The sequence below is a fragment of the Nocardiopsis tropica genome (assembly GCF_042660575.1).
GTDB classification, from domain to species: domain Bacteria; phylum Actinomycetota; class Actinomycetes; order Streptosporangiales; family Streptosporangiaceae; genus Nocardiopsis; species Nocardiopsis tropica.
The window spans coordinates 229,496-343,373 of record NZ_JBHSUF010000007.1 but is presented as its reverse complement, the minus strand read 5'-3'; the positions used below and the strand labels follow the sequence as shown (position 1 = coordinate 343,373).

Sequence of the window (113,878 nt, the reverse complement as noted above, 5' to 3'; positions counted from 1 at the left end):
GCGACCCCACCCTGGTCGTCCGCGACGCCGCGGACGACCCCAGCTTCGCCCCCGACTAGCCGCGTCCCCGACCGCGGCCGGTCCGTGCGCTCCCGCACGCAGCCGTCCCGCCGACTCCGGCGGGCGTGCCTTCTCACCGGCTTTCCCAGAGCCTGAAGCTCTCCGACCGCGGTCACACGTGTAGCCAGCCGATCCTTCTCGCTGACATAAGGACACGCGATGACCCACGAGACACAAGCACGTATCGCCGCCCTGGTGACCGCCGGCTTCATCGCCGCCACGGCCGCCGCCACCGCCGGAACCGCCTACGCCGACACCGTCACCAGCGGAAACGGCTCCATCGGCGGAGGCAACCAGCTCAACGCCGACCTCGACGTCCCGCTGAACGTCTGCGGGAACGCGATCGCGATCCTCGGCCTCGCCGGCGCCCAGTGCACGGACTCCGGAGCCGCCGTCATCGAGGACAAGTCGTCCTCCGTCCGAGGGCCGAAGGGCGGCTACGAGGGCGCGGAGGAGGCCCCCGGCGGGGAAGCCCCCGGCGAAGAGGCCCCCGGCGGGGGGTCCACCGAGGGCGAGAACCCCGGGGAGGAGGCCCCCGAGGGTGAGGACCCCGGCCAGGGTGTCCCGCCCGAGGTCCCCGAGGACCGTGAGGGGCTCGCCGAGGAGAGCTCCGCGCCGGTGGACGAGCAGCCCGCGCCCGACCCGTCCGCCTCCCCGGCCGGACCGTCCGCGGAGCAGCCCGACCAGCAGTCCTTCGAGCAGTCCGCGGAGGAGCGGTCCGAGCAGACCTTCGGGCAGCCCGCCGAGCAGGGCACGGGTGCGGAGCTCGCGGTCACCGGCACCGACTCCACCGGCCTGTTCGGCCTGGTCGCCGCCGCGGTCGCCGCGGTCGCCGCCGGGGCCGGCCTGGTCGTGGCGGGGATGCGGCGCAGGGCCCGCTCCTGATCGGCTCCCCGGGCCGCCCCGCGCGGCCCGGGGGCTGACGCGAGTCCCGTAGCACCGGCCGAGGCCACGTGCTCGGGGTTCACGTCAGCCGCCGCCCAACCAGGGCGGAGCTGATCGACGGGGCGCGCGCGTCACCCGCAACCAGCGGGCGCCGACCGCGGCGCGCTCTCCTGAACCGGCCGGCACGCACCGCCCAGGTGTGAGGCCGTCCGGATGATCCCCGGCCCCGGCCGGAGGCCTGCACCCCACCCAGGGATGTGGCACGGCCTGTTGCCCGAGCACAAGCACGCACAAGCACACCTGTTCTCTTCAACATGTCTTCATGTCTTCTCGAAAGGACTCCCCACATGCGTAAGTGGGCCAGCATCTCCGCGAAGTCCGCGCTCATGGCGGCGGGATTCGTCGCTCTGGGCACCGGCGTGGCCTTCGCCGACACCGAGCCCGTGACCTCGGGCAACGGTTCGATCCTGGGCGGCAACCAGGCGGTCGCCAACCTCGACGTCCCGGTCAACGTCTGCGGGAACGCGATCAGCGCCGTCCTGGGCACGTCCGGCGCCCAGTGCACGGACTCCGGCGCCGCCGTGGTCGACCACCACAGCGGCGAGGTCGCGACCTCGGGCAACGGCTCCGTCCTGGGCGGCAACCAGCTCGTGGTGGACGGCGACGTCCCCGTGAACGTCTCCGGCAACGCGATCGCCGCGGTGGGCGGCATCGCGGGCGCCGCGGCCACCGACACCGGCGCCCTGGTCCACGAGGGCGGCCACCACGGCCACCACGGCCACCACGGTCACGACGAGCGCGGCCACGCCCACCAGCAGGGCCACGACGGCTACGACGTCGTGCACCAGGGCCACGAGCACCACGGGCACGACCACGACCCGGACGTCGCCACCTCGGGCAACGGCTCGGTCGCGGGCGGCAACCAGCTGGTCGCCGACCTGGACGTCCCGGTCAACGTGTCCGGCAACGCGATCGGCGCCGTGGCGGGCGTCGCGGGCGCCGCGGCCACCGACACCGGCGCCCTGGTCCACGAGGGCGGCGGCCGTCACCACCAGTCCGCCCCCGCCGGGCTCACGGCGATGGACCTGGTCAACGAGGCCGTCTCGAACGCCAGCATCCTGCCCGACACCTCCGGCGTGGACGCGGGCATCCTGCGCCAGTCGGCCGAGCGCGAGCACCAGTCGGGCGTCGCGACCTCCGGCAACGGCTCGCTCGTGGGCGGCAACCAGCTGGTCGCGGCCCTGGACGTCCCGGTCAACGTGTCCGGCAACGCGATCGGCGCCGTGGGCGGCGTCGCGGGCGCCGCGGCCACCGACACCGGGGCCCTGGTCCTGGAGGAGGAGCCCCACGTCGCCACCTCGGGCAACGGCTCGGCCGTGGGCGGCAACCAGCTGGTCGCGCACGCGGACGTCCCCGTCAACGTGACCGGCAACGCCGTCGCCGCCGTCGCGAGCCTGGCGGGCGCCAGCTCCACCGACAACGGCGCCGCGGTCGTGCACCAGAGCGCGACCGAGCACCAGTCGGGCGTGCTGCAGGACGCCCCGGTCGTGCGCGACCTGCCCGAGATCCCCGTCTCGCAGATGCTGCCCGTCGACTACACCCTGAGCGAGACCACGCACCAGGCCGTGGCGGAGCACGCTCCCGAGCACGTGGACCAGCTGCCCGCTCCGGCTCCGAGCGTGGACCCCGTCGGCGCCCTGCTCGGCGCCGCGGGCGTCGGCCTGTAGCGACCATCGTGGGGTGGGCCCGGGGGCCCGCCGACCGGCCTGGAGGGTGACGGCGCCTCGTTCCGTTTGGAACGCGGTGGACTGCGAGGTGCCCAATCCCACAGGACGGCGGTGGCCCCCGGGCGGGACCCCGCTCCGGCACACCGGTGCCGTGTGCGTCCGCAGAGCAGGTTGAGTCGCCTCCGCACTCCCGTTCCGTTTGGAACGCGGTGGACTGCGGGAGGGTGGAGGCGACGACGCCGGCTCAGGACGTGAGCCGAGTCCTCCCGGGAATATCCGGGAGGACTCGCCGCATTCTGGGGGATATCGGCACTCGGACGTTTGTAAGTGTGACCGAAGTCACTCGCAAGACGGGTTCCGGGTGCTCGACGAAGGCGGCGACCGTTGACCGACGGGCGTTGCCAGGACCGCTCGCGTACGCTACGGACCGGTACCGGTGCGCGAAGCGCTTATTCTGCGGATGCCGGTGGGTGTGAGCCGGGCGCCCTGCCCGGGGCGGTGGACCCCGCACACGCGGAGAGGGCCCCGCACGCCCATCGACGGGGGAGTGCCTGGAGTTTCGGTTACTGTCGGTTCCCACGGGAACCGACAGACCGCGGCCGGATAGATCACGTAAGGCTAGACGTAGGGGAACAGCGTGCCACCCACGAAGGGCAGCGCCGGCAAGAACGGCTCGAAGGACAGCGGACGGCAGGGGGCGGGCACCGCTCTGGTCATCGTCGAGTCGCCCGCCAAGGCGAAGACCATCGCCGGTTATCTGGGGCGCGGCTACGTCGTGGAGTCCAGCATCGGCCACATCCGCGACCTGCCCAACAAGGCCGCCGAGATCCCCGCCAAGTACAAGGGGGAGTCCTGGGCCCGGCTCGGCGTGGACGTCGACGGCGACTTCGAGCCGCTCTACGTCGTCAACGCGGACAAGAAGTCGCACGTCAGGAAGCTCAAGGAGCTCATGGCGGACGCCGACCTCCTCCTGCTCGCCACAGATGAGGACCGCGAGGGCGAGGCCATCGCCTGGCACCTGCTGGAAGAGCTCAAGCCCAAGATCCCCGTCCGCCGCATGGTGTTCAACGAGATCACCAAGGACGCCATCCAGCGCGCGGCGAGCAACACCCGCGACCTGAACACCCGCCTGGTCAACGCACAGGAGACCCGACGCATCCTGGACCGCCTCTACGGCTACGAGGTCTCCCCCGTGCTGTGGAAGAAGGTCATGCCGAAGCTCTCGGCGGGCCGCGTCCAGTCCGTGGCCACCCGGCTGGTGGTGGAGCGCGAGCGCGAGCGCATGGCGTTCACGTCCGCCGAGTACTGGGACCTCAAGGCGCTCTTCGACGCGAGCGAGGCGGGCGTCCCCGAGGGGCCGGCGACCTTCCCCGCCACCCTCGTCTCCGTGGACGGCACCCGCGTCGCCGTCGGCCGCGACTTCACCCCCCAGGGCGCGCTGCGCTCGGACCGCGGGGTCCGCCAGCTGGACGAGGCGACGGCGCGCGGCCTGGCCGAGCGCCTGGCGGGGGCCGGGTTCTCGGTCCGCTCGGTCGAGCGCAAGCCCTACCGCCGCTCCCCGTACGCCCCGTTCCGCACCACGACCCTCCAGCAGGAGGCCTCGCGCAAGCTCGGGCTGTCCGCCAAGCAGACCATGCAGGTCGCCCAGCGGCTGTACGAGAACGGCTACATCACCTACATGCGCACCGACAGCACCACGCTGTCGGACAGCGCCGTCGGTGCGGCCCGCTCCCAGGTGCGCAGCCTGTACGGCGGCGACTACCTCCCCGACAAGCCGCGCGTGTACGCCAAGAAGGTCAAGAACGCGCAGGAGGCGCACGAGGCGATCCGCCCCGCGGGCGACGCCTTCCGCACCCCCGCCTCGACCGGCCTCTCCGGGCCCGAGTTCCGGCTCTACGAGCTGATCTGGAAGCGCACCGTCGCCTCCCAGATGAAGGACGCGGTCGGCGAGTCGGTCACCGTGCGCATCGAGGGGACCTCCTCCACCGGGGAGGTCGCCGAGTTCAGCGCGACCGGCAAGATCATCACCTTCCACGGCTTCCTCAAGGCCTACGTGGAGGGGTCCGACGACCCCGCCGCCGACCTGGACGACCGCGAGCGCCGCCTGCCCGCGATGGCCGAGGGCGACCCGCTCAAGGCGCAGAACCTGGAGGCGGAGGGGCACAGCACCCGGCCGCCCGCGCGCTACACCGAGGCGTCGCTCGTCAAGGAGCTGGAGGAGCGGGAGATCGGCCGCCCCTCCACCTACGCGTCGATCCTCGGCACCATCCTCGACCGCGGCTACGTGTTCAAGAAGGGAACGGCGCTCGTGCCGTCCTTCCTGGCCTTCGCCGTGGTGCAGCTGATGGAGCGCCACTTCGGCAACCTGGTGGACTACGAGTTCACCGCCCGCCTGGAGGACGTGCTCGACGACATCGCCCGCGGAGAGGCGGAGAGCCTGCCCTGGCTGCGCCGCTTCTACTTCGGCGGGGAGGACACGGAGGGCCGCCGGGAGACCGGTCTCAAGGAGCTCGTGGGCGACCACCTCTCCGAGATCGACCCCAAGGAGGTCAGCTCCGTGCCCCTCCCCGGCACCGACATCGTGCTGCGGGTGGGCCGCTACGGCCCCTACCTGGACCGTGACGGCGTGCGGGTGAACGTGCCGGAGGACCTGGCGCCGGACGAGCTGACCGAGGCCAAGGCCGAGGAGCTCTTCGCCCAGCCCAGCGGCGACCGCGAGCTGGGGACCGACCCGGAGACCGGCCGCCCCGTCGTGGCCAAGACCGGCAGGTTCGGCCCCTACGTCACCGAGGTCATCGAGGAGCCGGAGGAGGCCGAGGGCGAGGCCAGGCCCAAGCGCGCCAAGGCCAAGGCCAAGCCCCGCACCAGCTCGCTCCTGAAGTCGATGAGCCTGGACACCGTCACCCTGGAGGACGCGCTGCGCCTGCTGTCGCTGCCCCGCGTGGTCGGCGAGATCGACGGCGAGGAGGTCACCGCGCAGAACGGGCGGTACGGCCCCTACCTCAAGAAGGGCACCGACAGCCGCTCCCTGGAGACCGAGGAGCAGATGTTCACGGTCACCCTCGACGAGGCGCGCGCGATCTTCGCCCAGCCCAAGCAGCGGGGCCGCCGCGCGGCGACCCCGCCCCTGCGCGAGCTGGGCGAGGACCCGGTGTCGGGCGCCAAGATGGTCGTCAAGGACGGCCGCTTCGGCCCCTACGTCACCGACGGGGAGGTCAACGCCTCCCTGCGCAAGGACGACCAGGTCGAGTCGATCACCGACGAGCGCGCCTCGGAGCTGCTGGCCGAGCGCCGCGCCAAGGCGCCCGCCAAGAAGAAGCCCGCGGCCAAGAAGGCCCCGGCCAAGAAGCCGGCCGCCAAGAAGGCGACGGCGGCGAAGACCGGCACGACCACCAGGACGGCCGCCAAGAAGGCCCCGGCCAAGAAGACCGGCGTCCCCCGCGCCTCCGCCGAGGAACCGGCGGAGGGGAACGGCCCGTAGCCGCCGCAGGGCCCCTCCTCCGGCCGCGGCCACAACCGAAGAACACCGCTCACCCGGGCGTCCCCCGAAGGGGTGCCCGGGTGAGTACTATCTCCGTGTCCGCACCGGGTGGGCCGTCTCCACCCCTGTTCGGCAATGATCTTCCGTACTAGTGTGGGCGTGACTCCCGAGGACGCAGAATCGTGTGCGCCCCCCGGCGTCATCCACCGAATTCTGGGACGGATCCCGTGTCCGTCGTTCCCTTTCCCCCTCACCGATATCTTGAGCGCTATGAGCAGATCTGCACCCGGAGCGCCAGTCGAGGCGCGAAACGTCCTCGCGATCACACCCTTCCGCAGGCTGTGGATCTCGCTTTCCCTCTCCAGCCTGGGCGACTGGCTGAGCCTCCTGGCCCTGATGTCCCTGGCGGCGATCTTCACCGCCGGCGGTTCCACGCTCGTGCAGTACGCGGCCGTCAGCGGCGTCGTGGTGATCAAGCTCGCCCCGCCGATCCTGCTGAGCCCGCTGGCCGGGGCGGTCGCGGACCGCCTCGACCGCAAGTGGACGATGGTCGCCACCGACGTCCTGCGCGGCCTCCTGTACGTCTCGATCCCCGTCGTGGGACTCCTCGTGCCGGGCTTCGCCCTGGAGTGGCTGCTCATCGCCAGCCTCCTTGCGGAGCTCGCCGCCCTGTTCTGGACGCCGGCCAAGGACTCCGCCGTCCCCGGCCTGGTCCCCCGCAGGCTGCTGCCGCAGGCCGAACGGCTGAACCTGCTCACCACCTACGGCACGGCCCCGGTCGCGGCCCTGCTGTTCGCGGCCCTCGCCTCGGTCGGCAACGTGCTCGGCGCGCTGCTGCCCTCCATGGCGAGCCCCGAGGCCGACATCGCCCTCTACCTCAACGGCCTCACCTTCTTCGTCGCGGCGGCCGTCGTCGCCGTGCTGCCGATCCCCGGGCACAAGGCGTCCGGGGACGGCGGGATCGGCATCCGCGACAGCGGGATCCTCCGCGTCGTGGCGACGGGCCGCCGCCCCGGGGGCGAGCCGCTCCCGCGCGGCCTCGTGGCGGGCCTGCTCGGATCGCTCGCGGGCGGCGCCGCCGTCATCGGCGTCGCGCGCGTCCACCTCGAGGCGCTGGGCGCGGGCAACGCCGGTTTCGGCGCCGTCTTCGCGGCGGTCTTCGCGGGCATGGCCCTCGGCGCGCTCGCCGGGCCCCGCGTCCTCAAGCAGTTCAGCCGCAGGCGCCTGCTCGGCCTGAGCGTCGCCCTCTCCGGCCTGGCCCTGCTGTTCACGGGCGCCGTCGGGGACACGGTGCTCATCGCCGTCCTCGCGGGGCTCCTCGGCGTGGGCGCGGGCATCGCCTGGGTCACCGGCCTGGCGCTGCTCGACGACGAGGTCGGGGACGAGAACCGGCAGGGCGCGGTCGTCTTCGTGCACGGCGCCGCCCGTGTCGCGCTGCCGGCCGCCATGGCGCTGGCGCCCCTGCTCGCCGGGCTCGTCGGCGACTACGCGATCCCGATCGGCCCGCTCACCTACGACCTGCGCGGCGGCGGCGTCGTCCTGATGGCCTCCGGCCTGCTGGTCGTCCTCGTCGCACTGTTCTGCTACCGCCTGATGAACAAGGACCGCCCCGACGCCGGCCCCGGCCTGCTCCCCGAGCTCTTCGCCGCCCTGCGGGGCGTCGCGGTCAGCGACGGCGAGGGGGAGGCGGCCGTCCACTCCGGCGCGTTCATCGTGGTCGAGGGCGGTGAGGGCGCGGGCAAGTCCACCCAGGTGCGCGAGCTGACGGTGTGGCTGCGCGAGCAGGGCTTCGAGGTCATCGGCACCCGCCAGCCGGGGGCGACCAAGCTGGGCATGCGCCTGCGCGGTCTGCTCCTGGACCGGGAGAACTCGCACATCACCCCGCGCGCGGAGGTGCTGCTGTACACCGCGGACAAGGCCGACCACGTCGAGCAGGAGATCCTGCCCGCACTGCGCCGCGGCGCGGTCGTCATCAGCGACCGCTACGTGGACTCCCTGCTCGCCTACCAGGGCGCGGGCCGCGACCTGTCCGTCGAGGACATCCGCGACATCAGCTCCTGGGCCACCCAGGGCCTGGTCCCCGACCTGACGGTACTGCTGGACGTGCGGCCCGAGGACGGGCTCGCCCGCCTGGGCGGTCCCGCCGACCGCATCGAGTCCGAGTCGGTGGAGTTCCACTCCAGGGTCCGCAAGGGCTTCCTGGAGCTGGCCAAGGCCGACCCCGACCGCTACCTCGTGCTGGACGCCCGGGAGCAGCAGGACAAGATCACCCGCGAGATCCAGCGCCGGATCCGCTCCGTCCTGCCCGACCCGGTGCCGAGCGGCGCCGAGGCCGTCACGGGCATGATCCCGGTGATCAGGGCCGACTGAGGGGGACGCCCGGCCCGGAGGGCCGGGACACGACGGACGGGGGAGGCCCCGGCGGACCGCCGCCGGGGCCTCCCCCGTCCGGTCAGCCGGTCCGGGACGGTGCGTGCCCGGCGCCCCGGGAGGGCGCCGGGCACGGGTGGTCCGTCAGACCGGGAGGAGGACGGCGACCCCGATCGCGACGAGGGCGACGAGCGCCACGACCACGCAGCCGAGGACGATCGCGGCGACCCGGTCGGCGGCGGACATCCCGCGCCGCGGGGGTTCGGGCGGGGCGAACGAGGGGCGGCCGGAGCCCTCCCCGAAGGGCGACCCGCCCTCGTGGAGGGAGGCGTCCCGCTCGGGGCGGGACCCGGGCTGCGGCCGGAAGGAGGGGGAGGGGGAGTGCGTCAAGGGGGACTGCTCCGGATCTTCTGCGGGGGACGGTGAGGAGGGGTGTGGCTGGACCGCGGAGGTCGGGGGACCGCCGCGGCGGCCGTACGCGGAGCGGGCGCCGGGCCGTGACGGCACTACGCTATCCACCCCCTGCGGGCCTGTGGACGACGGCCCGGGCGTCGGTGGCGACTCCTATCCTGGGAGCAGACATCAGCGGTGGTTCTCGGGGGGAAGCGTGACGGTCTTCGACGACCTCATCGGCCAGCAGGCCACGGTGGGCCAGCTCCGACGGGCCGTGGCCGGGGCGTCGGACCTCGTCGCCGGGGGCCGGGGCGCGGGCATGACGCACGCCTGGCTGTTCACCGGCCCGCCCGGATCGGGCCGCTCGGAGGCGGCCCGGGCCTTCGCGGCCGCGCTCCAGTGCCCCGACGGCGGCTGCGGACACTGCCCCTCCTGCCACCAGGTCCTCGCCGGAACCCACCCCGACCTGCTGTACGTGCGCCCCAGCGGTCTGAGCTTCGGCGTCGCAGCCACCCGCGACCTGGTGCTGCGGGCGGGCTCCAGGCCCTCCGGCGGCCGATTCCGCATCGTGCTCTTCGAGGACGCCGAGCGCGCCACCGAGGCCGCCTCCAACGCCCTGCTCAAGGCGGTGGAGGAGCCCTCCCCCCGGACGGTCTGGCTGCTGTGCACACCTGCGCCCGACGACCTGCTCGTCACCATCCGCTCCCGCTGCCGGCTGGTCACCCTCGCCACCCCCGGCACCCGGGAGCTGGTGGACGCCCTGGTCCGGCGTGACGGGGTCGACCCCGTGCTCGCCCAGGCGTCGGCGGTGGCCGCGGCGGGCCGGATCGACAGGGCCCGGCAGCTGGCCACCGACCCCGAGGCGCGCAGGCGCCGGGAGGAGGTGCTGTCCATCCCCGCCCGCCTCGACGGGCTCGGCGCGTGCGTCACCTCCGCCGCCCGGCTGTACGAGATCGCCGAGGAGGAGTCCAAGGCCCTCACCACGGCCCTGGACGAGAAGGAGAAGGACGAGCTGAGGACCGCGTTCGGCGAGGGTTCCACCGGCAAGGGCGTGGCCAAGGCCATGCGGGGCTCCGCCGGCGCCATGAAGGACCTGGAGGAGCGGCAGAAGCGCCGTGCCACCCGGATCAAACGGGACTCCTACGACCGCGCCCTGCTCGACCTGGCCGCCTTCTACCGGGACGTCCTGGCCCTCCAGCTGGGGGCCTCGGTCGAGCTGTCCACCGGAGAGCGCTCCGGCGACCTGGACCGCGTGGCGCGCTCCAGCACCCCCGAGACCACGCTGCGACGGATCGACGCCATCATGGAGTGCCGCGGACGCATCGAGGCGAACGTGCACCCCCAGATCGCCATGGAGGCCATGACCTCCGCACTCCTGGTCGACGGGAGAGCGTGAGCCGGGACGGTCCGGGGCGCCCCGGCGGGGCGCCGACCTGAGCGGACGCCCGCCTCCGGTACCCGCGCGCACGGCCGCGGCCGTCCGGATCCGGACCGGTCCGGAGCGGCAGGAGGCGGCCCCGGCCGCGGGTCGCGACCACCCGGTGGCCGCGACCCCGGGGCCGTGGGAGGACAGAGCCGCACGGCCGGGCCGGTGCGGAGCAGACGACGCGCCGGCCACCAGCGGCCGGCGGAAACGAGAGGGCGGACATCCGTGGCGACGAGAGTTCGGGGGGCACTGGCGGCGGCACTGGCCGGTGCGGTGCTGCTGGCGACCGGGTGCACGGGCGGGGAGGGCGCCCCCGAGGAGGGGAACGTCGCAGCCCCCGACCCCGCACTGACCGACTTCACCGAGCAGGGCCTCGACTGGGGTGAGTGCGAGAGCGGGGCGGACGGCGCGGAGTGCGCGGTCTACGAGGTACCCCTGGACTACGACGAGCCCGGCGGCGACCGCGTCGAGATCGCGGTCAAGCGGTTCCCCGCCGAGGGCGGCGACCGCATCGGCTCCCTACTGGTCAACCCCGGCGGTCCGGGCGGCTCCGGCTACGACTACGTGGACCACGCCGCCTTCACTGTCAGCGACGCGGTGCGCCAGAGGTTCGACGTGGTCGGGTTCGACCCGCGCGGCGTCGGGCGCAGCTCACCGCTGACCTGCCTGGACTCCGAGGGGCTCGACGAGTTCCTCGGAGGGGTGGACAGCGTCGAGGGCGACGGCGACATGTCCGAGGTCACCGAGGCCGAGCTGGCCGAGCTGGAGGAGGACAGCCGCGGGTTCGTCGAGGCCTGCCGGGCCAACGACCCCGAGCTGATGCTCCACATGGGCACCGTCAACGTCGCCCGCGACATGGACATCCTGCGCGCCCTGGTCGGCGACGAGCAGCTGACCTACCTCGGCGCCTCCTACGGCACCCACATCGGGGCGCAGTACGCGGAGGAGTTCCCCGACCGGGTCCGCGCCCTCGTGCTCGACGGCGCGGTGGACCCCAGCCAGGAGCAGCTCGACCTCAGCGTCGCGCAGGCCACCGGCTTCGAGACGGCGCTGCGGGCCTTCGTGGAGGACTGCCTCGGGCAGTCGGACTGCCCGCTGGGCGCGTCCGGGGACAGTGTGGAGGACGGCGTCGGGGCGCTGAGCGACTTCCTGGCCGACACCGCCGAGGAGCCGCTGTCCAACAGCGCCGACGACCGCGAGGTCAACCGGGCCCGCGCCGAGCTCGGCGTCCTCGCGGCCCTGTACTCCGAGAGCTGGTGGCCCCGGGTGCGCGAGGGGCTGGCCGAGGCGATGGAGAACGGCGACGGCACCGTGCTGATCCAGCTCGGCGACGACCTGTACAGCCGCGAGGACCCGGCCGCCTACGAGAACTCCACGGCGGCGCTCATCGCGGTGAACTGCTCCGACTCCCCGAGCCCGCGCGACGTCGACGCGTATGTCCGGGCCGCGGCCGAGGCCGGCGAGGAGTCGCCGATCTTCGGTCCGACGCTGGCCTGGGGGGCCCTGCCGTGCGCCTACTGGCCGGAGGAGGCGGTCACCCCGACCACCGGCCTGGACGGAGCGGGGGCCGCCCCCATCATGGTGGTGGGCACCACCCGGGACTCGGCCACCCCGTACGCGTGGGCCGAGGCGCTCGCGGGCCAGCTGGAATCCGGGTTCCTGGTGACCCGCGACGGTGACGGCCACACGGCCTACCGCATGGGCGACCAGTGCATCGACGACATCGTGGACGCCTACCTGGTCGACCTGACCGTTCCCGAGGACGGCATGGCCTGCGCCTGACCGACGGGGCCGGGGGCCGCCGCCCCCGGCCCCCGCGCCCCGCTCGCGGAGGCGGGACCGGCATGACCGCAAACGTGTACACGGCACCCGTCGGAAGGCGTTAGACTGGGACCGCTTCGCCGCGTGTGACACGCGGCGTCGCGCCGCCTTAGCTCAGTCGGCAGAGCGATTCACTCGTAATGAATAGGTCGTCGGTTCGATTCCGACAGGCGGCTCCAGCCAAAACGCCACCCCGGACCGGGGTGGCGTTTCGCGTTGGTGGCCAGTTGGGTGGCCAACGCCTGTTCGGCGAACAGGCCGCCCGTGGCGCCGGTCCCCGCGCCTCGCGCTCCGCGCCGGGGACCGGGGGCGCCAGGACCATGGCTCCGGCGGCCCGGCCCGGGGACGCGGTTCCGGGCCGCCGCCGTCGACCGCCCTTGGTCAACAGATGATTACCCGCCGTGTCGGCGGCGTGGGGCTGTGCCGACGGGGACGCGGGTAGGTGCACGCCATGAGCCTGATGTTCATGCTGTTCGCGCTGCTCGGGTCCATCGTCGTGCTCGCCGCGGGTTCCCTCGCGCTGCGCCGCGTGGTGGCCTACCTGAACGACCGGCTCGTGGTCGAAGAGGCGACGGCGCCCCGGGTGGAGCCCGAACAGCATGTGGGCGGATACGTTCCCGCGCCGAGGGGGCAGGAGGACCTGCCGCACTCCCTGCGAACCCGCGTGCACGACCTGGTCGCCCTCGGTCGGGACGAGGAGGCGGTGCGGATGGTCCGCGAACGCCTGGGCGCCGACGAGGTCCGCGCCCGGCGGATCGTCGCCGCGCTCGGAGGCGACGGGACCGGCTCCAGGCGGGCTCTGGAGCCCTAGGTGTACCGGCCTGAGGGGCCGGTGGCGCAGGAGGCGGGAGGGCCTCCTCCGGCCGCGCCGACCGCGCCGACCGCGCTCGGACAGCCGGACCCGGGCCGGCCTTCGCCACCCGTCCTGCGGGAGGTGCCCGGCGAACGCTCGCGGCGATCGGCGCACGCGGTTCCGTCACGGGCCGCGGGGGCGCGGTCAGGCCCGCGCCCCCGCGGTCGTCGCCTCGCGGTCCCTCCCGGCCCGGACCTCAGGCGCGCTGCCGGTTCTGGAGCCACCCCCACACGGCGGTGGCGACGAACAGGATCGCGCCGATGACGGCGAGCCAGACCAGCCCCTTGATCACCACGCCGATGATGGTGAGGATCAGCCAGATCGCCAGCAGTACCAGGATGAGGTAGACCATGTCGCCTCCTGAGGATGTGCGTTCTGTGGGGGTGGCCTACCCGTTCGCCGGGGTTCCGCACATCACGGGCCGCGGGGAGGGCCCTCAGGGCCAGGTGCCGTCCACCACGGTCCCGTGGTCGGGCTTGTTGCTGTCCATCCACGCCTGGCGGTTGCGGGCGTAGGAGAGGGCCCAGTCGACCTGGCGCCGGTGCAGCTCGGCGAGGTCCGCCGAGGCGAGCCCGGGGTGGCGGGCGCCGATCTCCTCGGCCAGGGCCAGTGCGGCGGAGGCGTCGCCCCGGGCCGTGTGGGCGTCGGTCAGCTCCACCCCGTAGTACTCGCACATGGCGCCCAGGTTGCGCTTGCCCTTGCGGTAGGGCTCCACCCCGCGGTCGATCACCAGCGGGTCCACCACGGGGGCGGGAGGCCCGCCCAGGCGCTCCTCCAGGGAGGCCAGGCCGTACCGCCGCAGTTCGCAGGAGAGGACCCGCAGGTCGTAGGGGGCGTTGAAGACCACGAGGCCCTGGCCGGCGGAGAGCTGGTCGGCCAGGGCCCCGGCGATCTCCTCCAGGCACTCGGCGGCCGGTCGTCCCTCGGCGCGGGCCCGTTCGGTGCTGATCCCGTGGACCGCCACCGCTCCCGCCGGGATCTCCCGATCGCCGGGGCTCACCAGCCAGGTGCGGGCCCTGCCCTCGCGGTCCACGAGGGCGGCCGACACCAGGAAGGCGGTGTCGGGGTCGCGGGAGGAGGTCTCGGAGTCGAAGCCGAGCAGGGGGGTGGTGTGCCAGCCGGGGTGCGCGCCCCGGGAGGGCGGGACGGGGCGCGGCTCGTGCTCGGCGCAGTAGGTGAGCCAGCGGCCGTCCCCCTTGAGGACGATCCCCTCGCCGGTACCGACGGCGACCTGGCAGGTGGTGCATGTCCCGGGGTAGCGGTTGCGCATGGATTCCTCTCGGCCGGATGGTCGGCACTGCTGTGAGCAGCGGCGATGTTCCATCGTAGAGCGGCTCTGCGACAGTCGGGGAGGGGGTGGGAGGGGCGGTGCCGGTGGGGCGCGTGTGTGCGGGGGCCTTCTTCTGGGGAGGGGAAGGGCATGAGTTTGGAAGAGGCATCACGTCAGCTGGAAGCAGCCATCCACGACGCACGGGTTTCCTTCGACTGCATCCTGTTGGAGGAGCTCGACCGCGCGCACACGAACGCGATCACCGCCAGAGCCGCGGTCGACGCGGCGGAGCAGGCCATCAGGGTGGAGTTCGAGAGGCGGGAGGCCGCCAAGGAGGACTCGTCGGAGACGACGGGGACCGCCGACTGACCCGCCGTCGAATCGAACATATTTTCGATCAAAGGGTATGCTGGTCGGCATGCCCGATCAGCCGCTGACGCCGGACTGGCCCGCGAGTGTTCACCCGCCCGGGTCGGACTCCTTCGAGCAGACCGCCCTCGTGTGGCTGTTCGACCACGTGCCCGCCGACTACCGGCTGCACGGGGTCCTGCGTCGTCATCCCGTAGCCCTCTCCCGGCTGGCCCGCCAGTACGTCTCCGCGGCGCTGGAGGCCGCCCGGGAGGGGTACCGGACCGCACGGGTCGACCTCCGCGACCACCTGCCCCCGCACGCGCTCGACCAGGTGATGAACGCCTACCTCGCGGAGGGGCAGCGCATGGCGGGGGTCCTGCGGTCGGTCGAGGCGGTCGACGCGGCGCTCCGCTCGGCCACCGGAGAACGGGGCGCGGATGTGTGAGCGCCCCGACGCGGGACCGCGCACGGGGGCGTTGTCCGGGCGCGGACGCCCCGGACACGGGACGGCGGCCGCCGCGCGCGGGCGATCAGGCGGTCACCCGGACCACCACGGCCACCTCGTCCCCGGTGTTCACCAGGAAGTGGTGTCCCCGTGCGGCCCCTCCCACGGGTGCGCCGACCACGCGGGCCCGGCCCTCGGCCAGCTCCGAGGCCGAGCGCATCTGACCGTCGGGGGCCGACGCGATCAGATGGGCGCGACCGCTGACCAGGTAGAGGACCTCCATGCCGTGCGGACGCGCGGGGTGGTCGGCGGGGCCGGACACGAAGCTGTTGGGTTCGAGGGCCACGGTGGTCACCCGCAGCCGGCCGCTCGCGTGGCGGCGGGCGGCGCGGGGCGCCGGCTGCCAGTGCCCCCGCCGGGTCGGCCACAGGGTGGGTCGGCGCAGCGAGGACGCGGCGCCGCGGGCGGCCGCCACCAGCCGGCCCAGGGTCGGCAGACGTCGTTCGCCCAGGTGGGCATAGCCGGAAGGGCGTCCGGCGTCCACCACGTCGCCGATCCCCTCCAGCGAGACCGGCCCGGGGGCCGGGGACGGGGTGTCGGAGGGGCGGCGGGCGGCCGGCGCCGACACGGCGGACGGCGGGGCCTCGGAGGACGGGAGAACGGCGGTGGGGTCGAGAGTGCGCTGGGGCATCGTGAGAGGATCTTTCCCGTGTGCGCGCCCGTGTGTCGGGAACGCGCGGATGTCGTCGGTGGGTCCCGGCGGGCCGGGCGGCAGGTGCGAGGTCTCCGCGCCTACGCGTGGAGACGGGAATCACCCTGCGGGATGCGCCCCGTGTCCGGACCACACGCCGAGGTGGTCGGATCGGAGGGGCACGCGGTCGAGCGACGGCGTACGGAGACGCCTCAGAATCGGCTCAGCGACGACAACACGGACACGCCGCACAGGCCAGGTGGCAGGGGGCCCCGGGGGCCGTGCGAGCCGTGGCGTCGGTGCGGGTGCGCGGATACATAGGTGCAAGGACACCAGCAAAGTCCGGGAGGAGTCAAGCCATCGTCGGGAATCGCGCGTGTCGGCCACCTCACCCCGGAGGAGCGCCGGGTGTGTTGCGGGTGGCGCTGCGCGGTGGTGACATGTGGAGCCCGAGTACGGCGTGCGAACACCGCCGGAGCGGGCACCATCCCCCAGCCGTAGTGACAGGAGCGGCCGTTATGGCATACCTCCCCAGAAGGCACAGTTGAACCCCGAGACCCCGGGGCTGTGGGCGCGTGTGCTCGTGCGCGCGCTCGTCGTCGCGGCCGCCGCGGTGATGGCGCTCGGCTTCCTCGGACCGGGCGCGGCCGTCCTGGTCGCCGCGCTGACCGCGCTGACCTTCGTGCTGCTGTGGCTGCGCGCGCGCCACCAGAGGTCCTCCCGGCCCCCCGGCGGAGCCCCCCGCCCCCCGGAGCCCCGGGGTCCCCGGGACGCGGACTGAGGGGCCCGCGCGCACCGGTTCCTTCGGTTCGACGGGCGGAGTGCAGGTACGGCACGTCTTTCGACAAAGGGGGATGTGCCGCCCGCCGCGCCGCGTAGATTCTTGGTCTATGACGGACCAGGATCTCCTCCACGCCCTGCGCTCCAGTCGCATACCGCGGGCCGACGCCTACGCGAGGCTGCTCGACGCCTACGGGGAGGAGCTCTACCGGCGCTGCATCCTGGTCCTGCGCGACCGCGACGCCGCGCACGTGGTGCTCAGGGACACGCTGATCGCCGCCCGGGCGCACATCGGCCGGCTGGAGGAGCCCGAGCAGCTGGGGGAATGGCTGCACGCCCTGGCGGAGGCGGAGTGCGCCAGGCGGCTCGCGTCCGGCCTGCGGACGGCCGCGCCGGTCGGGATGTCCATGCCCGAGAGGACCGCGCTGGTGCCGGTCCGGGTGCTCAACGGGATGAGCGGGCCCGAGCTCGACGGGTACCGGGCCCACGTGGCCGCGCGCGCCGACCACTTCGACCGGAACGGGTTCCCGGTGCGGCCCGACGGCCCCCTCCGGCTGCGGGGGGTGGTGGCCCTGGCCCCCGTCACGCTGGCGGTCGTGTGCGCCCTGCTCCTGGTCGCGTTCGCCGGTTTCGTGCTCGCCCGGGACCACGCCCCCGAATCCGCCCCGGGGGAGGCGATCCCGCAGAGCCGGAGATGACGCCGGCCGTCCACAGCCCCTACCGGGGCGGGGCGAACCGGGGTTTCATGGATACAGGGGGGCCGCCAGTCCCGACGGCACCGGCGTGCCCCGACGGCGGAGGGCCGGTGGGAACGTCCCCACCGGCCCTCCGCCGGCACAGCCGGACCACGCGTCGGCGATGCCTACTTGTCGCCCTCGGTGTCGGAGATGTGCGAGCTGTCGCCGTGCGCCCCCGCCTCCTCCGCGCGCTTCACGGAGGCCACGATCTCCTGCTCGGCCTCGTGGCGGCCCACCCAGCTGGCCCCCTCGACGGACTTGCCGGGCTCCAGGTCCTTGTACACCGTGAAGAAGTGCTCGATCTCCAGGCGCTCGAACTCGTTGACGTGGTGAATGTCACGAAGGTGCTCCTGGCGCGGGTCCGTCGCCGGAACGCAGAGCAGCTTGTCGTCACCACCGGCCTCGTCGCGCATCCGGAACATGCCGATGGCGCGGGCCCTGATCAGGCAGCCCGGGAAGGTCGGGGCCTTGAGCAGGACGAGGGCGTCCAAGGGGTCGCCGTCCTCGCCGAGGGTTCCCTCGACGAAGCCGTAGTCCGCGGGGTAGGTGGTGGAGGTGAACAGCATGCGGTCGAGGCGGATACGACCGGTCTCGTGGTCCACCTCGTACTTGTTGCGCTCCCCCTTGGGGATCTCGATCGTAACGTCGAATTCCATGCTGATCTCGGCTCCCAATGCGACTAATGTCGCCGTATAACAACAACGTCAGGCCGCGACACCGAAGGAAGGGCAGGTGCCCCGGGTGCGACGGGTACGAGGCGAGGGGCTCCTCGCACTGGCCCTGCTCAACATATTCGTGCTGATTGCCGGGTTCGTAGCCCTCGACGTGATCGAGGCTCGGCCGCTTCCCGCAGTGCCCAACCCGGTCACGAACGCCGAGGGCGTGGCGGCGGCGGAACCCGCGGCCTCGACTCCGGCGGACCCGGAACGGATCGCGGACATCCTTGATGATCCCATGTCGTCCCCGGGGCTCGAGGAGGGCCTCTCCGGTTACGTCGTCGACGGAACGACCGGTGAGACGCTCTTCGAGAGTGACGCGGACACGCCCGTGACCCCCGCTTCGACGACCAAGATCGCCACGGCCGTCGCCGTCCTGGACACCGTCGGCCCCGACCACGTGCTGCGCACCGAGGCGTACCTCGACACCGGCGCGAACCGGGTGGTGCTGCGCGGAGGGGGCGACACGACCCTGACCGCGACCGCCGACTCCGCAGCTTACCCGCAGGTAGCCACACTGGAGGAGCTCGCGGCGCGCACGGCCGAGGCGCTGGCGGCGGAGGGCGTCGACGCCGTCTCCCTGGGCTACGACGACTCGCTGTTCGCCGGCCCCGGGACCCCGGAGGGCTGGAAGCCCAACTACGTCCCCGAGGGCAACGCGGCCCCGGTCACCGCACTGATGCTCGACTCCGGCCGGGTCTCCCCGGAGGCCAGCGGTTACGGCTCGCGCACGACGGAGCCGTCCCTGCACGCTGCGCGGGCGTTCGCCGAGCAGCTGGAGCGGGCGGGCGTCGAGGTCGAGGGCGAGCCGTCGGAGGCCACCGCCTCGGGCGAGCCCGTGGCGTCGGTGGAGTCGGCGCCGATGGCCTCCCTGGTGGAGTTCATGATGCTCGCCAGCGACAACATCCTGGCCGAGTCCATGGGCCGGATCACCGCGATCGAAACGGGGGAGGAGCCCACCTTCGACGGCGCCACGGCGGCCACCGAGCGGATCGTGTCCGGGCTGGGCGTCGAGGGCGTCTCCCTGACGGACAACAGCGGCCTCAGCACCCGCAACCGCATCACGCCGCGCGCCCTGGTCGAACTCCTGGAGCTGGTCGCGAGCGGCGAACGCCCCGACCTGGGCGCGGCGGTGACCGGGCTGCCGACCGCCCACGCCACCGGCACCCTGGCCGGGCGCTACACCGAGGGCTCCTCCGCCCACGACGCCGCGGGCCTGGTGCGCGGCAAGACGGGCACGCTCAACGGGGTGGCCACCCTCGCCGGAACGGTCCACGACCGCGAGGGCAACGTGTTCGTCTTCGCCTTCATGGCCAACAACCCGGCGGCGAGCGGCTACCAGCTCGACTCGCTGCCCGCGGCGCTCAGCCGCTGCGGCTGCTCCTGACCGCTGCCGCCCCTCCGCTGCGGGCGCCCGGAGCGGAGGGGCGATTCGGCCGGTCTCAGGGGTATCCCTGGGGGCACCCGGAATTCCGACCCTGATCCCCGTGCCCTCCGCCGCTGCGTGGGTAGGCTGGCGGTGTGACTGTGATCGACTGGGACGTAGCCGTCAACACCGGTGTTCGCCTCGTGCGCCCTGGGCCGCAGGTGGACCTCTCCGACGCACGGCAGGCCGTGGCGCAGTTGCGCGAGCTCTCCACCGTGGCGGCCGGGCACGTGCGCGACTTCACCGGAATGAACCCCCTCGAACCAGCGGGACCCGCGGCCGTCGTGGACCGCCCCGGCTGGATCCGAGCCAACGTCGACGGGTTTCGAGTGGTCATCGAACCCGTACTCGAGCAAATGGGCGCCGACCGGCTCAACAACAGCCCCGCCGGGAACCTGACCAGCGCGGTCGGGTCCCGGATCACCGGGATGCAGCTGGGAGCGATGCTCTCCTACCTGGCGGGGAAGGTCCTCGGCCAGTACGAGCTCTTCCTGCCACCGGGCCCCGACGGCGCCGTGTCGACCGGCCGTCTGACCCTGGTGGCGCCCAACATCGTCAACGCCGAACGCGAGATGGACGTCGACCCCCGGGACTTCCGGCTGTGGGTGTGCCTGCACGAGGAGACCCACCGCATGCAGTTCACGGCCACGCCGTGGCTGCGCGGGCACGTCCAGGGGCTCATGCAGGAGCTCCTGCTGTCGTCCGACATGAACGCGGGCGACCTCATCGACCGGCTGCGCGCGGCCGGCGAGGCCGTCGCTGACGCCGTCCGCGGGGGCGGGGAGACCAGCCTCATCACCGCGATCCAGAGCCCGGAGCAGAGCGAGATCATGGACCGCGTCACCGCGGTCATGAGCCTGGCCGAGGGGCACGGCGACTACGTGATGGACGCCGTCGGACCCGAGGTGGTGCCGACCGTCGCCACCATCCGCGCCCGCTTCCAGAAGCGCCGCGAGTCCGTCAACCCCCTCGACCGGATCATGCGGCAGCTGCTGGGCATGGACATGAAGATGCGCCAGTACGAGGAGGGCGCCGCCTTCGTCCGCGCCGTCGTGGCCGACGTCGGCATGGCGGAGTTCAACAAGGTGTGGACCTCGCCCGAGACCCTCCCCACCCTGGAGGAGATCCGGAACCCGCACACGTGGGTCGCCCGGGTCGTCCGCCCCGCCGCCATCACCGAGTGAGCGGGCCGCCCCCCGCCGTGGCCGCGGTGCGCTCGGCGGTCCGGCGGGCGCTGTCCGCCCTGCCCTCCGGCGCCACGGCGCTGGTGGCGTGCAGCGGCGGCGCCGACTCCCTGGCACTGGCGGGGGCGGTGGCCTTCGAGGCGCCGAGGTCGGGGAGGGCCGCGGGCGCGGTCACCGTCGACCACGGGCTCCAGGAGGGGTCCGCGGCGCGGGCGGAGGCGGTCGCCCGCGTCCTGCGCGGGCTCGGGCTCGACCCGGTCCTGTCCAGGAGGGTGGAGGTGGGCGCGGACGGGGGGCCGGAGGCCGCCGCGCGCCGTGCCCGCTACGACGCCCTGGAGGGCGCCGCCGCCGCGCACGCCCCCGCGGTGGTGCTGCTCGGCCACACCCTCGACGACCAGGCGGAGACGGTCCTGCTGGGGCTGGCGCGGGGGTCGGGGGCCCGCTCCCTGGCCGGAATGGCGCCGCGCACCCGCGGCTACGCGCGCCCCCTCCTCGACCTGGACCGCGCCACGGTCCGCGAGGCGTGCGCCCTCATGGGCCTGGACCCCTGGGAGGACCCGCACAACCTGGACCCCCGCTTCGCCCGGTCGAGGGTGCGCCACGACGCGCTCCCCGCACTGGAGAGGACGCTGGGGCCGGGGATCGCCGCGGCCCTCGCCCGTACGGCGGCGCTGCTGCGGGCCGACGCCGACACCCTGGACTCCTTCGCCGACGCGCTGTACGCGCAGGCGGCCGAGACGCCCGCCTGCCTCCCGCCGGTCCCCGCGGCCCCGGTCGGGCCGGAGCTGGCGGTGGCACCGCTGGAGGCGGCCCCCGACGCGCTGCGCACGCGCGTGCTGCGCCGGGCCGCCCTGGCGGCCGGCTGCTCCGCGAGCGCGCTGACCGCCCGGCACGTGCGCGAACTGGACCGCCTGGTCGTCGACTGGCGTGGCCAGGCCCACATCGACCTGCCCGGGGGCATCAGGGGGCGGCGCTCCGCGGGCCGTATCCGGTTCGAGGCCGGAGCCCCCTGAACCCTCCCCGCCTGCCCGGCATGTCCGACCTGCGCGGACGCCGAGGGGGCCGGGGGCCGCCGGTCGGGGGCCGTACCCGTGTTCGGCACGTTTATCCTGGTTGCCGCAAACGGGGAACCCAGCAGCGAGGACAGTGAGCGTGGACGCTAAGGACATGGGCCGGGACCTGGAGAAGGTCCTGGTCACCGAGGAAGAGATCAACGCGCGCCTGGCGGAGCTCGGTGCGCGGATCGACGCGGACTACGCGGGCAGGGACCTGCTGATCGTCGGAGTGCTCAAGGGCGCGGTCATGGTGATGGCCGACCTGGCCCGGGTGCTGCACAGCCCCGTCTCCATGGACTGGATGGCGGTGTCCTCCTACGGCGCGGGGACGACCTCCTCCGGTGTGGTGCGGATCCTCAAGGACCTGGAGACCGACATCAAGGACCGCGACGTCCTGATCGTCGAGGACGTCATCGACTCGGGCCTGACGCTCTCCTGGCTGGTGGGGAACCTCAAGTCGCGCGGGCCCAGCTCGGTCGAGGTCTGCACCATGGTCCGCAAGCCGCTGGCCTTCGACGTCGACCTCGACGTCAAGTACATCGGCTTCGACCTGCCCAACGAGTTCATCGTCGGCTACGGCCTCGACTACGCGGAGAAGTACCGCAACCTGCCGTTCATCGGCACTCTCGCCCCGCACGTCTACGAGGAGTAGCCCCCCGGGAACGCCGCCGCGCGGCCCCCGCGCGGCGGTGGGAACGCTCACGGGAACAACCGGGCGGGGTGCCGTCGTTGCTCTCATGACGACCCCGCGTCCGGCTTGCCGAGCGGTGCTCCCGCCCGGTGGGGTGCGGTGTACCGTCGAAGGTCCCGGCGTTCTCGCGGGGAGCCACGTGTCCGTTTGGTCCTGCTTCGGATAGTTCTCTGGGGCGGGCGGCCTGGTCAGGAGGGACGGACCCGACAGGGTTCCGCTCACATGAATCTGAAGCGTTTTTTCCGCGGCCCGTGGATCTGGGTCCTGGCCGTCGGCCTCATGCTCATCATCGGTTTCCGCGTCTTCGACGTCGGTGGCGGACCACAGCCCACGGAGACCGACACCTCGACCGTCTACCAGCTCATCGAGCGGGACGAGGTCGACAACGCCGAGATCGTCGACCGCGACCAGCGCATCGTGCTGACCACGACCGACGACGAGATCTACGAGGCGTACTGGGTGGAGGGGCAGGGCCTCCAACTGGCGGACATGCTCCAGGAGTCCCTGGAGACCGAGGGCAGCAGCCTCGAGTCCTACGAGGTCACGGTCGCCACGACCTCCGTGTGGACCACCGCCCTGTTCAGCCTGCTGCCGCTGATCATCATCATCGTCATCTTCTGGTTCATCTTCAGCCAGATGCAGGGCGGCGGCTCCCGGGTCATGAACTTCGGCAAGTCCAAGGCCAAGCTCATCACCAAGGACACGCCCAAGAACACCTTCTCCGACGTCGCCGGCGCGGACGAGGCGATCGAGGAGCTCCACGAGATCAAGGAGTTCCTCCAGAACCCGTCCAAGTTCCAGGCGATGGGCGCCAAGATCCCCAAGGGCGTGCTCCTGTTCGGCCCGCCCGGAACCGGTAAGACCCTGCTGGCCCGCGCCGTCGCGGGCGAGGCCGGGGTCCCGTTCTACTCCATCTCCGGCTCGGACTTCGTGGAGATGTTCGTCGGTGTCGGCGCCTCCCGTGTGCGCGACCTGTTCGAGCAGGCCAAGGCCAACGCTCCCGCCATCATCTTCATCGACGAGATCGACGCCGTCGGCCGCCACCGCGGCGCGGGCATGGGCGGCGGCCACGACGAGCGCGAGCAGACCCTCAACCAGATGCTGGTCGAGATGGACGGCTTCGACGTCAAGGGCGGCGTCATCCTGATCGCCGCCACGAACCGCCCGGACATCCTCGACCCGGCCCTGCTCCGCCCGGGGCGCTTCGACCGGCAGATCGTCGTCGACCGCCCCGACATGGACGGCCGCCGCGACATCCTCAAGGTCCACTCCAAGGGCAAGCCGCTGGCCGACGACGTCGACTTCAACGTCATCGCCCGCCAGACCGCCGGGATGACCGGCGCCGACCTGGCCAACGTCATCAACGAGGGCGCGCTGCTGTCCGCCCGCGCGGACAGCACGGTCATCACCCACGCGGTCCTGGAGGAGGCCATCGAGCGCGTCATGGCCGGTCCGGAGCGCAAGACCCGGGTCATGTCCGACCAGGAGAAGAAGATCATCGCCTACCACGAGGGCGGCCACGCCCTGGTGGGCCACGCGCTGCCCAACTCGGACCCGGTGCACAAGATCACGATCCTGCCGCGCGGCCGTGCCCTCGGGTACACGATGTCGGTGCCGACCGAGGACAAGTTCCTCACCTCGCGCTCCCAGATGATGGACCAGCTCGCCATGATGCTCGGCGGACGCGCCGCGGAGGAGCTCGTCTTCCACGAGCCCACCACCGGCGCGGGCAACGACATCGACAAGGCCACCAACCTGGCCCGCAACATGGTCACCGAGTACGGCATGAGCGAGCGCCTCGGCGCGCGCAAGTTCGGCTCCGGCAACACCGAGCCCTTCCTGGGCCGGGAGATGTCGCACGCCCGCGAGTACTCCGAGGAGATCGCCTCCATCATCGACGAGGAGGTGCGCCGCCTCATCGAGTCCGCGCACGACGAGGCCTACGAGGTCCTCGTCGAGTACCGGGACGTCCTGGACGACCTGGTCGTGGCCCTGCTGGAGAAGGAGACCCTCACCAAGACCCAGGTGCTGGAGATCTTCGCCCCGGTGACCGAGCGCCCGTCGCGGGGCTCCTACACCGGCTACGGCAAGCGCCAGCCCTCCGAGCGGCCCCCGGTGCGCTCCAAGAAGGAGCTGGCGGTCCTCAACGGGGCGGAGGTGCAGACCCCGTCCGCCAACGGCCGCCTGCCCGAAGCCCCCTCCACCGGCACCGAGGGAGGCGACGCGTGAGCGGAGCCGGCGAACTGCCGCCCAGACCGGTGGACCGTCCGCGCATCGAGCGCGCGGTCAGGGAGATCCTCATCGCGATCGGCGAGGACCCGGACCGCGACGGCCTGGTCAAGACCCCGGAGCGGGTGGCGCGCGCCTACGAGGAGCAGTACGCGGGGCTCGGCCAGAAGCCGGGCGACGTGCTCACCACGGTCTTCGAGGCCGACCACGAGGAACTGGTCCTGGTCAAGGACATCGAGCTCTACTCCACGTGCGAGCACCACCTGGTGCCGTTCTACGGGGTCGCGCACGTGGGCTACATCCCGGGCGCCGACGGCCGCATCACGGGCCTGAGCAAGCTCGCCCGGCTGGTGGACGTGTACGCGCGCCGCCCGCAGGTCCAGGAGCGGCTCACCGGCCAGGTCGCGGACGCGATCATGGACCACCTCCAGCCCCGCGGCGTGATCGTCGTGGTCGAGGCCGAGCACCTGTGCATGACGATGCGCGGGGTGCGCAAGCCCGGGGCCCAGACCGTCACCTCCGCGGTGCGGGGGATCTTCCGCAGCAGCGACCGCACCCGGTCCGAGGCGATGAGCCTGATCCTCGACCGGCGCTGAGGGCGCTCCGGGGGCGGAGCCCCCGGAAGTGACGTCGCGGACACCCGGCCGGGGGCCGGGGGCACGAGCCCCCGGCCCCCGGCCGTACGCGTAGGGTGATCCTTATGGGGCCGAAACACACACTTCCGGGCCTGCCCGACCGCGGGCGGTGCCTGGTCATGGGGGTCGTGAACGTCACCCCCGACTCCTTCTCCGACGGCGGCGCGTGGTTCGATCCCGACAGGGCGATCGAGCACGGCCTGCACCTGGTCGAGGAGGGTGCGGACATCATCGACGTGGGCGGTGAGTCCACCCGCCCCGGAGCGCAGCGCGTCTCCGCGCAGGAGGAGCTGCGAAGGGTCGAGCCCGTCGTGCGCGAACTCGCCTCGCGCGGTGTCGCCGTCAGCGTGGACACCATGCGCGCGGAGGTCGCGGAGCGGTCCGTCGAGGCCGGCGCGGTGCTCGTCAACGACGTCAGCGGGGGCCTCGCCGATCCGGCGATGGCACGCCTTGTCGCCTCTTCCGGCGTTGCCTACGTGTTGATGCACTGGCGTGGGCATAGTCATGACATGCAGAGCCGTGCCGTGTACACGGATGTCGTCCAGGAGGTCCTCGATGAGCTCCGCGACCGTATGGAGGCCATGATCAGTGCAGGTGTCGATCCGGGTCAGATCGTTCTGGACCCGGGACTGGGATTCTCCAAACGCCCCGAGCAGGCGCACAACTGGGCGCTTCTCCACGACCTCGAACGCTTCCACGAACTGGGGCGGCCGGTGCTGGTGGCCGGTTCGCGCAAACGCTTCCTGAGCCGGCTCCTCGGCGACGCCAAGGGCGAGGACCGCCCGTTCGCCGAGTGCGACGCCGCCACGGCCGCCGTCACCACGCTGTCCGCCGACCGCGGGGCATGGGCCGTGCGGGTGCACGACGTGCGTCCCAACGCCGACGCCGTGCGCGTCGCCGCCGCCTGGGCCGACGGCGGCGCCGGCCTGGACGAGGGGCGCTCCGAGCCGCTGGACCGGGGCGGCCGGTGAAGTCGCGCCAGGAGGTCATGGAGCGCGTGGCCGAGGCCAACGCGCAGTTCTACAGCGCCATCGAGAACGGCGACATCGACCTGATGCGCAGCGTCTGGGCCGAGGAGCACGAGGCGCCCGACCTGGTGTGCGTCAACCCGGGCTGGCCGCTGCTGCGCGGCCGGACCGAGATCATGAGGGCCTGGTCGCTGATCATGGCCAACGTGACGTACATCCAGTACGTGCTCACCGAGACCCACATCGGGGTCGGGGGCGACATCGCCATGGTGACGTGCGAGGAGAACGTGCTCACCGCCGAGGACGGCAGCCCCGGCTTCGTCGCCGGGGGCCAGGTGGTGACCACCAACCTGTTCGTGGACACGGAGCAGGGATGGAGGCTGTGGTCGCACCACGCCTCTCCCGTGCTGATGGAGGACGACGAGGAGGGCGAGGAGTGACGCGGGACCGCATCGCCCTCCGCGGCCTCCGCGCGCGCGGCCACCACGGGGTGTTCGGGTTCGAGCGCCGCGAGGGCCAGGACTTCGTGGTCGACGCCGTGCTCCACCTGGACACCGCGGCGGCGGCGGCCTCCGACGACGTCGGCGACACCGTCCACTACGGGCTGCTCGCCGACCGGCTGGTCGCGATCGTGACCGGTGAGCCGGTCAACCTGATCGAGACGCTCGCCGAGCGCCTGGCGGACGCGTGCCTGGCCGAGCCCCTGGTCGACCGGGCCGAGGTGACGGTGCACAAGCCGTCCGCGCCCATCGACCACGAGTTCGCGGACGTCGCGGTCACCGTCGTCAGGGACCGGACGGGTCCCGGGGGCCAGGGGGAGCCCGGCGCCGCGGAGCCCGCCCGTGTCCCGGACGGACGGGGGTCGCGGACGTGACCCGGGCGGTGCTCTCCCTGGGGTCCAACCTCGGGGACCGGATGGCGACCCTCCAGGGCGCGGTGGACACCCTGCTGGGCGGGCCGGGCGCGCCCGCCCCGGTGGCGGTCTCCCCGGTCTACGAGACCGCCCCGGTGGGCGGCCCCGACCAGGGGGCGTTCCTCAACGCGGTCCTCGTCGTGGACACGGCCGGCACGCCCGGGGAGCTGCTGGCCCGCGCGCAGGACGCCGAGCGGGCCTTCGGCCGGGTCCGCGAGGTCCGGTGGGGTCCGCGCACCCTGGACGTGGACGTCGTCTCGTACGGCGACGTGCGCGACGACGACCCGGACCTGACCCTGCCGCACCCGCGGGCGCACCTGAGGGTGTTCGTCCTCCAGCCGTGGCTGGACGCCGACCCCCTCGCCGAACTGCCGGGCCGCGGCCCGGTCGCGGACCTCCTGGCCGGCCTCGTGGCCGAGGACACCGGCGGCGCGCAGGAACTCCGCGTGCGCGAGGACCTGGGACTGCGGCTGCCGGGCGGGGAGGGCCGCTGATGGCCGAGGACGACGAGGGACGGCTGCGGCCCACGGGCTGGCGGGTGCCGGCGCTGCTGGTGGTGGCCGGGGCCCTCCTGGGGGTCCTGCTGACCAACGCGCTGCCCGCCCTGCCCCTCCTACCGTGGTCGGCGATCCCGACCCTGCTGCTGCTCGCCCTGGCGGAGGGGTTCACGGCGGGGCGGACCCGCAGGCGCATCCGCCACGAGCCCGGCACCGAGCCGATCCAGCCGCTCAGCGCGGCCCGCCTGGTCGCCCTGGCCAAGGCGAGCGCGCTGTTCGCGTCGCTGGCGCTGGGCTTCTTCGCGGGCATGGCGCTCACGGTGTCGGACATGCTGGTGCTGCCCACGCAGCGGGAGGTGTTCCTGACGGCGCTGTTCACGGCGCTGTCCGCCGGGCTCCTGCTGGCCGCGGCCCTCTACCTGGAGTACTGCTGCCGGGTCCCCGAGGACGACGACAGGGGCGACGAGCCCCCGGCCGCCCGGTAGGCCGTGTCCCGCGGGCTCCGGGGCCGCCGGGAGCGTCCACGGAACACGCCCCGGGCGCACCGCCCGCGGAAGCCGGCGACGCCCTCCCCGCCCGACGCGGGCGGGGAGGGCCTCCGGCGCCGGCGGGCCCGCCGGCCGCTTCCGGGGCGCCCGCGCCGCAGTCCGGCCCGGGGCCGCGCCGAGCCGCTCCGGCGGGGGGTTGCCCGCTGATGGTTGACTGGCTCCGTGGAGACCAGTGATCCGACACCGCAGCCGACGCCGCCGCCGACCCCGACCGGGGAGCCCCGGCCCGCCCGGCCGCTCGACGCGGCGTTCGCCCCGCCCGGGAACACCTCCTGGAACCGCGTGTCGCCCGCCCTCGCGTGGTACCGCAGGCTCGTGGTGGGCGCGGTGTGCCTGATCGCCGGCGTCGGGGGCGCCGTGACGCTCTTCGTCTGGGCCTCCTGGCCGTGGGCCGCGGGCTGGACGGCGGCGGCCCTGGCGGCCTTCGCCGCGGGCTGGCTCCTGGCCGGGCAGTTCCGCGGGTCGTGGGGGTACGCGGAGGCCGCGGAGGAGCTGTACCTGACCTACGGTGTGCTCGTCCGCCAGCTGGTGGTCGTCCCCTACGGCCGCATGCAGGTCGTCGACGTCACCGCCGACCTGCTGGAACAGGCACTGGGGATCGCGACCGTGCGGGTGCGCACCGCGGCGAGCACCGCCGACATCCGCGTGGTCGGACTCCCCCTGGCCGAAGCCGTCCAGTTGCGCGACCGGCTCGCGGCGCGCAGCGAGAGTTTCTCGACGGGGTTGTAAGTGCACGGATCAGCTCAGCCGTCCCAGGAGCCCCAGCGTCCACCGGGAGGACAGCCCTCGGGGGAGGGCGCCGCGCGTGAGGACCCGCCGGGGCCGCAGGACACGGCCGGACCGGGGTGGGTCCCGCCCGGCGGGGGCCCGCGCCCGGAGGCGGCGGGGGCGGAGCCCGGACCTGTGGGTCCGACCGGCGCCCAGGAGCCCTCCGGTCCCCAGGAGGCGCCCGGCACCCCGCGGTCGGCACCGGAGGGGACCGCCGGGCGTGTGCCGCCCGGGCCCCCGCCCGCCGCGCACGCGGAGTCCGGCCGTCCGGGCGCCCCGGGGCGGCCGGGACCCGTTCCCCGGGACCCCCGGTCCGCGTACGGTCCGGGGATCCCGCCCGGACCGGCGCCGCAGTGGCCCGGCGGCCGACCGGCGCACCCGCCCGCCCCCGGAGCCGCTCCGGGTCCGTACGGTTCCCCGGGGCCCGGCGGGTACCCCGCTCCCGGCCCGCAGGGGCCGTACGGGGCGCCGTACGGCCACGGGGCCCGGCCCCCCGCCGGCTTCCCGCCGGCCGGCCCGTACCCGCAGGCGCCGACGATGCTGCCCCCCTCGGTGGCGTGGCGCCCGCAGCCGGTACCGCGGCGCGAACCCGACGAGGACGTCACCACGGGCGTGTTCCGTTCGCACTGGGCGGTCGTCCCGCTCCAGGTGGTCGCCGTCGCCCTGGTGTTCGTGGCGCTGGCCGGCCCGATCCTCACCATGTTCGGCTTCGGCTGGGTGGTGATGATGACGGTGGCCGTCGTGTTCGGCTCCCTCGCCTACGCCCTGCCCTCCTGGTGGTACGGCACCTTCGGCCTGCGCGAGGACCACCTGGTGGTCCACAGCGGTCTCGTGATGCGCAGCTCACGGGAGATCCCGCTCAGCCGCCTCCAGGCGGTGGACGTGGTCCAGCCCCTGCTCATGCAGGTGTTCGGCATGGCCGAACTGCGCATCGAACTCGCCGGGGGCGACGGGAGCGCCATCCGGCTGCGCTGTCTGCGCAGGGGCCTGGCCGAACGGGTGCGCGCGGCGGTCCTCGCCCACGCGGCGGGGCTCCCGGGCCGTTCGCCCGAGGCGCCGGAGTGGCCGTTCTACCGGCTGCCGTTCCTCCTGCTGCTCGGCGCGCTGACCTTCCGGGTGCCGGTCCTGCTCTCGTTCGTGCTGCTGCTCATGCTGGCCACCGCCGGCGCGGTCTTCGCCGAACCGGGGGTGGCGGGCGCGCTCGTACCCCTCACCCTGGGGCTGCTCCGCTACTTCTGGGGGCCCCTGGCCCGCTACACGGACTACTACGCCTCCCTGTCCTCGGACGGGCTCCGGCTGCGCTACGGCATGTTCCAGCGCCGCATGCAGACGGTCCCGCCGGGCCGGGTCCAGGCGGTGCGCGTGGTCGAGCCGCTGCTCTGGCGCGCACTGGGGGTGGCCCGTGTGGAGGCCAACGTCGCGGGATACGCGGGAGCCCGCCAGGGCGACTCGGCCACCCTGCTCCCGGTGGCCCCGCGCCGGAGGGCCTACGCGCTGGTCGACGAGCTGTTCCCGGACAGCGGGGCGGCGCACGTGGCGATGGTGCCGAACCGGACCTGGGTGCCGGGGCTGGTCGGCGTCGACCGGCGCCTGTTCATCAGCACCCGGGGCCTGTTCTGCCAGGTGACGGAGATCGTTCCGGTGGAGCGCGTCCAGTCGCTGCGGCTGACGGCCGGCCCGCTGGCCCGGTTCACCGGCCTCGTGTCGGTGGACGTGGACACGCCCCCCGGCCCGGTCCGGGCGAGGGCGTCCGCCCGGGAAGCGGGGGAGGGCCGCCGGCTCGTGGACGCGCTCGCCGCGTACGGCCGCCGGGCACGGGTGCCGTCGGCGGGGACGGAGCGCTGGGCGACCCGTTCGACGCTGGAGCGGCGTCCGGGGCACGCCGTGGGGACCGGGGCCGCAGACGGGACCTATGACACCCCCGAAACCTGATGTGACGTGCAACACAATATGGGCCCAAGGTGCTTCCAGTTGTGGACCACATGTCGGACATGGTTGGTCACGAATGGTGATATCTCCAGCTCCGCGCCCCGGAAGACTTCCGAGTTTTGGTCACATGGAGTGGTTGAGTATGGCTAAATAGTGACTGAACACGGGGAGTGTTCAGTCTCATACACATAGTCAACGTTATCGACCGGTTGGCGCCCCCGCCGACCGGTCCGACGGGAGAAACACATGCTGAAGAAGGCTTTCGCCGCCAGTGCCATCGTTGCCGCCGCCGCCGGCGTCCTGTTCACCGGTGCTCCGGCCATGGCCAACAGCAACGTCTTCACCTCCGGCAACGGCAGCATCCTCGGCGGCAACCAGCTCGTCGCGGACCTGGACGTGCCGATCAACGTCTGCGGCAACGCGATCTCCGTCCTGGGCGTGGCCGGCGCCAGCTGCGTCGACTCCGGCGCCACGGTCAAGAACTAGTACCGCGGTCCCCGCAGTACACGCAGGACAGATCGATCCGGCCCGACCGGGCGGGGGTGTCCAGTCGGAGACGTCCCGACTGAACCGACCCGGCCGGGGTCCGCGAGCTTTCCGCGCGAGGCGCCATCCCGTGACGACGGGGTGGCGCCTTTCCCGTGTCCGGGGTCCGGCGCGGACGAGCCCCGCCACCCCCGAGGGGCGCCCGCCCCCGGCCCTCCGGTCCGACACGGTTGACCGCAACCCGTATTGGTGCGCGACTGGAACCCCGCGCGGCGGTGACGCAGCGCGCACACCCCCCTCGCCGGTCCGCGACCTTTGCCCCGATCGACCCCGAGACGTTCGACTACACAGGGTCGGCATCTCCGTCGATTTCGTGATCACTCCAGCTCAAGCCCGTTGAAGGGGCTTCTCCCCCAGTAACTTCATCACCAGCACTCCCGGGTGCCACGAACAACCGCGATCCGGTCGGCCCTCCCGGCCGGACAAAGAAGGAGTTCCATCGTGCTGAAGAAGACGTTCGCCACCGGTGCCGTGGCCATCGCCTCCGCCGCAATCCTTCTCTCCGCCTCGCCGGCGGCTGCGGACTCGGAGGCCTGGACCCAGAACTTCGATTCCGTGCTCAGCGGGAACACCACCCTCCACGAGCTGGAGAACGAGAGCGAGGGCTGCGGCATCTCCAACGCCGTCCTCGGCGGCAAGTCCGTGGGCTCCTGCTACAACACCGGCGTGATCATCCAGAACTGATCCGCGCCCCCACACGGGGGCGGGGAGCACGACGGGCGGGGACGGGCACGACGTGTCCGTCCCCACTCGCGTCCCCGGGGGCGGGGCGGCAGGTCACCGGCGGGGGAGGGCTATCGTGTGCACAGGCGTCACGGTGCGCGGGAACCGGACGCACCGCACCACGAGGGGGCACGCACATGGAGACGACGCAGGGGCGCCCCGCCCGACTGCGGGTCGGCGTCATCGGTCCCGGCCGCGTGGGCTCCGTCCTCGGCCAGGCCCTCGGCCGCGCCGGGCACGAGGTCGTCGCCGCCTCCGCGGTCTCCGACGCCTCCCGCGAGCGCGTCGCCGGGCGCCTGCCCACCGCGCGCGTCCTCGAACCGGCGCAGGTCGCCGAGGCCAGCGACCTCGTCCTGCTGACCGTCCCCGACGACGCCCTGCCCGACATCACCGAGGGACTCGCCTCCACCGGCACCGACCTGCGCGGAAAACTCCTGGTCCACGCCAGCGGGGCGCACGGCTACGGCGTCCTCGCCCCCGCCACCCTGGTCGGCGCGCTCCCGCTCGCCCTCCACCCGGCGATGACCTTCACCGGCCGCGACGAGGACGTCGACCGCCTCGCCAACTGCGCGTTCGGCGTCACGGCGCCCGAGCAGCTGCGGCCCATCGCCGAGGCCCTCGTCGTCGAGATGGGCGCCGAGCCCGTGTGGATCGAGGAGGAGAGGCGCACCCTCTACCACGCGGCCCTCGCCGGAGGCGCGAACCACCTCGTCACCCTCGTCGCGGACAGCGCCGCCCTGCTCTCGGCCGCCGGCGTCCCCGAGCCGGGCCGCATGCTCGCCCCCATGCTCAGCGCGGCCCTCGACAACGCCCTCCGCCTGGGCATCCACGGCCTCAGCGGGCCCGTCCTGCGCGGCGACGCCGGGACCGTCGCCGGACACATCGAGCAGTTGCGCGAGAACGCCCCCGAGAGCGTCGCCAGCTACGTCGAGCTGGCCCGGCTCACGGCCGACCGCGCCATCAACGCCGGGATGCTCAAGCCGGAGGACGCCGTGCGCCTGCTCGACGTCCTCCGCCGCTGACGCCCTCCCCACGTCGCGCCCGGTGCGCGCCCGGCCGCCGCGCCGTGCGCGCCGCAGAACTCCACCACGGGAAACCACCGATGACCGAACCCACACCGCAGACCGCGACCGCCGGCGGCCCCCTCGTGGCGCGCACGCCCGAAGAGCTGCGCCGGGCCCTCTCCGGCCCCGGGCACGTCGCCCTCGTCCCCACCATGGGCGCCCTCCACGGCGGCCACCGCTCCCTCATGCGCCTGGCCCGCGAGCGGGCGGACACGGTGGTCGTCAGCGTCTTCGTCAACCCGCTCCAGTTCGGCCCCGGCGAGGACTTCGACCGCTACCCGCGCGACCTGGCGGCCGACACCGCACTCTGCGCGGAGGAGGGGGTGGACGTCGTCTTCGCCCCGTCCGTCGCCACCATGTACCCGGCCCCGCAGATGGTCACGGTCGACGCCGGGCCGATGGGGGAGCGGCTGGAGGGCGCCTCCCGCCCCGGGCACTTCACCGGGGTCCTCACCGTCGTCGCCAAGCTCCTCAACCTGGTCCGGCCCGACACCGCCGTCTTCGGGGAGAAGGACGCCCAGCAGATCGCGCTCGTCAGGCGCATGGTCGCCGACCTCGACGTGCCCGTGGAGATCGTCGGGGCCCCCATCCTCCGCGACCCCGACGGGCTCGCCTCCTCCAGCCGCAACGTCTACCTGTCGGACGCCGAGCGGCGCAGCGCGCTGGCGCTGTCGCGCGCCCTCCGGGCGGGCCGTGAGGCCGCGGCCGGGGGGCCGGACGCCGTCCGCGCCGCCGCCCACGCCGTGCTGGACGGGGCGGCCGGGGCCGCTCCCCCCGTCGTCCTCGACTACCTGGCCCTGGTCGACGCCGCGACCTTCACCGAGGCCGCGCCCGGCCACCGGGGGGACGCGGTCCTCGCCGTCGCCGCCCGCGTGGGCTCCACCCGGCTCATCGACAACGTGTCGATCCCCCTGTGACCGCCCCGGCCCCCGGGGCGGCGCCTCGCGAAAGAGACCCCAGATGAGTACACCCGCACAGACCAGGCTCGACGCACCCGGGCCCGGGTGGACGGTCGCGGCGGACGTCGCGGTCGTCGGCTCCGGCATCGCGGGCCTGAGCACCGCGCTGCGCTACGTCCAGAGGAGCGGGAGCGGACGGGTCGTGCTGGTCACCAAGGACCGGCTGTCCACAGGGTCCACCGCCTACGCCCAGGGCGGGATCGCCGCGGCCGTCGCGCCCGGCGACGACCCCGTCGCCCACATGGTCGACACCCACCTGGCGGGGGGCGGGCTGTCCGACCCCCACGCCGTCAACGTCCTGGCCACCGAGGGACCCGGCGCACTGCGCTGGCTCATCGGACTGGGCGCCGAGTTCGACCGCTCCGAGGACGGCGCCCTCGCCCTCACCCGGGAGGGCGGCCACCGCGCGGACCGCGTCGCGCACGCGGGCGGCGACGCGACCGGCGCCGAGATCCAGCGCGCGCTCGTCGCCGCCGTCCTCGCGGAGGAGCGGATCGAGGTCGTCGAGCACGCCCTCGCGCTCGACACCCTCCACGACCCCGCCACCGGGGCCGTCACCGGGGTGACCCTGCACGTGATGGGGGAGGGGGCCCGCGACGGCGTCGGCGCGGTCGTCGCACCCGCCGTGGTCCTGGCCACCGGGGGCATCGGGCAGGTCTTCGCGGCCACCACCAACCCGCCCGTCTCCACCGGGGACGGCCTCGCCCTCGCCGCCAGGGCCGGGGCCAGGATGCGCGACCTGGAGTTCATCCAGTTCCACCCCACCGTGCTCTGGCTCGGCGCCGACGCACGCGGCCGGCAGCCCCTGGTCTCCGAGGCCCTGCGGGGAGAGGGCGCCTACCTGGTGGACGCCGACGGCGCACGCATCATGGAGGGCGTCCACGAGCTGGCCGACCTCGCCCCGCGCGACGTGGTCGCCCGCACCATCGCCCGCACCATGGCCGAGCAGGGCGTTGACCACGTGTACCTGGAGACCCGCCACTTCGGCGCGGCCACCTGGGAGAAGCGCTTCCCCACCATCCTTGCCTCCTGCCGCGCCAACGGCGTCGACCCCCTCACGGAGCCCGTCCCCGTCGCCCCCGCCGCCCACTACGCGTCCGGCGGCGCCGAGGTCGACATCGACGGCCGCACCAGCGTCCCCGGGCTCTGGGCGGTCGGCGAGGTCGCCCGCACCGGCGTCCACGGCGCCAACCGGCTCGCGTCCAACTCCCTGCTGGAGGGGCTGGTCTACGCCGACCGGATCGCCGCGCGCCTGGCCGAGGGCCCCCGGCCCGTCCCCGGGACGGGCGCCACCGCCGGCTCCGTGACCCCGCTCGCCGACCCCGCCGCCGCCACCCGGGTCCGCACCCTCATGTCGCGGCACGCCGGGGTGCTCCGCACGGGCGAGGGCCTCGCCGAGCTGGTGGCCGAACTCGACGCCCTCGCCCGGCCGACCGCGCCCGTCACCCCCGGCGTCGCCGCGTGGGAGGCCGCCAACCTGCTCACCACGGCCCGCCTCGTGGCCGCAGCCGCCCTGTACAGAACCGAGAGCAGAGGCTCTCACCAGCGTGCCGACTTCCCCGAGCCCAGACCCGGGCTCAGGATCCGGCCCGTCGTCGTCCGACTGGAAGGGGACACCGCCGTGACCACCGCCGAGGACTGGCAGCCGTCCCTGCCGTCCGCCCTCGTGGCCGAACTCGACGCCGTCTCCTTCCCCCTCGCCGGGGCCGACCGGAGCCCGGAGGCCCGGGCCGAGTTCTCCCTCTCCTGCACCGCCCCCCACCTGTCCCACGTGGAACTGGTCCGCCGCGCCCTCGCCGAGGACCTCACCGCGGGCCCCGGCATCGACGTCACCAGCGTCGCGACCATCCCCGCCGACCAGGTGCGCACCGCCCAGGTGGTGGCCCGGGCCGACGGCACCGTCAGCGGCCTCCCGCTCGCCGAGCTCGTGTTCTGGCTGGTCGCCGACGGCGCCCTGGAGGTCACGCGCACCGCACGGGACGGCGACGCGGTCAAGCGCGGAGACGTCCTGATGACCGTCACCGCGCGTACGCGCGACCTGCTCACCGCGGAGCGGACCGCGCTCAACCTCCTCACCCACATGTCCGGGATCGCGACGGCCACGCGCGCGTGGGTGGACGCCGTGGCCGGCACGCGGGCCCGCGTTCGGGACAGCCGCAAGACCCGCCCCGGGATGCGCGCCCTGGAGAAGTACGCGGTGCGCTGCGGAGGGGGCGTGAACCACCGGTACGGCCTCAGCGACGCGGGCCTGGTCAAGGACAACCACGTGGTCGCCGCCGGGGGCGTCGGCGAGGCGGTGCGCGCCGTCCGCGAGCGCTTCCCCGACCTCCCCCTGGAGGTCGAGGTCGACAGGCTCGACCAGATCGAGGACGCCATCGCCGCCGGGGCGGAGGAGATCCTCCTCGACAACTTCACCGTCGACGGGCTCCGGGCGGCGGTCGCCCAGGTCGGGGGGCGTGCGCGGCTGGAGTCCTCCGGCGGACTGACCCTCGACGTCGCGGGGGACGTGGCCCGCACCGGGGTCGACTACCTCGCCGTCGGCGCGCTCACCCACTCCAGTCCCGCGCTCGATATCGCCCTCGACCTGTTGTGAGGGCGCCCGAGTGGTGGAAGATTCCTTGAGAACACACCACTTCGACCATGGATGAGGCCCTCAGAATGCTGCTCGCGATCGACGTCGGCAACTCCGAGACGGTCTTCGGTCTCTTTGAATCCGACGAGCTTCTCGAACACTGGAGAGTGGGGACCGACACCCGGCGCACCGCCGACGAGTGGTCGGTGGTGCTGCGCGGGCTCCTCGACGCGAGCACCCTCGGCGGCCCGGAGGACATCAACGGGATCGCCCTGTGCTGCTCGGTGCCGTCGGTCCAGCACGAGATGCGCGACATGTTCCGCCGCCACTTCGGCGACGTCCCCGCCGTCATCGTCGAACCCGGGGTCAAGACCGGGGTGCCGATCCGGATGGACAACCCCAAGGAGGTGGGGAGCGACCGGATCATCAACGCCCTCGCCGCCAACCACCTCTACGGCGGTCCGGCCGTGGTCGTGGACTTCGGGACCGCGACGACCTTCGACGCGGTGAGCGTCAAGGGCGAGTACGTGGGCGGCGCGATCGCCCCCGGCATCGACATCTCCGTGGACGCCCTGTCCCGGCGCGGCGCCCAGCTGCACATGGTGGAGATCGTCAAGCCGCGTTCGGCCATCGCCAAGAACACCACGGAGGCGCTGCGCTCGGGCATCGTGTTCGGGTTCGCGGGCCAGGTGGACGGGATCGTCGACCGGATGGTCGCCGAGCTCACCGACTCCCCGGACGACGTGACCGTCGTGGCCACCGGAGGGCTCGCGTCCACGGTCATCGGCGAGTGCGAGACCGTGGACCTGCACGAGCCGTGGCTCACCCTGATCGGGCTGCGCCTGGTCTTCGAGCGCAACACGGGCTGAGCCCGGGCGCGGGGCGGGGGCGCACGCCCCCGCCCCGGACCGGGGCCGGTGCGGCGCGGGGGCCGCACCGGCCCCGGCTCACGCGGAGGTCCCGGCCCCGGGCGAGGCGGGGGACCCCGGCGCAGTGCGGAACAGGTCGGGCTCGATGTAGATCAGCGTGGCGATGGGCACGGACGCGCGGATGCGCTCCTCCGCCTCGTTGATCGCCCTGGTCACCCGGCCGGCGTCGTCCTCGGCGTCCACCGCGACCTTGGCGGCCACCAGGAGCTCCTCGGGGCCCACGTGCAGGGTGCGCATGTGGATGAGGCGGTCGACGTCCTCGACCGACTCGATGGCATTCCTGATCGCCAGGACGTTCTCGCGCGTGGCGGACTCGCCGACCAGCAGGCTCTTCACCTCGGCGGCCAGCACGACGGCGATGACCACGAGGAGGATGCCGATGGCGGCGGTGCCCAGGCCGTCCCACAGGCCGTTGCCGGTGATCAGGGTCAGGCTGACGCCGAGCAGCGCGAACACCAGGCCGAGCAGGGCGCCGGCGTCCTCCAGCAGGATCACGGGCAGCTCGGGGGCCTTCGCCCGGCGGACGAACTCGACCCAGCTCGCCTTGCCGCGCACGGCGTTGGACTCCTTGACGGCCGTCCTCATCGCCATCGACTCCAGCCCGATCGCGACCACCAGGACCGCGACGGGCACCCACTGCCACTCGGTGATGGGCTCGGGGTGGGAGATCTTGTGCCACGCCTCGTAGAGCGCGAACAGGCCGCCCACGCTGAACAGCACGATCGCGACCACGAACGCGTAGATGTAGCGTTCGCGCCCGTAGCCGAAGGGGTGCTCCTCGGTGGCGCCCCGCCTGGCGCGCTTGCCCCCGATGAGCAGCAGCGCCTGGTTGCTGGAGTCGGCGACCGAGTGGATGGACTCGGCCAGCATGGAGGACGAGCCCGTCAGTACATAGGCCACGAACTTCGTGACGGCGATCCCCAGATTCGCAACCAGTGCCGTGACGACGGCCTTCGTGCTTCCCTCAACGCTCATTGTCCGACTCTCGGTAGATCCTGCTCCGGTGGTGGGGGTGCGGGTCAAGGCAGCGCAATACTAGTGATCCGGGCACGCCCGTCCCACCTCCCGGATCCGCGTGGCACGGTCCCGGGGCCCCCGGCCGGGCGGGGTCCGGGCGGTCGGCCGGGGCGCGGACCGCCGGTAGGATCGTGCGCGTGACTGACACGCACGACGACACCTACGACGACCTGCCCGAACAGATGCGGGTCCGGCGCCAGAAGCTGGACCGTCTCCGGGAGGAGGGGATCGATCCCTTCCCCGTGACCTTCCCGCGCTCCACGTCGATCGGTGCCGTGCGCGACAAACACCAGGGGCTGGAGCCGGACACCCGCACGGGCGTCGGCGTCTCCATCGCCGGTCGCGTGATGCTCTACCGCACCGGCGGCAAGCTCTGCTTCGCGACGCTGCGCGACGAGACCGGCGACGTCCAGATCATGCTGTCCCTGGACCAGGTCGGCCAGGAGCGGCTGGACGCCTGGAAGGCCGACGTCGACCTGGGCGACCACGTCGGCGTGGAGGGCGAGGTCATCACCTCCCGCCGCGGCGAGCTGTCCGTCCTCGTGAACTCCTGGACGCTGACGGCCAAGTGCCTGCGCCCGCTCCCGGAGAAGCACAAGGGCCTGACCGACCCCGAGGCACGTGTGCGGCAGCGGTACGTCGACCTCATCGTCAACCCCGACTCCCAGCTGATGGTGCGCCGCCGCTCGGCCGCCATCCGGGCGATCAGGGAGGGCCTGAGCCGGCGCGACTTCATCGAGGTCGAGACCCCGATGCTGATGCGCGTGCACGGCGGCGCCACCGCGCGGCCGTTCACCACGCACATCAACGCCTACGACATGGACCTGTACCTGCGCATCGCGCCCGAGCTGTCGCTCAAGCGGCTGGTCGTGGGCGGCCTGGAGAAGGTCTTCGAGGTCAACCGCAACTTCAGGAACGAGGGCGCGGACTCCACGCACAACCCCGAGTTCACGATGCTGGAGTTCTACCAGGCGTACGCCGACTACAACGTCATGGCGGACATCACCCGGGAGCTCGTCCAGGACGCGGCGCGCGCGGTGTTCGGCACGACCGTGGTCGAGCGTGACGGCGAGGCGTACGACCTCGGCGGCGAGTGGCCGCAGATCACCCTGTACGGGGCCGTCTCCGAGGCCCTCGGCGCGGAGGTCGACCCGCGTACCCCCGTCGAGGAGGTCCGCCGTCTGGCCGGGGCCAAGGGCGTCGAGTTCAGCTCCGACTGGGGTCAGGGCAAGCTCGTCGAGCACGTCTTCGAGGAACTGGTCGAGCACACGCTCCTCCAGCCGACGTTCGTGCGCGACTTCCCGGTCGAGACCAGCCCGCTCACGCGCCAGCACCGCGAGGACCCGCTGCTCACCGAGAAGTGGGACCTGATCGGGTTCGGCATGGAGCTGGGCACCGGCTACTCCGAGCTGGTCGACCCGGTCGAGCAGCGGGAGAGGCTCACCCGGCAGTCCCTGATGGCGGCCGAGGGGGACCCCGAGGCGATGCAGCTGGACGAGGACTTCCTGCGGGCGCTGGAGTACGGTATGCCGCCCACCGGAGGCGTGGGGGTCGGCATCGACCGCCTGCTCATGGCCTTCACCGGCAAGAACATCCGCGAGACCGTGCTCTTCCCGATCGTGAAGCCCTCGGGGGACTGACCGGGGGCGTCCGGCCCCGCGCCGCCGGGGCCCGGAGGGGCCGTGCGACGCGGGAGCGCCGGGACGCGCGCGTGTGCGGCGCGTCCGTGCGGGAATGGCCGATAAGGGTCGCGCCGAGTGGCCGAAATCGGGGACCGGGGTCGTCGCACCAGGGGTGCGCCGGCCCCTTCCGCATGTCCCGGTCCCGGCCCCGGAACAAGGGACATGACTCACCGACCGGACATAGAAGGCGAACCCGCGGTCAGACCGTGATGGCCGCGGGGATAGGCGAGAGTTTTTCCAGGGGCCGGAGTGCTATAAGCAGCCACTCTCCGGTAAAGATTGTTTACGCAGGTCAATGCCCTCGGGGATTTTTCTTTCCCCTTGCCTTGTCACAGAAGGATATTGCATAACTACGCATGGTGATTTATCGGGTCTTGACGGTATCATCTCTGCGGCCTAGCGTGCTGAGGGCGGGCCGAGGCCCGTGAGTTTGCCGAAGTGGATCGAGAACGACGGTGAGCGCGAAACGGGACCGCCGACGCGGTCCGAATTCGCGCGCGCATGCGCGCCCTCGGTGTGGTCTGTCCGTCCCAGACCCCAGCGAGCCGGCCAGTCTGCGACCCGTGCGCCCGGAACTCCCCCGACCCCTGTGCCAGAGGGGTCCGCCGGGGATTTCGAGGCCCGCGGAGTCTCCGTCCGCTCCGACGGGGCGACCCCCGGTCGGCGCACTCGCGTCCATCAGGTGACGAGTTGATGTTCCGCACTCACATGATGAGGGAGGACGGAGTGGAACAGGCCACACTCGTACGACGTACCGTTGAGGACCATGGCGCTCTCCAGCCGAGGGAGCACCGGGAGAGCGTGGTTCCCCTTCAGACCCGCCCGCGCGACACGGCTGTCAGCAGCCCGTACGCGCCGGTGGAACTGAGCCACGAGGAGCTCGAACTGCTCGCAGAGATCGCCACCGGCGTGACCACCGAGGTCGCGGCCCGGCACCTGGAGCTCAGCGCGAGGACCCTGCGCCGGCGTATCCGCAACATCTGCGACGTACTCGGCGTGAACACACCCATCGAAGCGGTCGTCTGGGCCGCGCGGCGGCAGCTCATCTGAGCCGAACCCCCGGCTGGAGCCGGAACCGCACACGGCAATGACCGACCCAGGGGGCGCACGCGCACCGCGAGGGCCGGGAGGAGACTCTCCGGCCGGCGGTGCCGCGGTGCCCCCGATCTCGTGTGTCCGGCCGGGCGCCGACCGCCCCCCCGCCCGCGCGGCCGTGCTCCGGGGGTGTTCTGGCGGGTGGGGATGGCCTCGGGTAGGAGTTCTTCCCCGCCCCCCGCCCGCGCGGCCGTACTCCGGTGGGGTGCTCTTGGTGTGGTCGCGGGCCTCGGGTAGGAGTTCTTCCCCGCCCCCCGCCCGCGCGGCCGTGCTCCGGGGGTGTTCTGGCGGGTGGGGATGGCCTCGGGTAGGAGTTCTTCCCCGCGTGGGCATAGTCTGGTCCGGCTATGCCCGTTCGCCATGTTCACGTGCGTCGCGCCAGGACGCGCGACGTCGCAGCCATCCGCCGCCTCGTCGACACCTACACCGTCGACCGGCGGGTGCTGTCCAAGAGCACCGTCAACCTCTACGAGGACGTCCAGGAGTTCTGGGTCGCCGAGGCGGAGGTGGTTCCGGACATGTCGCCCGCCGGGTCGGAATCCTCCCCCGGTGCGGTCCCAGAGGCGGAGGTCGAGCACCGCCTGGTGGGCTGTGGAGCCCTTCACGTGCTCTGGGAGGACCTGGCTGAGGTGCGGACCGTCGCGGTCGACCCCTCCCTGCGCGGTTTCGGCGTGGGACACCGAATCGTGACCGAACTTCTCGCCACGGCCCGTGAGTTGGGTGTGCAACGTGTGTTCTGTCTGACATTCGAGACCGGTTTCTTCTCCAAACACGGCTTTGCCCCGATCCAGGGGACCCCTGTCTCGTCCCGTGTGTACGAGGAACTCCTGCGTTCCTATGACGAGGGAGTTGCCGAATTCCTCGACTTGGAGCGGGTTAAGCCCAACACCCTCGGGAACACCCGGATGCTTGTGCGCCTCGACGACGCGGCCCGCCCGGCCCGCGCCTAAAGGATTTCCGGTGTGCTTGGTACGGAGTTCCCCTTACGCGGCCCCGCCCGTGCCGCTCCGGCGTCCGGACTCGGGGCGGCTTATGCACACCGGGGGGTATGGAGGTGGAACAGGGCAGGTAATGTGTACCTGCGTCCGGCCGGCCGTCCTCATGATCGAGTTCGGCGGGGCGGTGACGAAGGGTTGTGATTTGACCCCGCAAGACCCCGTGTTCCGGCCGCACCCGCACGAGGGCCCCGAACCCACGACCGGACATTGGCGCCCACGGGGTTTGCGGGAGGCCGCTCGGGTACGTCCGGTGTCAAACCGGGGGCAAACGATGTCTATGATGTCGGGTATGCGTTTGCCAGGTCGTCCGGCGCGCCATCCCCCCGGAGTGGCCCGACACTGAGTCGGGTATTTGCTGCAATAAGTAACAACCAGGAAGGGTGGAGCGCTTCGATGGGTGACTTTTTGTCGTCGGTGGTTCCCCCTGGACTGATCGACGTATTGTCGGCGCTCATCCCCCCTGTGGTTGTCGGTACCGTCTTCTGTGCCTTCGTCATCAAGCTGCTGCGCAAGGAGATGGCGCCGCGGCGGATGGACGGAAGCCTGGTCAGCAATGACGGGGCGGCCCAGGACGCGACCGACCACAAGGGCGCTGCCGAGGTCCGCGAGACCGGGGCGACGAACGAGACGCCGATTGTCCAGGGTGGGGAACGCGCCGAATCCGACGGTCGTTGATACGGTACTTGACCGGTTGCGTGAAGCCCGGGGGCCGGGCCTCGGTCCCACCGCGTGCGCGGGCCAACTCGCCGCACCCGCGCTGCTCCGGCGACCCCCGAAACCACGGTCGGTCCCAGACGATTTCTGGCACGCCGGGAATTGTCTTCCGCGTTCGCGCGGGATAGCTTTATATTCAGGTGTGCAGACACCGCTCTTCTGAAAGGTTTGATTCCATGGCACAGAAGGTCCAGGTTTTCCTGGTCGACGACCTCGACGGCGGCGAGGCCGAGGAGACGGTGACGTTCGGTCTGGACGGATCGACGTACGAAATCGACCTCAGTGCGGGTAATGCCGCCAAGCTTCGCGAGGCCCTTAACCCGTTCGTCGAAGCCTCCCGCAAGGCTCCGTCCAAGGCGAACCGCGCCACCGCCCGCCGGGGCAGCCGTAATGCGCCCAGCCGCGAGCGCAGCGCCGAGATTCGCGCGTGGGCGAAGGCTGCCGGCAAGCCCGTCAATGAGCGCGGCCGGATCCCCGCCGCCATCGTCGCCGAATATGAGGCCATCAAGGGCTAGGTCCCGCGACCGCCTTCGGTTCGCCGAAATGTTGTCAGGGCTTGATCGAATTTCGACCGGTGCCCACCAGGAGCACCCGACTCCCTCATCCGGCACCGCCTGACACCGGTGGACCCGCCACGCGGGGGATCCTGTGACACGGGGTCCCGCGCCATGGGGATGCAGGGGACAAGGGGATACGACGGGCACCGGATCCCCGGCCGACGGCGCCGAGCCGGTGCCGCCGGATCCGGACCGCGGGCGCAGTGCGGCCCCGGGCCTTCCGGCCCCCGTCTCCGTGACGCGGCTCGGACGGGGGTCCCGCCGCTCGCCGCGGTGTGCGCGGACGCGCCGACGACCGGGGCGCCACAGCGCTCCCCGTTCTCGTGGAGGCTCTCGACTTCCGGCCCTGCGGCCGCACGGCCGCAGGGCCCGGGGCCGTTCCGCCGCGACCCGGCGGGGCCGTACCGCGGCCCACCGGGACCGAGGCGCATTTCCCGCTTTCGGGGCCGCCTGATCCGGCCCGAAGAACAACACGCGGTTCGGCTTGTTCGCTCAGAGCCGATTATCGGGCTTGTACACGTGCGGTCCGGGGACTCCCGTGATGGATGGGAGTGTCCGGGCCGTTCGCCTTCGGCGTACAGGGAAATCTGACGCCTCAATTGGTAGTTGGATGTTGGGTGAACGCCCTATCGTCGGGGAAAGTCTCTGGCACGGACGGCTGGGAGGCCGGCCATGCGGAGATGTTCGCCCGGTCGGCAGCCTGTCGACCGGCGGGTGCGACAGTGCTCCCCTGGGCGGTTATCCCTGTGGGGCCGATATGCGGAAGAGTTGGGTCGGCGAGACCGTCCCTGCCTGACCGCTCTGTAGAGGAGCGACGAGACATGTTCGAGAGGTTTACCGACCGCGCACGGCGAGTGGTGGTTCTGGCCCAGGAAGAGGCCAGGATGCTCAACCACAACTACATCGGTACGGAGCACATCCTGCTCGGCCTCATCCACGAGGGTGAGGGCGTCGCCGCCAAGGCTCTGGAGAGCCTCGGTATCAGCCTCGAAGCGGTTCGGCAGCAGGTTGAGGAGATCATCGGCCAGGGCCAGCAGGCGCCGTCGGGGCACATCCCCTTCACCCCGCGCGCCAAGAAGGTCCTTGAGCTGTCGCTGCGCGAGGCGCTCCAGCTCGGCCACAACTACATCGGTACCGAGCACATACTGCTGGGCCTGATCCGCGAGGGCGAGGGCGTCGCCGCCCAGGTCCTGGTCAAGCTCGGCGCGGACCTGAACCGGGTCCGCCAGCAGGTCATCCAGCTGCTGCACGGCTACCAGGGCAAGGAGCCGCAGGCCACCGCGGGCTCCTCGGAATCCACCCCCTCCACCTCCCTGGTGCTGGACCAGTTCGGCCGCAACCTGACCCAGGCCGCCCGGGAGAGCAAGCTCGACCCGGTCATCGGCCGGGACAAGGAGATCGAGCGCGTCATGCAGGTGCTCTCGAGGCGGACCAAGAACAACCCGGTCCTCATCGGTGAGCCCGGCGTCGGCAAGACCGCCGTGGTCGAGGGCCTGGCCCAGAAGATCGTCAAGGGTGAGATCCCCGAGACGCTCAAGGACAAGCAGCTGTACACGCTGGACCTGGGCGCGCTGGTCGCCGGAAGCCGCTACCGCGGTGACTTCGAGGAGCGCCTCAAGAAGGTGCTCAAGGAGATCCGGACCCGCGGCGACATCATCCTGTTCATCGACGAGCTGCACACGCTGGTCGGAGCGGGAGCGGCCGAGGGGGCCATAGACGCCGCCTCCATCCTCAAGCCCATGCTGGCCCGGGGCGAGCTCCAGACCATCGGCGCCACCACCCTGGACGAGTACCGCAAGTACCTGGAGAAGGACGCCGCCCTGGAGCGGCGCTTCCAGCCCATCCAGGTGGACGAGCCCACCATCAAGCACGCCATCGAGATCCTCAAGGGCCTGCGCGACCGGTACGAGGCGCACCACCGGGTCTCCATCACCGACAGCGCCCTGGTGGCGGCGGCCCAGCTGGCCGACCGCTACATCAGCGACCGGTTCCTGCCGGACAAGGCGATCGACCTCATCGACGAGGCCGGTTCGCGGATGCGCATCCGCCGGATGACCGCTCCGCCGGACCTGCGCGAGTTCGACGAGAAGATCGCGGGCGTGCGCCGGGACAAGGAGTCCGCGATCGACGCGCAGGACTTCGAGAAGGCCGCGTCCCTGCGCGACGACGAGAAGCAGCTCCTCAACAAGAAGGCGCAGCGGGAGAAGGAGTGGAAGGCCGGCGACATGGACGTCGTGGCCGAGGTCGACGAGGAGCTCATCGCCGAGGTCCTGGCCGCGTCCACCGGCATCCCGGTCTTCAAGCTCACCGAGGAGGAGAGCTCCCGGCTGCTGCGCATGGAGGACGAGCTGCACCGCCGGGTCATCGGCCAGGAGGACGCCATCAAGGCGCTCTCGCAGGCGATCCGCCGTACCCGCGCCGGTCTGAAGGACCCCAAGCGCCCGGGTGGCTCGTTCATCTTCGCCGGCCCGTCCGGTGTCGGTAAGACCGAGCTGTCCAAGACCCTGGCCGAGTTCCTGTTCGGGGACGAGGACGCGCTGATCCAGCTGGACATGTCCGAGTTCATGGAGAAGCACACGGTCTCCCGGCTGTTCGGCTCGCCTCCCGGCTACGTCGGCTACGAGGAGGGCGGCCAGCTCACCGAGAAGGTGCGCCGCAAGCCGTTCTCCGTGGTCCTGTTCGACGAGATCGAGAAGGCCCACAACGACATCTTCAACTCCCTGCTGCAGGTGTTGGAGGAGGGCCGTCTCACCGACGCCCAGGGTCGCAACGTCGACTTCAAGAACACGGTCATCATCATGACCACCAACCTGGGCACGCGGGACATCTCCAAGGGCCAGGCCATGGGCTTCGCCAAGGAGGACAACGCCCAGACCAACTACGAGCGGATGAAGGCGAAGGTCAGCGAGGAGCTCAAGACCAACTTCCGTCCCGAGTTCCTCAACCGCGTGGACGACATCATCGTCTTCCACCAGCTGACGGAGGCGGAGATCTTCCAGATCGTGGACCTCATGATCACGAGCCTGGACGGCCGCCTCAAGGAGCGGGACATGGGGATCGAGCTGCGCCCGAAGGCGAAGCAGATCCTGTCCGAGCGCGGCTTCGACCCCGTGCTGGGCGCCCGCCCGCTGCGCAGGACGATCCAGCGGGAGATCGAGGACCAGCTGTCCGAGAAGATCCTGTACGGCGACCTCAAGGCGGGTCAGATCGTCGTGATCGACGCCGAGGGCGAGGGCACGGACGCCAAGTTCACGTTCAAGGGCGTGCCGAAGCCGGCCGCGGTCCCGGACACCCCGGAGGTCGAGGAGTCGGCCGCGGGCAAGAGCGACTGACACGGCTGAACCGGACGCCGTCCGTCACGGGGGCACCCCTTCGGGGGTGCCCCCTTCGGCGTTCGGCCGTTAGTGTGCGTTCGTGACCCATCCAGAACCCCGGCAGCACGGTCCGTGGCCGCCCCATGGACAGCAGCCGCAGCAGCCCCCGTCCGCACAGCCCCCGTACCCGCAGCCCGGCGCCCCCGGCGGTCCCCCGCCGGGCGGCCCGCCGGGGCAGCCGCCCCACGGCGCGGTGCCGCCGGGCGGGATGCCTCCCGGCGGCGGGTATCCCCCGCCGGGCCCTCCCGGACCCCAGGGGCCGGGCTCCCACGGCCCCCAGGGGCACTACGGGCCGCAGGGGCCGTACCCGCCGCCGCAGCAGGCGGGGGGCGGCCGCGGCGCCGGGCTCGCCCTGATCATCGGAGCGGTGGTCCTCGTCGTGCTCCTCGTCGCGGGCGGCGGCGTCCTCTACGTGGTGACGCGCCCCGGCGGCGGGGACGCCGGCGCCTCGGCCGGGGCGGGGCTGGAGGCGGTCCAGCACTACGAGGGCCTGTCCGCCGACCACGTCGAGGAGGGCGAGACCGTCGAGTACGACGTGTTCCCGCCCGTGGGCGGGGAGCACTACCCCGTCTGGCAGGACTGCGGCGTCTACGGGGAGCCGCTGCGCACCGAGTACGCCGTGCACTCCCTGGAGCACGGGGCCGTGTGGATCGCCTACGACCCCGGCCTGGACGCCGGACAGGTCGAGGCGCTCGCCGGCCTCTACTCGCCGGGCGACTACCTGGTGATCAGCCCCGTCGAGGGGCTGCCCGCGCCCGTGGTGGCGTCGGCCTGGGGGTCGCAGATCCTGCTGGAGGGCGCGGAGGACCCGCGCCTCACCGAGTACCTGGTGCAGTACGTCCAGGGCGAGAACACCCCGGAGCCGGGGGCGCCGTGCAGCGGCGGCTTCGCCGGGACCGAGGCGGAGTTCGACGCGGGCGGCGGCACGAGCGCCCGCATGGACGACTGACCCGGCGCCGGAAGGGGCCGGATCAGGAGGGCAGGGCGTACCGGCCGTCGTCGAGCGGGTCCACCAGGCCGTCGGACACCAGGGCGTCCAGGGCGCGCTCACGCTGCACGCGGTCGTCCCAGACGGCGTCCAGGGCGTCCTTGGCCACCGGGTGCGCGGAGTCGCGCAGCACGGCGAGCAGGCGGCCGCGCACCTGGCGGTCGGTGCCCTCGTAGGTCTGGCCCCGCCGGGGCGGCCCGTCGTAGGCGGGCTTGCCCGCGAGCCTCCACGCGCACTGCCCGGCGATGGGGCAGGAGGCGCAGGCGGGCGTGCGGGCGGTGCACACCAGGGCGCCGAGCTCCATCACGGCGACCCCCCAGCGCGCGGCGACGGGGGCGGTGGGCGGCAGCAGCGCCTCCGCGAGTGCCGTCTCCGCCTTGGTCTGGGTTTTCGGAGGGTACTGGACTCCTGTTTCGGCCCTGGCGAGGACGCGGCGGACGTTCGTGTCCAGAATGGCGTGCCTCTGCCCGTAGGCGAAGCTCGCCACGGCCGCGGCGGTGTAGGCGCCGATCCCCGGGAGGGAGAGCAGCGTGGCGTGGTCGTCCGGGACCCGGCCGCCGTGCTCCTCGGTGATCGCCACGGCACAGGCGTGCAGGCGCAGGGCGCGGCGCGGGTAGCCGAGCCGGTTCCACATGCGCACGGCCTCGCCCGACGCCTCCCCGGCCAGGTGGGCGGGGGTGGGCCAGCGCTCCATCCAGGCGCGCCAGGCGGGCAGGACCCGCACGACGGGGGTCTGCTGGAGCATGATCTCGCTGACCAGGATCGACCAGGGGGTGGCGTCGGGCGCGCGCCAGGGAAGGTCGCGCGCGTTCGACTCGTACCACGCCAGAACGGCGGTGCTGTAAGGGTTATCGCTCATCTTTAAAGGGAATCGGCGGGTTGAGTAGGTGGGTGGCACGCAAAACCGCAATACTACGGGCCATGGCGTCAAGTACCGGACATCCAGGAGCCGTCAGCCGCGAGACCTACTGGAAGCGGCGTGCCTTCGTCCTGATCGGGGTCATGCTGGTGGTCGCGCTGATCGCGTTCGCCTGTCAACCCTCGGACGACGAGACCGGTGAACCGACCCGGTCCGAGGCCGGTATGGACGCGTCGCCCTCTCCCAGTGTCCCATCCGAGGACCCCTCCGCGGACGAGAGCCCGGAACCCACGGCCGGGGCGTCGGAAGGGGCCGGGGAGAGCGCCTCCCCCTCACCCGGCGACGGGGCGTCCGAGGGCGCCGGCGGCGGGGAGGGCGGCGCCGGCGAGGTCGCCGCGCCCGAGCGCGCCGAGGACCTCTGCCGCCCGGAGGACGTCGTGGTGACGTTCGAGCTGGAGGGGGACCAGGAGGTCTACGGCTCCGGGAACGCGCCGGGCTTCAGGATCACCGTGGTCAACACGGCGGAGCAGACCTGCACCGTGGACGTGGGGGGCGCCGCCCTGGAGGTGCGCATCCACTCCGGTGACGACAGGATCTACTCCACCGCGGACTGCCTCAAGGACGGCGGCGCCGAGGAGCGCCAGCTCAGCCGGGGCGTGCCGCACGAGTTCACGGTCGACTGGGAGCGCAACCGCTCCTTCGAGGACTGCCGTGAGACCACCTCCAGCGCCCAGGCGGGCTGGTACCGGGCCAACCTGCACGGCGACTACGCGGGGGACCAGCCCCAGCTGGCGTTCCAGCTCAGGTCCTGAGCCCTGGCGGCGCCGCGGACGACGCGGCCCGCCGGGATCGCGCCCCGGGGTCCGGGTGGCGGCACTGCCACCCGGACCCCGGGGCGCGGCGCGCTTCCGGTCCCGCTGGGCGGGACGGGCCCCCGCCCCTCCGGCCCGGAGGGGCGACCGTGCGGCCGCGCGAAGACCTGCCCGTTCCGGGAGCCCCCCTTCCCGTGCGGACGCGGCGGGGGTACTCTGCCTGCGGTTGGGAGCGCTCCCAAGACGCTCTTCCCGGGGACCCGCACAGAGCAAGGAGTTTCCGCATGGACCAACGACCCTCCCGGGCCGCCCGGCGCATCGGCGCGGGCCTCGGGCTCACCCTGGCACTCGTCGCGGGCGCCCTCGCCCCCGCCGCGGCGGAGGCGGGACCGGCCGGGACGGCCGCGGCGGCGCGAACGGAGGAGGACACGGTGCGGATCATGCCGCTGGGCGACTCGATCACGGGCTCGCCCGGATGCTGGCGGGCCCTGCTCTGGGCCGACCTGGTGGAGGCCGGGCACACGGACGCCGACTTCGTGGGAACCCGGCCGGGCGACGGCTGCGGTTTCGAGTACGACGGCGACAACGAGGGCCACGGCGGCTTCCTCGTCACCGACGTCGCGGACCGCGGCCTCCTCGTGGACTGGCTCGCGCGGACGGAGCCCGACGTGGTGCTGATGCACTTCGGCACCAACGACGTGTGGAGCGGCGTCCCCGCGGAGACGGTCCTGGACGCCTACAGCGTGCTCGTCGCGCAGATGCGGGACCAGAACCCCCGCATGCGCGTCCTGGTCGCCCAGATCATCCCGATGGACCCCGCCCGCAGCTGCGCCGGGTGCGGGCGGGGCGTCGAGGACCTCAACGCGGCCATCCCGGCGTGGGCGGCCGGGGAGAGCACGGCGGAGTCGCCGGTGACCGTGGTGGACCAGTGGACCGGGTTCGACACCGGCACCGACACCTACGACGGGGTGCACCCCTCGGGCAGCGGCGACCGCAGGATCGCCGACCGCTGGCTGGAGTCCCTGCTCCCGCTGTTCTCCTGAGGCCGCGTCGGACCGGGGTGCGCCGGACCGGGGCCGCCCCGGCCCGGTCCGGCGATTCCAGGACGAACCCGGAGGGGAAGAAGTCGCCCGTGTTTCGGTAAAGTCGGCCGATTCCGGTGATCGAATGGTTACTATGCGTGGTGTTCTGATCGTTCGCACACCGGGAGCAGTCGTGCACCGCACCGCCCTGGCCCTCGCGGCCACCGCCGTCCTGTCCCTCGCCTTCGCCGTGCCCGCACAGGCGGAGCGCACCGTGACCACCAGCCACACACTGAGCATCCGGACGCCGTCCACGGGAGAGGTGCGGCAGGTCACCCTGGAGTGCCGGCCGACCGGCGGGGACCACCCCGAGGCGGAGCGGGCCTGCGCGGCCGTCGACGGGGCCGGATCGATCGCCCGGGCCAAGGGGGAGGGCGGCATGTGCACGATGATCCACCAGCCCGTCGTGGCCGTCGCCGAGGGCGCCGAGAGGTACGAGGAGGAGTTCTCGAACTCCTGCCTCCTCGTGAGCCAGAAGGGCGTCCTCTTCGACTTCTAGACGCGCTCTCCGGGCGCTTCCGGCGGTCCCGGAGCCGTGGCCCCGGACGGCCCGCGGACCACGGTCCGGGACCGCCCCGGGGCCGGCGGGCGGGGCAGGGGCCCGGCCCGCAGGCCTCAGTCGTCGTCCTGGGACTTCCTGGGCCGGCGCGAGCGCCTGGCGACGCGCAGGAGCGCCTCGCTCAGCTCCTCGACCTCCTGGGTGCGGATGCCCGGGATCGGGTCGCCGAAGTGCTTGGGCACGATGGCCTCGGTGAACCCGAGCCGCTGCGCCTCCGCGACCCTGCGGCGGACGCCCGAGACGGTGCGCACGTCGCCCGCGAGGCCGACCTCGCCGATCGCGATGAACCCGACGGGGAGGGCGACGTCGTTGCTGGAGCTGGCCGCCGCCATGGCGAGCGCCAGGTCCACGGCGGGCTCGGTGAGCTTCACGCCGCCGACCGTCGAGGCGTACACGTCCATGTTGGCCAGCCGCATGCCCGTGCGCTTCTCCAGCACCGCCAGGATCATGTTGACCCGGGAGGTGTCCAGGCCCGAGGTGGCGCGGCGCGGGGCCGGCAGGGGCGTGGGCGCGACCAGCGCCTGGACCTCGGTGATCAGGGGGCGCCGGCCCTCCATCGCGACGGTGACGCAGGTGCCGGGCACGGGGTCGGTGCGCTCGGTGAGGAACAGGCCGCTGGGGTCCGGCAGGCCGACGATGCCGCTCTCGGTGAGCTCGAAGCAGCCGATCTCGTCCGTGGGGCCGTACCGGTTCTTGATCGCGCGCAGCAGCCTCAGCTGGGAGTGGCGCTCGCCCTCGAAGTGCAGCACCACGTCGACCAGGTGCTCCAGCATGCGGGGGCCCGCGATCGAGCCGTCCTTGGTCACGTGGCCGACCAGGATGGTGGCGATCCCGCGCTCCTTGGCGATCTGGATCAGCGCGCCGGTCACCTGGCGGATCTGCGTGACACCGCCGGGAACGCCGGTGGCGTCGGGGGAGACCATGGTCTGCACCGAGTCCACGATCAGCAGCCGGGGGCCGACCTGGTCCACGTGGCTGACGAGGGAGGCGATGGAGGTCTCGGCGGCGAGGTAGAGCTTGTCCGACAGGGCCCCGAGGCGCTCGGCGCGCAGTCGCACCTGTCCGGCGGACTCCTCGCCGGTGATGTACAGCACGGGCCCGTCCGCGGCCCGCATCGCCGCGACCTCCAGGAGCAGCGTGGACTTGCCCACGCCGGGCTCGCCCGCCAGCAGGACGACGCCGCCGGGGACGGCGCCCCCGCCCAGGACGCGGTCGAGCTCGCCGACCCCGGTGGGGACGGCCTCGGCGCTCTCCACGCTGATCTCGGTGATGGGGCGGGCCCGGGAGGTGACGGGCGCGGCGGCGACGGACATCGCGGCGGGGGCCCCGGCCTCCTCGACCGTCCCCCAGGCCTGGCACTCGCCGCAGCGGCCCACCCACTTGAGGGTGGTCCATCCGCACTCCGCGCACCGGAACGTCGTCTTCGCTGCCTTTGCCATGGTCGCCACGCTAGCGGCTGCCGGGGACAGGCCCGTCGGGGGCGGAGCGGATTCTCCGCGACACACGAAAGTTACCTACGGGTTATGGGGAACTTCCGGTAGGTCGTGTTAAAGAATCTGTAAGGGTCCGACTACTCCCTGCCCCCCGCTCCCCGGAGAGGAACCCGCGTGCCCCGTAACGACGCAAACCCCGCCACCCCCCGACACCGGTGGCTCCGCCGAGTCCTGGTCCCCGCGGCCGCGGCGGTCCTGGGCCTGTCCCTGGTCTCGCCGCCGTCCGCCGCCGCGGAGGAGGCCGAGGCGGCCGCCTTCCAGCACTACGTGGCGCTGGGCGACTCCTTCGTCGCCGGGCCCCTGGTCCGCCAGCAGCAGGCCCAGGCCCGCGTGCCCCTGCTCGGCTGCATGCAGTCGAACCACAACTACCCCAAGATGCTCGCCGAGCGGATCGGGGTCGCCGAGCTGACCGACGCCAGCTGCTCCGGCGCGCGGATGGAGCACTTCTACGAGAACCAGTTCACCGACACGCTCCCGCAGCTCGACGCGCTGCGGCCGGAGACCGACCTGGTCACGGTCGGTATCGCGGGCAACGACTTCGGGTTCTCCGACGTGTTCGTCGAGTGCGCCAAGCGGAGCCTGGGCAACCCCCTGGGCAGCCCGTGCGCCAACTACTACGGCGACGAGCTCGACGTCCGGATCGAGGGCCTGCGCGGCGAGATCTCCCAGGTCTACGCCGACATCGCGGAGCGCAGCCCCGACGCGACGGTCCTCAGCGTGGGCTACCTCCAGCTCCTGCCGGAGAGCGGGGGCTGCTGGCCGAGCACGCCCATCGCCCGCGGGGACGTCCCGTTCCTCGACGCGGCGCAGACGTCGCTCAACGCGGTGATCAAGGAGGAGTCGGAGGCCAACGGCGCGGTGTTCGTGGACGTCCTGGAGCGGGGCAGGGACGTGTGCAAGCCCTCCGGCACCCGCTGGGTCGAGGGCCTGATCCCGGAGAACGGGGCCCCGGTGCACCCCAACCGGCTCGGTATGGAGGCGACGGCGGACTTCGTCCAGGCCGCGGTGGGCGTGCCCTCCCCGGCTCTGTGACGGAGGGTCGCCGACCCAGGGATAGGGGGTCCGTTTGCTGGTCGAATGACCGGTATATCCCCTCGGGTAAAGCAGCCTTTACCCTCCTTGGCGGCCAACTGGACCACGGAGAGTGATTTCTTCGGGTGGCTGTGTGACGAATGGTGGTGCGTCGAGGCGGAGAGATCCGCGTCACAGCGGCGCGGACGCCCCGGCGTGACTACTCACACGAGTGGAGCACCACCGTCATGCGACTACCGCGACAGCACGAGCAAAGGCAGGCCTGTCGTCCTACGGACCCGGGGCGACAGGCCTCGCCCGCCCGCCCCCGCCGGGGCGGACCGCGATCGCTCACGGCCGCCGCGCTCGCCGCGGCCTTCCTGTCCTCCGGCGCGGCCCCGGCCCTCGCCCAGCACGCGCAACCGGCGCCGGCGGCCCCGGGCGCCGGCGCACCTACGAGGGTCCACCAGGCGGCGCTGCCCTCCTCCACCGTCGAGAAGGCCATCAGCGCCGCCGAGTCCAAGAAGGGCACCCCCTACGGCTGGGGCGGCACCGGACCGGACTCCTTCGACTGCTCCGGCCTCGTCCAGTGGTCGTTCGCGCAGGCCGGGGTGGACCTCCCCCGCATCGCCCACGACCAGGTGCGGGAGGGGACCAGGGTCTCCTACTCCGACGCCAGGAGGGGCGACATCCTCTACTGGGCCGACGGCGGAGGGTACGCCTACCACGTCGCCATCTACCTCGGCGGCGGCCGCATGATCGACGCCCCGAAGTCCGGGGACCAGGTCCGCGAGCGGGACGTCAACCGCTACAACCTCGCCGGCGCGGTACGCCTGTGACGGGGACGGTCCCCGCGGGCGGCGCCGACGGCGGCCGCGAGCGTCCCGGGCGGTGAACCCGGGACCCCGGACACACCCGGCCGCCGGGTCAGTACCGCTTCCACCACAGGTTGACCGCGTAGTCCACCGACAGCCCGGGATGGGACCGCACGATCTCCGCGGCCAGCGCGGAGGGGAACTCGATCCGCACCACCGCCTCGAAGGCGCGGCGGTCGGTGAACGACCAGCGCATCGTCAGGGGCTCGCGGGTGAACCCGCGGGCCGCCCAGAACCGTTCCACGGCGGCCGGGTCGTACGACGGCAGCGAACGCCGGAACCAGGAGCCGAAGGTGGAGCGCGTGGCGTCGTTGTCGATCACGAACGCGACCCCGCCCCGCCGCATCACGCGGTCGAGCTCGGCCAGGCCGGGCTCGCACCCCGGACCGAAGAAGTAGGCCCAGCGCGCGTGCGCGACCTCGACGACGGAGTCGGGGACGGGCAGCCGCTGGGCCACTCCGTCCAGGACCCGGACGTGGTCCAGGCCCCGCACCCGGGCCCGGGCGGCCCCGGCCAGGGACGGGTGCGGTTCCACGCCGGTGACCCGGCTCGCCCGCGCGGCGAACCCCGGCAGGTGGTAGCCGGTGCCGCAGCCGACGTCCAGGACGTGGGCCCCGTCCATGGGGCGGACGCGGTCCATGGCCGCGCCGATCACGCCCTCGGGGTCCACCGCCCGGTTCTCCAACTCGTACGTCTGCGGGTTCCGCCAGATGTTGGGGCTGGGGATCGCGTCCCTGGGGATCATGCACCGCACACTAGCGATCCGGCCCGACCCGGCCTGCGGGTCCCCCGCCGGTCCCCGTGCCGTGTTCCCGCGGTCCCGGACCGGTCGCGGCGGGCCCCGCCCCGCCCGGGCGCCGTGCGGGGGAGGGGCGGGGCGGGAGGGGGCGGGGAGGCCCGGGGGGCGCGGCGCGCCGCGCTCGTCCGGGCGGAACGCACGGAGGGCCCGACAGCGCATAGTCTGGGGGTGTGAGTCCTATCCAGGTCCCAGACGCACCCGTCGTCCTGTCGTCGGCGTCGGTCTACCCGGAGAAGACCCCGGCCGCCTTCGAGATCGCGGCGAAGCTGGGGTACGACGGGGTGGAGGTCCTCGTCTCCTCCGATCCGGCCAGCCAGGACATCGACCTCCTGCGGCGCCTCTCGGACTACCACCAGATGCCCGTCACCGCCGTCCACTCGCCCTGCCTGGTCCTCACCCAGCGTGTGTGGGGCAGGGAGCCCTGGGGGAAGCTCGTCCGCTCCAAGGAGATGGCCGAGGCCCTGGGCGCGAAGACCATCGTCGTCCACCCCGCCTTCCGCTGGCAGCGCGAGTACGCGCGCGAGTTCGAGAGCGGGATCTCCCGTATGCAGGACGAGACCGACGTCGTCTTCGCGGTGGAGAACATGTACCCCGTGCGGGTCCGCGACCGCGAGGTCGTCCCCTACGCGCCGAGCTGGAACCCCCTCGACCGCGACTACCCCGACGTCACGCTCGACCTGTCGCACACCGCCATGTCCGGCTCCGACGCCATGCAGATGGCCAGGCAGCTGGGCGACCGCCTCTCGCACGTCCACGTGACGGACGGCTTCGGCGGTCAGAACCTCGACGAGCACCTCATCCCCGGCCGCGGGACCCAGCCGGTCGGCGAACTCCTGGAGTACCTGGCCGAGCGCGGCTTCGGCGGGCAGCTGGTGCTGGAGGTCAGCACCCGCAAGGCCGCCGACCGCCAGGCGCGCATGCGCGAGCTGGCCGAGGCCCTGGCCTTCACCCGCCTGCACTTCGCGCAGACCTCCTCGGCGTCCGGCCGCACGCACGACCGCCGCGAGCGCATCGCCCTCCTGCGCCGGAAGCCGTCGGCGCCGCCCCGCCGCTTCTCGGTGGACGGCGGCGGCACGGTCGACGACAAGGGCACGGTCGACCCGGGCGGGAGCTGACGCGGTCCGGCCCCGGCGGGTCCGGGGCCTGCGCGGTCCGCCGTCCACAGGCCGGGACGCGGGGTCCCCCCGGGCCGGCGGGGCCGCTAGCGTGGACGTGACCCGCAGAGAGGACTCTTCATGATCGCGATCATCGGTGCCGGGAAGATGGGCGAGGCGCTGCTCGCCGGAATGCTGGCCAAGGGCCACGCGCCGGAGGACGTCCTCGTCACCGAGCCGCGCGAGGAGCACGCGGAGGAGCTGCGCCGCCGCTACCGGGTCGAGGTGGTCTCCGCGACGGACGCGGCCAAGCGCGCGGACACGCTCCTGCTCGCCCTCAAACCCCAGGACATGGTGGCGCTGCTGGACGACCTGTCCCCGCACCTGGGCTCGGAGCGCCTGATCATCTCCGTCGCGGCCGGGATCACCACCGCCGTCCTGGAGAACCACCTGCCCGCCGGGACGCCCGTCGTCCGCGCCATGCCCAACACGCCCGCCCTGATGGGCGAGGGGATGACCGCCGTCGCGGGCGGCGCCCACACCGACGGGGCCCACCTGGACCGGGCGGAGGCGCTCCTGGCCACGGTCGGCGAGGTGATCCGGGTCGGCGAGCAGCACATGGACACGGTGACCGCCATCTCGGGCAGCGGCCCCGCGTACTTCTACTTCATCGCGGAGACGATGATCGAGGCCGGTGTCGCCATGGGGATGCCGCGCGTCACGGCGCAGAAGCTCGTCGGGCAGACCATCACCGGCGCCGCCGCCATGCTCAACGGTTCGGGGGAGCACCCGGTGGTGCTGCGCGAGGCCGTGACCTCCCCGGGCGGCACCACGGCCGCCGCGCTGCGCGAGCTGGAGCGGCACGGCGTCCGGACCGCGTTCACCGACGCCATCGAGGCGGCCCGGGACAGGAGCGGCGCGCTCTCCGGAAGCTGACGGGGCCGGAGCGGGCCCGCCGCCGGTCCCCCCCGGGGCGCCGGACGGCGGCCGCCACCGCAGGTCGGCGCGGGACCCGCGGCGGTGCGGGACCGGGCCGGGCGGGACCGCCGGCCGCGCGCGGGGCGGGGGAGCGCACCGCGCGGGGGAGGCGCCGGGGACGTCGGCGATCGGGGGTTGGCCGGAAACGGCCTTTCTTGACCAATCCGGACGTCGTGGTCCATGTGTACTGTGCAGGGGAAGGGGCGCGCACGCCCCTCTCTGTCTCGCCCGCGCGAGCCATCCCCCCTCTCCTGCTTCCAGGGTCCTCCATGACATCTCCCCCTCCCCCGTCCGACCCCTCCCAGCCGCCGGGCGGAGGCCCCCCTCCGGGAGGCCCCCCTCCGGGAGGCCCGCCGCAGGGCGGCGCCCCCCGCGGTCCGGCGGGAGGCCCGCCCACGGGCGGATTCCCGCCCGGAGGCCCGCCTTCGGGAGGCCCGCCGCACGGCGGCGCCCCCCGCGGTCCGATGGGAGGCCCGCCCACGGGCGGATTCCCGGCCGGAGGCCGTCCCCAGGGCGGCGCACCCACGGGCGGCGTCCCTTCCGGGGGCGTGTACTCGGGCGGGATGCCCCCCGGCGGACCGCCCCCGGGCGGCTTTCCGCCCGGAGGCCTCCCCCCTGGCGCTCCTCCCGGCGGGATGCCTCCCGGTGGACCGCCCCCCGGCGGGATGCCCCCCGGCGGTTTCGGCGGCCCGCCTCCCCCGAAGCCTCCCCGCATGCCCGTCCTCTCCTCGCCCTCGGCGGTGCGGGCCTCCCTGCTCAACGCCTCCGGCCTCGGCGCCGGGTACGCCTACCTGCGGCAGTGGCCCTTCTTCGCCGCGGCGGTCGCCGTCACCGCCGGCCTCCTGGTCACCGCCGCGGTCCTGGGCGCCGCCGACAACCTGCTGGTCTGGGCGCCGGTCCTGCTCGCCTGGTTCGCGGCGGCCGCCGTGCACGGCCTCTTCGCGGGGCGCTCCCGCGACGAGCGGGCGCTCACCCGGGGCGAGCAGCCCGCGCGGAACAGGGCGGCGCTCCTCACCGCGGGCGGCCTCGTGCTGGTCATGGCGGCCTCCGTCGCCGGCGTCTGGCAGGCGGGAGAGTGGCGGCTGCGCGTCGCCGACGCCGCCCACGCCCGGGGCGAGTGCGGCCCGTCGGAGGCCGTGGCCGCCTACGGGAGCGTCGAGGACCTCTTCCAGCTGTCCTTCTCCCCGTCGCTCATGTCCAGGGCCCGCGCGGGCGCGGAGGCGTGCGCGCTGCTGGAGCGCGCCCAGGGCGACGTCGCCTCCGGCGACTTCGGGCAGGCCCTCGACTCCTACTCGGCCTACTTCGCCCACGGTTCGTCCCGGTGGGAGGACGCCGACGGCGAGATCGCGGACATCCACTTCTCCTACGCGGCCGACCTGGCCGCCACGGCGGAGGAGGGGTTCGACGGCGAGGTCACCGAGGAGTACCGCGAGAGCATGAGGCAGGCCCACGAGGTCTACAGCGTGATCCCGGTGGACTACGCGGGCACCGAGGCCGCGGGGGATGTGCCCGCCGCGCTCGCGGAGCTGTACGGGACCGGCACGGCCGAGTACGCGGCCGAGAACTGGTGCGCGGCCTTCGACCAGATCGACCTGTTCAACGACCTGTCCTGGGAGGGCGCGCCCGAGATCGCCGACCGCCTGGCCGAGGAGCGTCCGGACGCCGCGTTCAACTGCGGCTGGGAGCACGTGGAGGAGGGCCGGTTCGATCCCGCCGAGACCATGGTCGCCCTGCTCGGCGACGAGTACCCCGACCACGAGGCGGACGAGGTCGAGAGGATGGTCGTCCACATCGGCGCCGGGCGCGTCGAGGCCGAGATGGACACCCTGACCACCATCGGCGAGGTCGACTTCGCCCCGGAGCCCACCGGGGGCTCCGGAAACGGCATGACCGTCCTGGAGATCACCAACAACACGCCCTACGAGATGAGGTTCCTCTACGTCGGCCCCGACCGGGTGCACGACGAGGTCGTCACCGAGGCGTGCGAGGAGTGCGAGACCTACAGCTCGCCCCCGACCGGCAACTCGTGCTTCGACAACGGCGAGGTCATGCGCCTCGAACTCGAACCCGGCGAGTACCGGGTGCTGCTCACCTCCAACGAGGGGTTCTTCGGCGCCGCGCCGCTGCACGGCACCGTCGACTTCGGGGCCGGTGACCTGTACGAGTCCTGCTACTTCATCACCGAGTAGCCGGAGCGGCGGGAGGGCCGGTGCGCGCACCGCGGCCCCCTCCCGCCCCGGGCGGGCGGACGCCGCCCGCCCGGGCCGTCCGCCGGTCCGGCGCCCGTCCCCGGGACCCGGGGTTCGGATCGGGGCCCGGTTTTGCGTACTGTGTGCTTCGGAGCACGCACACCTGAAACGGGGGTCACCACATGGGAGGGCGCACGTCCTGCTCGCTTCGGGTGGCATGGGATGACGGACTGACGGCCTACGACTTCGGGCCCCAGCACCCGATGGCGCCGATCCGTGTCGAGCTGACGATGGCCCTCAGCCGCGAACTCGGCGTGCTGGACGCCCCGGGGGTCGGCCTCCTGGACGTGGAGCCCGCGTCCGACGAACTCCTCTCGCTGGTGCACGACCGCGCCTACATCGAGGCGGTCAAGCGCGCGGGCAGGACACTGGCGCCCGACGACACCCACCTGCTCGGCACCGCGGACAACCCCGTCTTCCCCGACATGCACGACGCCGCGGCGCTCATCACGGGCGCGTCCGTCGCCGCCGCGAGAGCGGTGTGGACGGGGGAGACCGCGCACGCCGCGAACATCGCGGGCGGCCTGCACCACGCGATGCGCAACCACGCGTGGGGCTTCTGCGTCTACAACGACCCCGCGATCGCCATCAGCTGGCTGCTGGAACAGGGCGCCAAGCGGATCGCGTACGTGGACGTGGACGTCCACCACGGCGACGGCGTGCAGAACGCGTTCTACAACGATCCCCGCGTGCTCACCATCAGCCTGCACGAGTCGCCGGTGACCCTGTTCCCCGGCACCGGACAGGCGTCCGAGACCGGAGGCCCGGACGCGGAGGGGTACGCGGTCAACGTCGCCCTCCCGGCGGGCACCGGGGACACCGGCTGGCACCGCGCCTTCGACGCCGTCGTCCCTCCGCTGCTGCACGAGTTCCAGCCGGAGATCCTCGTGACCCAGCAGGGCTGCGACACCCACGCCCTCGATCCGCTCGCCAACCTCACCCTCAGCGTGGACGGCCAGCGGCGCGCCTACTCCGAGCTGCACAAGCTCGCGCAGAAGACGGCGGGCGGCCGGTGGCTGCTCTTCGGCGGCGGCGGCTACGGGCTGGTGCACGTGGTCCCGCGGGCCTGGACCCATCTGCTCGCCGAGGCCGCGGGCCACCCGATCGACCCGGACACCGAGACCCCGCAGAAGTGGCGCGACTTCGTACGGGAGCGCACCGGAGAACTGGCGCCCCTCTACATGACCGACGGCCGAGAGGTCTCGTTCGCGCCCTTCGTGGACGGCTACGACCCCGGCGACGCGGTGGACCGCGCGATCCACGCCACCCGCACCGCCGTCTTCCCCAGCCACGGCATCGACCCGAGCCTCTAGCCCCCGCCGACCGGACCGCCCGCGGCCCCTCCGCACGCGTCCCCGGCCGTCCCGGACCCGGAGCGGTTCCGGCGCGGCCCGAATTACGACCGGTTCGGACCGCCGCGCATTCCGGGATTCCGGTCCGTGGCCCGGCCCGCAGCAGCGCCCGGGAGTACGGAGGTGAATTCGTGGGGATTGCGCGTTGTACGCCGTAGGCGGGTAGGACAGAGGTTGAATACCGGGCGAACAGAGGCCGGCGTCGTGGTGGCATCACGGCGGGGCGCACGCTCGCTGCCCAGTCGAGGAAGGGGAACGCCAGGTGACGCCGCCGACACGCGCTGAACTCATCACCTATCTGGTTCGCACGGGGATCGCCGGGCACGTCGACACCCCCCGCCAGAACAACCTTCGGCACTACCGGCGGCTGGTGCAGAAGGACCCCTACCACCAGTTCGGTCTGACGTTCTCCCACGACTGGACGTTCTCCGAGGTCCTCTCCCTCATGAGCAAGCGGTGCGGCGTCGTGGGCGACGAGGAGTACGTGTGGGGCATCGACACCATCGACCCCGACCTGACCGTGGACGCCCTGGAGGCGCTGGCCGACCGGATGGCGCTGGCGGCGGAGCGCCGCGAGAGGGTCATGTTCGCCACCGGCCACCCCAGCAAACTCCGTGAGACCTACCGGGTCTGGAAGGACGCACTGGCCTCACGCGGCTGCCCGGTCGTCACCGCGGCAAGCGGATATTCGTACGAGGTGACTACCGAGAAGCCGCCCAACCGGCGGATCGTGGTCTGGAAGGACGAAGTCGCGATCGTGACGGACGGGCACCTCGCGCGTCACAGCCATCACCCCTTCGCCATGCGTGCCATTCTCGGGGACCTGGAGAACCGGGGTGAGGCATGGCCGCAGTTGGTCATCGCGGACCACGGGTTCGCGGGTGCGGCGGGGGAGGCCGGAGTGCCGACGATGGGGTTCGCGGACTGCAACGACCCCGCTCTGTTCCTGGCCGAACACGAGGGAAAGCTACTGGTCACGGTGCCTCTGGACGACGGATACCTGACCGAGGACTACGCCCCCCTGCGCGAGTACGTCCTCGCGAGGGCCGGTCTGATTTGACCAGGGCCGACCATTTATACCCACCGTTAAACCTCATCCGTCCCGTCGTCAACGTGTATCCCCGAAGACAGGACAATCGACCTTTCGCAGACGGGGTCTCGGCTCTACTCTGAAAACGGACGTGTCAGTAGTGACAGAGTGACACGCTGGCGTGGGGTTGGGACGGGCACATACCGGGGTTGCCCCTACCGCCGTAGATCACGCCGGGCTGAAGAGTGGACAATGCTCACGTCCGGGAATGAGGGCGTCGGAAGATGAACGGGAGCAAACCGCCTCTCGAAGAGGTCAGGTTCTTGACCGTGGCAGAAGTCGCCACGATCATGCGTGTGTCCAAGATGACCGTTTACCGAATGGTGCACTCGGGAGTTCTCCCCGCGATTCGCGTGGGGCGTTCCTACCGGGTTCCCGAGCGGGCCGTGCACGACTACCTCCGCGAGGCATTCGTCGAGGCTGGTTGATCCAGGGCCGAGGCCGGCCGGGGCGGCGACACGCGCGCCCCGGCCGACGCACCACCCCCGGGGGCGGTGCCCGACGGACACCGCCCCCACCGAGGTTTCCCCACCTCGCCGCAGGCCGCCCGGCACGCCGGACCGAAGGTCCCTTGTGCCGGGGCGGCCGAAGGGGCGCCAGGGCATCTACTACAATCTGTCGTTGATGTAGTCCGCCCTGTTCACCCCCGGTTCGCGAGGTTCCCTCGATGCCCAGTACCAGCTCAGGTACGCGGTCGCGCCGCGGCGTGCCGCGCCTTGCGGCGACCGCCCTGGCCGCCGCCATCGCCCTCACCGGCTGCGCCGGGGGCAACGAGATCGAGGCCGGGGGCGAGGACGACCGGTTCATCTCGGGCGACGGCAGCTCCACCACCTTCGAGGCCGCCGAGCGGGTCGAGGCGCCCGAGGTCGAGGGCACCACCCTCGACGGCGACACCGTGTCCCTCGGCGACTACGAGGGCGGCATCGTGGTCCTCAACGTCTGGGCGAGCTGGTGCGGCCCCTGCCGCGCCGAGCAGCCCGTGCTCGACGAGGTCCACGCCGAGTACGGAGACCTGGGGGTGGACTTCCTGGGCGTCAACATCAAGGACGACGAGACCGCGGCGCGGGCCTACCTCTCCGACAAGGACGTCGCCTACCCGAGCCTGTACGACCAGCCCGGCGAGGTGCCGCAGGCCTTCCGCGACACCGTCCCCCCGCGTGCGATCCCCAGCACCCTCGTCATCGACCCCGACGGCCGCATCGCGGCCCGCGTCATCGGTCCCACCACCTACGGCCAGCTCACGGGGCTGCTCAACCCCGTGGTGGTGGAGTTCGGCCTCGGTGATCCCGAGGAGCGGCCCCGGGTGGCCGACCAGGAGGCCTCCCCGGAGGACGGGGAGGCGTCCCCGGAGGAGGGCGGGGAACAGCCCTCCGACGCCCCCTCGGACGGGGACGACCGCTGATGGACGCGATCGGCACCACCGTCCTCACCGGGTCCCTCCTCGCCGCCGTCCCCCTGGCGCTCGCCGCCGGGCTCCTGTCCTTCCTGTCCCCCTGCGTGCTCCCGCTCGTGCCCGGCTACCTCTCCTACGTGACCGGCATGAGCGGCGCCGACGTGCGCGAGCGCTCCGCCGCCCGCGCCGCCGGGGAAGGGGCGGCCGAGGGGGGCGCCACGGCGACGGCCGTCGCCGACGTCGACGCCGAACTCGCCACGCGCCGGTGGACCATGGTCACCGGCAGCGTCCTGTTCATCGCCGGGTTCACCCTCGTGTTCGTCGCCGTCGGCGGCTTCATCGGCTGGCTCGGCGACCTCCTCGTGGACTACACCGACCCCCTCACCCGGGTCCTCGGGGTCCTCACCATCGTCCTCGGGCTCGCCTTCATGGGCGTGATGCCCGGGTTCGGGCGCGAGTTCCGCTTCCACCGGCTGCCCCGTGCGGGCCTGGCCGGCGCGCCCCTGCTCGGGGTCCTCTTCGGCCTCGGCTGGACCCCGTGCATCGGTCCGACCCTGGCCGCCGTGCAGACCCTCGCCTTCATCGAGGGCGGCGCCGGCCGCGGCATGCTCCTGTCCCTCGTCTACTGCGTGGGCCTGGGGCTGCCCTTCGTCCTCGCCTCCCTTCTCTACCGGCGCGCCCTGACCGCCTTCGGCTGGCTCAAGCGACGCACCCGCACCGTCACCGTCATCGGCGGGGCCATGCTCGTCCTCGTCGGCCTGGCCATGGTGACCGGGCTGTGGACGCAGCTGACCGTCGCCATGCAGGGCTGGGCCGCCGACTTCCAAACGGTGATCTGATGAGTACGACGACCACGACCGACGACGACACCGGGAGCGGGGCCGGGGACCGGGAGGGCGGGCAGCCCAGGGGCCTGGGCCCGCTCGGCTGGCTGCGCTGGGCGTGGCGCGTCCTCACCTCGATGCGCACCGCCCTGATCCTGCTCTTCCTGCTGGCCGTCGGAGCCATCCCCGGCTCGATCCTGCCGCAGAACGTCGTGAGCGTGGACGAGGTCAACACCTACGTCCGGGAGAACCCCGAACTGGCCCCCTGGCTGGACCGGTTCTACCTGTTCGACGTGTTCTCGTCGCCCTGGTACGCGGCGATCTACCTGCTGCTGTTCGTCTCCCTCGCGGGCTGCGTCTTCCCGCGTGCCGTCGTCCACGCCCGCGCCGTGCGGGCCAGGCCGGTGCACACCCCCAGGAACCTGGGGCGGATGCCGTACGCGGCGACGTTCACGACGGGCGCCGATCCGGAGACGGTCCTCGGCCAGGCGCGCAAGGTCCTCAAGGGCTACCGGATCGAGCGCTACGGGGACTCCCTCTCCAGCGAGACCGGATACCTGCGCGAGGCCGGGAACGTGCTGTTCCACCTCGCCCTGCTGGGGCTGCTGCTCGCGCTGGCCGCCGGGTCGTTCTTCGGCTACCGGGGCAACATGCTGCTGGTGGAGGGCGACGGGTTCGCGAACACCCTGCCCTCCTACGACGCCATCTACCCCGGGCACTGGACCGACACCGACGCCCTGGAGCCCTTCACCCTGCACCTGGACGACTTCGAGGCGTCGTTCATCGAGGACGGCAACCTGCGCGGACAGGCCGAGTCCTACGTCGCCGAACTGACCTACAAGGAGTCCCCGGAGGCGGAGGAGGCCCGGCACACGCTGGAGGTCAACCACCCCCTCACCGTGGACGGCGTGCAGGTCTACCTGCTCGGCCACGGCTACGCGCCCGAGTTCGAGGTCCGCAACGCCGACGGCGAGGTCGTCTTCGACCAGGCGGTCCCGTTCCTGTTCCGGGAGACCGCGACCTTCACCTCCGACGGCGTCGTCAAGGTCCCCGACACCGGCGGGGAGGAGCTGGGCTTCGTCGGGGTGTTCCTGCCGAGCGCGGCGGAGACGCCCGAGGGCGACCTCGTCTCCGACTTCCCGGGTGCGGAGAACCCCCGGGTGACCCTGGAGGGCTACCGCGGCGACCTCGGCATGCTGGACCCGCAGTCGGTCTACCAGCTCCAGACCAGCGGCATGGAGGAGCTCGGAAGCTCCCCGGTGCTGGGGATCGGGGACAGCTGGGACCTCCCGGACGGCGCCGGGTCGATCACGTTCACCGGGTACAGCGAGTACATCAGCCTTCAGACCAACCGCGACGGCGCGCGCGTCCCGGCGCTCGCGGCGGCCACCCTGGCCGTCCTGGGCCTGGTCACCACGCTGTTCGTCCGACCCCGCCGCGTGTGGGTGCGCGCGACCAGGGGCGCGGACGGGCGCACGCGGGTCGAGCTGTCCGGCCTCGGCAAGACCGAGGTGGCGGGCAACAACGCCGAGTTCCACGAACTCACCACAGAGCTTGCCGGACGGCTCCGGAACGACGAGTCGGACGACAACCCCCGAAATCCCCGAAGCAGCACACCATCCGACCCGCCAGAGTCGACGACAACGAGGGAGTGACCGGTGACGTACACACTCGCCGGAACGGTGGACGAGACGATGGCGTCGACCAGCGACATGTTGATCATCGCGATGATCGTCACGTACGCGGCGGCCCTGTTCCTCTTCGCCATCGAGGCCGCCTACGGAAAGCGCACCAACCTCAGGGCCGGCAAGCTCATGCCGGTGGCCGCGGGCTCAGGGAAGGACGCCGGAGCCGCCGGAAGCGGTGACGACGACCTCGACATCGACGTCAACGTCCGCACCACCGAGGGGGAGGCACAGGCCTCCCAGAGCAACCTCGGCCGGGTGGCGCTCGGCGTGACGACGCTCGGGTTCGTGATGGGCGTCGCCCAGATCGTCACCCGGGGCCTCGCCGCGGGCCGGTGGCCCTGGGGCAACATGTTCGAGTTCATCGTGGCGCTGTGCCTGGTCGCGGTGGGCGGGCTCCTGTACGCCTCGTTCCGCTACCAGGCGCGGTTCCTCGGGGCCTTCGTCCTGGTCCCGGTCCTGCTCCTGCTGGGCATCGGCGTCAAGTGGCTGTACGTGGACCCGGGCCCGCTGATCCCGGCCCTGCACTCCTACTGGGTGCCGATCCACGTGACCGCGACGATCATCGCGGGCGGCGCGTTCATGGTGTCCGGCGTCGCGGGCGTCACCTACCTGGTGTCGCACCGCGCGGAGGCCAAGCGCGCCCTGGGACAGAAGGTCGCGGGCATCGCGGGGCGCCTGCCCAGCCCGGAGCTGCTGGACCGCATCTCGCACCGGTTCATCCTGTTCGCGTTCCCGCTGTGGACGTTCGGCATCATCGCCGGCTCCATCTGGGCGGACGAGGCGTGGGGCCGCTTCTGGGGCTGGGACCCCAAGGAGGTGTGGTCGTTCATCTCCTGGGTGATCTACGCCGCCTACCTGCACGCCCGTGCCACGGGCGGCTGGCGCGGCCCCAAGGCCACCTGGATCAACGTGCTGGGCTTCCTGACCATCCTGTTCAACTTCTTCGCCGTGAACTACATGTTCAGCGGTCTGCACTCCTACGCCTGACCCGGGCTGCGCACGGCGGCGGGGGCCCTCGGGTCCTCGCCGTCAGCCGTTGCGGCCCCCGCGCGAACGGCCTGCCGGAGGGCCCGGCCGGGGCCGGCCGGAGGTCCCGCGCGGCGGTCCGGCGAGCGGGAACTGTGCCGGGGCGGTCAAGGTCGGGACACGGCGCTGCGGGGCGGCGCCGTGGACTCCCGGACGACGAGGCGGGTGTCCAGGGTGACGGTCCCGGGGTCCTCCCCCGTGGTCACCCGGTGGACCAGCAGGTCGATGCCCCCGCGCCCGGCGGCCACGACCGGCATGTCCACGGTGGTGAGGGCCGGGCGGCAGTGCCGGGCGATGTGGGTGTTGTCCACGCCGACCACGCTGAGGTCCCCGGGCACCGACAGCCCCAGGGCCTCCACCTCCCGGATCAGGCCCAGCGCCACGAGGTCGTTGTAGGCGAGCACGGCGGTCGCCGGGCCCGACGCCACCTCGGCGGCGGCGGACGCCCCGCCCTCCTCGGTGGGAGGGTTCGGCCCGACGGGGTGCAGCCCGGCGCCGTGGCGCGCGGCGGCCTCCTCCGCGGCCCCCCGTATCCGCTGGGCGGTCCAGGACGCGCTCGGCCCGGTCAGCACGGCGATGTCCCTGTGCCCCAGCGCGACCAGGTGGTCCACGGCCTGCCGGGTGCCCGAGGCCACGTCCATCAGCACGCAGGGCAGCCCCCGGACGCGGCGGTTGACGACGACGAAGGGCACGTCGCGGCCGAGTTCGGCGATCACGCGCCCGCTGAGCCGCGAGGCGACGAGCAGCGCGCCGTCCACCTGCTTGGCCATGGAGCGCACCAGCTCCTCCTCCACCCGTGCCCGTTCGTCGGTGTCGGCCACGAACACGTGGTAGTCGCGTTCGCGCGCCTGCGCCTGGGCGGCCTTGATCAGCGGCGGGAAGAACGGGTTGGCGATGTCGGCGACGATCACCCCGAGGTTCGCGGTCCGCCGCGTGGAGAGGGCCCGCGCGGCGCGGTTGGGGCGGTAGCCGAGCCGCTCCGCCGCCGCCATGACACGGGTCCGCGTCACCGCGTTGACCATGTGGGCGGCGGAGAAGGCCCGGGAGACGGTGGAGACGTGGACCCCGCTCTCCCGCGCGACGTCCCTGATGGTGACGGCCACCCGGGGCCTCCGTTCCGTGGATGTTCCGATGTGCTCCGCTGGGACCCGAGGGTACGGCAACCGGTTGCGGAGCGGCAGGGTGCGGGCCGGGCTGCCGTCGCCGGGTTTTCCGGGGTTTTCCACGGAGAAGGCGGGGCGGAAGGGTTGACGTGGACGGGGGAGTCGGGAGATGTTCATGCAAACGTTTGCAGCCGGGTGCCGACCAGTACCCGGTATCCCCCCACCAGGAGCACGAACATGCGCAGGCTCATACTCCCCCTGGCCGCGGCGGTGGCGCTGACCGCCGTGCCGGCCACCTCCGCGAACGCCGCCCCCGACATCGGCCGGGAGGTCCTGGCCGACGGTGACGGATGGGGATCCGCCGGGGCCGGGACCACCGGCGGGTCCGCGGCGGCGCCGGAGCACGTCGTCACCGTCTCCACCCTGGAGGAGTTCCGCGAGGCGGTCTCCGGCGACCACCCGAAGATCGTCCGCGTGGAGGGCACCGTCGACGCCAACACGGCGCCGGACGGCACCCCGATCGCATGCGAGGACTACGCGGTCGACGGCTACACCCTGGAGGGCTACCTGGCCGCCTACGACCCCGCTGTGTGGGGGTGGGAGGACCCGTCCGGCCCGCTGGAGGAGGCCCGCGCCGCCTCGCAGGACGTCCAGGCCGAGCAGATCCGGGTCCGCGTCGGCTCCAACACCACGGTGGTCGGTGCGGGCGACGACGCCGTCATCTCCGGCATGAACCTCCTGGTCCACGACGTGGACAACGTCATCCTGCGCAACCTCTCCTTCTCCGACACCCACGACTGCTTCCCCGGGTGGGATCCCGCCGACGGCGGGACCGGCAACTGGAACTCGGAGTACGACCACGTGGAGGTCTCCGGGGCCACCAACGTGTGGGTGGACCACAACACGTTCGACGACGGGGACAACCCCGGGGCGGAGCTGCCCGACCACTTCGGCCGCAAGTACGAGGTGCACGACGGGCTGCTGGACATCGTCCGCGGGTCCGACCTGGTCACGGTCTCGTGGAACGACTTCGTCGAACGGGACAAGGCGATGCTGCTCGGCAACAGCGACAGCCGGACCACGGACCGGGGACGGCTCCGGGTGACCTACCACCACAACCACTTCGACGGGCTCGGGCAGAGGGCGCCGCGCGTGCGCTACGGCCAGGTGCACGTGTACAACAACCACTACACCGTGCGGGGCGGGCTCTACCAGTACAGCCTGGGCGTCGGGGTGGAGTCCCACGTCCACGCGGAGAACAACGTGTTCGACCTGCACGACGGGATCGGGGCGGAGGAGGTCCTGTACAACTGGGGCGGCGACGACATCGTCGAGCACGGCAACGCGGTGATGCGCGACGGCCGGGGGCGGCTGACCCGGGTCGACCTGGTGGAGGCCTACAACGCGGCCAACCCCGGCATGGAGCTGGGCACCGCCGGCACCTGGGTCCCCGAGTTCGCCCCGGACGTGGAGCCGGTGCACGCGGTGCGCGGGCTGCCGCGGAAGGTGGGGGCCGGGCTGCTCTGAACCGGGGCGGGCCGGGGGGCCGCCGTGAGCCCCTGACATGACGGTGGGGCCGTGCTCCGAGGAGTGCGGCCCCACCGTTGCGTTCACGCCTGTCGTGCCCCGCCTGCCGGGGCGGCCCTGTTCCACGCGGTCCGTCGGCGAGGTTCACCCGGGCGGGCCGGCGGCGAGGGGCCGGCGGGCCCCTTCTCCGACCGATCCGGCGAGGAGAACCTATTCTTCCGGGTCGATGCGCCGTTTGAGGCGTCGCAGGAACTCGGGGTCGTCATCGGGTCCGAGCGGGTGCGGGCTGTCGGAGGGCTTGGCGAAGTCGGACGGGTCAAGGTCGTCGGCCGACGCGGCTTGCGCCGGGGAGGGCGGGCTTCCGTCCACGGGGACCGCCCGGCGCGGGCGGCCGAGGAAGAGCCACAGGATCGAACCGACGGGCATGAACAGCGCGATGACGATCATCCAGAGGACCTTGGGCAGGTTCCGGACCTCTTGCGCAGGGGTGGTCAGCGCGTCGAAGAACGCGTACACCCAGAGAACGATCGATACGAGCGTGATCAGGCCACCAAGCCACACCATGGTTCCAGCCTACTCTTGCTGTCGACTCCTCACGGTCGGGACACCGAGCCAGGGCTGCGGGAGACCCCGCGGAGTCCGAATGTCCGGGGCCGAAGGGGTGAGGGGCGTTACCTCGCTCTCAGGGGGTGCTCTCGCTCGGCTCCCCGAGGAGGAGGGCACGCACCTCGGACTCGCGGAACCGGCGGTGGCCGCCGGGGGTGCGAATACTGCTGATCCGCCCGGAGGCGGCCCAGCGCGTGACGGTCTTGGGATCAACCCGGAAGAGTGAGGCCACTTCCCCGGGGGTCAACAGGCGTTCGCTTGCTCGTTCCACCTTCACATTCCCCCAATCGTGCCCGCCTCGGACTGTGGGGGCGGCGGGCGTTTGATCCCCTAGTGTGCACGAGTTGGTCCGTTTCCTCCCTAGTTTTCGGAGAAATTGCGGTGATGGGGGGAGGAGTACCGGATATGTGACCGGAACGTGATGTTCGGGCCCTGCTGTCGGGATTGGAAACATCCCATGACTATGTGAATCCAGTGGCCTGTGTGGTCCCGTCGCCATTGCGGCGGGGGACACGCCGCCCCGGTGCCCGCTGCGCCCGACACGCCCTTAACCTGGTGGTGAGGACATGCGGGAGCCACCCGTTCGGTCCTGTTCGGGGACCCGGTACCGCCCGGGCCACATGTGTGGACCCGGTCGTCTCGTGTGCTGATGGGCGTAGCGACCAATCTAGACCAGGTAATCATCTGTTGTGAGGCTTTTTCATGCGTAGCTGGCTGACCTATACTGCCGCCCGGGTGGGACTCTTCCTGGCGGCCTTCGGAGTGGTCTACCTATTCGGTGCCCGGTCGTGGGTCGCGCTCATCCTGGCGTGGCTGGTCAGCGGCCTCGCGTCCTATGTCCTGCTGTCCCGGCTGCGCGACCAGCTGTCGGCCCGGACCGTCGAGCGCCTGGAGAGCCGCCGGGGCGTCAACGTGGGAGACCGCCTGTCCGGAGGGGCCTCCCGTGAGGACGACCTCCAGGACGCGGCCGCGTCCGAGCCGGCCGGGACGCCCGCCGACGCGGCTCCTGAGGAGGCCGGCGCCGGGAACGCCGCCGGGAACGCGGACGCCGACGCGAAGCGGGACGAGGGCGCGGCCGCCGCGTCCAAGGACACCTGACGAACACCTGACGCACGCCCGTCCGGACGCCGGCCGCGGCCCCGACGGTCCGGGGACCGGGCGTGCCCCGCCGGGACGGGCTGTGCCCCGCCGGGACCGGGCGTACCGGTCGGCCCGGGGAACCGGCCGCCCCACCCGGCCACTTCACCCAGGGGGCCCGCCTCCGGCCGTCCCCCCGGGCTCTCCCCCGGGAAGGGGGAGAGGCCCCGCCGAACGGCGGGGCCTCCCTGCGGCAGGGGGCCGGAGCGGCCCGCCGCGCCGGCCGCCCCGGTGGACGGATCACACTCCGGGACCTGCCGCCCGGCGCGCCGTGCCGGGGGTGAAGGGACCCGAGGGCGGGCCCCGGTCCTCCGGTCCAGGACGACCGCCCCGGACCGCCGCCCTCAGGCCAGCGGGAACATGCCGAGGCGCGCGTGGTACTCGCCGGCGAGGCGTTCGGTGTCGCTTCCCACGTACAGCCCGTCCGACGTGGCGTGCAGGGCCTCCGCGCCGTGCCCGCGCGCGCGTCCCGGGTTCCACGCCAGCGCGCGTCCCGTCCGCGGGTCCACGGCGCCGATGCCCTCCCGCTCCACCGACCCCGGTCCGGGGTTCAGCTCGCCCTTCTCGTTGTCCATCCAGCGCTGGTGCCCGCCCACGTACACGGCCGACTCGGTGACCTCCACCGAGTACAGGGAGTCGCCCCCGGTCTTGTTGCTCCACGTGGGCTGGGAGTCGGCCTTGTCGGTGTTCTCGAACCGGCTGGTCGACTTGCACAGGCCGGGCTTGACCTTGGGCCCGCCCCCGGTCACGACGGCGAAGTACGAGCCGTCGGGGGAGAACGCCATCTGCCGCATGTACGTGTGGATCCGCTCGTAGTCGCACGGGGCCTCGTAGGCGGACGTGGACCACGGAGTGACGAAGGCTTCCGCGGTGTCGATCATGGCGATCTGGTAGCGGTTCTTGTCGTCCACCTTCGTGAACGTCCCGTTGATGGCGAGCCGTCGGCCGTCCGGGCTCAGGGCCAGCTCCTGCACGCGCAGGCTGCCGCGGCGCGGCTCGGCGAGGCGCGGCGCGAAGTTGCGGTCCACCTCGCCGGTCCGGAGGTCGAGGCGGGCCAGGCCCGTGCGCTCGGCGCCGCTCACCCCCGTGAAGTTCCCGCCCACGTAGAGGCGGGCCCCGTCGGTGGCCAGGCGGTTGGTCGCGCCGTCGTCGAGGACGGCGTCGAACTCCGACACGGGGCCGCCGTCGGCGAGGGACAGCCGCGCCAGCCCCCGGGAGGGCTTGCCGTCGACGGCGGTGAACCGGCCGCCGACGACCACGCTGTCGTTCGGCCCGGGGGCGAGCGAGGTGACCATCGCGCTGACGTCCGGCTCGAAGTCGCGGATGATCCGCCCGGTCCCGTGCTCGAAGGCGAAGAGGTTGCGGAGGGTGTGCTCGTCGCCGTCGACCTCGGCGACCCTGGTGAACTCACCCCCGACGAGGACCGTGTTCCCGATCCTCAGGATGTCCTTGACCGTCCCGTCCAGGACGTGCGGCGTCCACTGGACGGGCTGCTCGCCGACCACGCCCCGGTGCGCGGCGTGCGCGGCCGGGGCAGTCACCGCGATGCCGACGGGGAGCAGGAGCATGGTGCTCATCGTCAGCGCGACGAACGAACGGCTGGGTTTCACGGAGGATTCTCCTTGGTGTGCGGACCTGCTTGTCGGGCGGGAGGCCGGACGGCCGGGGGGTGTCCGCATTCTTTCAAAGAGTCGCGTGAAAATCACACACAGTAATCATGTTGGCTCTGTCCGTGCCGTCAGGCCCGGGGCGCCGCGGCGAGGTGGCGCAGCTGGGCCGCCACGGCCTCGGCCGCCCGCTGACGGGTCGCCTCGGCGGGAGCGGGGTACCAGATCGCGCGGGCCCCGGCCTCTCCCAGCGGTTCCCCCCGCAGGGGGCCGGCCAGCGCGTGCTCCTCCCCGGCCCGCCGCACCCCGTCGGGGCCCAGGGCCATGCCGACCGGGGCGGCCAGCCCGTGCCAGCGCGGCTCGAAGGTGACGTCGCGGCGACCGCGCGCCCGGCGCACGTGGAGCACGTCCAGAAGGTTCTCCGCCGCCAGGGCCTCCACCAGGCCGGGGAGGGCCCCCAGGGGCAGTGCCCCCTCGTCCTCGAACCCGACCGCCAGGGAGATGCGCTCCACCGCCCTCTCCCCGTCCGGGGCCCACGAGACGCGGGCGCCGCCCGTGAAGGGGGGACCGGCGTCCTGGTGCCCCGAGAACTGGAGCACGGCCGTCCGCGGGGCGCGGTGGCGCACGAGCCGCACGAGCCGCTCCCGGTCCCAGGGTGCGAGCGCCGGCTCGTGCGGCCCCCAACCCGCGGGGAGCACCCCGGCCAGGTGTCCGGTGACGAGCTCGACCGCCCGGCCGAGGGGCGGCGCGAAGGACGCGCCGTGCCGGACCGCCAGGTCGACCAGCAGGTGCGCGCCCAGCGGAGAGATGTCGAGGAACCCGGCCGCGGGCTCGGGAGCGCTCCCGCCCCGGCAGTCGGGAACGTACCCGTGCACCCGGTCCCAGCGGAGCGGGAGGCCGCTGACCCCGTCGAACTGGCCGCCCTCCCCGTCCAGCACCACCCACCGGGCCATCGGCTGCGTGATCAGGGAGCGCAGTCCGTGGGTGAGCCGCGACGACCTGGGGGTGAGCACCTGGAGGACCGTGCCCCGGAGCGCGTTGGCCGACACGGCGTCGGTGATCCAGGAGGACAGCGGGACGACCTCGCGGTCCTGGGCGACGACGAACGCCTCCTCGGCCTCGAACTCGACGGCCGGGTGCCCGGTCTCCTCCCACAGCGAGAAGTCGCCCGGGCCCGAGGTCCACACACCCCCGCCCAGGCGCAGGGCGAGGCCGTCGGCGACGCGGTGCGCCGCCTCGCGCCCCGCGGCGTCGGGCCGCGCACGCACCTCGGCCCACCAACAGGTGTCGGGCAGGTTGACGGCGGCCTCGGCGCCGAGCAGCCGGGAGACCTCGCCCCGCGACTCGACCAGCTGGGCGGGTTCGAGGGTGGCCAGGACACGGGCCTCGGCGTCCCGCAACTGGACGACTCCGCCGTCCAGGGGGCGCACCGCGAGGTCGGCCCCCGCGTCGCGGAGCGAGTGGGCGACCGCGACCATGCCGGGTTCCGCCGCCAGCAGTGCGACCACGTCGTAGCTCAACGGTTCTCCTTGGCGATGCCGCCGGGGGGACGGCGGGGTCGGGTCCGGCGTGACCGGGCGAAACGGGAGGAGTGTCCGGGTCCGGACCCGGACGGGGGCACGGTCGGCGCCGGGTGGCTGGTGGCTCGGTGCTGGTGGCTCGGCATGCGTGCGTGCGGGGGCCTGCGGGGCGGGGAAGCGTGGGAGCGGACGTCGTGGGGCCCGTCCCTCCGGCGGGGAACCGGTAGAGGGGGCCTGCGGTCAAGGGGTATCCGGAACTCCGTGCCAGTACGAACCTCTTCCGCGAGGGAGAGGTCACACATTGTCGTGGTGCATCGGCATAATACGCACAACGCGCCCCAGGGGGCGGCGGTTCCGACGGACCTGGGCAGGGTGACCGGTACATGAGATTCGAGCTGGTAGAGGTCCCGGGCGCGCTCGGGGAACCCGCGGGCGACCTCCCGCGCGGCGACGTCCCGCCGATGCGCGTCCCCGTCGCGCACGAGATCGTGGCCGTGCGCATGCGCGAGCGCACCGGGGAGCTGCGGACACGTCTGACCAGCATCATCGAGGCGGTGCGCCCCGCCCTGAATCGCATGGATGCGAGCATCGTCCGCTCCGAGCGCGAGTTGGCCGATACCGGCCACGATTCGACTGCCGAACCGCCCCAGAACTTCCGGGGCGACCGCTTCTCCGCCCGGGAAGGCGGTGACCGGTGAGCGCGTGGGACATCGACGCCCCCTCCGTCGGGACGGTGCTCAACGAGGTGCTGGGCAAGGTCGGCGACGGCAGCGGCGACGCGCTCGACGGCGCCCTGACCACCACCGGCGACGAGATCATGAACGCCGCCACGGCGGCGTGCAGCGGCCCGGTCGAGGGGGAGCTGTATTACTTCCTCGAACACGTCGGCGCCCTCGCGGAGGAGATGGTCGAACGGGCCGGCTCCGCACTGGAGGGGTGCGCCCTGGCGGTGGACGCCTACCTCGTCGGCGACCTGGAGATGGCGGAGGAGGCCCAGGCCAACGCCACGTATGTCGAGAACCCCATGAACGCTCCGCACTGACCCGCGCCGGTCCGGCGCGCACGCCCTGCCGCGCACCGGTCGCGAAGCCCCGACCGGGCCGTGCCCTCCGTGCCCCGGTCGCCCCTCACCCACCCCCTGCCCCCGCCGGGCCGGCTGCTCCCGCCCGGCGGCGGATCCCCCACCTCCTCCCCACGGAGTCGCCATGCCCCCTGTCGACGTGACGAGACCCGAGCCCGACCCCCGGAACCAGCAGCCCCTCGACAACGACTTCACCGTCCTGATCGTCCCCGAGGCCATTCCCGTGCCCGGCACCTCGGTGGAGGTCCTCCAGACGGCCGCGGCGAACCTCAGGGCCGCCGCGGAGGAGGTCGCGGAGGGAGGCGCGGGGGTCGAGAGTTCGTGGCAGGCCCTCCAGGCCCACTACACCGCGCCCGAGTCGGAGACCCTCCTCGCCGCGATGGGCCCGGTCGCCCGCAAGGGCGACACCGTCCTGGAGGACGTCACCGCGGTCGTGACCGCGCTGGAGACCTTCGCCGAGGAGGCCGAGAGTGCCCGGACCCGGCTGCGCAACATCAGGGACGACGCCGTGGCCTTCGTGGAGGAGGTGCGGGACGAGGAGTTCTGGGCGCTCAACCCGTGGCACTACGGCAAGAACCGCTCCCTGAAGCTGTGGGCCAACATCGTCTGGGCGACGTTCCAGGAGGCGGAGAGGGAGTGCGCCACCGCCATCTCCGCGGTGAACGGGCAGGGCAACACCTACACGGCCGTGGGCGGGGAGGCGCCCGGTCCCCGGGAGGTCGCCTACGGCCTCGACCCGGACGAGGTCCCCGACATCGCGTTCGACCTCACCGAGTTCTCCGAGTGGCAGCGCGCGGGGGAGGAGGGGTGGGCCCACCTCACGGGGTCGGACAAACCGTGGCCGCTCGACTGGGCCGCCGACGCGTTCGCCGCCCAGCAGGAGCACTTCGGCGTCGGGATGGCCTGGGGCCTCGGTGTGGGAGCCCTGTCCTCGACCGGGCTGTGGCGCGCGGGCAGCGGGTGGGCCGGCAGCGTCGGCGAGGCGGTGGACAACGCCGTCACCCACAAGGAGGAGACCTTCCAGGGGTACGGCGCGCTCGTCGGGATGTACGGCGAGGACGGGTGGATGAACCCGTTCGACTCCGAGGAGGGCTCGGGGCGGACCTGGCGGGAGAACGCCGGGGCGGCGTGGACGGAGGTCGGCCACGACCTGTTCCCCTGGAGGGAGTGGGAGGACCGGCCCGCGTACACGCTGTCCACGGCGGGCGGGAACCTGGCGCTGACCGTGGTGGCGTTCCCCGTCAGGGGCGGCATGCTGCTCAGCCGGATCGGCGGTGGCGGGCCCGACCTCCCGGACATCGACGTGCTGGAGCGCCCGGGGGTGGCCTGGGAGCCGGGCGCCGCGGCCCGGCCGGGGTTCAGCCTGGCCCAGACGCTGAGCGGGATCAGGACCGGGTTCTCCGACACCGCCAGCGGCATCGGGCTGCGCCTGGACCAGCTGCGCACGGGAGTGCTGGCCCGGTTCGCCCACTGGGAGGTGGTGGAGGGCGCGCCGGAGTCCGGCGGGAGCGGTGGGCCCGGGGCCGGACCGGTGCCGGTGCCTGTCCACGCGGGGGACGGGGGTGTTCCGGACGGCAGGGCCGGGGCGCCCGCGACGGCGGTCCCGGCCGGGCGCGACGACGTGAGGGTCGCCGAGCTCGTCGCCGACGTCGAGCGCTACAGCGGCATGGATGCCGACGCGCGGCCCGCATGGCTCCTCGCACGTGAGGAGGTGCCGGTTGGAGCCGGCGCCCGGGGCGGGGGGATGGAGGTCCCCGGCGGGGACGGTATCGGCGACCGCTCCGACCAGGACTTCCGCGTCACCGCCGCCCACGACCCGGATCCGCGACCCGCCACCCCCGCCTCGACGCCCCGCGACGGGACCAGTGCCGCAAGCCCCACCCCTGCCCCCGACGGTCCCTCAGGCGGTGAGGGCGGAACGGGACATCGATCCTCTGGTGGCGGGCTCCCTCCAGGGGCTTTTCTCCGGGAGGGAAGCCTCGACGCTTCCCCGGTCGATGCGGACAATCCCTCGGACCCGCCCGAGCCCAGGGAATTGGACGGCGATGATCCTCCTGCCTCGGATGACGGTGACCCAAGGCAGGGGACACAGCGCGACCAAGTACACGTCATTCGCGAATGGGATGATTTCCCGACGCTCCAGGAGACTCCCCCGGGAGAAGTCAGGGCTGTTCCGGTCGATCTTTCCAGAGGAAGCATTATCGAGAGGGTGGATCGATCGAGGGTGCAGCCGAGCGAGGGGCTCATCGAGTACATCGACGGGAAGCCGCTGGATACCTACCTCGAGGAACTCGTGGCGAGCAGGGCCCACGACATGAGAGTGATGACAGACAGGAAGAACAAGATCAAGATGCCCATCGATGTCCGGACTCTCGGGAACGACATGCACCGGCCGAGAGGCGACGACAACATCAGGAACATCTTGGTCAGCAAGGGCGACCTGGGGGGCAAACGGGGTGCTGTCAACTCTGTCGTGATCGATCGGGTGACCGGACTGATAGCAGAAGGCGTGAACGGGAAGCGTGACAGCGCCTTCATCAAGGTGTCGGATCTGCACCCGGAACTGCTTCGGCGCCGGGATGCGATGCAGGGAGACTACGAGCACCCCTCGAAGGACGAAGCGGGAGAGCCTGTGCGGGAGGTTTATCCCCATGGCGACAATCCACTGAGGCACGCAGAGGTGAAGGCGATAAACGAACTGCTCACGGCAAGGCCCGACGCCGATATCTCTGATTTCCAGATAGACAACAGCTTTACTTTCAAGGACGGTGCGGATGCCGACGCTCCTTGCTGTGCGAACTGCAGTAGAATGACCCTCGGTGCTCCTGCCGTGCGGGTGGGGAAGTATACCCATGTTCCATGGGGCAGCGGAAATCGCCATTTCATGGACGAGTCCGAGCTGATCGATTATCTCAGGAGGATGAATGAGAAGGGTTGACGAAGAGGATTTGGAGTACCCGGACGACCTGACGGCTCTCCTGGACGGAAAGCCTTTCACCGGTCAGGCTGTCGAGTACGACGACGGAAACCCGGTCGAGTTGATGACCTATGTGGGAGGCGTGGAGAACGGGCCGCGACTCACCTGGAGTCCGAACAATGGGCAGTTGGTCGTCCAGGGGAACATGCGCTATCCCCATCCTGTGGGCCCGTGGCACTACTGGGACGAGGACGGAAAGCTTGCGCGGGAGAGAATCTTCGATACGGCGGGGAATCTCCGCATCATGAGGACCTGGGATGAGGCGGGTAATCTCACGAGCGAGGAGCGGTACGAGCCGGAGGTGGGCCTGAGGAACCAGGCCACCGGAGAGGAAAACGTCCTGCACTGGCGCTGAAGATCGGCGCCGTGGTGGGTGGAAGAGAAACTTACTTTTTATTTAGGGCTCCTTATGAGAATGCAGCAGGTCGATATAGAAGAGATCGATCTCTCTGGTGGCGGCGGAATGGAGGCCCTGTACAAGGGAATGCCCTTCACCGGTGAGGCGGTCATCTACGAGAACGGCGCCCGTGTTGGTTTGAGGACCTTCATGGAGGGGAGCGAGGACGGGCCCAGGCTCAAGTGGTCTCCTAGCGGGAAACTGGTCGCCCAAGGGATATTCCGCTCCACCGTTGGGCCCGTGGGCGCCTGGCACGAGTGGGACGAGGAGGGGAGGCTTCTTTCCGAGACGATCTACGACGCGCTGGGCAACCGCATCATCTTCCGTAGGATGGACGAGGCGGGGAACATAGCGAAGGAGGAGGTCTTTCTTCCGGAGCGCTTGCTGCGGGATCCCGGGACCGGGGAGGAGCGCCCGGCTCCGTGGCTGTAGCTTTTTGGCCGGGAATATATGGTCAGGCCGAACCCTCGAAAAAGGGGGAAGTCGTTGTCCATCGTGGTAATAGATCCTGAGAATTGCGAGCTCGAAGAACTGGTCCAAATGTACCTGGACGAGGGGCTTGATTGGGAGCATGCGGAGACTTACGCGAAGGTCGCCAAGAATCCTCCGGGCGATGTCAGAGTAGAATAATCCCTCAGGTAATTTCTGTGCTTGTGGGCTGGTTCCTGTGATGGGTGGTATGGCGGTCCGAGGCTCCGATGGGTTTTCCTGTGAGTGGGAGCTCGTGGAAAAAATCATCGACAATATAGGTCAGGGCAAGGTTGTCTGTGTGTTTTTCAAGGACAACCCGGATCCTCGGGTGCGGGGATTGGAAGGAGGTCTCTGGGGGTTGGGAAAAAGTGTAATCACCAGGATTTCCATCTCTTTGATGGGAGTCGAAATTGGGGCTGAATACAATTCAGGCTGACTTGAGTCACATGGTCAACGATGTGAAGCTCGAACAGAACATCAAAAAGCGGGAAAAGAATTTCAATGCGGTGGTGCGGAAGGCCTCATCGTTCGACCTGTGGTTCGATTCGATGTACAGGTACGCCAAAGAGGCTCTTGTCGCGGACCCGGAAGCCGGGAAACTGGAGACGTGGGAGGCCTGGGTCGCCCTGATGCAGTACTACGGCGCGGCCCTCGCCGCGACCACGGGCCCCGAGGGCACTGAGGTCGAGTGCCGACTCGGTCACCAGGTCAGGAGGATCACGGGGATCGGGACGAGGTACTTCACGAACGCCGGCAACTGGGAGACGGCGTTCTACTTGGCAGTGACGTGCCGGGACAGGAAGCGTGTGGAGAACCAGTGCTCGATCCCGGTGGACCTCCTCCGGCGAGCGGGTGAGGGCGACGGTGCCAGGTACAACGAGTTCACCTACCACTGGGTTGCGGCGCTGCAGGCCTACGTCAGGGGCAGTGACTCTCTGGTGGGAGAGTTGCGCCAGGCGATGGAGTTGTCCGACCCTCGCACCGGCGCGTTCGGCGGGGACTACCTGAACCTGATCTCCTTTCCGCAGATGGACGTGTTCAGGTGTCTTCTGAAGGGAGACTCCGACGAGTTCAACGAAACTCTGGCACAGGGGTTGGAGTGGTTCAGGGACTACTACAGCGTTGATCGTCCCGGCCAAGGCCCCTTGACGGGTGTTGTGCCTATGGGGCTCCTGGCATTGGCTTGTCTGGCTCACGACCGCAGTCAGGTAGATCCCGCTTTCGAACTCGAGGTCGAGTCGGACTGTCTTCCCAAACACATCGTGGAAGGGTCCTGGTACGGAGAGTTCCCTACCTGACCGTAGGGAAAGGATGGATTTTTTCCCGTGGGAGGATTGGGATTGATCGAGCAGCAGGAGATCCTTCAGGGGATCGGTGGAGATCTTCTTGGTTTTGCCCCTGAGGGTTGGGGGCGACTCCGTTACGAGTATTCTGCTGTTGCGAAATATGCAACCGACAGTCTGACGGTTGAATACTCGAACGGTGAGTCCGAAATGGTGGACTGCCCGGTCACGGTTCTCTCGAAGCTCGCAAGGCTGCGGGCGGGAATGTACCAGGAGGGGAAGGGGACGTGGTTCTCGGTCGAGTACACGATCGAGCGCCCCTCGAACTACAGCGTGGACTTCAACTACGACGAGTACCCGGACTTCACGTTCCGCCCGAGCCCCGAGGGTTTCGCGGACGACCTGAAGACCTTCCCCCGGGACGAGGAGTTCGTCCCCGATTGGCTGAGGGAGCAGGTCGAGGCCGTGTCGGGCAGGCTCTGGTTCCCGTGAGGCGAGTTGATTCGGAAGAGCTCGATTACCTGGATGAAATTTCAGTCAGGATACCAGGGGGAAGTTTCACCGGGCAGGCCGTTGAGAAAGACGGGAGGTTCACGCATTACCAGACCTTTGTGAAGGGCTACGCCCTCGGTCCGGTTTTCCTGCTGAATGAACACGGTGTGGCCCTTGAGTACTCCAATCGTGTAGGAAATATCACCACTGGGCCATATTTCTTCTGGGATGAAAACGGAAGGCTTCGTGAAGAAGGTGTCTCGGACTACTCGGACGGGAGTCTGAGGTTTCTGCGGCGATGGGACGAAGCGGGAATCCTTGTTCACTTCGAGGAGAGTTCGCCGCGTATGCCGTTTGTGGATCCCGAGACAGGGGAAAATATTTTCCGACCTTGGCGCTCTGTCCCTTCGTGTCCTGGCGTACCAGGGCGTGAAGGCTATGTGGAGGCTGTCGGGATGGATGAGTTGGACTTCGAAAGCCGAGTGACTTACCAAGGTGTCGCCTATACAGGCGAAGCGGTGCTCGTCGAAGGTTCCGGTCGGACCGAGATGCGGACTTTTACGGAAGGGGCCGAGGACGGTCCTTTTCTTGTGTGGTCGCCCAGCGGAAAACTCGTGACCCAGGGGGTTACCCGAGATCCCTACGGTCCGGTCGGTCCCTGGCACGAGTGGGACGAGGAGGGGAGGCTTCTCTCCGAGACGATCTACGACGCGCTGGGCAACCGCATCATCTTCCGTGGGATGGACGAGGCGGGGAACATGGTGAAGGAGGAGGTCTTTCCTCCGGAGCGCTTGCTGCGGGACCCCGAGACCGGGGAGGAGCGCCCGGCTCCGTGGCTGTAGCTTCCCTCGCGAGGACTCCTGAACGGTCAGGCGCCCTCAAGTCTGTCGTCGTCGGCGCGCCCCGCTGTGACCGCGACCAGGTCGAGGAGGCGCGGGGCGGGGCCGGGTAGTCCGCACGCCCAACCACCCCCGCCCCGCCCCACCACCCGCCGGTCCTACAGCGCCCCGGACCGCCCGCCGAGGTGCTCCGCGAAGTGCCTCTCGATCGCGCGGTGGAGCATCACCTGGTTCTCGGGGTTCGCGAAGCCGTGCCCCTCGTCCTCGGCGACGATGTACTCGACGGGCACCCCGCGCGCACGCAGGGGCCCGACGATGTTGTCGGACTCCGCCTGGACCACGCGGACGTCGTTGGCGCCCTGGGCGACGAGCAGCGGGGTGCGGATCCGGTCGACCATGGTGATGGGCGAGCGGGCCAGCATGTCGGCCTCCTGCTCCGGGATGTCGGGGTCGCCGACGTAGCGGTACCAGTTGTTGGCCATGCTGGGCCTGAGGAACGGCGGCAGGGTGCGCATGAAGTTCGCCAGGTCCGAGATGCCCACGTAGTCCACCGCCGCGGCGAAGTAGTCCGGGGTGAACGTGACGCCGACGAGCGCCGCGTAGCCGCCGTAGGAGCCTCCGGCGATGCCGATGCGGGCCGGGTCGGCGTAGCCCCGGGCCACCGCCCAGTCCGCGGCGTCGATGAGGTCGTCGTGCATCTTCCCGGCGAACTCGCCGATCGCGGCGGCGATGTGCCGCTTGCCGTAGCCGGTCGAGCCCCGGAAGTTGACCTGGAGCACCGCGTAGCCGCGGTTGGCCAGGAACTGCACCGTCTTGTCGAAGGACCACGTGTCGTGGGCCCAGGGCCCGCCGTGCACGAGGAGCACCAGGGGCAGGTTCTCGGGCGCCGTCCCGGCCGGCAGGGTCAGGAACCCGTGCAGCGGCAGCCCGTCGCGGGCCGGGAACCGGACCGGGGTCATGGGGGACAGCTCGGCGGGGTCCAGCTCCGGGTGCGGGCGGAAGAGCAGCCTGCTCTCCCGGGTCGCGTGGTCGTAGAACCAGGTCGCCCCCGGGTCGCGGTCGTGGACGAAGGAGACGACCCACCGCTGCTCGGACTCGTCCGAGGACACCGATCCGAGCACGCCGTCGGAGAGCTTGGACAGCTCGGCGTACACCTCGGCGAAGTGCGGGTCCAGCACCTCGATCCTGGGCCGGTCGCCCACGAAGCGGGCCGCGAGGACCTCCCCGGTGCGCCGGCTGAAGTACAGGGCGGGGGGCATGCCTGGGGCCACCATTCCCATGGTGCACAGGCTGTGCCCGTCCACGGCGGCGACCACGGTCTCCTCGCCGGTCTCCCGGTCGAGGCGGACGACCCGCATGTCGTCGGAGTCCTGGTGGGAGCCGAGCAGCAGGCCCTTCCCGTCAGGGGTCACCAGCTGGAGGGGCAGCCCGTACGGGTACTCCGCGCCGCCCTGCCGGGACAGGAGGCGCTTGTCCCCCTCCGCGCCGTCGATCGCGTAGAAGGAGTGGGTGCCGTCGTCGGCCACCTCCACGTGGAAGGCCGGTTCCCCCTCGCTGTCGACCAGGGTGCTGCTGGTCGGATCGGTCTGCTCCACGAGCACGGTCGTCTCGCCGGTGGCCACGTCGATCCGGAACACGTCGAAGAGCATGGGCCTGAGGTTCATCCAGACCCGCACGCTGCCGGGTGAGGGCTTGTGCGGTTCGACGACGGCCACGCGGGAGCCCGGGGCCATGGGCGTGAGGTCGACGGCGGGTTCGTCCGGCGCGTCGAGGTCCACCCGGTAGAGGTGCCAGTCCTCGTTGCCGTCGGTGTCCTGGAGGTACAGGAGCCAGCGCGGGTCGTCGGTCCAGTGGTAGGTGTGGACGCCGCGCCGGGTCTCGTGCGTGACGCACACCGCGTCCTCGTGCCCCTCCCCGACGCCGCGCACCCACACGTTCGTGCGGCCGTACTTCGGCGCCAGGTAGGCGATCCGGGTTCCGTCGGGCGAGATCGACGCGCCGGCGAACTCCGGGTCGGCGAAGAACTCCTCGACGTCGAACAGGGTCGGAAGGGACTCTCGGCTGGGTGTCTGGGTCATCCGGTGCTCCAGTCGGGGTCGGCGTCGCGTGAGCGGGCGGTGCGCCCCGTGCGGTGCGCACCGCTGCCCGGGGCCCTCCTGCGGACGGCCCCGGAACCAACGCAACACCATGACGCAGGGGCATGGTCAATCCGGCGAGACGGCGGTCCGGGCCCGCGCCGAGTGTCCTCCGGCTGCGGCAGCATGTCCGGTATGGACAACCCCCAGACCTATAGGGACGCGGCTCGCGAGAAGGGCGTCCCCGAACACGTCATCGACCACGCCCTGCGCCTCACCCTTCCCCAGACCGAGCTGACCACGTCGGGCGCCGACGGCGGCGTCCCGGCCGGGAGGTACGGCGGTCTCCCCTCGCTCCCCGCGGGGGTCGAGTGGGACGGCGGGCTGGACCTCGTCGCGACGGTCGACTGCGCGGCCCTCCCCCCGGACGGGTTCGACCTCCCGCTGCCGCGCGACGGGCACCTGCTGTTCTTCGCCGACAGGACCGACCCCGACGGGGCCGTGCTGATCGAGGACTCCCGTTCCGTGATCCACGTCCCGGCCGGGACGCCCACGACCGAACGGGCGCTCCCCGGGGGCGGGGGCGCCCTCCCCGCCCTCGGCCCGGGGCCCCTCTACGCCCGGACCGTCCGGAGCTTTCCGACGGGCGCCGACGACGCCGTCCACTCCGACCCGGAGACCAGCCGCCTCTACCAGGAGTACAGGCTGGGCGATTACGACCGCAGGAGGCCGGTCCGGGGCGACAGCCTGATCCTGGGCGGGTACGCCTACTCGCCGCAGGACCCCCCGATCATGGGATCCTCCCCGGAGGACGAGAAGGGGGGATGGGTACTGCTGGCCCAGACGCAGCTGGACATGCCCGGGGTCTCCGGTACCACCGCGTGCCCGTTCTGGATCATCCAGCGCGACGAGCTCGGGGCCGGGAACTTCGCGGCGGCGGCCCTGGTGACGCTGACCTACCACTGAGGCGGTTCCGGCGTTCCGCATGCCCCGGCCCGCATGCCCCGGCGCGGCAGCCGGCGGACGGGCCGCCTTCCCGCCCACCCGCCGACAGGCCTGCGGGCACCGCGGCCCGCCCCGCGAGGGGACGGGCCGCTGTGCCCCGCCGGTTCCGGACCCGGACCAGGGTCGCCGGTCCGCCGGGCCGACGGGTCAGGGGTGGCGGATGTCCGGCCAGGGCGCCCCGGCGCCCTCGGCCGCCGTGTCCCCGAGGGCGAACGACGGGTGCGGCGGCTGGTTGTAGGCGGTGTTCTGCCAGGCCAGCGCCACCCGGTACTGGGTGTCGTGCACGAGGGTCGGGACGCGCAGGTCCGTCTCGTGCGGTGTGGAGTAGATCCTCAGGGCCGTGTTGTCGGCGGTGCGCCAGACGACCTCCTCGCGCCAGTCGCCGAGGATGTCGCCGGATAGGGCGGGGGTCGCCTTGGTGCCGTTGTTGGAGGCGACGCCCTCCCCGTCGAGCAGGCGGGTGCTCCCGTCCGGGTCGTACTCGTCGATCCGGGTCCCGTCGAGCAGTTCGCGGCTCCCGTCGCCGTCCCACCACACCAGGAAGTTGGCGGAGCCGGGCTTGGGCCCGACCTCGTCGCCGTCGGTGTCGCGCAGTCCGGACACGCTGGAGGACCAGAACTCGGCCCCCGGGCTGCCCGCCCAGACGTCTCCCGCCACGCCGCGTCCGTTGTCGTTGCCGGAGCCGAGGGTCCACAGCACGTCGCCGGTGGCCGCGTCCGCGAGCCAGGCGTCCGGGGAGGCGGTGTTCTCGCCGACGCCGTACACCTCCAGGCCGGGCCGGTCGGGGACGAAGTCGCCGACGTGCAGGGCGTCGCCGTGCCCGTGGCCGGTCTCCCACAGGCCGGTTCCGTCGTCGTCCACGGCGGCGGCGCCGAACATGACCTCGTCGCGCCCGTCGCCGTCGGCGTCCGCGACGGACAGGCTGTGGAAGCCCTGACCGGCGTAGGCCCCGTTGCCGGGGTCGTCGGAGTCGAACACCCAGCGCCGCGTCAGCTCGCCGTCGCGGAAGTCCCAGGCGGCGATGACCGCGCGGGTGTAGTAGCCGCGGGAGAACACCATGCTGGGGTTCTCGCCGTCCAGGTAGGCGGTCCCGGCGAGGAACCGGTCGACCCGGTTCCCGTAGTTGTCGCCCCAGTCCGCGACGTTGCCGCGCCCGGGGGCGTAGTCGGCGGTGTCGAGGGCGCGGCCGGTGGCTCCCTCGAACACGGTCAGGTACTCGGGTCCGCTGAGCACGTACCCGCCGGAGTTGCGGTGGTCGGCCCCGGCGTCGCCGATGACCGTCCCCTCGCCGTCGCGGGTGCCGTCGGCGGTCTTCATGGCGACCTCGGCGCTGCCGTCGCCGTCGTAGTCGTACACCTGGAACTGGGTGTAGTGGGCGCCCGCCCGGATGTTGGCGCCCAGGTCGATGCGCCACAGGCGGGTGCCGTCGAGCGTGTAGGCGTCGATGAGCACGGGGCCGGTGTGCCCGCTCTGGGAGTTGTCCCTGGCGTTGGTCGGGTCCCACTTGAGGACGATCTCGTACCGGCCGTCGCCGTCGAGGTCGCCCACGGAGGCGTCGTTGGCGTCGTAGGTGTAGGCGGAGCCGTTGACGCTGCCGCCCTCGGGACGGTCCAGGGGGAGGTCCAGGTGGCCGTCCGCGAAGGCGAGCGAGGGCGCGGACGGGGGCTGCTCCTGGCCTCCGACGACCGCGGCGACGGTGTAGGCGGCGCCGGCCGGGGCGTCGGGGTCGAGGTGGTTGGTCGCCCCGGTGAGGGGTTCGGGGGTGATGAGCTCGCCGTCGCGGTAGACGTTGAACGCGGTGGCGGGGTCGTCGCCGCCGAGGAGCCGCCAGGTGACGAGGTTGCCGTCGGGGCCGCCGACGCTGACGACGCCGCGGTCGAGCCGCTCGGCCACGCGTGCCCCGGCGGAGGCGTCGGAGGTGTCGGAGGAGGCGGAGGTGAGGGCGGCCGTCGCGGTCGCGACGCCTCCGGGGTCGGTGAGGGTGAGCGCGCCGGCGCCGAGGGCCAGCGCGGCGGCCGTGGCTGCCGTGACGGCGGTCCGGCGCCGTCGGTGAGCGGGGGGTGGCATGGGTTCCTTCTCTCGGGGGGTCGCGGGCGGGGTGTGCGGCCCCGCTCCGCCGGGGGTCGGCACGCGTGTAGGCAAGCGCTTACCAGGCGTGTCGGGAACAGAACGTAACACGGCGGCGACTCCGGGGGAATCCCCGCAATCGGACGCGCCGCCGCCCGCCCCCGTCGGCGCGGGGGCGGGCGGGGTCAGGCGACGTGGACGCTCTGGCCGTGCTCGTCGACCTTCCGCTCGCCCGGGTCCACCGTCGTGACGTATCTGCCGGTGCAGCCGGGGTCCGAGAAGACGTGGACCGGGCCGTCGGTCCGGTTGTCGACCACGAGGGGCCACCGGTCCGTGTCGTAGCAGCCCCGGGGGTCCCGGTGTTCCGTGCCGTTGATGACGAGGGAGTCCCCGGCGGCCTGCGCCGGAGCGGCCCCGAGGGCGAGGGTGGAGAAGGATGTGAGGAGCAGTGCGGCCATGGTGTGCTTCACGGGCATTCCGATCACTTTGGGTGATGTATTGAGCACATAATGTCCACGTACGCAAGTCGAGAAACCGCCCGGCGCGCTGTTGGGGCGCAGGTCACGCCGCATACGGGGCAAGCGACCGAATTCTCTTCGACCGGGTTGCCCGGTGGCCGGACCGCCCGCCCTCCGTGGGCCGGGGCCTGCGCCGGGCCACGGAGGACACGGGCGGGCGCTGCACAGGACCGGTCCCGGGGCGAGGGGCGGTCAGCCGCCGAGTCTGGCCGCCTGCATGTCGGTCAGCCGCCGCACGAAGACGGCCGCGGCGACCGCTGCCGGTACCGCCACCGCGTGTGCGGCCAGGGCGGCCCAGGCCATCGGCAGGAACTCGAACTCGTACACCTCGATGGAGCCGAAGTCGCCGATCCCGTGCCTCTCCTCGATCATCAGCGCCCACGGGGTCCAGAACAGGGGCCAGGTCGCCAGGGCGGGCAGCCACAGCGCCCACCAGAGGTGGACCACCCCGGCCGGGGCCGTGCGCCCGCCCCGGTCCGCGGGGCTGGAGGCGTGCCAGACGTCGTCGGCGATCTGCTTGGGGAGCCAGAGGTTGCCCACCGGGACGAACCAGCCGAGCACCGCCATGCGCGGGCGGTAGCGCAGACGCCCGGGGGCGAACGACTCCGCGAGCGTGCGCACGCGCAGGAACCAGACCGTCCAGGCCACCAGAAGCCCCGCGCCCAGGGCGATCTGGACGTACCAGAGGGCGAGGGCGAAGGTCCGCCACCCCCACAGCTCCCTCGACGCCGCATAGGCGTGGCCGCTCAGCTCCACGCCCGATTCGGCCGCCACGACGAGCTGGTGGACGACCGCGACCGCGGCGGCGAGCGCGAAGAGGACGAGCAGCCAGTGGACGGCGGCCTGCTCCCCGCGCGGCGGACGCGGCGGGGCCTCGCCGCGTGCACGGCGGCGTTCGTGGACCAGCAGGGGCGCCGGCGGTCCGTCGGGGCCGACCGGATCGACCGGGAGGCCCGGGGCGGGGACGCCGGGCGGGCGCGGAGCGGTTCCGCGGTGGCCGCCCGACGCCGGAACCGGTTCCGGGACGGTTCCCCCCGGACGGCCTCCCCGCGCGGCGCGCCCCTCGGGGGCGGCGTCCCCTCCCGGGACTCCTCGGGCCGGGGCGTCCCCCTCCGGGACACCCCCGGTCGGAGTTCCCATGGCGGGGGCGGCCTCCTCCGGAACGTCCGCCGCCGGGACGACGGCGGTCAGCGCGAGGGTCCGGCGTGCGACGACCCGGGTCAGCTCCTCGGGGAGCCACCGCTCGTGGGCGGGCGCGGGCAGGGAGGCCGTGAGCTCGGCCAGCTCCTCCAGCGCCCCGCCGACCCCGGGGCGGTCGTCGGGCCCCTTCGCCAGGCATCCGGAGACCAGGGGCGCGAGGGTGGTCGGGACGCCGTCCAGGTCCGGGGCCTCGTGCACGATCCGGTAGGCCACCGCGTGGGCCGGGCCCTGCCCGAACGGGCTGCGCCCCGTGGCGGCGAAGGCCAGCACGCACCCCAGCGAGAACACGTCCGAGGCCGGGCCCACCGGCAGGGCGCGCGCCTGCTCGGGGGACATGAACGCCGCCGTCCCCAGCACCGTGGAGGTCCGGGTGAAGGACGTGGCGTCCAGGGCGCGGGCGATGCCGAAGTCGATGAGCCGGGGCCCGTCCTCGGCGAGGACGACGTTGGCGGGCTTGAGGTCGCGGTGCACCACCCCGCAGGCGTGCACCGCCGCCAGGCCCTCGGCCAGCCCTGCGCCCAGCACGGCCACCGATTCCGCCGGGAGCGGCCCGTGGTCGGCCACGGCACGGTGGAGGGAGGGGCCGGGGATGTAGGCGGTGGCCAGCCAGGGCGGGTCGGCGTCGGGGTCGGCGTCCACGACCTGCGCGGTGTAGAACCCGCCCACCTTCCTCGCGGCGGTCGCCTCGGAGGCGAACCGCCGCCGGAACTCGGGGTCCTCGGCCAGTTCGGGGTGCACGGTCTTGACGGCGACGAGGCGCCCGCCCGGTGAGCGCCCCAGGAACACCCTCCCCATGCCGCCCGTGCCCAGCCGCCCCGCCAGCCGGTAGGGGCCGATCCTGAGGGGGTCGCCGTCGCGCAGGGGGGTGGCCATGGCTTCACGCTCCGCCAGAGGTCGTGTGTCCGAACGGCCTGATGATCCCAGAAAACCGCCCCTGTGGGGCTTTGTGCCCGCATCCGGCCAGGGCGGGCCCCGAGACGCACCCCGAGCCCCCACCCCGATGATCTTGTACTTATAGCGAGGTTGGGCGCCCAACCTCGCTATAAGTACAAGATCATCGGGAGAGGCGGGCGGGCCGGTCGCGCCTCAGGCGGAGGGGCCGGGGGCCAGGCCGTTCCGGAGCAGGAGCAGGTAGGCGTCGGCGGCGGCCCGGCGGCGCTCGGCCGGGTGCTCGGTGACCGCGTGGATCAGCCCGCACAGCAGCTTGAGCAGGTTCTCCCCGGTCAGGGGCGTCTCCGGGCGGGCGCGTCCGAGGAGCCGCGAGGCCGCCGCGACGAGTTCGCCCTTGGCCTGGCGCAGGGACTCCCGCTCGTCCTCGACGGTGATCAGGACGTCGAACAGGCCGGGCTGGTCGAGCGCCGCGGTCAGGGCCGCCCGGAGGAAGGCGTCGAGTCCGCGCCGGGGATCGGGGTCGGCCACCGCCTCGGCCGCCACGCGGTTGAGGTCGGTGACGGCCTCCTCGACCACGGCCTCCAGCATCGCCCGCGGGGTGGGGAAGAGGCGGTAGACCGTGCCGACGCCGACCCCCGCGCGGCGGGCCAGCTCGTTGAGCTTGAGGTCGGTCTCCCCGGCGCCGACCGCCTCCCGGGCCTTCTCGAAGATCTTCTGGTTGTTGCGCGCGACGTCCGCCCGCATGGCTGCCCCCCGGGTCCAGGAAGTCGATAACTCATCGACTTCTCGTGCTACGGTGAAATCGATAGCTTATCAACTTCCTTGGGGGGAACCGCATGACCATCGTCTTCGTCCACGGTGTGCCCGAGACGCCGTCGCTCTGGAACGCCGTCCGCGCCCTCGTCCCCGAGCCGAGCACGGCCCTGCGCCTGCCCGGCTTCGGCAGCGCCCGGCCGGACGGCATGCACGGCAAGGAGGAGTACGCCGCCTGGCTGGCCGACGAACTCCGCGCCATCGGCGGGCCCGTCGACCTCGTCGGCCACGACTGGGGCGCCCACCTGGCCATGCGCGCGGTCTCCGCCCACGACGTCCCGGTCCGCAGCTGGGTCTCCGACGTCGCCCACGGCTGGCACCCCGGGTACACGTGGCACGACGCGGCCACGCTGTGGCAGAAGAGCCCCGAGGGCGAGGAGTCGCTGGCGGCGCTGCGGGAGGCCGTCCCCGGCAGTGGGGCGACCTTCGGGGAGGTGCTCCGGTCCCGGGGCATGAGCGCGGAACTCGCCCAGGAGGTGGACGCCGCCCACGACGAGGTGATGAGCGCCGCCATCCTGGCGCTCTACCGGTCGGCGTGGCCCAACTTCCACGCGGACTGGGGCAGGGAGTTCGAGGGGCCCGTCCGGGCGCGCGGGCTCGTGCTCGTGCCGACCGGGGACCCGATGGCCCGCCCGGACCAGGACCGGGACGTGGCCCGGCAGCTGGGGGCGGAGTACGAGGAGCTGGACGGGCTGACCCACTACTGGATGCTCCAGGACCCCGAGCGGGGCGCGGCCGTCCTGCGCCGGTTCTGGGACTCGCTGCCCGGCTGAGCCCCGGGGGTCCCCGTCGCGGCGGGCGGGACGGGGACTCCCCGGGGCGGTTCAGCGGGTGAACACGTAGGGGCGCAGGCCCGGCGGGACCCCGGCCGGCGTCACTCCCCTTCGTAGAGGCGCTGTAGATCCACGAGTTCCACACGCGGATCGGAGTCGGCGGCACCATGTAGCTCGGCGGTGAACCCGCCTCCGCTGAACAGCAGGAGCTTGCCCGGGCGCTGTCCCCTGCCATCCAGCAGGTCAGCGATGTGTGCGAGCCTGGCCAGGTGGTGGGAGTCCATCGTCTCCCCCCACTTGGCCTCACCGATCGCGAGCAGGCCCCCCTCGTCTCCGGACACGACCACGTCGACCTCGTGGCCGACCCGACGGGCACTGTCGTAGACGACCCCGGTGCGCACGTCGGAGGGCTCGCCGCCCAGGGTGCCCGGCCCTGCGAAGTCCTGGGCCCAGAGACGGCACATGCGCTCGAACGTCGGTCCGGCCACCTGGCCCAGAAAGGTGGGCTTCCTCTGCTCCCAGATCCGCACGGCCCGGCCCGGTCGCGCACGTTCCAGCTGGGTCCAGTGCGGTCGCATGATGGCGTGGTGGAAGCGCACCAGCGGTTCGACGATCTGGTATTGACTGCGGTTGGAGCGGAAGGCGTCCGGCTCGTGGCGCAGCAGCCCGGAGTCCTCCAGCACCGTGAGGTGGTGGGAGATGTCGGTGGCCTTGCGCTCCATGCGGCTCGCGATGCCGCCACGGGTGGTGTTGCCCTCGGCGACGGCCGCCAGAACGGTGTGGTAGAGCCCGGTCTCGCTCAGGGACGGGTCTTCGGCGAGCAGCGCGCGTACCTCGCGGAAAAGGGGGCTGGCGGGGCTGAGGACGTGGTCCACGACGAACGCGTCGAAGTCCTCTACACGGACGTCCGGCAGATACTCACCGCGATAGGCAGGAGTTCCGCCGACGACGAAGTACAGCAGTGCTGCCAGGTGGTGGTCCTCGACGCCCCAGAACCGGCGGGCGAGGCGGAAGTCGAAGGTCCGCACCACGAGTTCCAGCGAAGAGCGGCCCCGTAGGGGGGCGGAACCGGTGAGGAGCCTGCCCATGAATGTCATCGAGGAGCCGCACAGCAGGAGGCGTGCCCGGGAGTCGCGCCGTTGCGGTCGGCGCGGGGACAGTGCGCGTTGGATCGTGGAGGGCAGCTCCGGCGCGTCGCGGACCATATAGGGAAACTCGTCCAGGACCACCGGGATCGCTTTTTCGGAACTGAGGGAGAGCAGACCGTCGATGGCCTGCGCCCAGTCGTCGTAGCGCACGGAGCCAGGTTGGCCCTGGAACTCCGCGACGGCCTCGCCCAACTGCCGCAGGGCCTCGGCCCGGGGCAGTGCTTCGGTGGCGGCGAAGAAGAATCCTCCAGTGGCTTCGCAGAGGGCTTCCAACAGATAGGTCTTCCCCTGGCGGCGGCGGCCGGAGACCACGCCGAGGGTAGCTCCTGGCCGGTCACTGGTGGTGAACCGTACGAGCTGTTCCCACTCCCAGTCGCGGTCGAACACGTCCAACGGTTTGACCAGCAACGATGCCTCCGCATTTTTTAGTAGTTCACTTATAATAAGTGTACTCCTAAAAGCTGCAAGAAGACTTTCGGTCCTCGGGATCCCGGTCGTGGGAGGGGTTTCGGGCGGTGCGGGCACGGGAGTCCCCGTCGCGGCGGGCGGGACGGGGACTCCCCGGGGCGGTTCAGCGGGTGAACACGTAGGGGCGCAGGCCCGGCGGGACCCCGGCCGGGTCGACGGGCAGCGTCGCCCACACGTGGGTGCCCAGGTCGGCCCAGGGCGCGAGCCGGTGGTGGCCCCACGCGGAGGCCAGGTTCTCGACCATGAGCAGGCCGCGCTGCCCCTCGGCCCCATCCCACTCGTCGGCGGTCCGCTCGCGGGGGACGGCGGGGACGCCGCCGCCCCCGCCGAAGTCGGACAGGCCCACGCGCAGGGTGCCCGGGTCGGGCATGGACAGCGCGCGCAGGACTTCGCCGCCCTCGCGGCCGGAGTCGGTGTACTTGCAGCAGTTGGCGAAGAGTTCGCTGGTGACGAGGGTGAGCGTGTCCACCGTGTCCGGGTCGAACCCGGCCAGGTCGGCGGCGAGGTCCGCGCGGACCCCGCCCAGCCCGGACAGGTGCCCGGGGTAGACGCGGTGCTCCCAGAAGACGTGGGGCCTCATGCCGGGACCCCCTGACGGGCCCTCCGGCCGCCCCACCCGTGGGTGGCGGCGGCCAGATCGTCCCAGTTCTCCGGGGCCGCGGTCCTGGCGGCGGGGACCGGGCCGAACGCCGAGAGGGGCATCGGGGACGGGGCGGCGAGGAGGTCGCCGGAAGCGCGGGGCCGGGGGACCCAGCCGTGGAGGCGGGCGCTGGCCTCGGCCTGGACGCGGAGCAGTGCCCGTTCGCGCTCGCTTTCGCGCTCGTGGGCCTCGTAGTAGGGACGGACGAGGGCGACGTCCTCGGCCTCGGAGGTGTGGCGCGGGGGAGCCAGATCCTGTGCCGGGCGGGGAGGCGTCTGCGGGATCGGAGCGGCGGCCGTGGCGGTGTCAGGAGTGGTGACCGGGGCCGGGACCGGGACGGGCGCGTAGCGGCGGACCCGGGTGGACCGGCGGCGACGCAGCCGCCCGGGGGAGGCGTGGCGTCCGCGAGGGGCGATGAACAGGGCCGTGACCAGCCGAAAGGCAGGGGTCAGGGCCGCAGCGCTAAACTGGCGCATGCTGGCAATTCCTTGTGTCTAAGGGGTGAGTTGCTGGCCACGACCCCGAACGGTGTTCAGCCGTTGCGGGGTCATTTGATGCAGTTGGCTTTTCGAGACAGAGAGTAGGGGGTCGGGGGGTGGGATGGGGGAGGTACTGGAAAGTAAGGCGGGGGAAGTTGAGAAAACGGCCGACCAGCGGGCTGGTCGGCCGTCGTTATGTCCGGGATCAGGGGATAAGGGAGGTCGTGGAGCTGAGGAACGCCGCCCAGGCCTCGGGGGTGTAGTCGATGTGGCCGAGGGGTCGGTTGTCGGTGTCACGCACCAGGACAGACTCTCCTTCGGCGACCTCGACACAGCTGCCCGATGCGCCGCTGTGGGTGCTCTTGTGCCAGGCGTTCACGGTGGCTCCTCTGCCTCGTCGGCTCAGGCGCGGTGGGTGGTCACCCCGCGCAGGAATGATGCCCACGCTTCGGCGGTGTAGTCGATGTGGCCGAGAGCGCGGTTCTGGGTGTCGCGCACCAGAACGGCCTTCCCCTCCGCGACCTCGACGCAGCTTCCTGAGCCACCGCTGTAGCTGCTCTTGTGCCAGTGGGTCTCACGCTTCGTCATCGAGTTCTTCCTTGACCTTCCTGATGAGTTCCCGGCTCGCACGGGGCGACAGGGCCTCGGCCTGGAGAACGCCGAAGAGCGTCGCGCAGTGTTGCACCTGCATCATGCCATCCATGAGCTGCTCGCCTTCCATGTGTTCAGCTGAGGCGACCACGGGTTTGTCGGGGAAGGTGTAGAGCCGGAAAGGTCCTGAACCACCAGGGTGGCATTCCGCGTCGCTCGGTATGACCTGGAAGCGGATTTCGCTCCTCTCGATCAACCCGATGACGCATGCCAGCTGTTCCCGAAGGATGGGACCGCCCCCCTGGACAGTTCGGCGGAGCACCGGCTCCTCCACGACGATCGACACCAAAGGACGGTTTTCCTGCCGCTCCAGAACCTCCTGCCGAGCCATCCTCAGGGAAACCATTTGGTCGATCTCCTTCGGTGAGAACCACGGAACCGTGTCGGCCAACAGTCCCCTGGCATAGTTCTCGCACTGGATCAGTCCAGGGAAGATCACCGGTTGGTACTCCCGGAGCTCGGTCGCCTCCCGCTCCAGCTGCCCGACCTCCGTGTACCAGGGCGGTAGTGCGTCGGGCTCGTTCGCCGCGTTCCAGGCCCGATTTATCGCACCGCCGCAATCGAAGAGCGCATCGAGTTCTTCCGCCCGGTCCGAAGGCAGCCTGCGTCGGCCCTTCTCCCACGCGGACACCGTGGACTGGACGACCTTCAGCGCCTTGGCCACCTGTCCCTGCGTCATTCCGGCCTGGCTCCGTGCCGCCGCGATCTTCCTGCCCAGGGTCTTGCGCCTGGGGTTGGCCTTGAGGCTCACTACGACTCCCATTTCCGGGTTATCGCCACTACGACCCATGCAAGACCAGGACACGACCCGATAGAGCCTGTAACGACTAAGTGTGACCGTTCGGTGATTTCGCTGGAACCCGCCCACGGGCGGCCCCAGGGTGGTGCCACGGGCCACGCGCGTAGTGGCCGACCCAGGGAGGGAATACAGGTGCGACCAGCCATCCGCATTGTGCCGAACCGCGAGCCCGACACCGGCGGCTCCGAGCCCCTGCCCCGCCGGGTCACGGACCCCGACGACCGCGCGCCGATGGTGCTCGACCGCACGTGCGGGGTTCCCGACTGCCACGCCCTGGCCGTCGCCGGACGCCCCGAACAGGCCGCCGTCCTGCGCAGGCGCATCGCCACGGTCCTGCCGCCCGCGACCGCCGACACCGCCCAGTACCTGGTCAGCGAGCTCTTCAACAACGCCATCACCCACTCGCGCAGCGGGGACGAGGGAGGGCACGTGACCGTGACCGTCCACCGGTTCCCCGACCGCGTCCAGCTGAAGGTCATCGACCAGGGGCCGCGCGGCGAGGCCGGCTCCACCCCGCACGTGCGCACCCTCGACCTGGAGAGGGAGGGCGGTCTCGGGCTCCGCCTCGTGCACGTCCAGGCGGCCCGGTGGGGGACCTTCCACGACCGGAACCGCACCACCGTGTGGTTCGAGCTGGACCGGCCGCAGGCCCGGATCTGAGGAGCCGCCCGTGACGACGCGACAAGGGCCGGGGAGGCCGGTGGCGGAGCGAGCCCCGGGGAACCCCGCGCCAGACGTTCCCGCGCGACCGGTGGAGAGGCTGCTGTCCCCGCGTGAGGCCTCGCGCATCCTCGGCGTGGACCCCAAGACCCTCATCCGGTGGGAGGGGGAGGGGCGGCTCATGTCGCTCCGCACCCTCGGGGGGCACCGGCGCTACCCGAGGACCCTGGTCGAGCAGATGGCCGTCCCGGTGCCGCCGCTGGAGGAGGTCGTCTCCACCCTGCGGCAGGTCCACGGCCGGGCCCTGGAGATCGGGGCGCGGGAGGAGGCGGCCACGATCGCCCGGCTCATGGCGGTACTGGACGCCGAGGGGTGAACGCCCGCCGACCCCCGCGGGGGCGGGGACGGCGGGGACGGTCGATCGGCCGCTGTGCGCGGGCTGGTCCGGCTACGGCGCCACGAGGCAGTCCACGGGCAGGCTCGTGGTGGTGTTGAGCGAGACGGGGGAGAGGGGGTGGTCGAGCACCCCGCCCACGGCCGCACAGGCCTGGTCGAGGGGCTCGTCGGCGACGGCCGTGCCGGCGCCGGCCGCCAGCGCGGCGGCGGTGAGGGCGGTGGCGGCCAGAAGGGTGCGCAGGCGCATGTCTCTCCACGGTCGGTCACTCGAATGCGTCAATGAGTGACCAAGGGTAGTCGCGGTGGGACGGTCGCGCCCCAGAAACGCCTCCTGCCCGACCCGCTGGTCCGCGCACGGTCCCGTCGCGGGACTCCCGCGCACCCGGGGAGGCCGATCCGCGCCGACGCGTCACCGCGCCGGACCGGCCGAGCCGGACCCGCGTCGGGGGAGGCGGGGCGGTCAGCGGGACCGGGCCACCCGGTGCTCCCCGACGCCGCTCGACGGGACGATTCCACGGGGGGAGGGGGCCGCGGGGACGGCGGCACGCGCCCGGCCTCCGACGGCGGCGCGCGTGACCGGCCGGTCCGCGAGGACCTTGCGCACGGCGCCGGACGGGGCGTCCGACGCCGAGGGCCCGGCCGCGGTCCACCCTCCCGGCCAGCGGACCCCGGCCCGCCCGACCCGGTCGCACAGGACGCGCATGCGGGTGAGCGACGTGCGCAGGGTCTCGGTGCCCGCACGCATACGCCCGACGGCGTTGAGCGCCCTCATGTCCGCGGGCCGGACGCCCCGCACCAGGAGCCGGATCAGCTCACCGGGGGACCTCCTGCCCGCGTCGGCGTACCCGGCCAGCCGCTCGGGGTCGTCCCCCGCCGCGAGCAGCGTCCTGCCCCGGGCGAGGAAGCCCGCGACCTCCCCGGCCGTCCCCCGGGAGTCCGGGGCCGACGCCCGCGCGGCCCGCTCGGACTCCTCCAGGCGCGGCACCAGCCCGCTGAGCTCGGCGCGGGCGGACAGCCACTCCCGCTTCACGGCCTCGGCCTCCGCCACGACCTGGTTGAGCTCGGCGCGGGTGTACGGGGGCTGCCTCCGCGCCCAGGGGAAGCGTCGGCGCGTCTCCGGGGACAGCGGGTGCCCACCCATCTCCAACCGGACCTCGGCCATGCTGCCACTCCCTGGTGTCGGCGGACGCGGCCCGGGGCGGGCCGGTGCTTCCTGTTCGCCGGTTACGATCCGCACTCCTCCCGTCCGGTTCACGGAAGTTCCGGTGCGGCAGGGGTCATCCCCGCGCGATCTCCTCCAACGCGGCCGTGCTCGCGGCCGTGCGCTCCTCGTCGGCAGGGTCCAGCCGACCGCCCACCGGGTTCTCCGGCGCGCCGACGTGCTCCCGGATCGCCTCCAGCGGCCCCAACCCGCGCTCGTGGAGCCTCACGAACTCCTCCAGCCACCACACCTCCGCGAAGCTGCTCGCCGGCTGCGCGTCCAGGTTGCGGACGAAACCCGCGGCGTCACCGGTCACCGAGGCCCACAGCAGCCCGACGGTCCCGGAGCCGAGGCGGACGGGGAGGTAGCGCACCGGTTGGTCGGTGCGGCGGGGGTAGCTCTTGAGGACCTGCCTGGTCACCAGCTCGGGTCCGGGGTGGCGGGGCAGCTGCGAGGGCCGGGGCGGACCGCCCAGCCCTTCGGGGCCGGCGGACGGCGTGTAGCCGGGGTTCGCCCACGCCACGAGGGCATCCTTGGACGGGGCCTCCTCGGGACGGGCCCCCACCGGGACGCCTCCCCCGACGGGGTCCTCCCGCTCCTTCCGCAAGCGCTCCAGAGCTTCCAGCGGGGTCAGGCCCGCGCCGCAAGCCTGTTCCAGCCGCTTCCCCCAGAAGGACGCGGCGCCGATCCGGGGTTCCGTGTCGAGCGCGGTGAGGACCATGACGGTACCGGCCGCGTCCTCGCCCTCTTCGACAGCGGCCCACAGGTGGCCGACCGTCCGGCCTTCGAGGACCAGGGGGTAGTGGCGGACGGGGCCCCGGGCCTCCGTGGCGTAGGACGCACCCGACCGGTTCGTGTTCGGCGTCATGGTTGTGTCCCTCACTTCGTGGGCGGGAGGATACGGGCGTTGATGAAGGTCGTGCCTGCCTCGACGCGGACGCTGACGATCTCGTACCGCGTCTCCCGGGGGAAGATGATTTCACGCTGCCCGGGATAGGCGCTGTTGCCGCCCACCCACAACCCGTGGGCCCCCTCGGGCACGTCCAGGTGCACGGTGTACGCGAACGGCCTGCCGTCCACGACGATCGGATCCCGGCCCAGCGCCGTGGACATGTAGCCCGCGTCGGACTGGATCGTGCCCACGATCGACTGGGGGTCGGCGGGGTCGAACCCCGCGAGGTGGTCGATGCCGTGCAGGCCGCGGACCGCCTCGACGCCCTCGGGAAGGGGGCGCTCCAGCGCGGAGTCCAGGTCGCCCATTCGGGGGCGGACCGCGTCCGCGTCGGGGAACGTGCCGCCGTACTGCTCCGCGATACGGCCGGGGAGGCCCGCTTCGCTCAGCCAGAGGCTGAGACGGCCGTAGGGATCGGGCGACCGGAAGACGTCCTCCATGATCCCCCGCTGGAGGTCCGTCAGCGGGATCTCCCCGTCGGCCGCCCTGCGCCACAGACCGTGCAGATCGCCCAGGTCGGGCCGGGACAGGTCGTTCAACTCGTACAGGGACCAGCCGCGCATCGTGCTGTTGGCGGGGTCATAGGAGTTCCAGTCGTTCGCGTTCCGCCGCAGGGTGTCCAGACCGGCCTGGACGGTGTCCGCCCGCGCGACGTTGTTCAGCCACGAGTTGACCGTGTAGTCGTAGACGGCCCGCCGCTGCTCCGGCGGGAGGCTGTCGAAGGTGTGCGGGTTGAGGTCCGGGTCGTCCAGCACCCGCCGGGCGTACTCCTCCCCGTTGTCGTCGAACCTCCGGATGCCGTCGGGACCCATCTCGCCCGGGTAGTGGTCCGCGGGGTCTCCCGCGTCGATGCCGGGTGGAGGATCGTAGACGCCGTCGCCGTTCTGATCGGAGCCGCCGTGGCCGTCCGGGGAGAACCCTGGCCCGTCGGTGTGGTGGACGGAGCCGCCGCCGTCGGGGAACGGCGAGTCGGCGGTGCCGCCGCCGTCGCCGACGCTGTCGTTCACGGTGGGACCGCGGTCGCCGAGGGCCGCGCCCTCTCCTCCGGTCCTGTCCCCGGAGGGGTCGAAGCTGCCTCCGGTGAGGTCGATCGTCCAGTCCGGCGACGTGTCGGGGGTCCCCGCGCCCTCCTCCGCGTCGGAGCGCGGGCCGACCAGGGCGGGCACCCTGCTGCCGTCGCCGCTGTCGCTCCCGTCGCCCGTGCCGCCGCTGCCGCCGTTCCCGTCCGGGTCGAGCGCGCCGAAGTCGTCCCCGTACTCGTCCCGCAGGCGGGTCGACTCCGCCGACGCCGGGTTGAGCACGTCCTCGACGGTCATGCCGTCGGCGAGGTCCTGGGCGGTGGGGTCGGTCGGGTCGTCGCTGTCGCCGGTCCTCTCGGGGCTCCAGTGCTCCAGCCGGTGCAGCGCGCCCTGGAGCTCCGCCATCTCGGACGGGCTCAGGGAGCCGAGCCCCGGAAGGTCGAGGTGGAGGCCCGCCGGCGTGGACCCGGCACCGCCGAAGTACGGGAGGTTGAACCGCGGGTCCGCGTCGACGCCGTTCCCGGCCCCGTCCGCGTCGGCCATGTCCGGCAGGTCGACCTTGTTGATCATGGCCGAACCCCGCCACAGCAGGAGCGGGACACCGACCACAGCCCCCAGGCCGGTCGCCGTGAGCGCGACGCCCGCCACCACCGATCCGATGTTCAGCGCGGCCGTGCCGATCACGTACCCCGGGCGGTCGTCCCACTCCCGCCACGGGACGACCGAGTGCGCCACCTCCGTCCACGTGTTCCCGAAGGTCTCCCAGCCGACCTCGCCCCACTCACCGGTCGCGGGGTCGTACAGGCCGGCCATGGCGCCGAGGTTCGTGAGGTTCGTCCCGTGGTACTCCACCAGGGCGTCGCCCATGTTCATCTCGAACCAGCCCTCGGAGCTGTGGGCTCCGAACCGCCCGCCCAGGTCCTCGACGGCCCCCACGGCGAAGTCCGAGACCGAGTGCCCCACGTCGACGAACCAGGCGTGGTCGGTCTCCATCGACCCGCCCCACGGCATGTCCATGTCACCGAGGTACTCGTTGTACCCGTGCTCGTACTGGCGCACGGCGGGCTCGGTCCCGGAGTCGGCGTGGACGAAGTTCGTCCGGACGGGGAGACCGGCGTTGACCGCGTTGGCGCACTCGACCTCCGCGGCCTCGTACTCCAGGCGCAGCGCGTCGGCCCGGTCCAGCAGGGCCTGGTGCTCCGCGACCTTCGGGCTCTCGTCCCCGGACCACCACTCGCCGGAGAAGGCGTCGGCCTTGCGCCAGTCGTCGTCCCCCTCGATGCTCGCGAGGAACGCGTCGGTGTCCGAGGTCAGGGTCGCCCAGCGCTCCTTGATGCCGCGGACCTCCTCGGCGAAGACCTCCAGTGCTGTGGCGGCCCGGTCCATCCCGACCGAGACCCCGTCGCCGTCGACGGCGACGGGGTCGACGACCGCGAACAGGGTTTCGGCCTCCGGGGCCGTGTAAACGGCGCTCAGGCCCGCCCACGAGCCCTTGATGTCGTGGCCCGCCTCGGCCACGAGGGCCGCGTTCGCCCTGAGCCTCCCCGCCCGGTACTCCAGCCGGGCAGGCATGAGGGTGGGGACCGGGAACTTGTCCGGGCTGATCACGCCGCCGACGGTCATGCTGTCTTCGCTCACTGCTGTGACTCCGTCCAGGCAGGGCTGATGGGGGGGAGCCCGGGGCGGGGGGCACGAGTCGTCTTGAGCGGGGTGCGGCCCGGTGAGGCAGGAGCGGGGAGGGTCAGACCGCCGCGATGTCCGAGCCGGGGTTCACAGGTTCGGGGATCTCGCCCGCGGCGGCCTGGTGCTGGGCGGCCATCTCCAGGTCGCCCTCGATGTAGGCCATGGTGGCCTCGTAGGCTCCTTGGACCGCGCTGACGGTCAGGGCGACCATGTCGCCCATATGGCCGAAGTGGTACTCGCCGACCTCGGCGAGGGCAGTGTTGACGGGGCCGCTGTTCGCCTCCTCCATGCAGAGGGCCACGTACTCGCCGACCTTGGTGATGTGGCCGACCAGGCCGTCGCCGCCGCCCTCCTCGCCCAGGTGGCCGGCGACGGTGGTCAGGACCCCGCCGACCTCGGCGGGTTGGATGTTCCAGCTGGACACGTGGGGCCCTCCTCTCTCCCGGAATCCGGGGCTGCTCACCCTCCGCACTGTCAGATGGAGAGCGCATACCCGTGGTTCCGGGGATCTCGGCGGGCCGGCGTCCGGGAGGCGGGCACCTGGGTGTTCGCGCCCGGGGTGGCCTGATCCGGCCAGAAAGGGACGCCGTCCCCGCGCTCCGGGGCCTCCGGAGGCGGGGGCGTCGAGAGTCGGAGCCGCCGGCGCTCCGAGGCGGCCCGGACCCCGTCGCGGGGTTCCGGGACGGCGCCCGTACCCGCCTACTCGGACATCTCGCCGGCGCTGCGGATCCTCTCCCGCATCCACTCGGGGATGTTCTCCTCGGACCTGGGGAAGTGCCGCTGTTCGAGCACGAACGAGCCGTCGGAGGGCGGCACGTCGAACTCCGGCGGGTTGTCGTAGTCATAGGTGACGTGGAAACGGGCCGGGCGCTCGATGGTGTAGACCGCGGAGAACCAGGTCCCCTTGCCCTCGCTGTACATGCCGGGCCGGAGCCTGTCCATCTCGTCCCACACCGAGTCGGGCGGGTCGATCCTGTGGACCGCGCCGTCCCCGACGGCGGCCTCCGTGTGAATCGTGGAGATCCCGACCAGCCCGCTGTAGTGGCACCGGATCTCCGTCCAGCCGTCAGGGGCGAGGCCCAGAAGAATGCCTCCGATCCTGCGGAGGATCTCCTGCTGCTCTTCGGGTGCGAGTGCCTGCGTGGCCATGGATTCCTTTTCCTCAGTTCATTTCCGGGATATTGGAGATCCGGACCGGTTTCTGTGACACCCCGTTGATCGAGTGGTCTGCCCGAATCCTGTTCGGAGCTGTCATGTCGGCTGCGTACTCGACCCTGATCCTAGCGATGACCTGTGCTTTAGGAAGTCCGGTGGCAGGGTCTTTCTGGGTCAGCCGAGCCCATTCCTCCTCAAGCTTGTAGTAGTTGTCCCTGTGCGTGTCCGTCGCCGATTTCGACTGGTTCAGGTTCTCCGGCATGGGCGCCGGGTTCAGGCGCTCGCCAGCTTCGAAGAACTGCGTTTCGATGAGGTGCCCGCCGTTCCCGTCGGAATTCTCCGCACGGAATTCGGGGTTCTGGGGAGCGCCCGGGGAAGCGTCGTTGTCGTCGTTGAGGTCGCGGTGTTCCTCGGCCCCCTCGTTACCGGTCCTCCCCTGGTCCGGGCACCTCCGGCCGTTGTTCGACCGAGTGTGCTCGACGAGGTGGCCCACCGCGTACGGCCTCCTGGGTCAGACGGGGAACTCGCCGTACCAGGATCGTTTCACGAGGTGTTCGGGCAGGTATTCCGATTCCACGTCGAGGGAGAAGTCCGGATCGATCTGGGCCTTGTCGTGGGCCAGGCAGGCGATGGCCAGGAGCCCCAGGGGGACGACGCCGTGGACGCCTGCGGGCGCGTCCTCGCGCGTCTGGTAGCGCTTGAAGGATTCCAGTGCCTCGGCGAGTGCCTGGTTGAAGGCCGCCGCGTCCCCCATGAGCAGCAGGCGGAAGACGTCCATCTGGGGGAAGGTGACCAGGTCCAGGTATTCGCCGCCGAACGCGCCCCGGCGCGGGTCGGAGAGCTCCATGGCCCGGCGGAGTTCGGCCGCCAGGTCGTCGGTGCCGTTGACGTAGGCCTGTAGCGCGGCGGTCCAGTGGAAGCTGAACTCGTTGTGGGTGATGCCCCCGGCCTCCCCCGCCCGGCGCAGGCGTTCGGTGGGGATGCGGCACAGGGCTTCGGCGTGGGTGTTGGCGCGGCAGGTGACCGCGAGGAAGAACGCGGTCTGCCAGGTGCCGACGTTGGCGGTGTGGATCAGGCCCGGGGACTCCAGGGTGCGGACCTGTTGGTCGATCAGGTATTCGACCGTGCTGCCCTTCTCGGCCTCGGAGAGGGCGAAGACCGCGGTGTGGAACTGCATCGCGACGGTCCAGGCCTCCCAGGTCTCCAGATCGCGGGCCGGAGGATCCACCAGGAGGGATTCCTCCGCGGTCTGGAGCACAGGACCCAGCCACAGTCCGATGTTCGCGGCGTTCCGGACCGTCTTCTGGACCATCTTCGCCCGGCGCTTCACCTGGTAGGCGATCTCCTCCTCGTCGATCCCGTGGTTCATCTCGTGCCGGGAGACGTGAGCGGTCATGAAGCCTCCTTGTTGGAGAGGTCGAAGATCTGGTGATCGTAGCCGTTGGCACGGGAATCACCGGTCCATTCCCTCCTGCCGTCCGCATCCGTGACGGGCCGGCCGTCGGGACCCTGGCGGTAGACGTCGACAGGGTCGCCCTTGAACACCGCGTAGGTCACCCGGCCCTGGTCCAGCTTGTCCAGGATCTCCTCGGCGAGGCGGCGTTCTGCGGCGTTGCCCGCCTGACCGCCACGTTCGTGCATCACCCTGAGAATGTCCTCCAGGTACGCGCGCGTCCCCTGGCTCACCCGCCTCGGGTCCCCGCCCGCAGGGGTGACGTTGCGTTCCCCGAGCTCGGTCTTGGTACTGCTCTTGGCCTCGACGATGACGATGTCGCCGTCCACGGTGCGGTAGACCTGGTCGAACTGGTCGTTGCCGTTCTTCGGCGCGAACGGCGAAGGGCTGATCTCCTCGGCGCCGTCCAGGTTCGGCCGCAGCTCCGTCAGCTTGGGCTTGTTGTCGTCTCCGTAGACGGTGTCGCCGTCCTCGTCGACGACGTGCCGCATCACCGGATCGCCGTTCCCGTCGCGGATCGTGCTGCCGTCGAACTCGTGCCGGGCGCCGATCCTGGCGGTCTCCTCGCCGAAGTCCTCGGCGACGCCCGTGGCGTACTTCTGCGCATCCCGGTACTTCTGCTTCGCCTCTTCGACGAGGGGGTGGTTCGGACCCTTGTCCTTGTACTCGCCGTGCAGTTCCTCCATCGCCGCGAGGTGGTCCCTGGCCCGCATGGAGGCGTTGATGGAGACACGCCTGTCGTGGGCGAGGTGGTCCAGGCCGCCCAGTTCGCTCCTGAGCTGGTTGCGCCGTGCGAGCTCCTCGGGCGGCAGGTCGGTCCGCCTGAAATCGTCACCGTCGAGGCGGAGCTCCGTCTTCTCCCCGAGGAACCGGGGCGGCTCGGCGGCCTCCATCGGGACCCAGTCGCTGTTGCTGTCCGCACGGCTGATCCGCGGGAGCTGCCACTCGTCCGGGCCGATGGTGGTGTCGGCGTGCTTCCGGTGGCCGTTGCCCTCCTTGTAGTACTCCTTGTAGAAGTCGTTGTACGCGCGGCCGTCCTGGTCCTCGTTGAGGAGCCTGCGCAGGTCGTCGCGGAAGGCCTGCTGATTGGCGGGATCGTCCTTGTCCCCCCACGTGTGCTCCTGGAACTCCTCCAGGGTGGTCGGGCTCGGCGGGCGCTCGCCGTCGCCGCTCCCGTCGCCGTCACCGTCACCCTGGGAGCCGTCCGGGCCGTCCGAGTCGGACCCGCCGCCCGAGCCTCCGTCGCCTTCCCCCGGGAAGCCGGGAGAGCCGGGGATCCCGGGACGGCCACCGCCCGAGCCGCCCTCGCCGCCGGACGAGTCGTTGGAGACGGGCCCGGTGTTGCCGGTGTTGCCGGTCTCCCCGTTTCCCGGCGTGCCGTTGCCGTTGTCCACGCTGTTGGTGACCGTGGGCGTACGGTTCTGCATCTCGTTGCCGTTGCCCGTGTCCGCCCGCGTGTCGAAGTCCTGCGGCCCCGTGCCGGTGAGCCGGTACACGTCCTCCGCCGAGGTGTCGCGGGGCCGGTCGGCCTCCATCGTGTCGCCGCGCGGCGTGACCGGGACCCGGGCCGGGTCGTTCTCCAGGTCGGGCCGGTCGGGCTCGATGTCGTTGCCCTCCCACGAGCCCTCGCGGTTCGGGCCGGTCTTGGCGTTGCGGTCGACCTCGTCGATCTCGGCCTGGTTGCGCTGGGTGACCTCGCGTCCGAAGTCGGCGTTCTCCGGGTTGTTGACGATGTCCAGGAAGTCGTCCGTGGCCTGGAGCTGGTCCGCGGTGGCGTCGCGGTTCCGGGACGGGTTGTCCGCGCCGTCGTCGCCGTTGTTGTTGACCGGGGTGACCCGGCGGTTGTCCGGCGTCCCGTCCGGGACGGGGTCGGTCCCGCCGGTGCTGCCGCCGTTGATCCGGTCCAGCGCCGCCCGCATCTCGCCGAGCTGCGACGGGCTGAAGGAGCCGGTGTCGAGGTCGCTCATGTCGAAGTCGAACGTGGGCGAGCCGTTGCCGCCGAACCGGCCGGGGATGCCGAGGTTGAGGTTGTTCACGTCGAACTCCGGTATGTCCGGCGTGTTCACGCTCGGGCCGTCGCCGCCCATCCGGTTGAGCATCGCCGAACCGCGCCACGCCAGGAGCGGCGCGCCCACGACCGCGCCCACGCCGGTGGCGGACAGGGCCACGCCGGCCACCGTCGCGCCGATGTTGAGCAGGGCCGTGCCGATCACGTAGCCGGGCCGCTCGCCCCACTCCTCCCACGGCACCACCGCGTGCGCGGCGTCCTTCCACGCCCCGCCCGCGATCTCGCCGGTGCGCTCCCAGCCCTGGAAGCCCCAGCTGTCGTTCTCGGCGTCGTACATGCCCACCAGCGACGCCGCCGACTGGAGGTTGCCCTCGTGGTACTCCCACAGGTTGTCGCCCCAGCTGCCCTGGAACCAGCCGTCGGAGTTGTGGATGCCGACGAACCCGCCGACGTCCTCGGCGATGCCCACCCCGAAGTCCTTGACCGCGGACCCCGCGTCCACCCACCAGCCGTGGTCGGTCTCCTGGGAGCCGCCCCACGCCATGTCGACGTCGCCCAGGTACCCGTCGAACCCGTGCTGGTACTCGTTCGCCCCGGGCGGGCTGCCGTCCGCGTTCGCGGAGACGAAGCTCGTGCGGCCGGGGATGTCGGCGTTGATGGCGTTCGCGCAGTCCCGCTCCGCCTGCTCGTACTCCTGGCGCAGGGCGTCGGCGCGGTCGAGGAGGGCCTGGTGCTCCCCGACCTTGTCGCTCTCGTTGCCGACGAGCCGGTTCCAGAAGCCGTCGGCCTGCTTCCAGTCGTCGTTGCTGGTGTCGATGGAGTTGAGGAAGGCGTTCGAGTCGGTCGTGAGGGTCGCCCACCTGCCCTTGATGTCGCGCACGGCCTCGGCGAAGGTCTCCAGGGCCGTGGCAGCCTTGCCCGTCGAGGTCTCCACCGAGTCCCCGTCGGTCGCGACGGAGTCGACCGCCGCGAGCAGGGTCCCGGACTCGGGCGCGGTGTAGCAGCCGGAGAGGCCCGACCACGCGCTCTTGATGTCGGCCCCGATCCCGGACACCGTCGTCCCGGCCGTGCGGAGCTGCCCCGCCAGGGTCTCCAGCTCGGCGGGGTCGGCGGTGGGAACGGGGAACATCGAGGGGTTGATCAGGCCGCCGGTGGGCGTGCACATCTCGGTCACGTGGACGTCTCCATCTGGGATCCGGAGCGAGTCGGGGTAGGGGTCTCCGGGGCAGGGAACCGGGGAGATGGAACAGGGCCGGGATCAGGGGCCGGGGGTACGGCGGCGCCTAGGGGACGTGGGGGCCGTACACCGGACGCTCGGGCTCCGGCTCCGGGAGCACGCCGGCGTTCTGCTGGGCCTCGGCCGCCATCTCCAGGTTGCCGTTGACGTAGTGCGTGGTGGCCTCGCTGGCCCCGGTGACGGCGCTGACCGTCACCCCGGCCATGTCGCCCATGAGGCCGAAGTTGTGCTCGGCGAACTCGCCCAGGGCCATGCTGACGGGGGCGCTGTTCGCCTCGCCGCTGATGCTCGTGAGCAGGGTCTCGGTCGAGGTCATGGAGCCGACCAGGCCCTCGCTGCCGCCCTCCTCGCCGATGTGTCCGGCGACGGTGGTCAGGACGCCGCCGACCTCGGACGGCAGGATGTTCCAGGCTGACACGGGGTTCTCCTCACCAGGACGGGGATCAGGGGGACGGGGGGCGCGAGAAGGCGCCCGCCCGGAAGTTCGTGGGCGGCGGGGCCTGCGGGGCGTCCTCGGTCTCGCGGCTCCGCGCGGTCTCGATGTGCGCGTGCAGGCGGTTCAGGCTCTCGCCGAGGGTACCGAGGTCGGCGCTGATCCGGGTGTGCATCTGACGGGCGGCCCGGTCCAGCCGGGGATGGACGCCCGGGGGCAGGGGCTCGTCCTCGGCCCCCTGCTCGCCGGGGGCCGCCTCCTCGTCGAGGATGGCCTGTTCATCGCTCGGGTCGACCACGTCGAACTTCACTTCCACCCCTCCTTCTCCGGAGTCCTCCTCCGGGGGATAGGACGCACGTTAGCCGCGTGCGGTTCGGGAATCATCCCCGTCGCGCGTCCTTGTCCTCCCCGGTGGCGCCGGAAAGGATGCGAGGTCGGGGGATTCCTACCCGCGGGTACGTCCTTCTCCCCGCCGCCTCTCGGACGGGGGCAGAAATGGCCTTCCGGAATGCGCTTGGAAGTACGGCCGAATTCCACCGAGCCGATACCGGGGTCCGGCCCCGGGACCCCGCCGCGCGGCCGTGACGCGACGGCCCGCCCGCGCCGGATAATCGGTGGCGCGCACCGCCGGGCCACGGCAGGGTGTTCCGTCCGAGACCCTCGCGGACGGAGCACGGTTCACCTATGGACGACACCGGGAAACTGTTCGTGGACGAGGAGTCGCAGAAGCTCGTCACCGACCTCGTGGCCGCGGTCCCCTGGCTGGAGGAGGACTACGAGTGCCACGTCGATCTCGACGGCGGCCCGCTCCCCCACGTCTTCTTCTGGGACGTCACCCGGGCGGTGGTCGCGTCGTTCCTCTCCGACGGGAGCCACGGCCTGGACTGGGAGGGGGTCCTCGGCTTCCTGGAGGAGCAGAGCGCGCGCGGGGTCCCCGAGGTGGACGTGGTGATCGGCACGTCGTTCCTCTACTCCCTTCCGTGGCCGGGGCAGCCCGGATACGCCCTGGTCGGGCACCTCGGCCCGGTCATGGCCGAGAGGTTCGGGCGGATCCGGCCGGACGGCTGACGGAGCCGGGCCGCGGGCGCCGGGCCGGGGGCCGGCGGAAGGGGCCGGGGCGCGGCGGCGGGAGGCACGGCGCGGGCGGGGCGGGGGAGCGGTACGGCCGCACGGGGCGCACCCTTAGTCTTGTGCCATGACCCGCGCGAAGCTCGACAAGAAGCCCCAGGACGTCGCGGCGATGTTCGATGGCATCGCCGAAAACTACGACCTCGTCAACGACGTCATCTCGCTGGGACAGGACAGGATCTGGCGGAAGGCCGTCGTCAACGCCGTCGAGGCCTACAGCGGAGAGCTGGTCCTCGACCTCGCCGCGGGCACCGGCACCTCCTCGGAGTCCTTCGTGAAGAAGGGCGCGCGCGTCATCGCGTGCGACTTCTCCCTGGGCATGCTCACCACGGGCGCCAAGCGCCGGGGCGGCGCCTCCACCGGCGGCGTGACCTTCGTGGCGGGCGACGCCCTCAGCCTCCCCTTCGCCGACGAGACCTTCGACGCGGTCACGATCTCCTTCGGCCTGCGCAACGTCAGCGACGTGGACCAGGCACTGCGGGAGCTGCTGCGGGTGACCAAGGTCGGCGGCCGGCTGGTCATCTGCGAGTTCAGCCACATCCCGGTGGAGTTCGTGGACAAGCTCTACTCCACCTACCTGATGGCCGCCCTGCCCAAGATCGCGGGCGCGGTGTCCGGCCGGGGCGAGTCCTACGACTACCTGTCGGAGTCGATCATGGCCTGGCCCAAGCAGGCCGACCTCGCCCGCGACCTCCAGGACGCGGGCTGGTCCAGGGTCGCCTGGCGCAACCTGTCGACGGGCATCGTCGCCCTGCACCGCGGTTTCCGGGACAAGTAGAAACCGACATAGCGCCCAGAAAGCTCGATACTTCTTTTATAGCTAATAAGCACGCAAAACCCGGAGAACAGGGCGTTCTCCGGGTTTTTTGTGTTGCCACTGGGCCCCCTGGGGTGTCGGAAACAATCATGAGCTGCACCTTTGTCAGAAGGTGATGCCTTTAGGTGTCCAGTGGGGCTATCTGGGAGCAATATCCCGTTTGGGGATAACACGTCTAGCGCGCCCCCCGGGGGTCGCCTCGCGGTGCGTAAGGGTCTAGACTGCGGAAAAGAGCCTTGTGAAGTGCTTCACAAGGCCACGAGGCGCAGGACACATGGCCACATACCGGACATGTTGGAAGTCCCACAACACCCATACCATCCCCCGTGAGCGGGTCGTCCCCGCACTGGCCCGCCACGGTGCACCGCGCGAGCAGTCGAGGACCCACCCGTGAGCGAGACAGCCACCTCCTCTCCCAGAGGCCGGGAGCGGACCGAGTACGACGCCGACGTCATCGTCGTCGGCGCCGGCCCCTCCGGCTCAACCACCGCCTACTACCTCGCCCAGGCGGGACTCGACGTCCTGCTCCTGGAGAAGACCGCCTTCCCCCGGGAGAAGGTCTGCGGCGACGGACTGACCCCCAGGGCGGTGAAGCAGCTCACCGCCATGGGGATCACCTTCGAGGACGAGGGGTGGATCAAGAACCACGGCCTGCGCATCGTCGGCGCCGGCGTCCGCCTCGAACTCCCCTGGCCCGACCTGGCCGCCTACCCCGGTTTCGGACTCGTCCGCACCCGGCTCGACTTCGACCAGATCCTGGTCGACCGCGCGGTGTCCGCCGGCGCCAAACTCCTGGAGCGGACCAACGTCACCGGCCCCCTCATGGACGAGCGCAGCAACCGCATCGTCGGGGTCCACGCCAAGGACGCCGACCGCGAGCCCGTGACCTTCCGGGCCCCGCTGGTCGTGGCCGCCGACGGCAACTCCTCCCGGCTGTCCGTCGCCATGGGCATCCGCAAGCGCGACGACCGCCCCATGGGCGTGGCCGTGCGCACCTACTTCGAGAGCCCCCGCCACAAGGACGACTACCTGGAGTCCTGGCTGGAGCTGTGGGACAGGAGCGGCGACAAGGACGTCCTCCTGCCCGGCTACGGCTGGGTCTTCGGCGTCGGCGACGGCACCAGCAACGTCGGCCTGGGCATCCTCAACTCCACCGCCTCCTTCCAGGACGTGGACTACCGCAAGCTCCTGCGCCGCTGGACCGAGTCCATGCCCGAGGAGTGGGGCTTCACCGAGGACAACCAGAAGGGCGCCATCCGCGGCGCCGCCCTGCCCATGGGCTTCAACCGCGTCCCGCACTACTCGCGCGGGCTCATGCTCGTCGGCGACGCCGGCGGCATGGTCAACCCCTTCAACGGCGAGGGCATCGCCTACGCCATGGAGGCCGGGAACATCGCCGCCGACGTCATCGTGCAGGCGCACGGGCGGCCCACCCAGCAGACCCGCGAGCGGACCCTGCTGAGCTACCCCGACGTGCTCGCCGACACCTACGGCGGCTACTACACGCTCGGGCGCTACTTCGTGAAGGTCATCGGCCAGCCCGAGTTCATGAAGTACGCGACCAAGTACGGCCTGCGCCAGCGCACGCTCATGAAGTTCGCGCTGAAGATGCTCGCCAACCTCACCGATCCCACGCAGGGCGACGCCATGGACAGGGTCATCAACGGCCTGACCAGGATCGCCCCCGCGGCCTAGCCGCTCCGCGGGCCGGGCGGCCCCGATCCCCGGAGCCGCCCGCCCGCCCCGGGGAACCGGGCGCGGAGCACTGGGACAACACGGCCGGGCGGTCGGGTCCGGCGCCACAACAGGACAGCACGGGACGACCGAAGAGATGAGCTAGTGAAAGCAATCACAAGCATGCGCGAGCGTGCCGACCAGCCAGAAGGAGGGTGACCCGTGGAGCTCTACACACCGATATTCGTGCTCGGCGGGATCGGCGCCGCGTTCGTGGTGGTGTCGATGGTGGCCGGGGCGGTCATGGGCCCCAAGCGCTACAACCGGGCCAAGATGCAGGCCTACGAATGCGGCATCGAGCCGACCCCGCAGCCCGCGGGCGGCGGCCGCTTCACCGTCAAGTACTACATGACGGCCATGATGTTCATCATCTTCGACATCGAGATCATCTTCCTCATCCCCTGGGCCGTCCACTTCGACGCCCTCGGCTGGTTCGGACTGGTCGCGATCGTCCTCTTCCTGGTGAACGTCTCCATCGCCTACGCCTACGAGTGGCGCCGCGGAGGCCTCGAATGGGACTGACGACCACCGCGCGCCCCGCCCAGACCCGGCAGCCCGCCCAGCCCAGCCCGGAGGAGGTCCGCAGCTGATGGGACTCGAAGAGAAACTCCCCAGCGGAATCGCGCTCACGACCGTCGAGCAGGTCGTGGGCCTGGCCCGCAAGAGCTCCATGTGGCCCGCCACGTTCGGGCTCGCCTGCTGCGCCATCGAGATGATGGCCGTCGGCGGCCCCCACTACGACCTGGCCCGGTTCGGCATGGAGAAGTTCGGCGCCACCCCGCGCCAGGCCGACCTCATGGTCGTCGCCGGACGCGTCAGCCAGAAGATGGCCCCCGTCCTGCGCCAGATCTACGACCAGATGCCCGAGCCCAAGTGGGTCATCGCGATGGGCGTGTGCGCCTCCAGCGGCGGCATGTTCAACAACTACGCGATCGTGCAGGGCGTGGACCACGTCGTCCCGGTCGACATCTACCTGCCGGGCTGCCCGCCCAGGCCGGAGATGTTCCTCGACGCCGTGCTCAAGCTGCACGACAAGGTCCAGAACACCAAGCTCGGCGCCCACCGGGAGCTGGAGATCACCGAGATCGAGGAGCGGATGCTCCGCCGGTCGCTGCCCGTGGTGACGAGGGACTGACATGAGCGAGAAAGAGCGCAACGAGGAAGCCGCCGACCTGCCCGAGAAGCAGGGACGCGAGCGGCTGGCCGCCCCGGTCAAGCGGACCGGCATGTTCGGCGGCTCCACCGGGGGCGACACCTCCGGCTTCGGGGGCCTCCAGGTCAGGGGGAGCGCTCCCGCGAACAGCCCGCGCCCCTACACCGACCCCGACGACCCGCGCACCGCGGACTTCGACAGGGTGGCCGACGACCTGGAGGCCGCCCTGGGCGAGGACGCCGGAGCGGTGGAGCGCGTCGAGGTCGCCCTCGGGGAACTCACCTTCCACGTGCGCCGCGAGGCGCTCCTGGAACTGGCGCGCGTGCTGCGCGACGACCCGGCCCTGCGCTACGAGCTGTGCACGGGGGTGACAGGCGTGCACTTCCCCGACGACACCGGCCGGGAACTGCGCGCGGTCTACCACTTCCGCTCCATCAGCCACAACAGCGAGATCCGCGTCGTCACCACCTGCCCCGACGCCGACCCGCACGTGCCGTCGATCGTGTCGGTCTACCCGACCAACGACTGGCACGAGCGCGAGGCCTGGGACTTCTTCGGCATCGTCTTCGACGGCCACCCCGCGCTGACCCGCATCCAGATGCCGGACGACTGGCGCGGCCACCCGCAGCGCAAGGACTACCCGCTGGGCGGCATCCCCGTCGAGTACCGGGGAGCCACCGTGCCCCCGCCGGACGAGCGGAGGTCCTACACGTGACCGCCAGCACCCACAGCCACTCAGCCACGAAGGGAGGCACGGCATGACCGTCACCGAGGACTACATCGACGCCTCCGGCGGGGACTGGGACGACGTCATCGAGAAGGCGCAGGCCACCAGCGCCGAACGCCTCGTCGTCAACATGGGCCCCCAGCACCCGTCCACCCACGGCGTCCTCCGCCTGATCCTCACCCTGGACGGTGAGACCTGCACCGAGGCACGCGTCGCCATCGGCTACCTGCACACCGGTATCGAGAAGAACATGGAGTACCGGACGTGGACGCAGGGCACCACGTTCGTCACCCGCATGGACTAC

General features: G+C 72.0%; 109 protein-coding genes, 1 tRNA gene and 1 pseudogene (2 of these 111 cut by a window edge). 75 read left to right on the top strand and 36 right to left on the bottom strand.

What is annotated here, in order from left to right; all coding sequences use genetic code 11:
* The 5 genes from ACFQBR_RS14125 to tmk form a co-directional block, all read left to right on the top strand.
* Positions 1-59 carry the 3' portion of a hypothetical protein gene (locus tag ACFQBR_RS14125; RefSeq protein WP_267946882.1) on the top strand. The gene continues 979 nt to the left of window position 1, outside the view, so the window shows 59 of its 1,038 coding nt (coding positions 980-1,038); its start codon lies beyond the left edge, outside the window; it ends in the stop codon at positions 57-59.
* A gap of 160 nt (positions 60-219) precedes the next feature.
* On the top strand, positions 220-945 hold the full coding sequence (locus ACFQBR_RS14120; protein ID WP_344177050.1) for a chaplin family protein: 726 nt from the start codon (positions 220-222) through the stop codon (positions 943-945).
* Between the two features lie 347 nt (positions 946-1,292).
* Positions 1,293-2,672 carry a hypothetical protein gene (locus tag ACFQBR_RS14115; RefSeq protein ID WP_344177053.1) on the top strand — a complete coding sequence of 460 codons (1,380 nt, stop codon included), beginning with the start codon at positions 1,293-1,295 and terminating at the stop codon, positions 2,670-2,672.
* Positions 2,673-3,309: 637 nt separating this feature from the next.
* A complete protein-coding gene (topA, locus tag ACFQBR_RS14110) occupies positions 3,310-6,153 on the top strand; it encodes a type I DNA topoisomerase (RefSeq protein ID WP_344177055.1) in 2,844 nt (947 codons plus the stop codon).
* A gap of 270 nt (positions 6,154-6,423) precedes the next feature.
* Positions 6,424-8,523, top strand: coding sequence for a dTMP kinase (tmk, locus tag ACFQBR_RS14105; protein ID WP_344177057.1), 2,100 nt, complete (start codon positions 6,424-6,426; stop codon positions 8,521-8,523).
* Between the two features lie 144 nt (positions 8,524-8,667).
* Here tmk and ACFQBR_RS14100 read toward each other — a convergent pair whose 3' ends face one another.
* A complete protein-coding gene (locus ACFQBR_RS14100; protein ID WP_344177059.1) occupies positions 8,668-8,913 on the bottom strand; it encodes a hypothetical protein in 246 nt (81 codons plus the stop codon).
* A 217-nt stretch (positions 8,914-9,130) separates the two neighbouring features.
* Here ACFQBR_RS14100 and ACFQBR_RS14095 point away from each other — a divergent pair, with 217 nt between their 5' ends.
* The 4 genes from ACFQBR_RS14095 (at position 9,131) to ACFQBR_RS14080 (ending at position 12,974) form a co-directional block, all read left to right on the top strand.
* Entirely contained in the window at positions 9,131-10,312 is a 1,182-nt protein-coding gene (locus ACFQBR_RS14095; protein WP_344177061.1) for a DNA polymerase III subunit delta', read from the top strand.
* Between the two features lie 255 nt (positions 10,313-10,567).
* Complete coding sequence (locus ACFQBR_RS14090; protein ID WP_378553535.1) at positions 10,568-12,124, top strand: alpha/beta hydrolase; 1,557 nt, start codon at positions 10,568-10,570, stop codon at positions 12,122-12,124.
* 142 nt (positions 12,125-12,266) lie between these two features.
* Positions 12,267-12,342 (top strand) — tRNA-Thr (locus ACFQBR_RS14085).
* Positions 12,343-12,614: 272 nt separating this feature from the next.
* Entirely contained in the window at positions 12,615-12,974 is a 360-nt protein-coding gene (locus ACFQBR_RS14080) for a hypothetical protein (RefSeq protein ID WP_344177064.1), read from the top strand.
* A gap of 238 nt (positions 12,975-13,212) precedes the next feature.
* Here ACFQBR_RS14080 and ACFQBR_RS14075 read toward each other — a convergent pair whose 3' ends face one another.
* Both ACFQBR_RS14075 and ACFQBR_RS14070 read right to left on the bottom strand, forming a co-directional pair.
* The gene (locus tag ACFQBR_RS14075) at positions 13,213-13,368 is read right to left on the bottom strand and encodes a hypothetical protein (RefSeq protein WP_267946874.1); all 156 of its coding nucleotides are present in this window, start codon (positions 13,366-13,368) and stop codon (positions 13,213-13,215) included.
* 84 nt (positions 13,369-13,452) lie between these two features.
* Entirely contained in the window at positions 13,453-14,286 is an 834-nt protein-coding gene (locus tag ACFQBR_RS14070) for an exonuclease domain-containing protein (protein WP_344177066.1), read from the bottom strand.
* Positions 14,287-14,436: 150 nt separating this feature from the next.
* Between ACFQBR_RS14070 and ACFQBR_RS14065 the strand changes: the two genes are divergently transcribed.
* Both ACFQBR_RS14065 and ACFQBR_RS14060 read left to right on the top strand, forming a co-directional pair.
* Complete coding sequence (locus ACFQBR_RS14065; protein ID WP_267946872.1) at positions 14,437-14,655, top strand: hypothetical protein; 219 nt, start codon at positions 14,437-14,439, stop codon at positions 14,653-14,655.
* A 37-nt stretch (positions 14,656-14,692) separates the two neighbouring features.
* Positions 14,693-15,082, top strand: coding sequence for a hypothetical protein (locus ACFQBR_RS14060; RefSeq protein ID WP_267946871.1), 390 nt, complete (start codon positions 14,693-14,695; stop codon positions 15,080-15,082).
* An 85-nt stretch (positions 15,083-15,167) separates the two neighbouring features.
* On the opposite strand, the gene ACFQBR_RS14055 is transcribed toward ACFQBR_RS14060, so the two are convergent.
* A complete protein-coding gene (locus ACFQBR_RS14055) occupies positions 15,168-15,773 on the bottom strand; it encodes a cupin domain-containing protein (RefSeq protein ID WP_352983697.1) in 606 nt (201 codons plus the stop codon).
* 544 nt (positions 15,774-16,317) lie between these two features.
* Between ACFQBR_RS14055 and ACFQBR_RS14050 the strand changes: the two genes are divergently transcribed.
* The gene (locus ACFQBR_RS14050; RefSeq protein WP_267946869.1) at positions 16,318-16,554 is read left to right on the top strand and encodes a hypothetical protein; all 237 of its coding nucleotides are present in this window, start codon (positions 16,318-16,320) and stop codon (positions 16,552-16,554) included.
* Positions 16,555-16,663: 109 nt separating this feature from the next.
* Positions 16,664-17,251, top strand: coding sequence for an RNA polymerase sigma factor (locus ACFQBR_RS14045; protein ID WP_344177072.1), 588 nt, complete (start codon positions 16,664-16,666; stop codon positions 17,249-17,251).
* 164 nt (positions 17,252-17,415) lie between these two features.
* Here ACFQBR_RS14045 and ACFQBR_RS14040 read toward each other — a convergent pair whose 3' ends face one another.
* Positions 17,416-17,946, bottom strand: a complete 531-nt coding sequence (locus tag ACFQBR_RS14040) for an inorganic diphosphatase (RefSeq protein WP_267946867.1) — start codon at positions 17,944-17,946, stop codon at positions 17,416-17,418.
* Positions 17,947-18,022: 76 nt separating this feature from the next.
* On the opposite strand from ACFQBR_RS14040, the gene dacB reads away from it, so the two are divergent.
* The 19 genes and pseudogenes from dacB to ACFQBR_RS13945 all read left to right on the top strand — a co-directional run bounded on the left by dacB (position 18,023) and on the right by ACFQBR_RS13945 (position 37,582).
* Positions 18,023-19,393 (top strand): D-alanyl-D-alanine carboxypeptidase/D-alanyl-D-alanine endopeptidase, encoded by a 1,371-nt coding sequence (gene dacB, locus ACFQBR_RS14035; protein ID WP_267946866.1) that lies wholly within the window; start codon positions 18,023-18,025, stop codon positions 19,391-19,393.
* Between the two features lie 140 nt (positions 19,394-19,533).
* Positions 19,534-20,616 carry a zinc-dependent metalloprotease gene (locus ACFQBR_RS14030; protein ID WP_267950543.1) on the top strand — a complete coding sequence of 361 codons (1,083 nt, stop codon included), beginning with the start codon at positions 19,534-19,536 and terminating at the stop codon, positions 20,614-20,616.
* On the top strand, positions 20,613-21,629 hold the full coding sequence (gene tilS, locus ACFQBR_RS14025; protein ID WP_344177074.1) for a tRNA lysidine(34) synthetase TilS: 1,017 nt from the start codon (positions 20,613-20,615) through the stop codon (positions 21,627-21,629). The genes ACFQBR_RS14030 and tilS overlap by 4 nt, the downstream gene beginning before the upstream one ends.
* A 139-nt stretch (positions 21,630-21,768) precedes the next feature.
* A complete protein-coding gene (hpt, locus tag ACFQBR_RS14020) occupies positions 21,769-22,323 on the top strand; it encodes a hypoxanthine phosphoribosyltransferase (protein WP_267946864.1) in 555 nt (184 codons plus the stop codon).
* A gap of 261 nt (positions 22,324-22,584) precedes the next feature.
* Positions 22,585-24,591, top strand: a complete 2,007-nt coding sequence (gene ftsH, locus ACFQBR_RS14015; protein ID WP_267946863.1) for an ATP-dependent zinc metalloprotease FtsH — start codon at positions 22,585-22,587, stop codon at positions 24,589-24,591.
* Positions 24,588-25,187 (top strand): GTP cyclohydrolase I FolE, encoded by a 600-nt coding sequence (gene folE / locus ACFQBR_RS14010; protein ID WP_267946862.1) that lies wholly within the window; start codon positions 24,588-24,590, stop codon positions 25,185-25,187. Before ftsH ends, folE begins: the two co-directional genes overlap by 4 nt.
* Before the next feature lie 104 nt (positions 25,188-25,291).
* Positions 25,292-26,197: a dihydropteroate synthase gene (gene folP / locus ACFQBR_RS14005; protein ID WP_267946861.1), complete on the top strand. Its 906-nt coding sequence runs from the start codon at positions 25,292-25,294 to the stop codon at positions 26,195-26,197.
* Positions 26,194-26,634, top strand: coding sequence for a nuclear transport factor 2 family protein (locus ACFQBR_RS14000; protein ID WP_267946860.1), 441 nt, complete (start codon positions 26,194-26,196; stop codon positions 26,632-26,634). The genes folP and ACFQBR_RS14000 overlap by 4 nt, the downstream gene beginning before the upstream one ends.
* A pseudogene (folB, locus tag ACFQBR_RS13995) lies at positions 26,631-26,996 on the top strand (dihydroneopterin aldolase); the annotation flags it as partial. The gene ACFQBR_RS14000 and the pseudogene folB, both read left to right, overlap by 4 nt.
* A gap of 68 nt (positions 26,997-27,064) precedes the next feature.
* Complete coding sequence (gene folK, locus ACFQBR_RS13990; RefSeq protein ID WP_344177080.1) at positions 27,065-27,601, top strand: 2-amino-4-hydroxy-6-hydroxymethyldihydropteridine diphosphokinase; 537 nt, start codon at positions 27,065-27,067, stop codon at positions 27,599-27,601.
* Positions 27,601-28,089, top strand: coding sequence for a DUF3180 domain-containing protein (locus ACFQBR_RS13985; protein ID WP_344177082.1), 489 nt, complete (start codon positions 27,601-27,603; stop codon positions 28,087-28,089). Before folK ends, ACFQBR_RS13985 begins: the two co-directional genes overlap by 1 nt.
* A gap of 345 nt (positions 28,090-28,434) precedes the next feature.
* Positions 28,435-28,881, top strand: coding sequence for a PH domain-containing protein (locus ACFQBR_RS13980; RefSeq protein WP_344177227.1), 447 nt, complete (start codon positions 28,435-28,437; stop codon positions 28,879-28,881).
* Between the two features lie 576 nt (positions 28,882-29,457).
* Positions 29,458-30,852 (top strand): PH domain-containing protein, encoded by a 1,395-nt coding sequence (locus ACFQBR_RS13975; protein WP_344177085.1) that lies wholly within the window; start codon positions 29,458-29,460, stop codon positions 30,850-30,852.
* 243 nt (positions 30,853-31,095) lie between these two features.
* Positions 31,096-31,335 carry a chaplin family protein gene (locus tag ACFQBR_RS13970; protein WP_267946854.1) on the top strand — a complete coding sequence of 80 codons (240 nt, stop codon included), beginning with the start codon at positions 31,096-31,098 and terminating at the stop codon, positions 31,333-31,335.
* Positions 31,336-31,836: 501 nt separating this feature from the next.
* A complete protein-coding gene (locus ACFQBR_RS13965; RefSeq protein WP_267946853.1) occupies positions 31,837-32,079 on the top strand; it encodes a hypothetical protein in 243 nt (80 codons plus the stop codon).
* A gap of 176 nt (positions 32,080-32,255) precedes the next feature.
* A complete protein-coding gene (locus tag ACFQBR_RS13960) occupies positions 32,256-33,140 on the top strand; it encodes a Rossmann-like and DUF2520 domain-containing protein (RefSeq protein WP_344177088.1) in 885 nt (294 codons plus the stop codon).
* A gap of 80 nt (positions 33,141-33,220) precedes the next feature.
* Positions 33,221-34,099 (top strand): pantoate--beta-alanine ligase, encoded by an 879-nt coding sequence (gene panC, locus ACFQBR_RS13955; RefSeq protein ID WP_344177090.1) that lies wholly within the window; start codon positions 33,221-33,223, stop codon positions 34,097-34,099.
* Positions 34,100-34,142: 43 nt separating this feature from the next.
* Positions 34,143-36,734: an L-aspartate oxidase gene (locus ACFQBR_RS13950; RefSeq protein ID WP_344177092.1), complete on the top strand. Its 2,592-nt coding sequence runs from the start codon at positions 34,143-34,145 to the stop codon at positions 36,732-36,734.
* 65 nt (positions 36,735-36,799) lie between these two features.
* Entirely contained in the window at positions 36,800-37,582 is a 783-nt protein-coding gene (locus ACFQBR_RS13945; RefSeq protein WP_344177229.1) for a type III pantothenate kinase, read from the top strand.
* Between the two features lie 78 nt (positions 37,583-37,660).
* Here the strand turns inward: ACFQBR_RS13945 and ACFQBR_RS13940 are convergent, their stop codons facing one another.
* Complete coding sequence (locus tag ACFQBR_RS13940; protein WP_344177094.1) at positions 37,661-38,617, bottom strand: cation diffusion facilitator family transporter; 957 nt, start codon at positions 38,615-38,617, stop codon at positions 37,661-37,663.
* 179 nt (positions 38,618-38,796) lie between these two features.
* Here ACFQBR_RS13940 and lysX point away from each other — a divergent pair, with 179 nt between their 5' ends.
* The 7 genes from lysX (at position 38,797) to ACFQBR_RS13905 (ending at position 48,028) form a co-directional block, all read left to right on the top strand.
* The gene (gene lysX, locus ACFQBR_RS13935; protein WP_267946848.1) at positions 38,797-40,299 is read left to right on the top strand and encodes a bifunctional lysylphosphatidylglycerol synthetase/lysine--tRNA ligase LysX; all 1,503 of its coding nucleotides are present in this window, start codon (positions 38,797-38,799) and stop codon (positions 40,297-40,299) included.
* Positions 40,300-41,067: 768 nt separating this feature from the next.
* Entirely contained in the window at positions 41,068-41,391 is a 324-nt protein-coding gene (locus ACFQBR_RS13930) for a LuxR C-terminal-related transcriptional regulator (protein ID WP_330158420.1), read from the top strand.
* A gap of 392 nt (positions 41,392-41,783) precedes the next feature.
* Entirely contained in the window at positions 41,784-42,386 is a 603-nt protein-coding gene (locus ACFQBR_RS13925) for an amino-acid N-acetyltransferase (protein ID WP_344177097.1), read from the top strand.
* A 441-nt stretch (positions 42,387-42,827) separates the two neighbouring features.
* Positions 42,828-43,109 carry a hypothetical protein gene (locus tag ACFQBR_RS13920; RefSeq protein ID WP_267946845.1) on the top strand — a complete coding sequence of 94 codons (282 nt, stop codon included), beginning with the start codon at positions 42,828-42,830 and terminating at the stop codon, positions 43,107-43,109.
* 215 nt (positions 43,110-43,324) lie between these two features.
* Positions 43,325-43,663 carry a histone-like nucleoid-structuring protein Lsr2 gene (locus ACFQBR_RS13915; protein ID WP_267946844.1) on the top strand — a complete coding sequence of 113 codons (339 nt, stop codon included), beginning with the start codon at positions 43,325-43,327 and terminating at the stop codon, positions 43,661-43,663.
* Between the two features lie 863 nt (positions 43,664-44,526).
* The gene (locus tag ACFQBR_RS13910; RefSeq protein ID WP_267946843.1) at positions 44,527-47,037 is read left to right on the top strand and encodes an ATP-dependent Clp protease ATP-binding subunit; all 2,511 of its coding nucleotides are present in this window, start codon (positions 44,527-44,529) and stop codon (positions 47,035-47,037) included.
* Between the two features lie 82 nt (positions 47,038-47,119).
* Positions 47,120-48,028, top strand: coding sequence for a DUF3105 domain-containing protein (locus ACFQBR_RS13905; RefSeq protein ID WP_344177100.1), 909 nt, complete (start codon positions 47,120-47,122; stop codon positions 48,026-48,028).
* 22 nt (positions 48,029-48,050) lie between these two features.
* Here ACFQBR_RS13905 and ACFQBR_RS13900 read toward each other — a convergent pair whose 3' ends face one another.
* Positions 48,051-48,926, bottom strand: a complete 876-nt coding sequence (locus ACFQBR_RS13900) for an HhH-GPD family protein (protein ID WP_267946842.1) — start codon at positions 48,924-48,926, stop codon at positions 48,051-48,053.
* Between the two features lie 143 nt (positions 48,927-49,069).
* Between ACFQBR_RS13900 and ACFQBR_RS13895 the strand changes: the two genes are divergently transcribed.
* The 3 genes from ACFQBR_RS13895 (at position 49,070) to ACFQBR_RS13885 (ending at position 51,319) form a co-directional block, all read left to right on the top strand.
* Complete coding sequence (locus tag ACFQBR_RS13895; RefSeq protein ID WP_344177232.1) at positions 49,070-49,738, top strand: hypothetical protein; 669 nt, start codon at positions 49,070-49,072, stop codon at positions 49,736-49,738.
* Positions 49,739-50,022: 284 nt separating this feature from the next.
* Positions 50,023-50,781 carry an SGNH/GDSL hydrolase family protein gene (locus tag ACFQBR_RS13890; RefSeq protein WP_344177102.1) on the top strand — a complete coding sequence of 253 codons (759 nt, stop codon included), beginning with the start codon at positions 50,023-50,025 and terminating at the stop codon, positions 50,779-50,781.
* A 172-nt stretch (positions 50,782-50,953) separates the two neighbouring features.
* A complete protein-coding gene (locus ACFQBR_RS13885) occupies positions 50,954-51,319 on the top strand; it encodes an SSI family serine proteinase inhibitor (protein ID WP_330158381.1) in 366 nt (121 codons plus the stop codon).
* 116 nt (positions 51,320-51,435) lie between these two features.
* Here ACFQBR_RS13885 and radA read toward each other — a convergent pair whose 3' ends face one another.
* Positions 51,436-52,818, bottom strand: coding sequence for a DNA repair protein RadA (gene radA / locus ACFQBR_RS13880; RefSeq protein ID WP_267946839.1), 1,383 nt, complete (start codon positions 52,816-52,818; stop codon positions 51,436-51,438).
* A 168-nt stretch (positions 52,819-52,986) separates the two neighbouring features.
* Between radA and ACFQBR_RS13875 the strand changes: the two genes are divergently transcribed.
* Together ACFQBR_RS13875 and ACFQBR_RS13870 are read left to right on the top strand one after the other, a co-directional pair.
* Positions 52,987-53,904, top strand: coding sequence for an SGNH/GDSL hydrolase family protein (locus tag ACFQBR_RS13875; RefSeq protein WP_378553520.1), 918 nt, complete (start codon positions 52,987-52,989; stop codon positions 53,902-53,904).
* A 227-nt stretch (positions 53,905-54,131) separates the two neighbouring features.
* On the top strand, positions 54,132-54,722 hold the full coding sequence (locus ACFQBR_RS13870; protein WP_267946838.1) for a C40 family peptidase: 591 nt from the start codon (positions 54,132-54,134) through the stop codon (positions 54,720-54,722).
* An 88-nt stretch (positions 54,723-54,810) separates the two neighbouring features.
* Here the strand turns inward: ACFQBR_RS13870 and ACFQBR_RS13865 are convergent, their stop codons facing one another.
* Positions 54,811-55,428 (bottom strand): class I SAM-dependent methyltransferase, encoded by a 618-nt coding sequence (locus ACFQBR_RS13865; protein ID WP_267950538.1) that lies wholly within the window; start codon positions 55,426-55,428, stop codon positions 54,811-54,813.
* Positions 55,429-55,727: 299 nt separating this feature from the next.
* Here ACFQBR_RS13865 and ACFQBR_RS13860 point away from each other — a divergent pair, with 299 nt between their 5' ends.
* The 10 genes from ACFQBR_RS13860 (at position 55,728) to ccsB (ending at position 67,212) form a co-directional block, all read left to right on the top strand.
* The gene (locus ACFQBR_RS13860; RefSeq protein ID WP_267946837.1) at positions 55,728-56,672 is read left to right on the top strand and encodes a sugar phosphate isomerase/epimerase family protein; all 945 of its coding nucleotides are present in this window, start codon (positions 55,728-55,730) and stop codon (positions 56,670-56,672) included.
* A gap of 120 nt (positions 56,673-56,792) precedes the next feature.
* Positions 56,793-57,587: a pyrroline-5-carboxylate reductase gene (proC, locus tag ACFQBR_RS13855; RefSeq protein WP_267946836.1), complete on the top strand. Its 795-nt coding sequence runs from the start codon at positions 56,793-56,795 to the stop codon at positions 57,585-57,587.
* A 707-nt stretch (positions 57,588-58,294) separates the two neighbouring features.
* Entirely contained in the window at positions 58,295-59,818 is a 1,524-nt protein-coding gene (locus ACFQBR_RS13850) for a DUF1109 domain-containing protein (protein ID WP_344177106.1), read from the top strand.
* Between the two features lie 212 nt (positions 59,819-60,030).
* The gene (locus ACFQBR_RS13845) at positions 60,031-61,191 is read left to right on the top strand and encodes an acetoin utilization protein AcuC (protein WP_267946834.1); all 1,161 of its coding nucleotides are present in this window, start codon (positions 60,031-60,033) and stop codon (positions 61,189-61,191) included.
* A gap of 301 nt (positions 61,192-61,492) precedes the next feature.
* The gene (locus tag ACFQBR_RS13840) at positions 61,493-62,290 is read left to right on the top strand and encodes a phosphatase (protein WP_267946833.1); all 798 of its coding nucleotides are present in this window, start codon (positions 61,493-61,495) and stop codon (positions 62,288-62,290) included.
* A 254-nt stretch (positions 62,291-62,544) separates the two neighbouring features.
* Positions 62,545-62,748, top strand: a complete 204-nt coding sequence (locus ACFQBR_RS13835; RefSeq protein WP_013155995.1) for a helix-turn-helix domain-containing protein — start codon at positions 62,545-62,547, stop codon at positions 62,746-62,748.
* Between the two features lie 239 nt (positions 62,749-62,987).
* Entirely contained in the window at positions 62,988-63,722 is a 735-nt protein-coding gene (locus tag ACFQBR_RS13830) for a TlpA family protein disulfide reductase (protein WP_378553516.1), read from the top strand.
* Positions 63,722-64,552, top strand: coding sequence for a cytochrome c biogenesis CcdA family protein (locus tag ACFQBR_RS13825; RefSeq protein WP_344177108.1), 831 nt, complete (start codon positions 63,722-63,724; stop codon positions 64,550-64,552). Before ACFQBR_RS13830 ends, ACFQBR_RS13825 begins: the two co-directional genes overlap by 1 nt.
* Complete coding sequence (gene resB, locus ACFQBR_RS13820) at positions 64,552-66,192, top strand: cytochrome c biogenesis protein ResB (RefSeq protein ID WP_344177110.1); 1,641 nt, start codon at positions 64,552-64,554, stop codon at positions 66,190-66,192. Before ACFQBR_RS13825 ends, resB begins: the two co-directional genes overlap by 1 nt.
* 3 nt (positions 66,193-66,195) lie before the next feature.
* Positions 66,196-67,212, top strand: a complete 1,017-nt coding sequence (gene ccsB / locus ACFQBR_RS13815) for a c-type cytochrome biogenesis protein CcsB (RefSeq protein ID WP_344177112.1) — start codon at positions 66,196-66,198, stop codon at positions 67,210-67,212.
* A gap of 146 nt (positions 67,213-67,358) precedes the next feature.
* On the opposite strand, the gene ACFQBR_RS13810 is transcribed toward ccsB, so the two are convergent.
* Entirely contained in the window at positions 67,359-68,354 is a 996-nt protein-coding gene (locus ACFQBR_RS13810; protein ID WP_344177114.1) for a LacI family DNA-binding transcriptional regulator, read from the bottom strand.
* A 237-nt stretch (positions 68,355-68,591) separates the two neighbouring features.
* On the opposite strand from ACFQBR_RS13810, the gene ACFQBR_RS13805 reads away from it, so the two are divergent.
* On the top strand, positions 68,592-69,881 hold the full coding sequence (locus tag ACFQBR_RS13805) for a pectate lyase family protein (RefSeq protein WP_267946827.1): 1,290 nt from the start codon (positions 68,592-68,594) through the stop codon (positions 69,879-69,881).
* A 210-nt stretch (positions 69,882-70,091) separates the two neighbouring features.
* On the opposite strand, the gene ACFQBR_RS13800 is transcribed toward ACFQBR_RS13805, so the two are convergent.
* Complete coding sequence (locus ACFQBR_RS13800) at positions 70,092-70,445, bottom strand: PLD nuclease N-terminal domain-containing protein (RefSeq protein ID WP_267946826.1); 354 nt, start codon at positions 70,443-70,445, stop codon at positions 70,092-70,094.
* A gap of 118 nt (positions 70,446-70,563) precedes the next feature.
* A complete protein-coding gene (locus ACFQBR_RS13795) occupies positions 70,564-70,764 on the bottom strand; it encodes a BldC family transcriptional regulator (RefSeq protein WP_017535950.1) in 201 nt (66 codons plus the stop codon).
* Between the two features lie 425 nt (positions 70,765-71,189).
* On the opposite strand from ACFQBR_RS13795, the gene ACFQBR_RS13790 reads away from it, so the two are divergent.
* Positions 71,190-71,585, top strand: a complete 396-nt coding sequence (locus tag ACFQBR_RS13790; RefSeq protein ID WP_344177116.1) for a DUF4229 domain-containing protein — start codon at positions 71,190-71,192, stop codon at positions 71,583-71,585.
* 383 nt (positions 71,586-71,968) lie between these two features.
* Here the strand turns inward: ACFQBR_RS13790 and ACFQBR_RS13785 are convergent, their stop codons facing one another.
* Positions 71,969-73,234, bottom strand: a complete 1,266-nt coding sequence (locus ACFQBR_RS13785) for a YncE family protein (RefSeq protein WP_344177118.1) — start codon at positions 73,232-73,234, stop codon at positions 71,969-71,971.
* Positions 73,235-73,362: 128 nt separating this feature from the next.
* Positions 73,363-74,751: a DUF6177 family protein gene (locus ACFQBR_RS13780; RefSeq protein WP_344177120.1), complete on the bottom strand. Its 1,389-nt coding sequence runs from the start codon at positions 74,749-74,751 to the stop codon at positions 73,363-73,365.
* Positions 74,752-75,134: 383 nt separating this feature from the next.
* Between ACFQBR_RS13780 and ACFQBR_RS13775 the strand changes: the two genes are divergently transcribed.
* The 8 genes from ACFQBR_RS13775 (at position 75,135) to ACFQBR_RS13740 (ending at position 82,294) form a co-directional block, all read left to right on the top strand.
* Complete coding sequence (locus ACFQBR_RS13775; RefSeq protein ID WP_344177122.1) at positions 75,135-75,449, top strand: hypothetical protein; 315 nt, start codon at positions 75,135-75,137, stop codon at positions 75,447-75,449.
* Positions 75,446-75,793, top strand: a complete 348-nt coding sequence (locus ACFQBR_RS13770; RefSeq protein WP_344177124.1) for a DUF6507 family protein — start codon at positions 75,446-75,448, stop codon at positions 75,791-75,793. Before ACFQBR_RS13775 ends, ACFQBR_RS13770 begins: the two co-directional genes overlap by 4 nt.
* 163 nt (positions 75,794-75,956) lie before the next feature.
* A complete protein-coding gene (locus tag ACFQBR_RS13765) occupies positions 75,957-78,770 on the top strand; it encodes a hypothetical protein (RefSeq protein WP_378553510.1) in 2,814 nt (937 codons plus the stop codon).
* Positions 78,757-79,164 (top strand): toxin-antitoxin system YwqK family antitoxin, encoded by a 408-nt coding sequence (locus ACFQBR_RS13760; RefSeq protein ID WP_344177128.1) that lies wholly within the window; start codon positions 78,757-78,759, stop codon positions 79,162-79,164. Before ACFQBR_RS13765 ends, ACFQBR_RS13760 begins: the two co-directional genes overlap by 14 nt.
* A 60-nt stretch (positions 79,165-79,224) precedes the next feature.
* Positions 79,225-79,638, top strand: a complete 414-nt coding sequence (locus ACFQBR_RS13755) for a toxin-antitoxin system YwqK family antitoxin (RefSeq protein ID WP_344177130.1) — start codon at positions 79,225-79,227, stop codon at positions 79,636-79,638.
* A gap of 497 nt (positions 79,639-80,135) precedes the next feature.
* Positions 80,136-80,975 (top strand): immunity 49 family protein, encoded by an 840-nt coding sequence (locus tag ACFQBR_RS13750; RefSeq protein ID WP_344177132.1) that lies wholly within the window; start codon positions 80,136-80,138, stop codon positions 80,973-80,975.
* A gap of 42 nt (positions 80,976-81,017) precedes the next feature.
* On the top strand, positions 81,018-81,452 hold the full coding sequence (locus tag ACFQBR_RS13745; RefSeq protein ID WP_344177134.1) for a hypothetical protein: 435 nt from the start codon (positions 81,018-81,020) through the stop codon (positions 81,450-81,452).
* A complete protein-coding gene (locus tag ACFQBR_RS13740) occupies positions 81,449-82,294 on the top strand; it encodes a toxin-antitoxin system YwqK family antitoxin (RefSeq protein WP_344177136.1) in 846 nt (281 codons plus the stop codon). The genes ACFQBR_RS13745 and ACFQBR_RS13740 overlap by 4 nt, the downstream gene beginning before the upstream one ends.
* Before the next feature lie 155 nt (positions 82,295-82,449).
* On the opposite strand, the gene ACFQBR_RS13735 is transcribed toward ACFQBR_RS13740, so the two are convergent.
* Positions 82,450-84,369 (bottom strand): S9 family peptidase, encoded by a 1,920-nt coding sequence (locus ACFQBR_RS13735; protein WP_344177138.1) that lies wholly within the window; start codon positions 84,367-84,369, stop codon positions 82,450-82,452.
* Between the two features lie 192 nt (positions 84,370-84,561).
* On the opposite strand from ACFQBR_RS13735, the gene ACFQBR_RS13730 reads away from it, so the two are divergent.
* Complete coding sequence (locus tag ACFQBR_RS13730; protein WP_344177141.1) at positions 84,562-85,332, top strand: DUF1963 domain-containing protein; 771 nt, start codon at positions 84,562-84,564, stop codon at positions 85,330-85,332.
* 186 nt (positions 85,333-85,518) lie between these two features.
* Here the strand turns inward: ACFQBR_RS13730 and ACFQBR_RS13725 are convergent, their stop codons facing one another.
* The 4 genes from ACFQBR_RS13725 to ACFQBR_RS13710 form a co-directional block, all read right to left on the bottom strand.
* Positions 85,519-87,438: a rhamnogalacturonan lyase gene (locus ACFQBR_RS13725; protein WP_344177144.1), complete on the bottom strand. Its 1,920-nt coding sequence runs from the start codon at positions 87,436-87,438 to the stop codon at positions 85,519-85,521.
* Positions 87,439-87,623: 185 nt separating this feature from the next.
* Entirely contained in the window at positions 87,624-87,914 is a 291-nt protein-coding gene (locus ACFQBR_RS13720; RefSeq protein WP_344177147.1) for a hypothetical protein, read from the bottom strand.
* A gap of 234 nt (positions 87,915-88,148) precedes the next feature.
* The gene (locus ACFQBR_RS13715; RefSeq protein WP_344177149.1) at positions 88,149-90,029 is read right to left on the bottom strand and encodes a protein kinase domain-containing protein; all 1,881 of its coding nucleotides are present in this window, start codon (positions 90,027-90,029) and stop codon (positions 88,149-88,151) included.
* 213 nt (positions 90,030-90,242) lie between these two features.
* Complete coding sequence (locus tag ACFQBR_RS13710; protein ID WP_344177152.1) at positions 90,243-90,791, bottom strand: TetR/AcrR family transcriptional regulator; 549 nt, start codon at positions 90,789-90,791, stop codon at positions 90,243-90,245.
* A 92-nt stretch (positions 90,792-90,883) separates the two neighbouring features.
* On the opposite strand from ACFQBR_RS13710, the gene ACFQBR_RS13705 reads away from it, so the two are divergent.
* Complete coding sequence (locus tag ACFQBR_RS13705) at positions 90,884-91,633, top strand: alpha/beta fold hydrolase (RefSeq protein WP_344177154.1); 750 nt, start codon at positions 90,884-90,886, stop codon at positions 91,631-91,633.
* A gap of 101 nt (positions 91,634-91,734) precedes the next feature.
* On the opposite strand, the gene ACFQBR_RS13700 is transcribed toward ACFQBR_RS13705, so the two are convergent.
* The 6 genes from ACFQBR_RS13700 to ACFQBR_RS13675 form a co-directional block, all read right to left on the bottom strand.
* Complete coding sequence (locus tag ACFQBR_RS13700) at positions 91,735-93,189, bottom strand: AAA family ATPase (protein WP_344177157.1); 1,455 nt, start codon at positions 93,187-93,189, stop codon at positions 91,735-91,737.
* 163 nt (positions 93,190-93,352) lie between these two features.
* Positions 93,353-93,829, bottom strand: coding sequence for an ATP-binding protein (locus ACFQBR_RS13695; protein ID WP_344177159.1), 477 nt, complete (start codon positions 93,827-93,829; stop codon positions 93,353-93,355).
* Positions 93,826-94,365, bottom strand: a complete 540-nt coding sequence (locus ACFQBR_RS13690; protein WP_344177161.1) for a hypothetical protein — start codon at positions 94,363-94,365, stop codon at positions 93,826-93,828. Before ACFQBR_RS13690 ends, ACFQBR_RS13695 begins: the two co-directional genes overlap by 4 nt.
* 208 nt (positions 94,366-94,573) lie before the next feature.
* Entirely contained in the window at positions 94,574-94,747 is a 174-nt protein-coding gene (locus tag ACFQBR_RS13685) for a DUF397 domain-containing protein (RefSeq protein WP_344177163.1), read from the bottom strand.
* A 23-nt stretch (positions 94,748-94,770) separates the two neighbouring features.
* The gene (locus ACFQBR_RS13680) at positions 94,771-94,956 is read right to left on the bottom strand and encodes a DUF397 domain-containing protein (protein ID WP_344177165.1); all 186 of its coding nucleotides are present in this window, start codon (positions 94,954-94,956) and stop codon (positions 94,771-94,773) included.
* Positions 94,943-95,770: a helix-turn-helix domain-containing protein gene (locus ACFQBR_RS13675; protein ID WP_344177167.1), complete on the bottom strand. Its 828-nt coding sequence runs from the start codon at positions 95,768-95,770 to the stop codon at positions 94,943-94,945. The genes ACFQBR_RS13680 and ACFQBR_RS13675 overlap by 14 nt, the downstream gene beginning before the upstream one ends.
* A 180-nt stretch (positions 95,771-95,950) precedes the next feature.
* On the opposite strand from ACFQBR_RS13675, the gene ACFQBR_RS13670 reads away from it, so the two are divergent.
* Both ACFQBR_RS13670 and ACFQBR_RS13665 read left to right on the top strand, forming a co-directional pair.
* Complete coding sequence (locus ACFQBR_RS13670; RefSeq protein ID WP_344177169.1) at positions 95,951-96,478, top strand: ATP-binding protein; 528 nt, start codon at positions 95,951-95,953, stop codon at positions 96,476-96,478.
* Between the two features lie 10 nt (positions 96,479-96,488).
* A complete protein-coding gene (locus ACFQBR_RS13665) occupies positions 96,489-96,854 on the top strand; it encodes a MerR family DNA-binding transcriptional regulator (protein WP_378553502.1) in 366 nt (121 codons plus the stop codon).
* Positions 96,855-96,926: 72 nt separating this feature from the next.
* Here the strand turns inward: ACFQBR_RS13665 and ACFQBR_RS13660 are convergent, their stop codons facing one another.
* The 11 genes from ACFQBR_RS13660 to ACFQBR_RS13610 form a co-directional block, all read right to left on the bottom strand.
* Positions 96,927-97,121 (bottom strand): hypothetical protein, encoded by a 195-nt coding sequence (locus tag ACFQBR_RS13660; protein WP_344177171.1) that lies wholly within the window; start codon positions 97,119-97,121, stop codon positions 96,927-96,929.
* A gap of 213 nt (positions 97,122-97,334) precedes the next feature.
* On the bottom strand, positions 97,335-98,036 hold the full coding sequence (locus ACFQBR_RS13655) for a hypothetical protein (RefSeq protein ID WP_344177173.1): 702 nt from the start codon (positions 98,034-98,036) through the stop codon (positions 97,335-97,337).
* 115 nt (positions 98,037-98,151) lie between these two features.
* The gene (locus tag ACFQBR_RS13650) at positions 98,152-98,943 is read right to left on the bottom strand and encodes a hypothetical protein (protein WP_344177176.1); all 792 of its coding nucleotides are present in this window, start codon (positions 98,941-98,943) and stop codon (positions 98,152-98,154) included.
* Between the two features lie 11 nt (positions 98,944-98,954).
* Entirely contained in the window at positions 98,955-101,684 is a 2,730-nt protein-coding gene (locus ACFQBR_RS13645; protein ID WP_344177178.1) for an ADP-ribosyltransferase, read from the bottom strand.
* Between the two features lie 103 nt (positions 101,685-101,787).
* Positions 101,788-102,153 carry a DUF6507 family protein gene (locus ACFQBR_RS13640; protein WP_344177180.1) on the bottom strand — a complete coding sequence of 122 codons (366 nt, stop codon included), beginning with the start codon at positions 102,151-102,153 and terminating at the stop codon, positions 101,788-101,790.
* A gap of 275 nt (positions 102,154-102,428) precedes the next feature.
* Entirely contained in the window at positions 102,429-102,878 is a 450-nt protein-coding gene (locus ACFQBR_RS13635; RefSeq protein WP_344177182.1) for a hypothetical protein, read from the bottom strand.
* 13 nt (positions 102,879-102,891) lie between these two features.
* Positions 102,892-103,377: a DNA/RNA non-specific endonuclease gene (locus ACFQBR_RS13630; RefSeq protein WP_344177184.1), complete on the bottom strand. Its 486-nt coding sequence runs from the start codon at positions 103,375-103,377 to the stop codon at positions 102,892-102,894.
* A gap of 18 nt (positions 103,378-103,395) precedes the next feature.
* The gene (locus ACFQBR_RS13625) at positions 103,396-104,280 is read right to left on the bottom strand and encodes an immunity 49 family protein (RefSeq protein WP_344177186.1); all 885 of its coding nucleotides are present in this window, start codon (positions 104,278-104,280) and stop codon (positions 103,396-103,398) included.
* The gene (locus ACFQBR_RS13620; RefSeq protein ID WP_344177238.1) at positions 104,277-107,510 is read right to left on the bottom strand and encodes a hypothetical protein; all 3,234 of its coding nucleotides are present in this window, start codon (positions 107,508-107,510) and stop codon (positions 104,277-104,279) included. The genes ACFQBR_RS13625 and ACFQBR_RS13620 overlap by 4 nt, the downstream gene beginning before the upstream one ends.
* A gap of 118 nt (positions 107,511-107,628) precedes the next feature.
* Entirely contained in the window at positions 107,629-108,000 is a 372-nt protein-coding gene (locus tag ACFQBR_RS13615; RefSeq protein WP_267946797.1) for a DUF6507 family protein, read from the bottom strand.
* Positions 108,001-108,025: 25 nt separating this feature from the next.
* Positions 108,026-108,325: a hypothetical protein gene (locus ACFQBR_RS13610; RefSeq protein WP_267946796.1), complete on the bottom strand. Its 300-nt coding sequence runs from the start codon at positions 108,323-108,325 to the stop codon at positions 108,026-108,028.
* Positions 108,326-108,699: 374 nt separating this feature from the next.
* On the opposite strand from ACFQBR_RS13610, the gene ACFQBR_RS13605 reads away from it, so the two are divergent.
* From ACFQBR_RS13605 to ACFQBR_RS13575, 7 genes are all read left to right on the top strand, one after another.
* The gene (locus ACFQBR_RS13605; RefSeq protein ID WP_267946795.1) at positions 108,700-109,083 is read left to right on the top strand and encodes a hypothetical protein; all 384 of its coding nucleotides are present in this window, start codon (positions 108,700-108,702) and stop codon (positions 109,081-109,083) included.
* Positions 109,084-109,210: 127 nt separating this feature from the next.
* A complete protein-coding gene (locus ACFQBR_RS13600) occupies positions 109,211-109,921 on the top strand; it encodes a demethylmenaquinone methyltransferase (protein ID WP_267946794.1) in 711 nt (236 codons plus the stop codon).
* A gap of 429 nt (positions 109,922-110,350) precedes the next feature.
* Entirely contained in the window at positions 110,351-111,655 is a 1,305-nt protein-coding gene (locus tag ACFQBR_RS13595) for a geranylgeranyl reductase family protein (RefSeq protein WP_267946793.1), read from the top strand.
* Between the two features lie 201 nt (positions 111,656-111,856).
* A complete protein-coding gene (locus ACFQBR_RS13590) occupies positions 111,857-112,216 on the top strand; it encodes an NADH-quinone oxidoreductase subunit A (protein WP_267946792.1) in 360 nt (119 codons plus the stop codon).
* Between the two features lie 67 nt (positions 112,217-112,283).
* Positions 112,284-112,829, top strand: coding sequence for a NuoB/complex I 20 kDa subunit family protein (locus tag ACFQBR_RS13585; RefSeq protein WP_344177191.1), 546 nt, complete (start codon positions 112,284-112,286; stop codon positions 112,827-112,829).
* Between the two features lies 1 nt (position 112,830).
* A complete protein-coding gene (locus ACFQBR_RS13580; RefSeq protein WP_344177193.1) occupies positions 112,831-113,562 on the top strand; it encodes an NADH-quinone oxidoreductase subunit C in 732 nt (243 codons plus the stop codon).
* Between the two features lie 43 nt (positions 113,563-113,605).
* Positions 113,606-113,878, top strand: the start of a protein-coding gene (locus ACFQBR_RS13575) for an NADH-quinone oxidoreductase subunit D (RefSeq protein WP_267946789.1). It continues 1,023 nt past the right edge of the window; the window shows 273 of its 1,296 coding nt (coding positions 1-273); its start codon is at positions 113,606-113,608; the stop codon falls past the right edge of the window.

What these genes read in the sequence shown, in the direction of transcription:
- ACFQBR_RS14120 (WP_344177050.1), top strand. Translation starts at nt 220, where the DNA reads ATGACCCACGAGACACAAGCACGTATCGCCGCCCTGGTGACCGCCGGC.
- ACFQBR_RS14115 (WP_344177053.1), top strand. Translation starts at nt 1,293, where the DNA reads ATGCGTAAGTGGGCCAGCATCTCCGCGAAGTCCGCGCTCATGGCGGCG.
- tmk (WP_344177057.1), top strand. Translation starts at nt 6,424, where the DNA reads ATGAGCAGATCTGCACCCGGAGCGCCAGTCGAGGCGCGAAACGTCCTC.
- ACFQBR_RS14080 (WP_344177064.1), top strand. Translation starts at nt 12,615, where the DNA reads ATGAGCCTGATGTTCATGCTGTTCGCGCTGCTCGGGTCCATCGTCGTG.
- ACFQBR_RS14075 (WP_267946874.1), bottom strand. Translation starts at nt 13,368, where the DNA reads ATGGTCTACCTCATCCTGGTACTGCTGGCGATCTGGCTGATCCTCACC.
- ACFQBR_RS14070 (WP_344177066.1), bottom strand. Translation starts at nt 14,286, where the DNA reads ATGCGCAACCGCTACCCCGGGACATGCACCACCTGCCAGGTCGCCGTC.
- ACFQBR_RS14065 (WP_267946872.1), top strand. Translation starts at nt 14,437, where the DNA reads ATGAGTTTGGAAGAGGCATCACGTCAGCTGGAAGCAGCCATCCACGAC.
- ACFQBR_RS14060 (WP_267946871.1), top strand. Translation starts at nt 14,693, where the DNA reads ATGCTGGTCGGCATGCCCGATCAGCCGCTGACGCCGGACTGGCCCGCG.
- ACFQBR_RS14055 (WP_352983697.1), bottom strand. Translation starts at nt 15,773, where the DNA reads ATGCCCCAGCGCACTCTCGACCCCACCGCCGTTCTCCCGTCCTCCGAG.
- ACFQBR_RS14045 (WP_344177072.1), top strand. Translation starts at nt 16,664, where the DNA reads ATGACGGACCAGGATCTCCTCCACGCCCTGCGCTCCAGTCGCATACCG.
- ACFQBR_RS14040 (WP_267946867.1), bottom strand. Translation starts at nt 17,946, where the DNA reads ATGGAATTCGACGTTACGATCGAGATCCCCAAGGGGGAGCGCAACAAG.
- ftsH (WP_267946863.1), top strand. Translation starts at nt 22,585, where the DNA reads ATGAATCTGAAGCGTTTTTTCCGCGGCCCGTGGATCTGGGTCCTGGCC.
- folP (WP_267946861.1), top strand. Translation starts at nt 25,292, where the DNA reads ATGGGGCCGAAACACACACTTCCGGGCCTGCCCGACCGCGGGCGGTGC.
- ACFQBR_RS13985 (WP_344177082.1), top strand. Translation starts at nt 27,601, where the DNA reads ATGGCCGAGGACGACGAGGGACGGCTGCGGCCCACGGGCTGGCGGGTG.
- ACFQBR_RS13975 (WP_344177085.1), top strand. Translation starts at nt 29,458, where the DNA reads ATGCTGCCCCCCTCGGTGGCGTGGCGCCCGCAGCCGGTACCGCGGCGC.
- ACFQBR_RS13970 (WP_267946854.1), top strand. Translation starts at nt 31,096, where the DNA reads ATGCTGAAGAAGGCTTTCGCCGCCAGTGCCATCGTTGCCGCCGCCGCC.
- ACFQBR_RS13960 (WP_344177088.1), top strand. Translation starts at nt 32,256, where the DNA reads ATGGAGACGACGCAGGGGCGCCCCGCCCGACTGCGGGTCGGCGTCATC.
- panC (WP_344177090.1), top strand. Translation starts at nt 33,221, where the DNA reads ATGACCGAACCCACACCGCAGACCGCGACCGCCGGCGGCCCCCTCGTG.
- ACFQBR_RS13950 (WP_344177092.1), top strand. Translation starts at nt 34,143, where the DNA reads ATGAGTACACCCGCACAGACCAGGCTCGACGCACCCGGGCCCGGGTGG.
- ACFQBR_RS13945 (WP_344177229.1), top strand. Translation starts at nt 36,800, where the DNA reads ATGCTGCTCGCGATCGACGTCGGCAACTCCGAGACGGTCTTCGGTCTC.
- ACFQBR_RS13940 (WP_344177094.1), bottom strand. Translation starts at nt 38,617, where the DNA reads ATGAGCGTTGAGGGAAGCACGAAGGCCGTCGTCACGGCACTGGTTGCG.
- ACFQBR_RS13925 (WP_344177097.1), top strand. Translation starts at nt 41,784, where the DNA reads ATGCCCGTTCGCCATGTTCACGTGCGTCGCGCCAGGACGCGCGACGTC.
- ACFQBR_RS13920 (WP_267946845.1), top strand. Translation starts at nt 42,828, where the DNA reads ATGGGTGACTTTTTGTCGTCGGTGGTTCCCCCTGGACTGATCGACGTA.
- ACFQBR_RS13915 (WP_267946844.1), top strand. Translation starts at nt 43,325, where the DNA reads ATGGCACAGAAGGTCCAGGTTTTCCTGGTCGACGACCTCGACGGCGGC.
- ACFQBR_RS13910 (WP_267946843.1), top strand. Translation starts at nt 44,527, where the DNA reads ATGTTCGAGAGGTTTACCGACCGCGCACGGCGAGTGGTGGTTCTGGCC.
- ACFQBR_RS13900 (WP_267946842.1), bottom strand. Translation starts at nt 48,926, where the DNA reads ATGAGCGATAACCCTTACAGCACCGCCGTTCTGGCGTGGTACGAGTCG.
- ACFQBR_RS13895 (WP_344177232.1), top strand. Translation starts at nt 49,070, where the DNA reads ATGCTGGTGGTCGCGCTGATCGCGTTCGCCTGTCAACCCTCGGACGAC.
- ACFQBR_RS13890 (WP_344177102.1), top strand. Translation starts at nt 50,023, where the DNA reads ATGGACCAACGACCCTCCCGGGCCGCCCGGCGCATCGGCGCGGGCCTC.
- radA (WP_267946839.1), bottom strand. Translation starts at nt 52,818, where the DNA reads ATGGCAAAGGCAGCGAAGACGACGTTCCGGTGCGCGGAGTGCGGATGG.
- ACFQBR_RS13870 (WP_267946838.1), top strand. Translation starts at nt 54,132, where the DNA reads ATGCGACTACCGCGACAGCACGAGCAAAGGCAGGCCTGTCGTCCTACG.
- proC (WP_267946836.1), top strand. Translation starts at nt 56,793, where the DNA reads ATGATCGCGATCATCGGTGCCGGGAAGATGGGCGAGGCGCTGCTCGCC.
- ACFQBR_RS13850 (WP_344177106.1), top strand. Translation starts at nt 58,295, where the DNA reads ATGCCCCCCGGCGGTTTCGGCGGCCCGCCTCCCCCGAAGCCTCCCCGC.
- ACFQBR_RS13835 (WP_013155995.1), top strand. Translation starts at nt 62,545, where the DNA reads ATGAACGGGAGCAAACCGCCTCTCGAAGAGGTCAGGTTCTTGACCGTG.
- ACFQBR_RS13830 (WP_378553516.1), top strand. Translation starts at nt 62,988, where the DNA reads ATGCCCAGTACCAGCTCAGGTACGCGGTCGCGCCGCGGCGTGCCGCGC.
- ACFQBR_RS13825 (WP_344177108.1), top strand. Translation starts at nt 63,722, where the DNA reads ATGGACGCGATCGGCACCACCGTCCTCACCGGGTCCCTCCTCGCCGCC.
- resB (WP_344177110.1), top strand. Translation starts at nt 64,552, where the DNA reads ATGAGTACGACGACCACGACCGACGACGACACCGGGAGCGGGGCCGGG.
- ACFQBR_RS13805 (WP_267946827.1), top strand. Translation starts at nt 68,592, where the DNA reads ATGCGCAGGCTCATACTCCCCCTGGCCGCGGCGGTGGCGCTGACCGCC.
- ACFQBR_RS13800 (WP_267946826.1), bottom strand. Translation starts at nt 70,445, where the DNA reads ATGGTGTGGCTTGGTGGCCTGATCACGCTCGTATCGATCGTTCTCTGG.
- ACFQBR_RS13790 (WP_344177116.1), top strand. Translation starts at nt 71,190, where the DNA reads ATGCGTAGCTGGCTGACCTATACTGCCGCCCGGGTGGGACTCTTCCTG.
- ACFQBR_RS13775 (WP_344177122.1), top strand. Translation starts at nt 75,135, where the DNA reads ATGAGATTCGAGCTGGTAGAGGTCCCGGGCGCGCTCGGGGAACCCGCG.
- ACFQBR_RS13765 (WP_378553510.1), top strand. Translation starts at nt 75,957, where the DNA reads ATGCCCCCTGTCGACGTGACGAGACCCGAGCCCGACCCCCGGAACCAG.
- ACFQBR_RS13760 (WP_344177128.1), top strand. Translation starts at nt 78,757, where the DNA reads ATGAGAAGGGTTGACGAAGAGGATTTGGAGTACCCGGACGACCTGACG.
- ACFQBR_RS13755 (WP_344177130.1), top strand. Translation starts at nt 79,225, where the DNA reads ATGCAGCAGGTCGATATAGAAGAGATCGATCTCTCTGGTGGCGGCGGA.
- ACFQBR_RS13735 (WP_344177138.1), bottom strand. Translation starts at nt 84,369, where the DNA reads ATGACCCAGACACCCAGCCGAGAGTCCCTTCCGACCCTGTTCGACGTC.
- ACFQBR_RS13730 (WP_344177141.1), top strand. Translation starts at nt 84,562, where the DNA reads ATGGACAACCCCCAGACCTATAGGGACGCGGCTCGCGAGAAGGGCGTC.
- ACFQBR_RS13725 (WP_344177144.1), bottom strand. Translation starts at nt 87,438, where the DNA reads ATGCCACCCCCCGCTCACCGACGGCGCCGGACCGCCGTCACGGCAGCC.
- ACFQBR_RS13720 (WP_344177147.1), bottom strand. Translation starts at nt 87,914, where the DNA reads ATGCCCGTGAAGCACACCATGGCCGCACTGCTCCTCACATCCTTCTCC.
- ACFQBR_RS13715 (WP_344177149.1), bottom strand. Translation starts at nt 90,029, where the DNA reads ATGGCCACCCCCCTGCGCGACGGCGACCCCCTCAGGATCGGCCCCTAC.
- ACFQBR_RS13710 (WP_344177152.1), bottom strand. Translation starts at nt 90,791, where the DNA reads ATGCGGGCGGACGTCGCGCGCAACAACCAGAAGATCTTCGAGAAGGCC.
- ACFQBR_RS13705 (WP_344177154.1), top strand. Translation starts at nt 90,884, where the DNA reads ATGACCATCGTCTTCGTCCACGGTGTGCCCGAGACGCCGTCGCTCTGG.
- ACFQBR_RS13695 (WP_344177159.1), bottom strand. Translation starts at nt 93,829, where the DNA reads ATGAGGCCCCACGTCTTCTGGGAGCACCGCGTCTACCCCGGGCACCTG.
- ACFQBR_RS13690 (WP_344177161.1), bottom strand. Translation starts at nt 94,365, where the DNA reads ATGCGCCAGTTTAGCGCTGCGGCCCTGACCCCTGCCTTTCGGCTGGTC.
- ACFQBR_RS13680 (WP_344177165.1), bottom strand. Translation starts at nt 94,956, where the DNA reads ATGACGAAGCGTGAGACCCACTGGCACAAGAGCAGCTACAGCGGTGGC.
- ACFQBR_RS13660 (WP_344177171.1), bottom strand. Translation starts at nt 97,121, where the DNA reads ATGCGCCTGCGCACCCTTCTGGCCGCCACCGCCCTCACCGCCGCCGCG.
- ACFQBR_RS13655 (WP_344177173.1), bottom strand. Translation starts at nt 98,036, where the DNA reads ATGGCCGAGGTCCGGTTGGAGATGGGTGGGCACCCGCTGTCCCCGGAG.
- ACFQBR_RS13650 (WP_344177176.1), bottom strand. Translation starts at nt 98,943, where the DNA reads ATGACGCCGAACACGAACCGGTCGGGTGCGTCCTACGCCACGGAGGCC.
- ACFQBR_RS13635 (WP_344177182.1), bottom strand. Translation starts at nt 102,878, where the DNA reads ATGGCCACGCAGGCACTCGCACCCGAAGAGCAGCAGGAGATCCTCCGC.
- ACFQBR_RS13625 (WP_344177186.1), bottom strand. Translation starts at nt 104,280, where the DNA reads ATGACCGCTCACGTCTCCCGGCACGAGATGAACCACGGGATCGACGAG.
- ACFQBR_RS13620 (WP_344177238.1), bottom strand. Translation starts at nt 107,510, where the DNA reads ATGTGCACGCCCACCGGCGGCCTGATCAACCCCTCGATGTTCCCCGTT.
- ACFQBR_RS13605 (WP_267946795.1), top strand. Translation starts at nt 108,700, where the DNA reads ATGGACGACACCGGGAAACTGTTCGTGGACGAGGAGTCGCAGAAGCTC.
- ACFQBR_RS13600 (WP_267946794.1), top strand. Translation starts at nt 109,211, where the DNA reads ATGACCCGCGCGAAGCTCGACAAGAAGCCCCAGGACGTCGCGGCGATG.
- ACFQBR_RS13585 (WP_344177191.1), top strand. Translation starts at nt 112,284, where the DNA reads ATGGGACTCGAAGAGAAACTCCCCAGCGGAATCGCGCTCACGACCGTC.
- ACFQBR_RS13580 (WP_344177193.1), top strand. Translation starts at nt 112,831, where the DNA reads ATGAGCGAGAAAGAGCGCAACGAGGAAGCCGCCGACCTGCCCGAGAAG.